The sequence below is a fragment of the Lactococcus sp. S47 genome (genome assembly GCF_016517475.1).
Classification (GTDB): domain Bacteria; phylum Bacillota; class Bacilli; order Lactobacillales; family Streptococcaceae; genus Lactococcus; species Lactococcus lactis.
Genome location: NZ_JACVUB010000005.1, coordinates 57,162 through 172,504, shown reverse-complemented (window position 1 = coordinate 172,504; position 115,343 = coordinate 57,162). Strand labels below are relative to the sequence as shown.

Here is a 115,343-nt window from a genome sequence, read left to right as displayed (position 1 = left end):
CATTTCAGAGCTTTTGCTTTGGATTCAACCCTAACTGTGAAAGAAGCACAGGAACGCCATCAAACATGGCCAACTTCGACGGTTGCCTTAGGTCGTACATTGATTGCTGGACAAATTTTAGGAGCTAATGAAAAAGGTGATACTAAAATTACAGTTAAAGTTCTGGGTGATGGAGCAATGGGGCCAATCATCGCAGTCGCTGACAGCCGCGGCCATGTCAAAGGTTATGTCAAAAATCGTGAACTCGACTATAAAAAAGCTTCAACTGGTGAAGTGTTAGTTGCTCCTTTTGTTGGTAATGGCTTTTTAGTTGTGGTCAAAGACATGGGACTTAAACAACCTTATAGTGGTCAAGTTGATTTAATTACTGGTGAAATTGGCGAAGACTTAGCTTGGTATTTTTTAAGTTCAGAACAAACTCCTTCTTCTGTTGGTGTGAATGTTTTGCTTAATGAAGACTCAGATACAGTCAAAATTGCTGGTGGATTTATGTTGCAAGCTTTGCCAGATGCTACTGACGAAGAAATTACCGAAATTGAACATAATATTAAAAGTATGCCTTCAATTGCAACAATGCTGACCAGTGAAGAACCATTAAAAACGATGTTAGACAATATTTATGGCGATATGGAATACAAAAATCTTGGCGAATTTCCTTTGGAATTCAAATGTGATTGTAGTAAGGAACGTTTCCTTGAAGGCATTAAATCTCTAGGAAGAGAACCAATTGAGGAAATGATAGCCGAGGATCACGGTGCTGAAATTATTTGTCAATTCTGTGAAAACAAATATGAGTATTCTGAAGATGAATTAAAAGCACTCCTTAAGTAAAATAACTAATTATTTTACTGACAGAAATTCTGTCAGTAAATAGAATTGAGAAAAATGACTGTAAAACTTTTTATTGCTTCTACATTAGACGGCTATATTGCCACCAAAGAAGAAAGTCTCCAATGGCTTTTTGATGTTGAGGGTGAGGGTGATAACGGCTATGGTGCTTTTTATAGTGATATTGATACAATCATTATGGGTAAAAAGACTTATGATTGGTTAGAAAAAGAGCAAGCCGGTCAGTGGCCTTATTCTGACAAAACTTCTTATATTTTAACTCATCAAAAAATTTCTTCTACTGACAGTATCGTTTTTATTGACAAAGAAAAACTGACAGAGCTGTCAGTAAATTTTGCGGATACTGACAAAAATATCTGGGTTGTTGGCGGCGGAGAAGTCATCAAACTTTTTCTTGAAAATCATTGGGTTGATGAATTACAAGTTACCATTGCCCCAGTTTTACTAGGAGACGGAATTTCACTTTTTCCGTCAGGAAATTACAAAGAGAAACTTCAACTGATTGACACAAAAACTTACGGACAATTTGTTGAATTACATTATTTAGTAAAAAAATAGATACTGACGATTTTGTCAGTATTTTTTGTCAGTAAAACTTACTGACAGAATTCACCGACAGATCTGTCAGTAACTTTTTAAGCCTTAAAACCTTGTGAAATCTCAAAAAATTGCTATAATATTCTTTATGACTATGGACAAAATTTACAACGAATCGTGGAAAATTGGCGATATCGAAATAAAAAATAAAATTGTGTTAGCACCAATGGCCGGAATTACGAATAAAGCTTTTCTGACTACTGCTAAAGAATTTGGAGCTGGACTTGTTGTAACTGAAATGATTTCTGATAAAGGAATTGAACATCGCAACAAAAAGACTTTGGAAATGATGGATTTTGAAGGGGTCCCTCATCCACTCTCAATGCAAATTTTTGGGGGTGAAGTAGATACTCTGGTTGAAGCAGCCAAATTTGTTGAAGCAAATACTGTTGCTGATATTATTGATATCAATATGGGTTGCCCAGTACCCAAAGTAACTAAAAACGAAGCCGGTTCTCGTCTTTTGCTTGATCCTGATAAAGTTTATGATGTGGTCTCTGCTGTTTCTAAAGCTATTTCAAGACCATTAACAGTGAAAATCCGAATTGGTTGGGATGATGACCACCTTTTTGCAGTTGAAAATGCTAAAGCAATTGAAGCGGGAGGCGGAGCGGCTGTTTCTATGCATGCACGAACCAAAGCACAAGCTTATACAGGAAATGCTCAAGAAAATTGGCACTGGCTCAAAAAATTGACCGAAAATGTCAATATTCCGGTCATCGGAAATGGCGATGTCAAGACTCCTGAAGACGCGAAACGCATGATTGATGAAACAGGCGTCACTGCGGTCATGATGGGAAGAGCAGCCCTTGGAAACCCTTGGATTCTTCATCGTACCGAGCATTATCTACGAACAGGTGAACTATTGCCTGAACCAACAGTTGCGGAAAAAATGGAAATTGCAAAACTTCACTTGGCACGTCTGGTTGAATTAAAAGGTGATAATCTTGCTAGCCGAGAATTTCGTCAGCACGCAGCATATTACCTAAAAGGAGCTTCTCGTGCAGCAAAAGTAAAAGTTGCTGTCAATCAAGCAGAATCACAAGCAGAAATTATCACTATTCTCGATAATTTTGTGAATGGAATCAAATAAAACGATATGAAATCTGGAAATTTCCAGGTTTTTTAGTTATAATAAATATAGAGATAAATATTCAAACAATTCCGAAAATAGAAAGGGTTTTCTATATGCGTACAACAAAAGCCACTGAAGAAATCGAAAAAGCTATTATTCACCTGAAGAAAGCAAAACGAGAAATTAGTAATTATACTTTTGAATACAATGTTCAAAACTTGATTCAGTTAGATAAGACAATTAAGCAGTTGGAAAATATCAAAACTGGAATCAATGCAGATAGTTTTTCTGTTGAAGGAGTCAAATCTACCGGTGAAATTGAAGGCGCACGTCTTTCAAGATAATTAATTTCACTGACAAAAATAAAAAATAGCTCAAGAGAGCTATTTTTTTCCTTTTTTAGCCACTTTATAACGACTGCGTGGATAAGTGAAATCACCAATGACTTCATGAACATTTATAATTGATGTGAAAGCATTCGGGTCAAGAATAGACAAAATTTGTTTTACTTCTTGAATTTCTCCAGGGTTTAAAACAACATATAAAATTTCTTTAGAATTTCCTGAGTAAGCCCCTTCTCCATGTAAATAAGTCGCGCTACGACCGATTTCTTCAATTATTGCTTTAGCAATTTCAGCATGATTATTCGTGATAATAAGCATTCCTCGAACCGTATAACCACCAGATTGAACCACATTAATTACTTGTGCTGCCACAAAACTTGCAATCAAAGTGTACATCATATGGCGTAAATCAATATAGCTTAATGAAAGTAACATCACACAAGCATCAAAGATAAAGAAAGTTCGCCCAACAGCGACCCCAGCCTTAATCTGCAAAAGCTTGGCAATAATATCGGCCCCACCAGTCGTTCCACCAAAACGGAAAACTAAACCAATTCCTGTTCCGGCAAATACACCAGCGAGCAAAGCAGCGATTAAATAATCATGTCCAACATTAATTGCGACTGGAATCCGTTGGAAAATCCACATCCAGATTGAAAGACTCACGATTCCCCAAATTGTATAAACAAAGGTTCGGCGCCCAAGAAAGCGATAGCCAAGAATTAAAAGTGGAATATTTAAGATAAGCTGGGTGTAGGAAGGGTCAATATTCAATAAAGCATAACCAATCAATGAAAGCCCAGCGACTCCACCTTCAGCCAAGTGGTTCCCCATGTTGAACTCAACAAAACCAAAGGCATAGATTGCTGTACCAATTGTAACAGCAAGAAGTTGCAAAAAATGCACCTTAGATAATTTTTTCATAATATTCCTCAAAAATTTCGATGAAATATCCTTGCCGAGGGCAAGGATGTTTAAATCTATTGTAGTTTAAATTTAGAATTTAGTCAACTTTTGAAAACTTCTCCCTTTTTAACTTAAGTATCTTAAAAAAAATAGCCCAATGAGCTATTTTATTTTTTTAAATCTTTAAATCTACCCCGTTTAGGAGCGAAATCTCCCACAACTTCATGAACATTGATGACTGAAGCGAAGGCATTCGGGTCAATTACCGATAGAATTTGTTTTACTTCTTGTATTTCACTTGGGTTAAGAACAACGTAAAGCACTTCTTTTTCAGTTCCTGAATAGGCTCCTTCACCGTGTAAATATGTTGCGCTTCGGCCAATTTCTTCAATAATTGTTTTAGCAACTTCTACATGATGATTTGTGATAATAAGCATTCCCCGAACTGTATAACCGCCATTTTGAATCAAATTAATCATTTGCATTGAAATAAAGCTGGCAATCAAAGTATACATCATATGTTTAAGGTCAACATAACTTAAAGATAGAGCCAAGATACAAGAGTCAAAGATAAAAAGCATTCGCCCAACAGGAATTCCTTTTTTTATTTGAAATAACTTAGCAAGAATATCTGTCCCACCTGTTGTTCCACCAAAGCGAAAGACTAATCCGATTCCTGAACCTGAAAAGACTCCGGCGAGTAAAGCGGCTATTAGAGTATCATTTCCAATATTAATTGTAAAACTGACCCTTTGGAAAATCCAAATCCAAACAGCTAAACTCACAATTCCCCAAATTGTATAAATAAAGGTTCTTCTTCCTAAAAAACGATAACCTATCATCAAAAGAGGAATATTGATTAAAAGTTGAACATAAGAAGGGTCAATATGCCATAAAGCATAAGAAATCAAAGAAAGTCCGGCGACCCCTCCTTGAGCTAAGTGATTCGCCATATTAAAGGCGACAAAGCCAAAAGCATAAATTCCAGTACCAATTGCGATGGCAAGCAAGTACAAAAAATGTACTCGTGCAAATCTTTTCATTTTATTTCCTCCTTTATTTTTTCAGATAATAAGGGGAGAAAGTCCTCCTTTTGGCTTTCTCCCTTTTATCTTTCTTTTTTCAATGTAAAACCTAAGCAGTTAATCTTCTACTTCTGCAAATTTTCCAAGCACTCGAACATTCTCCGATATTGATACAAAAGCATGTTCGTCATATTTTTGAATAATATCCTTGAATTCCTGATATTCATACATTGTAATGACAGTCATGAGGACGGTCTGACTGGTATGTGTATAGCCACCTTCCGCGTCATGTAAAATGGTTACTCCATGTTTAAAACGATTCACTAATTTCTTTGTCAGTAATTCTGGATTTTTAGTTACAATCATTACTTGAAGACGTTTTTGTCTTGTAAAGATTGCATCTTGAACACGAGAGTTAACGAAAATAGCAATTAAACTATAGAGCATGTATTCCCAGCCAAAAAGAACTCCGGCTGTAAAAATAATCACACCATTGACCAGAAATGCCAAAGTTCCAACACTTCTTCCTGTTTTCTTACGCATATAGAGGCTGACGATATCAGTCCCTCCAGAAGAAATCCCAGATTTCATTGCATTCCCAACACCAAATCCCATAATTGCCCCACCAAAGACAGCATTAATAACTGGCTCATGTGTTAAGGGCGTCACTGGAATAAAATGGATGAAAACTGAACTCATAACAACTGTAATCACTGTATAAACGGTGAACTGTTTGCCTATTCCTCGCCAAGCAAGAATGAAAAGTGGCGCATTTACTAATATCAAAGAAGCAGAAATAGGTAAGATATTATGACCACTTATTCTGGCTACTAATTCAGTAACAACCTGAGCTGCCCCCGTCGCACCAGAAGCATACACATGTCCTGGCTGATAGAAAAAGTTCAATGCGAATGATGAGAAGACAGCATAAACAACTGCTGCCGAAAATTTATTTGCCATTTTTTCAGCGCCAATAGATTTTAAAACTTGATAAAGTCCAATTCTATCTAGAAGGGCGCCGAGAATTTTATTGATCTTTGTTTGCAAGTTTAATACTCAATTCTTCCAGTTGTTTTTCAGCAACTATGGATGGAGCCTGTGTCATTGGGTCAGAGGCTTTGTTATTTTTAGGGAAAGCAATTACTTCACGGATATTGTCTTTTCCAGCAAGCAACATTACGAAACGGTCAAGACCGAGTGCCAAACCGCCATGTGGTGGGAAACCATAATCAAGTGCTTCAAGCAAGAAACCAAATTGTTCGTTTGCATCTTCTAATTTAAAGCCAAGAGCGCTCAACATTTCTTCTTGAAGTTGGCGGGTATTAATTCTTAATGACCCTCCACCAAGTTCATAACCATTTAAAACAATATCATAAGCATGGGCACGAACTTTTTTCAAATCAGAATCTTTGCTATGTCCGTCAGCAGATAAAAAGGCTTGTGTTTCTTTCGTTGGTAAAGTAAACGGATGATGAGCAGACATATAACGTTCTTCTTCATCTGACCACTCAAACATAGGCCAATCAATGACCCAAAGGAAATTGAACTGACGGAAATCAATCAATCCTTGTTGTTTACCAATCGTTAAACGAAGCGCACCAAGAGCTGAATTTGCTACATCAAGACTGTCAGCAACGAAGAGTACCAAGTCATTGTCAGTCAATTTCAATTCATTAACAAAGCTGTCAGTAGATTCTGCTAAGAATTTAGAAACGCCACCAGTAAATTCACCTTTTTCAAATTTAACCCAAGCAAGGCCTTTAGCCCCATTTTGTTTGGCTTGTTCTGTCAATTTATCAATTGACTTACGAGAATATTTGTCAGCAGCATCTTTGACAACAATCGCTTTAACAACTTCTGCTTCTTGGAAAACTTTGAAATCAATTGTTTTAGCAAGTGCTGACAAGTCTGTCAGTAACAATTCAAAACGAGTATCAGGTTTGTCAGAACCATAAAAGTTCATGGCATCATCATATTTCATACGTGGGAAAGGTAAAGTGACATCAATTCCTTTCACATCGTTCATGACTTTAGCAATTAACTCTTCTGTCAAATCTTGAATTTCTTCTTCTGACAAAAATGATGTTTCTAAATCGACTTGTGTGAATTCTGGCTGACGGTCACCACGTAAATCTTCATCACGGAAACATTTAACAATTTGATAATAACGATCAAGCCCAGCAGTCATTAAAAGCTGTTTCATTAATTGTGGTGATTGTGGAAGAGCATAAAATTCACCTTTATTAACACGAGATGGAACAAGATAATCACGCGCTCCTTCTGGTGTTGATTTATTTAAAAATGGTGTTTCAACATCAATGAATCCTGCTCCATCCAAATATTCACGAATTGAACGAGTCGTCGCATGACGCATTGTGATATTTTTAAGCATTTCTGGACGACGTAAATCAAGGTAACGATATTTCAAACGAGTATCATCAAGAACTTCAACATCATCTTTAATTTCAAAAGGTGTTGTTTTAGAAGTAGACAAAATTTCAATGGCAGTCGCTTCAATTTCAATACCACCAGTTTTAATTTTGTCATTCTTGCTTGCGCGCTCAACAACTTTACCTGTCACTTCAAGAACAAATTCATTGCGTGCTTTATCAGCCGCTTCTGCCACATCAGCCGCTGCTGTTTCAGGATTGACAACGATTTGGACAATCCCTTCTCGGTCACGTAAATCAATGAAAATTAATCCACCAAGATTACGGCGTTTGGCTACCCAGCCTTTAACCGTAATCGTTTGATTTAAGTATTCTTCTGTAATATTTCCCGCGTAATTTGTACGTTTCATATAAATGTAAATTTTACTCTTCTAGTACACAAAGTAAAATTTTACTCCTCTTTCTTTTTATTATCTATAGTTTTGTTTTTCAGGTATGACACCACGAACACCACCGGTTGGATTTTTTACATCTCCCTGATGCCGCGGTATTAGATGAACATGACAATGAAAAACAGTTTGTCCAGCTGCTTTACCAACATTAATGCCAATATTGTAGGCCTCGGCATGAAATTTCTCAGTTAAATTATCTTTTGATAAGTCTAAAAGTTCTTCAATTGCTTTTCTTTCAGCTTTGGTCATCTCAAAATATGAAGACACATGTCTTTTAGGTGTAATCAACATATGACCTTCACTGACTGGATAGGCATCATAAAATGCCTGTGCCAATTCATTTTCAAAGATTGTATCTTTCATCTGACAAAATGGACAATCCGTCATCAATTCACCCCTTCTTTAAGTCACTTAAAGTTCTTCATCCGCATAAATCTCTTCAAAAATCGGTGCAAATGATTTATGAACAGCTTTAAGTGTTGTTTCTACTTGTTTACGTGTTTGATTATGTTTCACTTTGATTTGACCTGTGCGAATCTCATCTTCTCCAAGTGTAATAATCAACTCAGCACCCAATTTTTCAGCCGTTTTAAATTGCGCTCCTAGTTTTCGATTTGAGAAATCACGTTCGACTTTAAAGGCCTGTTCACGTAGGCTTTCAGCTAATTTTGTTGCTTCAAGATTTGCTTTTTCGCCCATTACAGCAATATAAACATCCAAAGTTTCTTCAGGAATGAAATTAATTTCTTGTTTTTGAGCAATCATCAAAAGTCTTTCAATTCCTAAACCAAAACCAAAGGCAGGAGTTGCTGGTCCGTCGAAATATTCAACTAACCCATCATAACGTCCACCACCACATACAGTCAAATCTTTACCATCAAAATCGACAATAAATTCAAAAATTGTATCATTATAATAATCTAAACCACGAACCATATTTGGGTCAATAGTGTACTCAATATGTAAAGCTTCAAGTAAGGCTTTCACTTCTTCAAAATAAGCCTTTGAAGCTTCATTGAGATAGTCTAAAATAGCTGGAGCATTTTTAACAATTGCGATGTCTTCTGCTTCTTTACTATCCAAAACGCGTAAAGGATTTTCATTGAGACGACGACGGCTATCTTCTGAAAGTTGATTCTCAAAAGGAGTCAAATAATCAATCAATGCTTGACGGTAAGCCATGCGACTTTCCATATCTCCAAGTGTATTTAGAGCTAGTTTAAGACCAGTAATTCCTAACTGGCGGAAAAGTGTGTCAGCCATTGCAATAATTTCTACATCAACTGCTGGATTTTTCACTCCTAAACACTCTACACCAAATTGATGAAATTGACGTAAACGTCCTGATTGTGGACGTTCATAACGAAACATTGGTGCGTCATACCATAGCTTCACTGGTTTTACTACTTCAGGGGCATAGAGTTTATTCTCAATATAAGCCCGAACAGCTGAGGCAGTTCCTTCTGGACGAAGCGCAATATGACGTCCCCCTTTATCCTCAAAATCATACATTTCTTTGGTAACAATATCACTTGTTTCACCTGTTGCACGACTAAAAAGTTCATAGCTTTCAAACATCGGTGTCCGAATTTCTTTGAAATTATAATCATTGAAAACGCCACGAGCAATTTCTTCAATGTACTGCCATTTTGCAGTTTCAGCAGGCAGTAAATCTGCTGTTCCTTTTGGTTTTTGAAGTTTCATTTTTTTCCTTTCGGTTAACTGGGAGTAAAAATCTTTATGATTATTCATTGGGTTTGAGCATTCATTCCAAAGATACCGTTTACATAAGAAAGCACCCTAAAGCTTCTCGCTCTAGGGTGCATCATTGCACGGTACCACCTAAATTTGCTCCTAGAAAATCAGAGCCTCAGATTGATTATAACGTTATCACCGATAAACACTGTCACAAACCCTATGAGCTTTCACCAACACTCACTCTCTTTTCTATTATTGTAACGCAAAAAGTGAGCCAAAGCAAGCAACTTTTGTAGGATTTAGAAAATATTTTAACTTCTATGATTCTTCTAAATTAAGAACATGGCGATTATAATATTTTTGAGCAAAATCACGACTAATAGGAACTTCTAAAAAGTCAAATAAGGCAATCACTCTAAGCATTTCTTTTTGACCTTCTATTTTTCCATTCCTATAATCTAAATAAGCCCAAGCAAAGCGATAAAGTCCTTGGACATGTGTATCAAGTGCTTCTGCATAGTGATGAACCATTGATAATAAGGCACTTGCTTTTTGGGTTTCCCCTCTACTTATGAGTGTCATAGCACATCGCCCGGCAGTCTGTACAATACGACGTCGATAAATTAATTTTCCTTTATATTCTTTCTCGTGTAAATTAATATCTGATATTATTGCATAAACTAAAGAGTAAGGGAGTTGCCAAGCATTTAAAGCCAAAATTCCTAAACTATATTCAAGCCAAAGCTCGATTCCAAATAAAAAATCACCAATTTCTGTTACTTCTTCATCATTTAATATTTGATGACAAGCTTTAGCAGTTAATTCTAAGACACGGTAATCAGTGTATTGTCTGGTCAATCTTTCTTGCGAATGCAATTCAAGCCACTCATTATTATAGTTCAAAGTTTCAAAATTTTCTTCAAGGATCTTAACTTTTATTTCTTGATTATTCGCATATTTGTGTGCTTCATTTTGAATCATTTCTGCTTCCGCAAATTCTTCTCTTAACTGTATCCTATCCAACCAGTTGATATAATGAACAAAATAATCATCCTTACTTCCATTGATAATATAAGAAAAATCCTCTTCCGGAATATGCATGAGCCCAAGCATTGCATCAATCACATCATACGGTAGCAAAATTTTTCCACTTTCAAATAGGCTCAAACGAACAGGATTTACACCAACTGGAATAAAAAAATCATCACGATAGCCTTGCTGGTAGCGAATGATATGAAACTTTTCCCCATAAACTTCATCAACTCGACTTTCTCCAGATAAATACATAAAGTCACTCAAAGTATAACCCATAAATTTTAAAAGTTCAGCCAACCTCTCAAAAGAAATATTTGAAGTCCCATTTTCAAGCCTAACAATTCCATTTTTAGACATAATTGATTCTAAATCTTTATACTTAAAACCTGCCAACTGCCGTAACTCTTTGAAACAACTACCATATTTTTGTGACTTTTGTTTCATCTAATTATCCTTCTTTTAATAATATGGCTTTATTATATAACTATTTGTTTGCGCTTTCAAGTCCTGAATCAGTTTTTTAAGATATAAAAAGACCCTGAAGAGGGTCTTCTACTTTCGATTCAATGTCAGTCCGACTTTTTTATCTTGGATACCAATTTAGCGATTAGAAAAACTATCCCTGCCATAAATACTATTAATCCAAGAAATACTATAGTCATTACAAACATATTCAGTTCCTCCTTATCATAAAAGATAACCTAGTCCTATTGATGTAATACCACCGAAGACCATAAGGCTTAAAAAGCAAAGCGTGGCAAATAGAAGATAGATTAGATTTAAATCGTTATTTTTTTCTTTTATATAAAAGTAAAGATAGAAGATAAAGGAAAAAGTGGGAATTCCTAGTAAGAGCAAAACAGGCACCAACCAATCAACCGGACTTATCTTACTTAACATCTTACCGATAAGTTCAAAAGACTTATTCATAAAACTAATCTGACTAAAGAAGGGAGCAGAGAGCCAAAGCCAAATGGTCAGTAAAATAGGAATTGTTTTTTTGATTGTCATAGTTTAGTATCTTCCTACCTGATAAGGAGCGTATGCTTGGGTAAATAAAGCGGGTAACCCTGTCGGTACGACAACTCCACTTCCTATCCCATACATAACCGGTAAATCACCAGTGCCATAATAATAAGCTTGCCAAACTAATTTTGAACAATAGTTCGGATTTACTCCTTTAATATCAGTGGTAATTCTATAATCAATATGAATGTTTTTAGTTATACTTCCAGTGGTAGAATAATAATGAGTATCTGCATATTGAGCAACTTGTCTTGCTAAACCAGTATTTCTTATTCTGTAAACAGATGTCCATTCTTTAATATGTTCAGTAATCCATTGTCTTTTAGGGAGTTGACGATTATTATCTGCTATTCCCCAAAACCAATTAGCCCCACCTGGCATTTCTAAAACATAACCGTCCGCATTTAAGATAGCTGCATGTCCAATTACTCCCATAGGAAAGTCTCCACCAACGACTAAAATATCACCGACTTGGGTATCACGACAGAATTTGTCAATATTATCTTGTGCCGTTCTCAGTCTAATATTTGACTCAGCGGGGGTTTTAAGTTGTAAGACTGGCTCTTTTGTGTCAGCCATAACTCCATAGTTATTGAGTTCTAACCATGATTCATAAGTAATTGATGAATCATAATTTTTGTATTCTTCATAAGAGGGACGCATGGTAGAAATTTCGTCTTTTTCCCAATTTGCTTTTGGATAAAGATTGGGGTCAATAATGTTTTCGTTGACAGCTTTATCATAAAGACCTCCAACATCCGTGAATTCATCAGCATTAACGATTAGTCCTGTAAACAGAACCAGTCCCAGTAGTAGTGCGATGAGGCTTCCAATTTTAAATTTTTTCATTTGCTTTTCTCCTTTTTAGGCTCAGGGTGCAAGACTTTTTTTGTAATAATATTTTCTGTTCATTTGTGCAAAAATCTCCTTTCTATTGTGAACTACAAGTGTTTCAAATTAGCATTATATTCTTTCTAAAATCATTATAACAGTTGATTTTTCGACTTCTTTTATTCGTGCCATATCTGGCACTCCAAATAAAAAAATCCAAGTATTTCTACTTGAATTTTTTTATTTTCTATTTGGAAATGATTAATCAGCATTTCTAAAAACTTGCATATTTTTAGCAAAATAGTCATAGCCACTATAAATGGTAAAGAAGACACAAACATAAAAGAGGATTGTTCCTATATACAAGGGATTTCCAATGAAAAGGAAAATAACACTCAACATTTGTGTGGCAGTTTTGATTTTACCAGGCATTGCAGCCGCCATAACAACTCCACCTTGTTCAACCAATAAGAGGCGCAATCCTGTAACCGCAAGCTCACGACAAATGATAATGGCAACAGCCCACATTGGAACAACATGAAGTCCTACAAGAACAACAAAGGCAACCATATTGAGCATTTTATCGGCCAAAGGGTCCGCAAATTTACCAAAATTGCTGACAACGTGCCATTTACGGGCGAGATATCCATCAAGCCAGTCAGTAAATGAGGCTACGGCAAATACAATTGCTGCGATAACCCACATCACTGAACTATGGTCTTGTGAAACAAAACCATTAAAATGTGCACCTTCTGGTAAATAAAATAAAATCACAAAGATTGGAATCATAAAAATCCTTGCCATTGTCAATTGATTGGGTAATTTCTCTTTCATAGTTCTCCTTTTGCAGCTTAAAATAAGCCTCAACTTTTATTTATTGAGCAGCTGAATTGCTTGTCGTTCGATTAATTTGTAAAGTAATTTTATTTGGTCCAGTTGTGGTTAGTGATGATAAATCAAGAGCTTTTCCATTAACCGTAATGGTAAGCCCTTGAACACTTCCAAGTGTAATTACTGAATTTTCTGCGCCTGTTGTCACTAAAGCAGACAGACTATTTGCTCCATCAGATAATGTTTGACCAGTTGCTGGAACATTGGAATTCGTCATGCCAACCCAAATTGTTCGTCCTGCTGCAACTGAAAAATCAACTTTTATAGGGTCAGAAATATTAGAAATTGTGGCAATCATTGCCGAACTTGAGCCTGAGATAGCAATTGTTGGTTCAGGTTTACTACTACTTGCTTGTGTACTACTTTCTGATGGTTTTGTAGAGCTTGTAGAAGACTTAGAAGTGCTAACTTCACTCTTTGAATAAGAATAATCATTGGTTATTAAATCTGGTGTTTCTGGTTTATTCATAATTACCGCTGCAAAAACACCTACTACAATTAATAATGCCACTGCTGATAAAGAAATAATTGGTACATAATGACGCCATGTTTTTGGCACTTCTTCCTCAGGTTCTACTCGCTCACTCGGTTTCACAAAATGATAATTTTCTAGGATATCCTCTTTATCCTCAACTGTGATTCCTTTGCCTTCATCATAGGCTTGAATAATTCTATCTGCATTCAACCCCAATTTTTCTGCATATTGTTTGAGGTAAGCTTTAATGTAAAAGTCACCCGGTAGGGCTTTATAGTCATCTGTCTCCAGTGCTACGATATATAATTTTTGTACTTGAGTTAATTGTTCTGCTTCAGAAAGATCAAGTCCAAGCGATGTCCGCTTTTCTTTTAAGACTTGTCCGATTGTTTTGATTGTCAACATATCCTCCCTTCATTTTTGTACTGCACATCGATTGTTAATTATCACTGTTCTTTGTTTATTTTGGAGATTTTTACTATCTCACCTTAGAAATTGCGCTGACAAAGTTTCACTGAAACTTTGAGCGACTTTTATTTTACTGACAGAAAGATTTTAATATGCTTAAATTTCTGTCAGTAGATTTTTAGCTTTTCTGTCTTACTGACAGAGGGATTTATTTAGGTAAAATTGTAAATTCTACTTTTTTCATCTCAGAAATAAATTGGTCAGCAAATTTTTCAATTTCTGACAGACTTAATTCTTTCAAAATTTCAGGGAAATCAAAGAAAGTTAAGTCACCATAAATTTCTGATGAAAATTGATTCGCAATATATTCAAGCGAATTTAATGAACTAAAATAATCTCCCAACATTTCTCTTTTGAGTAAGTCGAGATGTTCCTCACTAAAATCTCTATCTATTTTATAACTTTTTATGGCTTCTTGCAAAGTTTGACCTAAAATTTGCGGATTTTCTGTGTCAGCAGTCAACACTGCAAAATGAAATCTCTTGTCCAAATCAAAGGAGAAACCAAAGGAATCGTCGATTAGGCCTGAATTATAAAGCTCTTCATAGCGCTGACTGGTTCTACCAAAAAGCAAATCGAGAAAAAGTTGATTGGCTAATTTATATTTAAATAGGGTCTTTGAGTCACTTGAAAGTTGGTCTTCACCGCGCAGACCAAAAGCAAATTTTGGCATGGCGACTTCAAGTTCCAAACTCTCTCCCGAAATTGGTTCGCTCGCTTTAATTTCTTTTCTTTGAATTTCTGATAGATCAGCAAAGTCTTTTTTAGCTTGATTACTTCTTACAAAGTCTGACATCATCTCAATATCAAAAGGACCTGTTAGGAACAAATTCATATTTTTAGGATGATAAAAAACTTCATAATTTTTATACAAATCATCTGCCGTAATGGCATTAATTGTTGCTGGTGTCCCAGCAATATCAGCTGCTAAAGGAGAATCAGGGTACATTTTTTCCAAAAGCCCTGCAAAAAGACGCCAATCGCTGTCATCTTGATACATTTGGATTTCTTGTTGAATAATTCCTTGTTCCTTTTCAACATTTTCTTTTGTAAAATAAGGTTTTTGGACAAAATCAAGTAAAAGTTCTGTACATTCATAAGAATTTTCACGAGTAGAAAAAAGGTACGAAGTCCTTGAAAAACTTGTAAAAGCATTAGTTTGAGCTCCCAAAGCTCCAAACTTATACATGACATCACCCTCTTCTTTTTCAAAAAGTTTATGCTCTAAGAAATGGGCGATTCCTTCTGGAAAAGTCTGAAATTCACTTTCTCCCAATGGGACAAAACTTGTATCAAGTGAACCAAAATTTGTAGTGAACAAGCCGTAAGTTCGATTGTAATCTGCTTTTGGAAGATAATAAACTGTCAAGCCATTAGGCAAAATATCTGTAAATAATCTCTCACCTATTTTTTCATAAAACTTACTTTTCAAGGCTGACCTCCATTTTTTCCTGATTCACAGTAAATCCTTTCATAAAGTATTCTGCCTGCAGATTTAATGATTTTGCAACGCTAATCAAATCGGCTTTTGAAACAGATTCGAGGGCCTTTAAAAATTCAGACATCGGTAAAAATTTATCTGGAATAAGTGCTTTTACATACTCTAACTCAATTGTGTTTGACGGCGAATCCTGCCCCACAAAATAAGCATTTCGTAACATTGTTTTGGTTTGCTCAACTTCTAATTCTGTAAAATCTCCTGATTTTATGGCTTCTAATTGTTCAAAGATTAAACTTTTGGCTTCTTCATAATTTTCAACGTCAATTCCAGCTGCAATTTTTAGAAAACCTGTGAAAGAATCAAAAGTTGAAGAAATTGAATAGGCTAAACTTGCTTTTTCCCGAACATTGGTAAAGAGTTTTGAATGAGCAAAACCTCCCAAAAGTCCATTCATCACTTGCAAAGCAAGGTAGTTTTTGTCTCCATAAGCAATTGGCATTTGATAAGCGAATTGCAAAATAGATTGAGCCACCTCTTTTTCATCTGACACTACTGAGCTTTCTGTCAGTGATTGTTGATAAAAAATTTCTTTACTGACAGCTCTGTCAGTAAAATTGAAGTCTGCGAATCGTTCAATCATTCGTTTTTCATCTACATCACCTAAGACAAAGATATCAATGGCATTGTCTGTCAGCATTTTTTGATAATATTCAAAAACGGCTTTTGGATTTTCTTTGGCAATCAATTCGCTCGTTCCAACACTTGGTAATGCTTGATTCTCATCTTCAAAGAATAAATTAGCCAACTGACGGCTGGCATAATAAGAACGGTCATCATTCATTGAGGCCAAATAATGCAATAAATTTCTTTGCTCTCTTTTGAAAATTTCGGGATTGAATTGACCATTAGCAGCATCGGGTTGAAAAATTGCAATTTTCAAGAAATCGACTGCTGCTCCCAAAGTATCAAAATCAACAAGTTTAGGATTTACGATACTCATATTAAGAGAAAGTAAATGTTGTTTCCCTTTTTTAGCCACTCCTGTCGTAAACGAAGCGCCATACATTTCAGATAATTTGCGACTAAAATCTTTTCCGGTTTGATAAACCACATTAGTGCTTTCGAGCATATTAGAAATAAGGACACGTTTCCCAAGGGTGTCAGCTGACATTTCTTCACGAAAACGAACCATTAGTCTTACTGTTTTAAATTTGCTTTCTTTAATGAGATGAAGCATCACTCCATCTGCCATTTTAATTTCTGTCAATTGACTATCACTTTCCTATTTTATCAAGCTTTTTCTAGTTATTAAGGCAACCTTTATTATACCAAAAACTGAAGGAATTTTGTGAGATTTCCTAACGAAAATGACGAATAATTTTTATCTTAAAGCTTCCTTATTTTATTCAATAAATTTCTAAATTTCCAATGAACTAAATTTCAGATTTATGTTAAAATAAGACTATGAAAAAATACATTTTATTTGAAGAATATATCACACTCGGACAAGTTTTGAAAGAACTTGGATTAATTTCAACAGGAGGTCAAGCAAAAATTTTCCTTGCTGAAAACGAAGGAAATATTTTCTATAATGGCGAAGCTGAAAATCGTCGTGGCAAAAAACTCCGTGACGGAGATTTATTAGAATTTCCAACTTTTGATTTAAAAGTTACTTTTGAGCAAGCTGACGCTGATGCGATTAGAGAACATGAAGCAGAAAAAGCTGAAGAAGCGCGTGTTAAAGCTATTGTGAAAAAAATGAACGCGGAAAACAAGACGACAAAACCAGCTAAAAAAGCTCCGCCACGTTTTCCTGGTAGAAAATAATGAAACTCAAAGCAATTGAACTCAAAAATTTTCGTAATTATGAGGAATTAAAACTTGATTTTCATCCTAATCTCAATATTTTTTTAGGACAAAATGCTCAAGGGAAAACAAATATTCTTGAGGCGATTCATTTTTTAGCACTCACTCGTAGTCACAGAACAAGTCACGACAAAGAGCTCATTTCTTGGTCGCAACAAGAAATGAAGGTCTCAGGAGTCGTTGAAAAAGCTCATGTAACTGTTCCACTTGAAGTTCAATTAAGTCCCAAAGGGAGAATTGCTAAAGCCAATCATCTCAAAGAAAATCGCTTAGCCGACTACATTGGTCAACTAAAAATCTTGATGTTTGCACCTGAAAATTTGGAATTAGTCAAAGGTTCTCCAGCTACCCGCAGAAAATTTATGGATATTGAACTGGGACAAATCCATGCGGTTTACCTTTATGATTCCATGCGATATAATCGTGCGTTAAAAGAACGGAATGCTTACTTAAAATTTGATAAAGACAAAATTGATAAAAATTTTTTAAGTGTTCTTGACGGACAATTAGCTGAACATGGTAATAAAATCATGCTTGAGCGGCAAAATTTTATTGATAAACTTGAAGTTCATGCAAAAAAAATCCATGAGCAACTTACTCATGGTAAAGAAAATTTAAAAATCATTTATAATCAAAATGTGAAAACTGACTTTTCAAAAGAATTATTGAGCAGACAAGACCATGATATTTTTAGGCATCAAACATCGGTTGGACCTCATCGTGACGATTTACAATTTTTTATCAATGAGATTAATGTTGCTGATTTTGGTAGTCAAGGACAACAACGAACCGTTGCTCTCTCAATTAAATTAGCAGAAATTGATTTAATTTTTGAAGAGACTGGTGAGTATCCGATTTTACTTTTAGATGATGTCATGAGTGAATTAGACAATCATCGTCAACTTGATTTGATTGAAACAAGTTTGGGTAAAACACAAACTTTTATAACTACAACTACTCTTGATCATCTTAAAAATTTACCTGAAAATCTGAGTATTTTCCATGTTAATGCTGGAACCATTGAACAAGAGCAATAAAAAGTTACTGATGAAACTACTAGCATATCTGTAAACTGCTAAAGCAGTAACAGCTATCCTATGACAAAAATTCATCAGTAACTTTTTTACTTTCTGTCAGTAAAAATTTCCTTAGCAACAAAGATAGCATTTAAAACTCTTGGAAAACCGACATAAGGAGCACAGTGAATAAAAGTTTCAATAATTTCTTCTTGCGTTAGTCCAACATTTAACGAAGCTTGAATATGCACGCGCAATTGATTTTCACAGCCTCCTTGAGTCAACAAACTGGTGATAGTAATCATTTCACGGTCTTTAAAATTGAGAACTCCTCGCTCATAAATCGTTCCAAAAGCAAATTTTAGCATCAGATTATTCAAGTCTGGTGCAAGGTCTTTGAGTGAATCAAAAAACAACTTCAGCAGCTACTCCATCAATTTTCGCTAAATTTTTTAAACCAATTTCTTTTTTATTCATTTTATTTACCAGCTTTCTATGATAAAATCATTATAAACCCTCAAGTTAACTTGAGGGCAAGCAAAAAAGAGAAAAAAATGACTAAAACTTATAAAATTTCAGAAATAGCTTTACTGACCGAACTTCCAATCGATACTCTTCGTTATTATGAAGAACTTGATTTGTTAAAACCTGCTCGAAACTCTAGTAATTATCGAGAGTTTACAGAAACTGACCTTGAATGGATTTACTTTATCAAAAGAGCTAAAGCAACAGGAATGCCTCTTGCAAAAATCCAAGATTATTCTCGCTTAAGAGAACAAGGCGATTCAACAATTATTCAACGTATTTCACTTTTAGTTGAACAAGAGCGAATTTTACGCCAACAAATTACTGATTTAGAATGTCACTTAGATTTTATTTTACAAAAAAAACATCATTACTATGAAATTCTTCAAAAAAACTCGGAATCTTAATTCCGAGTTTTTTTTATGGTGTATCATAAATAAAATTTTTGATATATTTAATAGCTATTTCATTTTCGGTTGCATGGGCGTGACTGGTTTTTGTCGGATATAAAGTTGCACTTATTTCATTTCCGTTCTTTTTAAAAAGATGATAGATTGAAAAACTATCTGCCCAGGGAATAGCACTATCCGTTTGATTTTGAGTATCAAAATCTCCTTCAAGAAACATCATTTCGGTTTTTGAAGACACTTTTTCATAGTTATCTTCAATATATTTGTACATTCCTGTTTTAACCCAAGGACCATTTTCTAAAACATTAGTTAGGGTCTCACCATATTGTAATTTTGTTCCTTCATTATATTCACCATCTAAAGAAACAAATTTATTCACCGGTGGAAAATTTGGGTTGTCAACAGTGTCAATCATATAGTAGATAGCTCCAGTCCCACCGGAAGAATAGCCTACCATATTAACCCAAGGAATATTATAGTGATCACTTAAATAATTCATCATTTTTTGTAAACCTATGGAGTAGGGCTCACCTGAACCAGTTCCTTTGCCTGTTGCAAACTCAATTAAAGGGTATTGATTATCTTTTGATATTTCTCCTTTAACTGTTAAATCATAATTTTTTGTAATATTCGAGATGATTTGCAAAGATTTATCTGCCGGAAGACTTTTTATAGGCAAAAGTTTCTTAACCATAACATCAGGGGGAGTTAGTCCTCCTGACGAACCTGTGATATATATCGTTGGATAAATCACCGGCTTTCCTGAAGACGATTTTTTACTAGTTGTTACTAAACTTGTTTTTGTACTCTCACTTTTATCATAAGTAGTTGTTCCATTAATATGTAATATGAATATGCCTATTCCTAACAGGAAGATTATACCTACTAAAGTAAAGAAAACGATTTTAAATTTATTATTATTTTTTCTTGCCTGTCTTTTTTTCATCCACTTCATTATATCAAATTTTTTTATTAATAATTACTTTGAATTGCTTTACATTTTCACGACAAAATTATAAAAAGCACAGATAACTGAGCTTTTTAAAATTTATCAATAACCTTTTGGATGACTTTGGTGCCATTTCCAAGCGTTCGTAATAATGTGCTCTAAATCATTTTGTGCTTTCCAACCCAAAATTTCACCAGCTTTTGTTGAATCAGCAACTAGTTCATCTGGGTCTCCTGCACGGCGTTCACCCATTTGGCTTGAAATTTCTTTACCTGTTACTTTTCGTGCGGTTTCAAGTACTTCAAGATTTGAATAACCTTTACTTGAACCGAGATTAAATTGGTCAGACTGACCGCCCGCTTTAAGATACTCTAGTGCTTTGATGTGTGCTTCAATCAAATCTTCCATATCAATATAATCACGAATACAAGTTCCATCAGGCGTGTGATAGTCATCACCATAAATAGTAATGAATTCCCTTTGGCCAAGTGCTGTTTGCAAAATAATTGGAATCAAATGTGTTTCATTTTTATGAGCTTCACCAATTGAACCATCATCCTTAGCCCCTGCAACATTGAAATAACGTAAAGCGACATAAGTCATATCAGTTGCTTGCGATTGCCATTTCATCATTTTTTCCATGATTAATTTGCTTTCACCATAAGGATTAATTGGTTTTTGAGGTGTTTTTTCTGAAATTGGACTTTTTTCTGGAATTCCAAATGTAGCTGCTGTACTTGAGAAAACAATATGTTTTACTCCGAATTCTTCCATCGTTTCTAGAATTACTTGAGCACCACCAACATTATTATTAAAATACATTAAAGGTTTTTGCATTGACTCACCCACTAAAGAGTAAGCACAAAAATGCATGATTCCTTCAATATTTTCTTTTTCAAAAACACTAGCTAAGAAAGCATGATCACGCACATCACCCTCGTAAAAGCGTACATTTGCTGGAACAGATTCACGGTGACCTGTCACTAAATTATCCACCACTGCCACATCGTAACCTCGTTTAAGAAGCATATCTACCGCGTGACTTCCCACGTATCCTGCTCCACCAAGAACTAAAACCGTCATAAGAACCTCCATTTTCTCTATATTATATCAAATTCTTGAAAATTTGTATCATCACGTTAATTTAAAACTAACTTCATAATGATAATTTCCCTTTGTCAATAAATATTCCTGAGCGACACTTGGACTCCATGAATCATCTCCACCTACACCCATATGGAATCCGTCAATATTTAACCATGTTCCTGCTTCTTCTTCAAGTAGATGCCAATGTCCCTTTTTAGCAAGCTGGTTTTGACTATACGGACTTAGATTAAAAGCAAAAGATTGACCCATTGCCCGAACTTTTAAACGACCATAATTTAACTCTCTGGTTTCCATCCTCAACCCATTTTCACTAGGAAAAATATAAGGGGTTGTCATATCAGTAATCCTTAAATTCCACTGGCCAAATAAACTTGCCCCTCTTCGGTCAGGATAATTTTCATCTGGGCCAAGTCCAAAATATGTAACATTTTCTGCTTTTTCAGCTAGTTGAAGACACAAGCCAATTCGAGCTGGTTCTGGAAACTCTATATTTCTTTTAAAATCAACTTTTAAAAGAAGTTCACCGTTTCTAAAAATATGATATTCTCGAATGGTTGAAAATGCAATTTTTCCTTTTGCTTCATAGTCTGTTTGGACAGAAATAATTACTTCATTCTCTGTTGCTTGTATTATCATATTTTTCAAAAGCGTTTTTAACTCATAAAAGCCAACAGCCTTCCAACGTTCTAACCAAGCATTAGGATCAATATGTTCAACTTCACTAACACCAATATCATTATCTAATGGAGCCCTTGTAAATTGTTCTGAGAGCTCATGCAGTAACTTTTCATTGCCTTTCTCATCAAGCCAGCGCGAGAGATTACCATTGCTTTTATTAAAAATAAATTTCTGTTTTGCTGATCGTACGGTCAGTAGCTCTTCATCCTCCAAAAGTGTAATTTCTTCATTACTATCTATTTTGTCAGTAAAATTAATTTTTTCTTGTAGAACAAATTGTTGATGAGCAACTTCAAAATCAGACTCAAGAAGATTATATTTCTCAATTGTTTTAACTTGAATGTTCAAAAATAAATTATCTGTTCCATCAATAGGCAACTCAGACAGGTCTATTCTCATAGACCCTCCAGCAGGCATATTCAATATAAGCTCATTTTCCCATAATACTTCTAAGCCATTGGTCAGTTGGTAACATAATTTTTCATTGTCAGTACTTCGAAATAGATACTCATTTGTAACTGTAAAGGCAAAAACTTGACCTAGTGGAGTTTTCTCCAATTCAAACTGATAATATTGTTGCCAATATTTTGCTTCACGAAGAGCTGGTTTTGCTTGACGATTTGGAAAAACAAGACCATTAAGGCTAAACTGACGATCATTTGGCTTATCCCCAAAGTCACCTCCATAAGCATAATTTCCATCTTTTAATAAACCTTGATCCACCCAGTCCCAGATGAATCCACCTTGCAATCGGTCAATTTCTCGAAAAGCTTGCCAGTACTTCCCGAATCCTCCTAATGAATTCCCCATATCATGAGCATATTCACAAAGAATTAGTGGTCTATTCTCTCCAGCTACCCCCATCCAGGTTTTTAATGAATAAGGCGCATTAATACTTGGACTATCTACTCTAGCATACATCGGACAAATGATATCAGTGGCATCTGTTGCTCCTCTACTTGCGTCATCTCCCCCCTCATAATGAACAGGGCGGCTAGAATCAAATGATTTACACCAATCATATAAAGCTTGATGGTTACTTCCATAACCTGACTCATTACCAAGAGACCAAATAATAATTGATGGATGATTACGGTCACGTATAACCATTCGTGTAACACGTTCACTCATTAATGGTAAATAAGTCGGATCATTTGTCAAACGATTCATCGGAGTCATTCCATGCGTTTCGATATTTGCTTCATCCATAACATACAATCCATATTCATCACACAATTCATACCAGCGTGAATCATTAGGATAATGAGAGCAGCGGACCGCATTAAAATTATGTTCTTTCATCAATTTGATGTCTTTAATCATCACTTCTTCAGAAACGACATAACCATGCTCAGGGGTAAATTCGTGCTTATTCACTCCACGAACAAGAAGTGCTTTCCCGTTTATTTTTAGCTGTCCTTTTTCAATAGCAATTTTTCGAATACCAATTTTTTTTGTTTCTTTATGAAATACCGCCCCACTCCGGTCCATTAAAGTTAATTCTAAACGATAAAGATAGGGAATTTCATCTGACCATAATTTTGGATTGACTACTCCAATTTCTGCATCAAAACCATGACACTCTCCAATTAATTGTTCGTCATCATAAAGCTTAAATTCTAAACAAGCATCATCCATGTTTTTAGCATAAGCTTGAAGTTTTACATTTGCAAAATCTAAATCCTCATCCAAATCTGTTTTTATAGAAAAGTCTAACAAGTAGTTATCTGGAAGCCATTGTAAGTTCACCGAACGAAAAATACCTGACATTCGCCACATATCTTGATCTTCAAAATAGGTGCCTTTTGACCAACGAAAAACTAGAACTTTTAAACAATTTTGACCTTCTTTGGCCAGGTTGCTGATATCGAATTCAGCAGGCAAGCGGCTATCTTCTGAATAACCTCCGTATTCCCCATTCAACCAAAAATGAAAAGCTGATCCAACCCCTTCAAATGTAAGGTGAACATGACCGCTCTCAAGCCATTCTTTTGTGATATCAAAATAGCGACTATAAGCTCCAACTGGGTTAGCCTCTGGTACATAAGGAGGCTGAATTGGAATAGGATAAGTCACATTTGTATAAATTGGAACATCGCTTTTATCCTTAAATTCTATTTGCCAATTACTTGGAACGATAATTTCCGTTTTACTCTCCGTCAGTTCTAACCAATTTTTAGGTACATCTGAAATTCTAGAAAAATGATCAAAATTCCAAAGACCATTCAGTGATTGCTTTTCTAAAAAGTCCATAGGTGTATGCATTGGCAACCTATTCCAATTTGAAACTACTGGATTTTCCCAATCTTTACGCTCTAGTACATCAATCATTGTCATCATAGCCATTCCTTTCAGATGAACTCATCTAAATCAATCTTTTTTCCATGATCATAAGTTTTAAAGTCAGAATCATTGATTTTTCTTTTAACCATACAAGGAGTTCCAAAAGCAACCACATTATCTGGAATATCTTTAGTTACAAGACTCCCTGCGCCAATCACACTATTTTTCCCAATTCTAACACCAGGTAACACAATTACACCAGCACCTAGCCAAACATTTTCTTCAATATAAACTTTTTTATTATATTGAGCCCCTCGTTTACGTAAGTCAGGCGAGACAGGATGTGTCGCCGTGTCAATCGTAACATTTGGTCCAAACATGACATGATTTCCTACAAAAATATCTGTATCGTCAACCAATGTTAGATTAAAATTAGCGTAAATCCCTGTCCCAAAATGAACATTTTTTCCGCCAAAATTAGCATAAAAAGGGGGTTGAATAAAACAATTTTCCCCAATTTCTGAAAACATTTTTTTTAGAAGTTCCATTTGTTGCTCTGGCTGAGTCACTGAAGTTTGATTAAACTTTTCCAGTAAAACTAAAGCTTCTTGTTGCTCTTTCCATAATTTTTGATCGTTAGGAAAGTAGAGTTCTTCTGTGTGAACTCGTTTGTAGCTTTCTAATTTAGGCATTTTATCAACTCCTTTTTTAAACTCTCTTGATTTATGAAAATTAATTATTTACGAAATTTATAAATTCATAAAAACCTTTTTGTCCCTCTTGATTATCTTTGAATACTCCGGCATCTTTTAACACCTGTTCAAATACTTCTCCAACTGCTTCCTGAACTGTTTCATGAACTGATTCTTTTGAAAAATATTCTGTTTCTTTCAATTCTTCAGCCCATGGCCTGTGAATTTCTGACATCTCATTTTCTTGATTCAAGAGATATTTTTCAACTTCCAAAAGTTCTGTCTTTAACCTGGCTGGTAAAATTGCAAGTCCCATCACTTCAATCAATCCAATATTTTCTTTTTTAATATGGTGTAGGGCTGGATGTGGATGAAAAATTCCATCTGGATAAATTTCACTTGTATTATTATCTCGTAAAACTAAATCTAATTCATATTTCCCCTCTCGAATTCGAGCAATCGGAGTAATTGTATGATGAAGCTTTCCGTCAGCACTTTTAGCTTTGATTTGAAGACTTTCATCACTATAAACTTGCCATTTTTTTAAAAGTTCATCTGCAGCTTTTGAAAGTTCTACTTGGTTTTTACTTGATAATCTTAGAACAGACATTGGCCAATTCACAATTCCGCAAGAAACTTCTGGAAATTGTTGAAGTTTAATTTCTTCTCGAAGTTCAGCTTTTGCCATCGGAAATTCATAGCGTCCAGCTTGATAATGGTCATGAGTCAAAATTGACCCTCCAACAATTGGTAAATCTGCATTAGAACCAATCATATAATCAGGAAATTGATCTAGAAATCCCAATAAATTATCAAAAGCACGTTTATTAATTTCCATTGGTTGATGTTTAGCATTTAGTAAAATCGAGTGTTCATTAAAATAGGCATAAGGAGAATATTGGAAGCCCCAGTCTTCGCCGTTAATTGAAACTTGAATGATTCGATGATTAGAACGAGCAGGTTTATTTCCTATGCCATAAAATCCTTCGTTTTCCAAACAAAGTTGACAGGCTGGATAAGAGGAAGCCTTTACTAATTTAGCTGCCGCAATGGCTTTGGGGTCTTTTTCTGGTTTTGAGAGATTAATCGTTATTTCAAGTTTTCCATATTTTGTCAAATGACTAAAGGCAATATTACGTGCAATATCTCGAGTTTTTACTTGGTTCACTTGCTGTGCCAGTTCATAAAAATATTGAGTTGCTGCATCTGGAGAAGTCTTATATTTTTCCCAGAAATCATGATTGATTTTACTTGGGCGTGGTGTAATAAAATTCATCAGAGCGGCTTCATAAAATTCATCTTGTCCTTTTTCAATCACATTATTTTCATTTGCAATCGCTAAAAGTTGGTCCATTAAAATCAAGGAATCTTTCTCGTGAGCTTCTTTATCGACTTCTGCCCAATCATTTAGACCAAGAAAATGAAGAAGTTGATTTCTGTGATAGAGCTCATCAAGTGGCTCAATCGTTCCATTTTGTAAAGCAAGACTAATAAAATCTTGAATTGATTGATAAATTGGCATAAAATACTTTCTAATTTACTTCTGTAAGTAAAGTTCTTGCTTTGTCTTGATTAGTGAGTTTTGGAAATGAATACAAAATTCAAGCACTTACTTTTGAGTGCTTGAATTTGCTATCACTAATTTAATGTTAACTCACTTAAATCACTCATAAAATTTTTTAAATATTATTTGATTTATTCAACATCCAACTTTGTTGAACCAGAACCAATTTGAGCGACGTAAAAGCTTGCTGGATAACCGACAACTTCTTCGTAAACTTGGCCGACGGCTTTTTCAAAGGCTGAAACATTGTCATGAGCAACAAGAGCGATTGCACAACCGCCAAATCCGGCTCCAGTCATTCTGGCCCCCAAGACACCGGCTTGTTTTTGAGCAGTTTCTGCTAAGGTATCAAGTTCAAGTCCTGTGACTTCATAATCATCTTTCAAAGAAGCATGTGAAGCATTAAGAAGTTCTCCAAATTTTGTCAAATTACCTGCAACAAATGCTTTTTGAGCAATTTTAGTTCGATTATTTTCATAAACGGCATGACGTGCACGTTTAATTAATGTTTCATCCCCAATCAAATCAGTATTGGCATCAAATTCTTCATTTGATAATTCTCCAAGTGATTGAATGTCCAATCTCGTTTGCATTCTTTTGAGCGCTTCACGTGTTTCAGCAAAACGTTCGTTGTATTTTGATTCTGTCAAAGCCCGCGGTTTGTTAGTATTCATGATAACAATATCATAATCACGAAGTTCAACAGGAACCATCTCATATTTTAGAGTGTTACAGTCCAATAGGATTGCTTTTTTGACTTCACCAAAACCAATAGCGAATTGGTCTAAAATTCCAGAATTAACACCAATATAATCATTTTCTGTTTTTTGTCCTAATTGAACCAATTCAAGACGTGGAACATTTAAGTTAAATAAATCATCCAAAACAACGCCGACTAAAAGCTCAAGTGATGCTGATGATGAAAGGCCAGATGCTGTAGGAATTTCTCCTTTTATCAACAATTCAAAACCTTTGTCAATTTCATATCCTGCTCCTTTAAGCATGACAATCATTCCCTTAACATAATTAGACCAAAGCTCACCATCTTTCTTTTCAACTTCATCTAAATCAAATTCAATGACGCCTAATTTAGGAAAATTTTCTGAGTAAAGTTTGACTTTTTTATCTTCTCTCAGACGAGCTAGTCCTGTTGTTCCAATTGTGATTGATGCCGGGAAAACATATCCCCCATTGTAATCGGTATGTTCACCAATCAAATTAATTCGTCCTGGGCTAAAAAAGTATTCAACTTCTTTTGTATCTCCAAAAACTTCTGCAAATTTTTCTGTTAATGCTGATAATACAGTACTATTTTCTACAACTATAGACATTTCTTCTCTCCTCTAAATTTATTTCTTTATTTTGTATGCAAGCTGTAAATTGTGGTTGCTTGATATTTTTCTCCCGCTTTTAGGCTGATATCTCCAAGCTCTGGAATTTGCTCAGATCCAGGTGATACTTGACATTCAAAAGTAATTCCACCATGGTGCACTTGCTTTTTCTCATGATAAAGAGTTCCTAAATCACCAAAATTTGCTGTAAATATCACAATACTTGGTTGGTCGGTAAAGACTGAAATTGAAGTATCATCAAGCGTTAAACGAGCTTGTTCTTTATCAAGTCCTAACTGGTCTAACAAGAAAGGATGGTCAATTCCTTTAACTAATTGAACTTGTTCCATATTAGAATTGAAGGCATTTGATAATTGTTTTTCCTGACGGAAATCCAAGTCTGTATTTTTTATATCAACGATATCACCACGAACAATTTCTGTTTGGTCTTTTAAAGGAACAAATCTTGAAGCGGCCAGTCGAAGTCCATGATTTTCAACAGATTCACTAGCATCACCATTCAAATTAAAATAGACATGCCCAGTTGGATTAAACACAGTGTCTTTATCAGAAATGGCCTCATAATGAATTTTCCACTTATTGTCATCATCAAAAGAATGAGTTACTGACATTTCTATTTTACCAGGATAACCATTTGTTCCGTCATTAGAAACTAAGGAAAATTTGACTTGAACTTCAGCTCCTAAATCGGTAACTTCATATGTCCAAAGTTTAGTATGAATACTTTCTTCCCCACCATGTAAGGTTTGAGGGCCTTCATTTTGATTTAAGATATAATCTTTCCCAGAAATTTTGACCAAACCATCCTTAATTCTTCCTGCTGTAGGTCCAACTGTTGCACCAGGATAGGCATCTTTTTCTAAATATTCTTTAGCTGAATCAAAGCCTAGAATCAGATGCTTTCCATCTTTTTGCCAGTCAACAATCCGAGCGCCCAGATTTGTAAAAGAAATTGTGACACCTGCTTTATTGGTTAGACTAATTAAGTCACTTCCTAAGCCAAAATCTCTTATTTTAATTTCCATGATATTTCCTAACTATAATGACCTTTAATCAAATTTTAAAAATTCTACTGACAGATTTACTGATGACAGTTTAAACAAATTTCATCTTTTTATTTTCTATCTTACAAAAGCTGTCAGTAAATTATTTACCTATTTTAAACGTTCTTCGAGTTCTGCAACAATTTCTTCGTGACGTTTTTCAGTCAATTTAACTTTGAATAAATAAACTGCTAAAGCGATAATCATCAAAATGGCTGGAACTACAAATGAGTAGAGTTTAAATGTTGCCACACCGTAAGTGTGACCAGCGATATATTTTGAACCTGTCATTCCTGCTGAAATTGCCACAAATCCATAGATACCATTTGAGAAAGCACCGGCAATTTTGTCAAGCAATGGACGCATGGCAAGCGTTACGGCTTCATTACGTACTCCATTTTTCCATTGACCATATTCTACCGAGTCAGTAATTGTCATTAATACTGACAAGAAAACAAGTTGATAGGGGGCAGTTAAGAAGATTAATCCAGCAACAGTCATTGCTACTGAACTTCCTAAAACGAACAAGAGATAACCAAGAAGCATTGAAATGATTGCTCCAGTCAAAACTTTGCGTCGTCCAAATTTTTTAGCTAAAATCGGAAACATTGGAACGAGAATGATTGAACCAATGAATCCGACAATTCCTGTAATTGAATAAAGACTAGCATTTCCAATAACAAAAGTAAAGTTCAAAATCAAAGTTGCTGTTGTTGCCACATAAGCAATGGCAAATAAAATATATGAAAGTGACAACCACATTAATTGGTCATTTTTTAGGAGCGCTTTAAATACATCCAATGTATTTGTTTTGGTTCCTTCTTGACGAATAACTGATTTTTGTTCTTTAGTTCCCCAAGCGGTTACCAAAGCCGAAATTCCTTGGACCAAAGCGGCAATAACACCAAAAGCAAAGAATCCTCTTGCTCCTTGAGCATGTCCACCTTTAGTAAAGAAAATTGTAATTGGAATCGCTAAAATAGTTGCCCCTTGCGCACCAATTGCTGAGCCAAAACGGGCGAAAGTTCCAAGTGTTTCACGTTCAGAATTTTTTTCTGATAGCGCTGGAATCATTGACCAGAAGGCAATGTCTTTGAATGAATAAAAGGCATCAAGAATAATAAAGGCAATGATGAAGACAATGGCAAATAATGTACGATTATCACTTTTTGCTAGTCCGAAGAAGTCTGAAAACATGAGCATAATCATCAAAGATGACATAATCCCACCAACAACCAACCAAGGTTTAAATTTTCCCCATCTTGTGTGGGTATTATCAATAATTGAACCAATGATTGGGTCAAAAATAATTTCGATTAAACGAATAATAACGACTAAACTAGTGACTAAAGCAATCATCGCATCCTCATGTGGTGTTCCAGCAAACATTTGTGCCGTTACAAAGGCGATGAAGAATGTACTAATTGAATAATAGTAAACATCATGTCCTAATGCACCAAAAGCGTACGATAAACGTTGTTTCATTTTTCCCTCTTTCATGGGAATCCTCCTTTATACTAAATCTACTTAATTCATAAGTAAATCTACAAAGCTACTGTTTTGCCTTTTGAAACGAGTAATCCTTGGTTGGGAAAACTTTTATTTTGGATAAGTTTTTAAAAGCGAAACAGTCTTCAATTTCATTTTGAAATCGCTCACATTTAGAGTATAACACTTTGATTTAAGAAAGGGTTTCCAATTTCAGCTTATCTTTTGGAAACCCTTTCTATTTTGCTCTTTTTATAAAAAAAAGCTCGATATGACTTGATATCGAAGCTTTATTGTTTTAAAGTATAAATGGAGTAAGCATCAATTAGAACTCTTGATAAAATGGATAATGAGAGTCTACTATGAACATCTAAATCAAAATAATTCACCTCAAGACTACTCTTGTAACCAATCAAACTTATATCCGAAAGATTGGTCAGACTGGTATTAGCATTAACAGTTAAGGATAATATTTTGGGATTTTGTCCTTTGGCAATATTTAGAGCATTTAAAATTTCTACTGTTTCTCCTGAAAGTGATAAAACGATGATTAGGCTTTTTTCATTAACAAAACGGGCATAGTAAGCCATGTATTTTGAATCATCATGCAAACTGACGGGCTTACGGAAAAGTTGCAACTTTTTCATCAGTTCGTCAGCAACGTTTGTTGATAAGCCTCGTGAAAAAATTAAGATTTCCTCTGATTCTTGAATCAACTCCACTGCTTTTTCAATTTCTTCAGCAGAAATATTTTCTATTGTTTTCAAAAGTTCTTCTTGATTTTTAGCAATAGCCCCCAAGACTTCTTTGGAAAAACCATTGATTTCAGGAAGTTTTTTCTCACGAATTGAATATCTAAATTCACCATAACCTTCAAAACCTTTTTTTCTTACTGTTCGATTGACAGTTGAGAGAGAAACATGAGCCAATTCTGCCAATTCTGAAATTGATAATTGTGGAATTTTCTCATAGTTTTCTTGAATAATTTGCCAAGTATAGGATTCAGCATTGGTTAAATTGGACATATTTTTACTCCATTGATTCGCTTGTTGTTATCAAAAAATGTTTTCTATCCTAAAATTATAACATTTGACGCTTACATTTGCTATAATTCCCTGAAATCGTTTTTATTTCTATTTTTAAGGAGAAAGTAATGACTTATATTCCCAATCCCACTCGTTATGACCACATGATTTATCGCCCAGCTGGAAATTCTGGTTTATTATTGCCTGCCCTTTCATTAGGACTCTGGCATAATTTTGGTTCGGTAGATGATTTTGAAAATGCGAGGGACATGATTCATACGGCATTTGATTTAGGAATTACTCATTTTGATTTGGCCAATAATTATGGGCCAGAACCCGGTTCGGCAGAACGTAATTTTGGTCGTATTTTGAAAGAAGATTTCCAAAAAATGCGTGATGAGTTAATTATCTCAACTAAAGCTGGTTATCTAATGTGGCCTGGACCCTATGGAAACTGGGGCAGTAAAAAAAGTTTGCTGGCTAGTCTTGATCAATCTTTGGAACGTTTGGGACTTGACTATGTTGATATTTTTTATTCACATCGTCCTGACCCAAATACACCGATTGAAGAAACAATGGGGGCTTTAAAGAGCGCTCTGGATAGCGGAAAATCACTTTATGTAGGTTTGTCCAATTATTCCGCCAAAGAAACCGAAGCTGCGGTCTTAGCGGCTGAAAAGTTAGGCTTTAAACTCTTGATTCATCAGCCTCGTTATTCAATGCTAGATCGATGGATTGAAGATGATTTGCAAGAAACTTTGACGGAGGCGGGGATAGGAACAATCGCCTTTAAACCTTTGTACCAAGGACTCTTAACCGGAAAATATTTACATGGTATTCCTGAAGATTCGCGAATGCGTGACCCTCATTATGCAACTTTGCATGATGACAGTCTTACGAAAGAAAGATTGGAACAAGTCCAAGCGCTTAATGATTTGGCTCAAAGTCGTGGACAATCTTTAGCTCAAATGGCCTTGGCCTGGGTTTTACGAGAAAGAGATGACAGGGTTCAAGGCATCACTTCTGCTTTAATTGGCGCAAGCCGTCCGCAACAAATCATTGAAAATGTGGCAGCTTTAGAACATTTGAAATTTACTGACGAAGAATTAATTAAGATTGAAAAGCTCTTATAAAGAACAAAAAAGTTACTGACAAATCTGTCAGTAACTTTTTATTTTCTAGATAAAGCTGTCAGTAAAATTAATAACTCAATCGGTCAATTTTTACACCAGTATATTCGTGAACAGCATCAATTGCATGATGATAACGTGTTAAATAACCTTCTTGGTCTCTATGGTCTCCTTCGTCATCTAAAATAACAACTTTATCCATTAAACCAAACTCAGCTAATTGACGCATCAATTCTTCATGGAATTCATGACGTGATTCTTCCCATTCCATATGACGAAAGCCGTCATCAATATATTCTGTAATTGGTGGAATGACTAAAATTAAATCCATTCGTTCATCGGCAATTGTTTTCTTGAATAGAGGTTCAAGCTGTTCGAAATCTTCTCTAGGTAAGTATAATTTAGCGTACACTCTGGTCACAATGGCATCAGTATCTAAAAAGACAATTCCTTGGTTAGCAGGCGAATTGACTTCGCGAGAATTTGCATCATATTGACCTGTAATCATTCGAGCATAGTCATCCATTTTCAACTCATCATCATCAATATTAAAAGCTTCTTCATATTCTCTAGCGTATTCTTCTGAAAACGGGGCATTAATGGAACGTGCCAAACGGCGAACAAGGGTTGATTTACCTGTTGAAGCTGAACCCATGACGGTTACAATTTTCGAAAAATGTCTTCTAAAGACGCGATTAATGTGAGTCCAGTGTTCTTGCGGATTTTCTCTAATTTGTGTGGCTGATAGTGAAATATCATGTCTGTCAGCAATTTCAACAGCATATTGATTCCCGTCAGCTGGAAATCGTTTCTTCAATTCTGCTGCGTATTCTAATTCGCCGACATAAAAAGTGACTGATAAATCTCTCTCCAATGTATTATGATGAATCAATTCAAATAAACGATTTGCCCATTCGTCCCAACCATTAGGCATTTCTGGTAAATCATTTTCATTAAGCATCGAAACTTTAATATTTTCTTCATCATTAAAAGCTTCACGCAAATAACGAAATCGTTTCTCAAGAGGTAAGCCAATTTGAGCACCACGGTCATTATCATAACCAGAAACGACAAGCAAGACCCCGTCATTCAAACTCGCACATTTATAGATTTGTTGCTGATGCCCCGTATGTAGAGGAGCAAAAGTTCCAAAATAAATACCGATATTTTTTCCACTTAATTTTGATTTTGAAATATTATTTGTGAGCATTTCGTTTATATCCTGTTTTCATATCAACAATATTTGTCAATTCCTTACCATTTGCATAGGCATCGAGATTTTTTTTCAATATTTTCATAAAGCGACGCCATGTTTCAGGAAGAGTATAACCGCCAGAAGCATGAGGAGTGATTAATAGTCTTTCTGTATGCCAAGCCCGGTGACCTTTAGGCAATGGTTCTGGGTCGGTCACGTCAATTCCTGCCCCAGCAATTTTTTTAGACTCAAGAGCATCACACAAGGCTTCTAAATCGACATTTGTTCCCCGACCAACATTTAGGAAAATAGCATTTTCTTTCATTAAATCAAATTTTTCTTGATTAAATAATTTATAAGTTTCATGGGTCCCAGGGACACTTGAAGCAATAATATCAGCTCTCGGTAAAACTTTGTCTAGGTCAGTTTCGGCATAGACTTCATCAGCAAATTCTTCATCACCATAAACAGTTCGTTTGACTGCAATGACATGACCTCCCAAAGCTTGAATCTTTTGTGCAAAGTGACTTCCAATATCACCTAAACCATGAACCAATACTGTTGAGCCATAAATAGATTGAATCTGACCAATATTTTCCCAGATTTCTTTTTCTTGTTGTTTTTGATAAAGGTCAAATTTTCTTAGAAGAACGAAAGCCATTGTTAGTAAATGCTCAGAAATCGTAAGTCCATAAGTTCCTGTTGCATTTGTCAAAACTACCTCTTGAGGAAAATTTGCTCCTTGAGTATAACCATTGGTTCCAGCTGATAAAAGTTGGAGCCATTTTAAATTTTTATATTTTGCTAATAAATCAGGCTTTGGCAGACCAACTAATACTTCTGTTTCCATAAAATCTGATTCTGTCAGCTCTTCTTCTTTTTTAAATTGAAACTGGTAAGCTTTATTTTTCTTGAAAGCCGCTTTTGTTTCATCTGAAAAATTTAACCAAACATTTTCTAAGGCAATTGCTTTTATCATTGGGACTCCTTTGTATAAAATGAATTTTAAAGACTACTTAAAGAGAATAAAGTCAAGCCTTGTTTTCTTTATCTTCTTTCTTTGATTATAGCACTTTGCCTTAATTTTATAAAAAATAGAAGTTTGACAATTCTGAAATTATCAGTCCTAAAATGATATAAAAGAGAATTTCAGCAAAAATTCTCTTTTTATTTTTATTAAGCTCGTACTGTTTTAGCAAGACCTGTTTTTTTATCATAAAGATTAATCAAACCTGAGCCATTTTTACGAATCATATCCCCTGCTTTAACCGCAAAAGGAACATCAATATGTAAAAGGGTCATTGGGTTTGGTGCACGGTCAATATGTTCATCTGTTTCTGCCAAACGAAGATTTTTGACCATTGTTTCCACGTGGCGGAATCCTGGGCCATAAAATTCAATTTGGTCACCTTCTGTAATAACATTTCTTTGACGAATTGTAGCTACCATTGTTTCAGCATCAAAGGCAACAACTTCTCCGACGAATTTGTACTCAGGAATTTTACGACGAGCCCCAAAGAGTTGTTTATTTTCATCAGGCGTTCCATAATAAAAGCCAGTATCTAATTCACGTTGAGCTACTTTCCATAATTCATCAACTAAGGCTGGTTTTATTTCTTCAAAACGTTCTGGTGATTCCAAATAGGCATCAATAGCTGCTTTATAAACGTTAGAAACTGTTGAAACATAGTGAATTGATTTCATTCTTCCTTCGATTTTAAGCGAATTAACTCCATTTTCAATCATATCAGGAATATGTTCAATCATTGACATATCAACGGCTGACATTGAAAATTCTTCAGTGACTTCACCGGTAATCGATTTTCTCTCGCCAGCAAATGGCATATCATATAAATCATATTTCCAACGGCAAGATTGTGAACATCCCCCACGGTTAGCATCACGCATACTCATATAATTTGACAAGACACAACGTCCTGAGTATGAAATACACATGGCTCCGTGAACAAAAGCTTCAATTTCAACATCAGTATGTTGACGAATTTCTCTTAACTCTTCTACAGAAACTTCACGCGCTAAAACAACGCGTTCAAGTCCTAAATTTTTCCAGAATTCTAAGGTTTCATAGTTAGTAGCAGACGCTTGTGTTGACAAGTGAATGGCCAAACCTGGTGCTTCAGCAGCGCAGATGGCAATCAAAGCAGGGTCAGAAACGATAACCGCTGAAATTCCTAAATCACGTAATGTACGGAACCATTCGCCCGCCCCTTTTTCATTTCCTTCATGTGTCACCATATTGGCTGCTACATAAACTTTAGCGTTGTGGGCACTTGCATAAGCGACCCCTTCAGCCATTTCTTCAAAAGTAAAATTACCTGCGCGTGAACGTAAGCCATAGGCTTGTCCACCAATATATACTGCGTCTGCGCCATAATCAATAGCGACTTTTAGTTTTTCGAGTGTTCCTGCTGGTGCAAGCACCTCTGGACGTGTTTTTGTAATTGACATGTTTCAATTCTCCAATTTTCAAGATTGTAAGTATTTTGAAAAGGCTCCAAAAAGAAAAATCTTAGTCAAATTTATTGTCAGTAAATTTGCGAGCCAAAACTTCTTTGTTTCTTTATTTTACAGGATTTCTTGCCAAATTTAAACCTTCAAATGTGACAAAGTTCTTTGACATTATGTTGCTTATCTCTCATTTTTACTGACAGAATTATTGATAAAGCTTTTTACATTTCTGTCAGTAAATCCTCTATTTCAACTTTATTTTCCTGATTTTCTCATATCATTTATAACGAAAAGAATAAGTACCCCAATAATCAATATGAGCGTCAAAATTATTTTTTCTCTTGTTCCTGGGTCAAAGAACAAAATAATGAGCCAGACAATCAGTATCAGCAACGGAAAAAAATATTTTTGAAATTTAATCATTATTTTCTCTCCTAAAGAGTTAATTTAAATTTTTATGAATTTTATTTAAAATTAATTATAAATGATTTACGAACCTTTGACAATAGTTTTTCATCAAAAAAAAGCTGTCAGTAAATGAACAACTTCTTTTCTTTTTTTATTTAATGGCATCTTTGTCCAAATCATAGAAACCGTGTGATAGTGTCCGTCCTGCTGGATGTATTTTTCGTATTTCTTCATCTAGTTGGAAAGCCTTAAGTTCTGTAAATTCGCCTGCTTCAATCAGCTTTTTAGCTTCTACAAAAAGTTTGCTTATCGCTACAAAATCTTCACCACGAGTAAAAATTCCATCCAATTTCCAATGGTCATAACCCATTGCTACTAAATCTGAAAGTTCTGTCATCATATCTAAATCATCATTAGCAAAAATATGCGTCCCGTGATTATCTTCAAAGATTGAATAATGTGTATCAACTTTCTTAGGTTCAGAGACAAAAAGATTTCTTTCTCTGTCTTTGCCTTTTTCTTCAGTCTTGATGAAATTATAATAGTTTTGCACCAATGGACGTTTGCTATGATGAATCACTGTTGCACCATAAACTAAAATTTCGCCTGGTACAGCTAGTTCATCGGTCATATCAGCAAGTTCTTCTTTTGGCAATTCACGTGCAAGAACAGCTTCAATTGCCCCTTGTTTGGCCCAAAAATTAACTTGGCGGGCAGAAGCAACCATGGTTGAGGCATCATAAGTAAATGGTAACTCATATTTATCACGTTGCAAAACAAAAATCACACCCGCATCGCCTACTGCAATTCGGTCAGCTTTAATTTCAACTAAGAAATCTAAAAAATCTTTTATTTTTGCCATCATCTCTGTATGCATCAGAGCATTGACCGCGACAGTCACTGTCTTTCCTGCATCATGTGCAAGTTCTGTAATTTTTTGAATCTCTTCGTTGGTTAAGGCAGTTGGTACGCGTAAACCATAATTTTTTTCACCAATGTATAAACGGTCGACTCCAGCTTCGAGCAATGCTTTAGCTTGCTCTAGGCTTTCTGCCGTAGAAGTAATAGTAATCATAGTGATAATTATATCATATTGTTCTCTTACACGTTTTTTCTAATTCATCCTCTTACTAAAATTTACTACTCAAAATGATATTTATTCATAAAAAAGTATAGGTTAATTTTATTTTAACCCAAATGAAACTAAATAGTAATGCATTTAAATTTCGAGTAACGTAAACCTTTGCTTTTTATACTATAATTGATTACATAATATAGGAAAGTGCTAGAAAATTATGGAATTAAAGAATTTAAAAGATTTTTATGAGAAGCAAGAATATGTCGATTATAACGAAAGTAAAAATTTTGAGCAAAGACAAGTCAACAAAAGAATTGAAGAATTAAGCTTCTTCACGAATATTGCTGTTTTCTCAATTTTTCTTGTTTTTACTACTTACATTTTGGTGAGTTTATTGGCAAGCTGGATTGCTATTCCAGTTTCTATTGTTCTCTCGCTTGCTCTTTATATTTCCGTGAAAAAAGGAATTGCTAAAGCGATTAAATTTATGATGAAATAAAAACTGTCTAATAGACAGTTTTTTTATTTTATTCCAATTAAAATTTGCACATGAATTCTCGCTGTTTTTGGCGGATTTTCCTTTGCAAATTTTTTTCTTTCCTCAGAAACTGACCATTCTAATGGACTCATCAATAAGAAATCTTGACGCAAATTTTCTGGAATTTCAAAAGTATAATCAATTGTTTGTTGAGTATTCTTAGGAAATTCTTCTTTAAAACGCTCAATAACTGCTTGATTATCATAATCAACTGGAAGTTGATAAACTTCTCGCAACTCACGTAAATAATTTCTGTCAGGAATAATTTTAATGACCCGGCCATTTTCTGTCAGAACTCGATGAAATTCTGCATAATTTGAAGGCGTAAAAATATTCAAAATTACTGACAGACTTTCGTCAGCAAAAGGGAGATTAGTTAAATCAGCTAAGGACAGAAAACTTTTCGTATCTAATTCGGTTGCCATTTCAATTCCATCTTTAGCAATATCAAAAGCAAACTTCGCCCCCGCACCCTCTAGGAATTCTAAAAATGAACCTTCACCTGTTCCAACATCAAGTAAATTTCCACTGACAAATGATTTTTGAATTTCTGTCAGTAAATTTTGATACATCCCTGCTTGAATTAGGCGTCTACGTGGTTCAAACATTTTACGCGTATAATGCTCTGTGTCAGCTTTTGTTTGTAAAAAATTAACATAACCTTTCTTGTTTAAATTATAAGTATGATTATTTTCACATTTTAAGGCATAGGATGCCAATTGAAATTTACCATGACAAATTGGACATCTCAACATTTCCACATTTTCTTCTAAAAGTAAATAAGCTTTTTCAATTTTTTTTAACATAGTTCTATTCTAGCATAATCACTTTCATTCTTTTTATTCAAAATAATTCTTGTAATTTTTTTAAGTTAAACAAGATAATCATGTTATAATAATTTTAGTAGATGAAAGGAAGAAATTATGATTATCCGAGAACTTTGCCTTGAAAATTTTACCAAAATTCCTCAAGCGCTTCAAGCCGGCGTTGAGAGAATTGAACTTTGTGACAACCTCGCCGTTGGAGGAACCACTCCTTCTTATGGTGTCATTGAAGAAGCTGCCAAATATGTTGCCGAAAGTAAGACAACTCTTGCTGTCATGATTCGTCCTCGCGGTGGTAATTTTGTTTATAATTCTCATGAACTTAAAATTATTGAAACTGACACCCTTAAAGCTGTTGAAGCTGGTGCCCAAAACATTGTATTTGGTGCCCTTACTCCTGACAATGAAATAGATACTGACGCACTTGAAACAGTGAGCATTGCCGCACAAGGGCTCCCAATCACTTTCCACATGGCTTTTGATGAAGTCACTGATCAAGAAAAAGCAATTGACCAACTTGTCGAATTTGGCGTAGATAAAATTTTGACGCACGGTGGGCCACTTGACCAACCCTTAAATACTGACAAACTTAAAAGTCTCATTGACTATGCTAAGGGAAAAATTAACATTATTATTGGTGGGGGTGTCAATGCTGAAAACTTTGAAAACCTCGCTCAATTAACCGGAACAAATTATGTTCATGGCACAAAAATTATCAAATTATAAATAAAAAGTTACTGACAGACATTCTATCAGTAACTTTTTTATTTATTTTTAAGTCGGAATCTAACATAAAATTTTGTCAGTAAAAAGTTCGTAAGTAATATAATCAAACTCAAGAAAAATGGTCGAACAAAAATTAATGACAGAATCAATTCAACAATTGTCACAAACATCATCACTCTAAAAATAAGCACCCGTAAACCAGCTGTTTTAGCCGCTTTTTTCAGTGGATAAATTCTTGTTAAAAGTTGATAATCAAAAGCCGTTTGTAATGATAAAAGTTGAAAAATAAGCAAATAGTTAAATACAACCACCATAATAATGGCAACAATTCCATTATTAATAAAAATCATCGCTAAAATTGACAAAATAAGTAAACGAATCGTTAAACCAAGATAATCTCCTGAGCGTAAAAAACTTCTTGTAAATAGATACTCATAAGTTCTTTTTGTTTTCGTCAGTAGAAAATCAAGATATTTCCGACGATGACTGTGTGATTTAAGTCCCTTAACATTAGTAAACAGTGAAAATAATCTTAAAGTTCCTGTTTTTCGTCCCTCTTCTAAATCAATCAAGAAAGCCCAATCCAAAAGTCCACTTTTTTGAGAAGACCAAATTTTGTAAGCCAACCAAGCCGCTTTGATTGCGACAAGTAAGACGAACCAAAGGACTAAGAAAATAGGATTAAATCTTAATAATGGAGCAGCAATCAAAACCAAAAGTGCTGACACAACTGCTGGAATAATCAAAGAGCGGATTAAACATTTTACTAAATATGCCCGAACTTCCATTTCTTTTGTCAGTAAAAAAACTTTATCTGGACTCTCAATAAATGTTGCCAAACTTCCCACAATTTGACTAGCCAAACTGGTCAAAATAACTAAAATAATTTTGCCCCATAAATTCAGCTGATGAATTTGTAGAAAGTTAATGTACTGAACTACCAAAGCTCCTAATAAAATCATCAGGAACAAAACAAAATGGTCATTAAAAACATAACGAAGATATTTTATATTTTGCTTATACCAAAGGTTACGTCGTTTTTTTAAAATTTCATTCATTTGACTTTCCTGCCTCTACAACTTCTTTAGAGTTTGGAATATTTCCTTTTGTTAAGGCAAGATAAATTTCATCTAAACTTGCCTTAGGCTGATTAAATTGAGTCCGTAATTCTTCTACTTTTCCAAAAGCAACAACTTGACCTTCATGCAAAACAATAAATTTATCACAGAATTTTTCAGCTGTGGACAAGATATGTGTACTCATTAAAATCGAACTTCCAGATTTTTTCATGTCAATCATCAAGTCAATCAAATCCTGAATCGCAAGCGGGTCAAGTCCCATAAAAGGTTCATCAACAATATAGAGCGAAGGTTCCACTAAGAATGCGCAGATAATCATCACTTTTTGTTTCATCCCTTTTGAAAAATTCACAGGGAACCAATCTAATTTATCACTCAAGCGGAAAGTTTCTAATAATTTTTCAGCACGTTCAAAAGCCAAGTCAACAGAAATCCCGTAAGCTAAAGCTGTCACCTCAATATGTTCACGCAAAGTCAATTCTTCATACAAACTTGGTGTTTCTGGAATGAAACCAATTTTTCTACGATAGCCTTCTAAATCTTGTTGTAAAGTTAAGCCGTCTAATTCAATTTGTCCAGAATAAGGAGTCAAAAGTCCAATAATTTCTTGAATTGTCGTCGATTTTCCTGCACCATTTAAACCAATGAGTCCAACTAACTCACCTTCTTTAATTTCAAAATTAAGGTCTTTTAAGACAGGATGCCCCAAATAGCCACCTGTTAGATTTGTTACTTTTAACATACATTCCTCTTTTCAATCTTATTCTATATTTATTATTGAAGTCATTCTTAAAATACGTTGCGCATAGCTCGGATTATCATCATCCTCGGCGATAACTTCTTTTAAGTCATCAAGATTATCTGTAATAATTCCATCTACTCCATTGAACATCTGTTCTCTCATATCCGTTTCGTCATTGACCGTCCAAGCAAAAACCATCTGCTTTCTTGCCTGAGCTTTATCCACAAAACTACTATTGAGTGTTGTGGCCTCCATGGTATAGGCCGACATCTTAGTTTGTGGGAAAAGTAAGTTGAACGGAAGGATGAAACTCACTTTAATCTTAGGATTAATTTTTTGTTCAATTAAAAGAGCATTATAATCTAAAGAATGAATCATAGCCTTATCTTTTAAAAGACGTGCACCATATTTTTTACTAAAATTTTCAACCATCTTTGGAGAATCAAATGGAGAAACTTTAATCTCAACCAGTAATTTTTGGTTAACTTTTTCAGCAGCCGCTAAATAATCATCAAAACTTGGGATTAAAGCCTTTTTCCCATTTTCCGAAACAACTGTATTCGTCAATTCTGCTAAGGTAAGTTTTTGTGGCGGAATATCAATTCCAGCTAAATCTTTTAAAGTTGGATCATGGAAAACAACAAATTGATGGTCTTTTGTTTCCTGAATATCCATTTCAACATAATCTGGTTTTGATTTAGCCGTAGCTTCCATGGCTGGAATTGTATTTTGCACCCCATTTTCTTCATCAACTCCCCGATGTGAAATGGTTAAAGGGACAGTATCCATAAATCCTTCAACATAAGTCCAGCTCACTAAAGCAAAAATTAAAACAGCTAAAGTAGAAAAAATTATTTTATATTTTCTTCTAACTTTCGGAGATTTTTTTACTACTTCTGAAATTTCAAAGGCTTCCAAGTCAGCTTCTCTCATCAAGTAACTAAAAAGCATGACCAAACTCAAGGTAGATATAATAGAGCTTCCCAACCAAATCAAATCCAGTATTGACACTGCTCCCACAAGGGCAAAAGAAGTTTTATCCAAATAATCTTGGGCAAAGTAGCCGCCAATAAAAAGAAGCCCCTGCATTATTATACTAAATAAACCGATAAGTCCAAAATAAACAGATAGTCTGAAAAAATTTCTAACTCCTTTTGTTCGTTTTAAACTTTCTTTTATTGCTACTTTCAATGATTGACCTTTTAAAATCATCAGTGGAAGAGTCAAAATTAAACGGGTACTAATCCAAAATGTTATAGCATAAAATAGGAACAAAATTAGCATATTTTGCCAACTTTTAAAGAAAAATTCAAATGTAAAAACAGGAATTTTAATTTTCGACAAAAGTGGCGTACTAAAGACATAACGTCCAAAAGGAATAATTAATAGAAAATAAAATACGAAAAAGACTAATTGTTGAATTCTGACATTTTTAAGATCCGAAATAACTTGCCTAAATAAACTTTTTAAACTAAAAGTTCTCGCCTGAATCAAACGAATTCCTTGAAACTGAACGATGAATTGCAGATAAACCAAAAAGATGAGCACAAATAAGACAACTACGAGCCCCAAAACTCCTAAGAAATGCTGCTGAAGCAAGTTTCCAAGATTATTATAAGAAACATAAGGAATTCCACTAACTCGCATAATAAGCTCAGAAATGGATTCTAAAAGTGGAATAATAACAAGTGTGATGACTATAGTTGCCACAACAAAAATCGAAAGATATTCAAACCAAAACTTAGAAAACTCTCGCAAATATTTAAAAATCAAACCAAGTGGCCGATTAGCATTCTTTTTCTTCTTAGCTTTTTTTCTCACCATACTCCTAAACTCCCCATACTTTCTCTAAACAGAAGAATAATTTTCATTACATTATATCAAATTTATAAAATAAAAAATGCTTAAATTTAAGTTATAATAAATAAAAGTTTTATTTATTATAACATATTTGAATTTCCCTTTTTCGGCAATTCCCTTACGATTTAGTAAGTTTCAGCATTATTACTGGGATTTTTAGCTTATTTATAATATAATCTAAGTATATTATAAGTTTTGACTTTGAGTAAAGAGTCATTATTACTACTGGAGGACCTATCAAATGGAAGATTGTATTTTTTGCAAAATTATCGCTGGTGAAATTCCTAGCACCAAAATTTATGAAGATGATGATGTTCTTGCCTTCCTTGATATCACTCAAACAACTAAAGGGCATACATTAGTGGTTCCCAAAAAACATTATCGCAACATTCTTTCAATGACAGGCGAACAATCAGCTGAACTTTTCAGCAAAGTCCCTTTTATTGCCAACAAAATTGTTAATAATCTTCATGCTAAAGGGATGAACATTTTACAAAATAATGAAGAAATCGCTGGTCAAACTGTTTTCCATACTCATATTCACCTTATTCCTCGTTTTGATGAAAATGATGGTTTCGTTGGAAAATTCACTGCTCATGATTATGATTTAGCTGAAATTGCTAAAGAAATCAATGGCCAATAAAAGGACATTACTATGATTGAATTATTTAAAGACTTAAAAAATATCATTGGCGAGTTGTCAGAAGAAGTCAACACGATGAAAGTAAATGTGGAACGTGTTCAAGAAGAAGGTATCAAAGCAGAAAAAGTTGGAAAAGATATTCAAAAAAAAGTAGATGAATTTCAAATTTCCATCCAACCTAGAGTTGAAAAAATTAATGAACTTGTTAATCAAATAAATAAAAGAGTTGAATAATTTCAACCCTTTTATTTTTTTGATTTTTCTTGATGTTTATAAAACTGTCTCCCCCAGAAAATCCCCAATAATTGGGACAAGACAAAACTAACAACTATGACCAGCATTTTTTCGACATCATGATGTTGAATGTAAGTAAAGGTATGTTGTGAAAAATATAGAATACTTATGAATATAATATTAATAATATTCATTCCAATAATTCGCCAATGTCTTCCTTTGGTACTTTCCCAAAAACTGATAAAAAGAATGAGAATGGTAACGACCTCTAATCCAATCAGCGTCAGGTTTAGAACTTGAAAAAGATAGGCAATTGCAAAGATAATTGTTGTATAAGCCCATAGAAATAATAACATACCTCATTCTAGCATGTTTTTTTATATTCTACAATAAATAAAAAAAGAGAAAAATATTTTTCTCTTTTTTTATTGTTATTAGAATGATGCAGAATCAACTTTAACACCAGGACCCATTGTAGTTGTAACAGAAAGGTTTGTGATGTAAGCTCCCTTAGATGCAGCAGGTTTAGCAGCTGCAATTACAGAGTTCAAAGCTTTAAAGTTTTCAACAAGTTTTTCTGTATCGAATGAAACTTTACCGATTGGAACATGAACGTTACCAGCTTTGTCAGCACGGTAGTTAACTTTACCAGCTTTTGATTCTTCAACTGCTTTAGTTACATCCATAGTAACTGTACCAGTTTTAGGGTTTGGCATCAAGTTACGTGGTCCGAGGACACGTCCAAGACGTCCAACAACAGCCATCATATCAGGTGTTGCGATAACAACGTCGAAGTCCAACCATCCACCGTTGATTTTAGCAACGAGTTCATCAGAACCAACGAAGTCTGCACCAGCTGCTGTAGCTTCTTCAGCTTTCGCACCTTTAGCGAAAACGAGAACACGAGCAGTTTTACCAGTACCGTTTGGCAATACCATTGCTCCACGGATTTGTTGGTCAGATTTTTTAACGTCGATGTTAAGGTTGTAAGCAACTTCTACAGTTGCATCAAATTTTGCAAATGAAGTTTCTTTTGCAAGTGCTACAGCTTCTTCTACGCTGTATAATTTAGTTGCGTCGATTTTTTCAATCGCTGCGCGCAATGCTTTACTTTTTTTAGCCATTTCTATTTTCTCCTTGTGGTAATATCGGTTGTCTGTCTTCCTTGTTGCATTTAAAAGTCCGCTCTATTGCGCTCAAAGGAAGCTATTTTCTCGCTCCGCGCCGCTCAGATGAACTAATAGTACTTTTATAACAACAAGAGTAACAGCCTTCCACTAAATGTGTGGATTGCATGTGTGACTTTTTCTGAATTTACAAAATGTAAATCTCGAAAATTCAGTCGAAGTACGAGGCGACAGGTTCCGAAGCCTACCTAAGTAGGTGAGGGTTCTGTCAACGAAGTAATTCGTCTAAATTTTTAGTCAGTAACAGTGAATCCCATAGATTTTGCAGTACCTTCAATCATTGACATTGCAGTTTCAACTGATGACGCGTTAAGGTCAGGCATTTTAAGTTCTGCAATTTCTTTGATTTGTGCTTTTGTAACTGAAGCAACTTTTGTTTTGTTAGGTTCACCAGAACCTTTTTGAACGCCTGCTGCTTTTTTCAAAAGAACTGCTGCTGGAGGAGTTTTTGTGATGAATGTAAATGATTTGTCATCATAAACTGAGATAACAACTGGGATGATCATACCAGCTTGGTCAGCTGTACGAGCGTTGAATTCTTTTGTGAATCCCATGATGTTAACACCTGCTTGACCCAAAGCTGGTCCAACTGGTGGAGCTGGTGTTGCTTTACCGGCAGGGATTTGTAATTTAACGAGTTTTTCTACTTGTTTAGCCACGATAAATTCTCCTTATATTTTGTTTTCGTGATGTGGTATGATGCTGTATTTTACAGCTTCCACGCCGTGCATGTGAAAATTCACATACCTGAGTATTCTATCAAAAAAAAAGCGCTCTGTCAAGCGCTCTTTGCTTTATAAATCTTGTTTTCTGATGAGAGACAGTCCGAGTAATCCAAAAGCAACTATTTCAACTATTGAAAAAATAATCCCAATTAAACTAGTATTTGACATCATATTTTGACCATGAGTTGACACTACGTTTGTTGAACTGGTAAAGATGGTGACGACAATCCCAATTCCCATTGTAATTCCTAAATAAACAAAAATTCCCCAGAATTTGCCTCTTGTCATAATCACAACGAAAAATAAGATAACAATAGAAGCCAAGGCACCAGCAAATGAATTAAGCAAAACCATCCAAACACTACTAAGTGAAAGAGAGCGAGAGACCATACTCAAAAATTCACTTAATTGCCGGGCATAGACACCTAAAATTAGGAAAAAAGGAATAATCAAAATTGTAAATAAGGCTAGTAAAGTCGAAAGAATTGTTGAAATTAATTTAATAAAATAGTAAGTCATTCGATTTACCCCAGAAGCAATCATTAGTCCTAAGGCTTTATTACTATAATCAACTGATAGTAGATGGAAAGGATAAATGATTTGAAAGGCCCAAATTCCAAGCCCTAAAGCCAAAGTGACGAAAATAGTTAAAGCCGCTAGGACTGCTGCCCCGGCACTATTCTGACCGTATCCAGAGACTGTTTTTCCAATGAGATTGATGATTAGAATTGAATCAATTAATGCTAAAACAGCCATAACTCCAATGACAATCAGCCAGCTTTTATCTCGAAAATTTCGGTAAAATTCCATTTTGAAAATGTTTTTTGCGTTCATCAGTTACTCCCTTTTTTGATAAATTCAGCAAATTTTGATTCTTTTTTAATGCTATCAAAGTATACACCTTCTTCAACAGCATGACGAAATGCAATTTGGAAATCTTCGGGACTGCTGTCAAATTTTATTGTATTTTCTTTAATTTCCACTTGAACACCAGTCCTCGTCAAAAAGTTTTCTAAGACTTGAACATCAGTCACAGAAACCGTATAAGTCAAGACTTCTTGTTGATTTTTCAAATCAAAAGTAGCTGTGAAATCTCCATTAGACAGAAGATAAACTTTATCGCAGATTGTTTCAATATCTTCTTGAACATGGCTTGAAATGAGAATCAAACGTCCTCTTTCTTTGAGTGTAAGCAAATAATCTCTAAACCACTCAACAGATTTTGCATCAATTCCTCGAAAAGGCTCATCGAAAATCAAAATTTCCGCATCATTCATAACCGAGATGAGTAGAATTAACTTTTTCTTCATTCCAAGTGAATAAGTGGCGACTTTTTTTGATAACATTTCAGGAGTTAAATCTAATTTTTCAGCTAAATCGAGCGCTTTATCCTCATCAAACTCTCCTCGTAAACCACCAAAGTAGTGGAGATTAAATAAACCTGTGTAACTTTTATAAAGCTCCATATCATCTAGCATGATACCAACTTTTGTAAGCAATCCTGGATTTTCTTTGATTTCTTGACCATCAAGTTGAATACGCCCCTCATAGTTTGTAATAATATTGGTCAACGTCTTGAAAAAGGTTGTTTTACCAACACCATTATTGCCAACAATTCCATAAATATGGCCCGATTCAAACGCCCCTTCATTAATAGACAAAATTTGTCTAGACTGATATGAGAATTTAAGTTTTTCTACTGTAATTTGCATAAATCTCTCCTTTGGGTCCATTATATCATTTTATTATTTTTTGTTAAGAAAAAATTATGATAATCGCTAAGCTTCTAAATAACTTTCCCAAATATTATCAAACAGGGTAAGATTAAAGTAAAATGGGGCTTGGGTTTCTAAATAAGTCGAAATTTCATCGAAATCTTTAGACTGTTTTGGAAAAAGCGGGTCTTGAAAAACTAAATTTGCAAGACGAGTTGCATCATCTTTTTCTACTGGTGCACGATGGCGCATAAGGTAATTATAAAAAGTCATTTTCTCTTTCTATTATCATTAAGTCGGAAAATTAATTATTTTTTCCATTGTTTTTCCAAAAAATCATGACGAATTTTACTTGATTGAGCATAATCTTCTGGATTTTTTTTGTAAAATCCTTGATGGTAATCTTCTGCTGGCCAGAATTTTTGAACGGCTTCAATACTTGTCACAATAGGTGAATCAAAATTTCCGCTGGCTTGCAATTGCGCTTTGCTTTCTTTGGCAATTTTTTCTTGTTCTTCGTTTTCAACAAAAATGACTGGACGATAGTTATCCCCACGGTCTTCAAACTGACCAAAAGCATCTGTTGGGTCCGTGAGTGTCCAATAAAGTTCAACAAGACTTTGATAGGTAATTTTACTATTATCAAAAATAATTTCTACTGCTTCTGTATGACCAGTCAGGTGTTTTTTTACTTGTTCATAAGTTGGATTTTCAACATTTCCACCTGTATAGCCACTTATCACAGATAAAATCCCTTCTCGTTCTTCAAAAGGTTGAACCATACACCAAAAACATCCACCTGCAAATATTGCTCTTTCTGTTGCCATTATTTCTCCTTCACTTTGTTTGTCTTGTGAAATATTATAGCATAGCTCAAAAAAAAGTAGCCAATTAAGCTACTTTTTTACTGACAGAAATTTTTATAAGTCATCAGACTGACAGAATTTACTGACAAATGCTTTTAAATTAAGCTTAGTATTTCTAAAGAAGCTGTCAGTAAATTATTCTCCGATTAATTCTGTTCCCTCTGGACTTTGTTTGATTTTTTTAGCTTTCATCAAACCACCAAGCGCTTTTTTGAATTGTCCTTTTGAGATTCCAAAAGTTGCTTTTATTTCATCTGGATTTGATTTGTCATTAAATGCCATTTTCCCGCCCATTGATTGAAGATAAGCTAAAATCATTTGGCTATCAGCATCAAGCATTTCATAAGCACGTGGTTTTGCTGACAGATTTAGACTACGGTCTTCTTTTCTAAAACCAATAACACGAACTTGAAGTTCTTGACCGACACGTGGAACTGAGAAAAGTTCATTTGGATGAATAAATCCTAGCATATTGTTGTCAGGCAAATAAACAAATGTTCCTGATTCTTTATTTCGATAAACAATTGCTCGTAAATCTTGGTTTTGCATGTTGTCATAACCAGGACCTGCAAGATTCCAGAAATCTTCATGCCATGCTAAATGACCCCAAATTCGCTCTTTTCTGTCAATAATTAATTTCACATAAAGTTGGTCACCAACTTTTGGCCATTGGTCTTTTTCGAGTGGCAAATCATCAAGAGAGACGACCACATCTTTTCCTGGTAAACCTGTGTCAACAAAGGCACCAAGGTCCTTACGTACAGCTGTTACCGTTCCCCAACCATAATGCTCATTTGTTGCTTTTTGTTCCAAAGTCGTCAAACGACGATGGTCATCTTTATCCACATAAACAAAACCAGTTACCACATCGCCAACTGTATGTTCACCTTCTGTTTTATCTAAACGTAATAAATCTTCTCCCTTTTGGAGAAAATAGAAACGTTCACTTTCTTCCACGATTATCGCGGAGATTGTTTGTCCAATAATACTCATTTGTACCTCTTTATAAAATGTGATTGAGAGACTATTTGTCTCTGTTTAATTGATATTTCCTTCGTAAATCCGTGATTTTTCACCCCAAGGATGATAGCCGTCAGCTAGATAATGAAAATCAAAGTGCTCATAGAAATCAGCAAAATCCGTTGCAAGATAAAGTTTATCAATATCAAAAGTTCTGCAATCTTCTTTTACTGCTTCAATCAACAGACCAGCAAGACCTTGATTTCGAAATTTTTCTTCAACATAAAGTGCACAAAGCCAAGGGTATAAGTCCATTCGACTAATAAAATCATTGCTAATCAGTCCACACCCCGCAATAATTTTTCCTTCATCAACAATCAGATACCACTGAGGAATATTTTTGTTACTCTCTAAACTATGCTTCAAACAGTCATCATATACAGGGTTACTGTCCGTATTTCCCCATTTTTCCTGAAAAAATCGAATTGCTTCTTTGAGATAAGACGGTTGCTCTCTAAGTTTGATTAGTTCTCTCAAATTTATCCATCCTGACAGATTTTTGATGTAAAAACGGCTCAATGGAGCCGTTAATGCTTTTACAGATTACTTTATTTGTTAGATTGTTCTACTTAGATATCCAACAATTCTTTTTCTTTAATTGATGCAAGACGATCTGCTTCTTTAACCGCGTCATCAGTCACTTTTTGAATGTTGTTTTCAAGATCTTTAAGATCATCTTCAGTGATTTCTTTTGCTTTTTCTGATTTCTTAGCAGTGTCCATTGCATCACGACGGATATTACGGATTGCTACTTTTGCTGATTCAATATATTTACCCATTTCTTTGACAAGTTCGCGACGGCGTTCTTCTGTCAACATTGGGATAACTAAACGAATCACAGAACCATCATTTGCTGGTGTAATCCCAAGATCTGATTCATACAATGCTTTTTCAATATCTTTCAAGATTGATTTATCAAAAGGAGTAACCATCAATACGCGCGCTTCTGGAATTGTGATGGACGCTAATTGATTGAGTGGTGTTGGTGCGCCGTAGTAAACAACTTGAACACGGTCAAGAAGACTTGCGTTGGCACGACCAGCTCGGATATGTCCTAAATCACGTTGTAAACTTCCTAATGATTGTTTCATCCGGTCTTGAGCTGTTGTAACAATTTCGTTTGCCATTTTATTTCCTTTTTCTACTTTTAATTCTTCTATTTATTTTACTGACAGAAATTTTGTCAGAGATAAGTGTTAGTATTTTAATGATTACAGTTATGCTAATATTTCCATCATAGGATAGTCGTTGACGCTTCAGCGTTTACGAATATGCTAGTATTTCCATCAGTAATTTTTTACTGAATAAATTTACTGACAACTTTTTTGTAAGTAAATCTTATTCAACCGTTGTTCCGATTTCTTCACCACGAACGACACGTGTAATATTTCCAGCTTCATTCATGTTGAAAACAACAAGTGGAATATGATTATCCATTGACATTGTTGAAGCCGTACTGTCCATTACTTGCAAGCCTTTGGTAATAACATCCATATGTGTCAAATGTTCAAATTTAATAGCATCAGCAACTAATTTAGGGTCAGCATTATAAACACCATCAACACCATTTTTAGCCATTAAAATGACATCAGCATTAATTTCCGCAGCACGTAATGCAGAAGTTGTATCAGTTGAGAAGTAAGGCGAACCAGTTCCCCCAGCAAAAATGACAACACGTCCCTTTTCTAAATGGCGTTCAGCACGACGACGAATATAAGGTTCAGCAACAGCTTTCATCTCAATGGCTGTCATCACTCGTGTGTCAACCCCAATATTTTCAAGAGCACTTTGAATGAACAATCCATTTTGAATTGTTGCAAGCATTCCCATGTAATCTGCCTGAGCACGTTCCATTCCGGCTTTCTCACCAGTAATTCCACGCCAAACATTACCACCACCGCAAACAATCGCAAGTTCTGCGCCCAAATCATGGACTTCTTTGAGTTCTTCAGCGACAGCTTTTGCTGTTTCAGGGTCAAATCCGAAACCTTTTTCGCCTGAGAGGGCCTCTCCCGAAAGTTTTAACAGTACGCGTTTATATTTAATTTCAGCCATATTGCACCTATTCTATTATATTTTCTCTATTTTACCATAAAATGCTCACGAAAAAAAGACTAATCAAAGCCTTTTTAGAAACTATCATGATGTCAATAAACCCAGATGTCCCAACAACTGAATAAGTAAATAAATCACAAAAAGAATCCCCGCAATCCAAAAGATTAAATTAAGACTTTTAAAACCTTGCCAAATTGGGTGCTTGATTTCTTCTAACTCTTTCAATTTTTCCGGGTCCAGACTGTCAACATGTTTAAGACTGTGTTTCCAAAGCATTTCAGCAGGAATCACCGATTTATTAAGTATCAAATCTCCATTAGGTTCAATCTTGATCTCATTTCCAATCCATGAAACCATTCCCCCAAGAAACAAATTTGCGCCATATGTCTTTTTTAACTTACTCACATCAAAAGGATTCATCAGCAAATCAATTTGCTCATGAACAGGATAATATCGAACTTGTCCATTATCAAATTCTAAACGTAAACGCACTCCTGGCAACATTTCAGCTTTTGTAACTTTTGGTAAATCCTCCATAACCTTCCCTCCATTCACCCTAATTATAGCGCTTTCTTTTATAGAAGACAAACCATTTGTCAAAACTTTACTGACAGCTTTTTCATAAGTAAAAAAATTTACTGACAGAAATTTGTCAGTAAATTTTATCTAATTATTTAGCAGCTTCAACATCACGAGCAATAACCAATTCTTCGTTTGTTGGCACAACAAGTACTTTCACTTTAGACTCTGGTTTAGAAATGATACCAAATGCTCCACGAACATTTTTACTTTCATCAATTTCCATGCCAAACCAAGAAAGTCCATTAACTACATCAGTCCGAACAGCTGTATCATTTTCACCAACACCAGCCGTGAAAATAAGAGCATCAGCCCCATTTAATACTCCAAAATATTGGGCAATAAATTTCTTGAGACGGTCAACATACATTTCATAAGCAAGAATCGCTTTAGGATTTCCTTTAGCCACAGCTTCTGAAAGATCACGCATATCACTTGAGAGTTCTGACACCCCAAGGACTCCAGATTCTTTATTGAGAATGTCAATCACATCTTGAGCATTTCTAAGGCTTGGGTCGCTCTCTAACATATAAGGAATGACTGAGGCGTCCATTTCACCTGCACGTGTTCCCATCATTACACCAGCAAGTGGTGTAAATCCCATTGAAGTATCAACAGATTTTCCAGCTTCAATTGCTGTAATTGAAGCTCCATTTCCGATATGAGCCGTAATTAGCTTCAAATCTTCCAATGGTTTTTCTAAAACTTTTGCTGCTTCTTGGGCGACATACATGTGTGACGTTCCATGTGCTCCATATTTTCTGATTGAATAATCTTCATAATATTTTGTTGGAATAGGATAACGATAAGCCTTTTCTGGCAAAGTACTGTGAAAAGCAGTGTCGAAAACAGCAACTGCAAGTGCATCTGGTAATAAACGTTGAAAAGCTTCAATCCCTAAAACATTAGCAGGATTATGCAAAGGAGCCAAAGTTGAAAGATTTTTAATCTCAGCCAAAACCTCAGGACTAATAACCGTAGAAGTTTTGAAAAATTCCCCACCTGCAACAACACGATGGCCAATTCCTGTGATTTCGCGGAATTCATGAATTAATTTAAAGTGAATTAATTCATCCATTAATAACAAAACAGCTTGACGATGGTCAACAATTTCTTGTTTTCTAACGTGTTCTTCATTGTTAAATTTAGTTGTTGAGATTGAGCCAGACAAACCAATACGTTCAAAAATTCCTTTAGCAATCACGGTTTCTTCCGGCATTTCGTAAAGTTGCCATTTTAATGACGAGGAGCCTGCATTGACAGCGAGCGTTTTTTCCATACTTACTCTCCTTAATGTATGCGTTTTATTCTTAAAATTATATCATATTTTATGTCTGATTTCATTTCTCCTCCCTCAAGGATTCCCAGAACTTATCATTTTATGTCATTTTAAAAATAAAAAAGATTTTGTTTTAGAACAAAATCTTTTAATTAATTATTTTTTAAGTGCTTCAACATCACGAGCAATTACAAGCTCTTCGTCAGTTGGAATCACAAAAACTTTTACGCGTGAATGAGGTGTTGAAATTTCTCCCTCGACGCCAAAGACATTTTTCTCAGGGTCAACTTCAATTCCAAACCAAGTCAATCCAGAAAGAATTGCTTCACGAACAGGAACCGAATTTTCACCAATACCAGCGGTGAAGACAAGAGCATCAGCCCCATTCAAAACGGCCAAATATTGACCAATAAATTTTTGAATTCGGTCAACATACATCTCGAATGCAAGTTTTGCATCAGTATCTGTATCTTTAGCAGCAATGATATCACGCATATCTGATGAAATACCAGATACACCATAGAGACCAGATTCTTTGTTCATCATATCAACAACACCTTGAGCATCTTTTAACTCAGAGTCATTTTCAATAAGGTATGGAAAAACAGAAGGGTCCATTTCACCTGTACGTGTTCCCATCATTACTCCAGCAAGTGGTGTGAATCCCATTGAAGTATCAATTGATTTCCCACCTTTCACTGCTGTCAGTGATGCGCCATTCCCGATATGAGCAGTGATAATTTTAGTTTCTTCAATTGGTTTTCCAAGTAATTTTGCAGCTTCTTGTGAAACATACATGTGTGAAGTTCCATGAGCCCCATATTTACGGACAGCATAATCTGTATAATATTTTTTAGGCAATGGATAACGGAATGCTTTTTCAGGCATCGTTGTATGGAAAGCTGTATCAAAAACTACTACAGAAGTTGCATCAGGTAGTAAGTTCAAAAAAGCTTCAATTCCTGCAGCATTTGCTGGATTATGCAAAGGAGCAAGAGCTGACAAATCTTTAACTTGTTGCAAAACTTCTGGTGTAACAACTGTTGATTTTTGGAAAATTTCACCTCCAGCAACCACACGATGTCCTACACCTGTAATTTCAGTAAATTCCTCTACTATTTTCAATCTTTTTAAATCTTCAAGTAAAACTTCTACTGCTTCTGTATGATTTGGAATGTCAAAAACGCGTTCTTCTTTTTGCTCACCAAATTTGACGGTCACAATCGAATCTTTCAAACCAATTCGTTCGATTAATCCCTTGGCAAGAACTTTTTCTTCTGGCATTTCATACATTTGCCATTTCATAGATGATGAACCAGCGTTAACTGCTAATGTTTTGGTCATGTTTAATAAACCTTCCTTGAATTTGAAATACGGTTAAATTATAACACAATTACAATTCCTTTTGTGTTTTTCGGTCATGATTCACGAGCTTAATTCAAGATGTAGTTTTTAAAATAAAAACCTTTTCAAATTCAATTATTTTCATACACTTTAACCAAAAAAATTACTGACAGAACCTGTCAGTAATTTCAATCTTATAATTTTACAATTTTTGTAAATTCTTCCATAAAGACTTCTAAACTTTCTCTGTCTGTCAGTGAAGACAAAGGGTGAGCAAAAGTTGCATGTGCAGCCGGCCCCTTTTTCAAAACATAAATCGCCTTAGCATCAGCATTAAAAAGTGATTTTGGTAAAGTGATGACAGCCATCACACTTCCATGTTTACTAATCCATTCCTTTAATAGTGGTCCTTGAGGACTTGTCAGTAAATCTTCTGGAGCTAGGAAAATGGCAAAAGAACCCTCTTTTAAATAATTAAATGATTGCTCAATCAAAAGATGATGAGCAAAAGTATGTCCGTCAGTAGTCGCAACTTCAAAATTCTTTGCAACTTCATCATCCGGATAAAAACCAATTGGTAAATCACTGACAACAACGTCTGCAGGTTCCATCAAACGCTTTTGTACTGCATCAATTTGCATGAACTCAGCCTGACTCCCCATAATTTCAGCCATTGAAGCAGACAAATCTAAAAGTAAATCATCAACTTCAAAGCCTACATAATCAACCTTTTTATTAAGATTAACCAAAAGCGTTTCAGCAAGATTACCCATGCCAGACCCAAATTCAATTAAACGAAGTTCAGAATTTTTATTAAGATGTTCAATAATGAAATTAAAAATTAAACCAATTGCATCTGGAGTCATTGCATGATTGGGCTGAAGTGGTGCGACTTGTGACCCTTTCAACAAAACAAATTGAAAAAGTTTTTGCCACTCCTTATTTGATAAATTTAACTGACGAAGTTTGTCATTATTTACTGACAATTCAACAATTCCTTGGTCAGTATCATCTAAAAAAGCAGCATTTTGTTCTACAAAAGCATCATAAAAATCTGTACCCAATTTCTCAGATAATAACATAATATTTGCAACAACTAGCTCAAAACCTTGAGCCACTTTTTCCATATCCATGTTTTTTCTCCATTTCTACAAAATCAAAATAAAACTGCCAAACTTTGACAGTTTTATTCATTGCTTGATTATTAATCAATCAATCATTTATTTTTTTCTTTTTCGACTGTCCAACTTTTCCAATTCCATCCAAGCTCTGACCGTTACGACAAGCATCGCCACAATACCGATAATTTCTAAAAGTAATGACCGATGGCTTACCGCCTGGGCCACAGCAAAAGCAAGAACTAGAACTCCAACACCAGCAAAGAAGAAAATGTCCATACTCCGCCGAACGTCTTTGGGCATCATGAAAATATACGCAAAGGCAACTAAAATCAACAAGATAATATAGAACATTTTTCTCCTTTCCAAGTTATGACAAGAACTAACGAAAAATTAATTTATTCATCATCAAACTTTCAATAATTGAAAATCAAGTTTCTCTATTTGATTAAACTTATTTTTTCTTCTTAGTTGATTTTTCACGCATTGCTTTATCCAAAATTTGTTTACGCAAGCGGATTGATTCTGGAGTTACTTCCAAGTAATCATCATCTCCAAGGAATTCCAAAGATTCTTCAAGTGAAAGAATTTTTGGTGTGTTCAAAACAGATGTAGAGTCTTTATTTGAAGAACGAACGTTTGTTTGTTGTTTCATTTTAGTGATATTTACAGTCAAATCATTATCACGACTGTGTTCACCAACAATCATCCCACCATAAACTTCAGTACCTGCATCAACAAAAAGTTGTCCACGTTCTTGAACGTAACCCATTGCGTAAGAAGTAACTTGACCTGAATCCATAGAAATCAAAGAACCACGGTGACGTCCACCGATTTCTCCCTTAACAGCTGGAAGATATTGGTCGAAAGTATGGTTCATGATTCCGTATCCACGAGTCATTGACATGAATTCTGTTGTGAATCCAATCAAACCACGTGCAGGAACAAGGAAAATCAAACGTGCTTGACCGTTACCAGTGATTTGCATATCAAGCATATCACCTTTACGTTCAGAGAGCGCTTGGATAATTGAACCTTGGTATTCTTCAGGAGTGTCGATTTGAACACGTTCAAATGGTTCGCAAGCAACACCATCAATTTCTTTGATGATAACTTCAGGACGTGAGACTTGAAGTTCATATCCTTCACGACGCATTGTTTCAATAAGAATTGACAAGTGCAATTCACCACGACCAGAAACAACCCATTTATCAGGAGATTCAGTGTTTTCAACACGAAGTGAAACGTCAGTTTGCAATTCAGAAACCAAACGTTCTTCAACTTTACGTGATGTTACCCATTTTCCTTCGCGACCAGCGAAAGGTGAGTTGTTAGCAAGGAAAGTCATTTGCAAAGTAGGTTCATCAATGTGCAAGATTGGCAATGGTTCAACGTGGTCTGAAGGTGTAACAGTTTCCCCAACGAAGATATCTTCCATACCAGACAAAGCAATCAAATCACCAGCTTTTGCTTCTTGGATTTCTTGACGGTCAAGACCGAAGAAACCAAAAAGTTTAGTAACGCGGAAGTTTTTAGTTGAACCATCAAGTTTAGACAAAGTAACGCTGTCCCCAACTTTGATTGTTCCACGGAAAACACGTCCAATACCAATACGTCCAACATAGTCATTGTAGTCCAAAAGTGAAACTTGGAATTGCAAAGGTTCATCAGAGTTATCAACTGGGCCAGGGATATGGTCGATGATTGTATCAAAAATATTTGCCATTGTGTGTTCTTGATCAGCTGGATTATCAGACATTGATGAAGAACCATTGATTGCTGAAGCATAAACAACTGGGAAATCCAATTGTTCGTCATCAGCACCAAGTTCGATGAAAAGTTCAAGAACTTCATCAACAACTTCAGCTGGACGAGCAGATGGTTTGTCAATCTTATTAACAACAACGATTGGAGTCAAGTTTTGTTCCAAAGCTTTTTTCAAAACAAAACGTGTTTGAGGCATTGTTCCTTCATAAGCATCGACAACGAGGACAACCCCATCAACCATTTTCATAATACGTTCAACTTCTCCACCGAAGTCCGCGTGACCTGGTGTGTCCAAGATGTTGATACGAGTTCCGTTATATTCAACTGCTGTATTTTTGGCAAGGATAGTAATCCCACGTTCTTGCTCAAGTGCATTTGAGTCCATCGCACGTTCAGCTAATTCTTTACGAGCATCCAACGTTTGAGATTGTTTTAAGAGTTCGTCAACCAATGTAGTTTTACCATGGTCAACGTGGGCAATAATAGCGACGTTTCTAATATCTTCGCGTAATTTAGTCAATTTTATCATACCTTACTTTCGTATATATCTAACCCATTATAGCACACTTTTCTAAAAGCTGTAAATGCACACGTTTACAAGCCTAACAAAGATTTTTTTACTTCCAAAATGAAAACCCCAAAGAAAAATTTCTAAGGAGTTCTTTATTTTTTTATAATTAATAAAATCAGTAAAAATGATTATGTTGTTAACATTCTTTTATTCTTAAACTGTAGAGAAAGAGTAAAAGAAAAGCAACTAAACCAAATAGAACAGCAATAATATATCCAGCTCCATAAAAGGTTAGAAAGATAGAAAGTTCAGCCCCAAAAGTATTCCCAGATAAACTATGATTAAAAATAATCATAGACGGAAAAGCTATAACTAAGAAACTAATGTAAAAAATAAGACTAGCAAAAGAAAAATAGACACTAAAATTTATTTTCCTATAAATGAGAAAAAGTGATATAAGCAACACCAATCCCAAAATGAAACTATAAAAAGGGACTTGATGAAAAAGAAAATAAAAGAAATTTTCTCGACTTTTTTTATAGTCAAAATTCGTATTCAATTTAGCCTGATTTACCGTTGCAGGAAGAAACATGGTTCCTATCCAAATGACAAATGCAAGAGATACTTGCCAGATTTTTATTTTTCTTATCAACATTTTTCTGCCCTCCATATTCATTACTATATCTACACTCGCATTTTATAAACATCTACATAAATCAAAATATTAAAAATCAAGAAGAAATGGAAGAAAGAAGCTGAGCAACCCTAAAATAAATGTAAATACTATATATTTTTTCATATCTATCACTCTCTATCTGGACAATTCAACAACCTCATCCGCCATTTCCCAAATAACAGGATTATGCGTAGCGATAATAATAATCCGATTTTCATTTTTCATACTCAAAAGCAGTTTCATCACTTCTTCACTATTCTCAGAATCTAGTGCTGCTGTTGGTTCATCCGCCAAAATAACCGGTGAATCTTTCAAAATCGCTTTAGCAAGTGCTACACGCTGTGCCTCACCACCTGACAATTCATAAATTTTTTGATTGAGTTTTAAATAGGCTACATTAACTTGTGCCAAAGTTTCAAGCTTTTTTTCTTGTTTATTTTTCTTGGATAACTTTTGATTAATCAATCCCAAATCCAAATTTTTATCAATCGTTTCATTTTCAATCAATCCAAAATTTTGAAAAAGATAAGACAAATCATTTAGAAAATAGGAATGTTTCTTGATTTTTGATAATTCTTTTCCCTCATAAAGAATACTTCCCTCGTAGGATTCAAGTTTAGCAATCATATTCAGTAAGGTTGTTTTACCAGAACCTGATTGACCGATAATGGCATAAACTTTCCCAGCTTCAAAGGTTAATTTAAAGTTATCAAAAACCTTTTTATGTAAAAATTCTTTAGTAATATTAGTTAATTCAAACATCTATTCTCCTTTCAAACTATTTATTTGTCCATTTTCAAAATTCTTCATTTGAACAAGTAGGATAATGAGCGAAATAAACCACAAAGCACTTACAACAAAAAGAGAATATAAAAACTCATTGCTGATTATTGTCAATGTTGGTAATAAAATCACAAGTAATCCTAACTCTACAAAAATGAACCGACGATGAATTCTCAAGTTGGGCATTCCAGAAATAAATTTTATTACGATTGTTCTTCTGAAATGAGTAAAGTAAAGGACATGGAGTAAAATATAGAAAAAGCTAATGACAATAATCGTTATAATGGCTGATATGATTGCCATACTTAAACTCTCTTTTACAAGATTTGTCTGTGCTTCATACTGTCCATAGGCATTAACTAAATAATGAACCTTATCGTATAGTCCCAACTCTTTCAGCCTATTAATCGTTTGTTCTTTACCTTTCACAAAAAAGTAATCATTATCCCCTGCCCATGATATTCCCGTTTCTTTTCCTGATGATTGCGGTGTTATACAATAATAATTGGGTCAGATATTTCTTGTTGCGTTGTCATTTTCTCATAAGCCACATTGTAAATAAAACGTTTTTCACCATTTAGTACTTCTTCAACGTATTTTGCCTTCATCTTAGTCTCTTTTTTACCGTTTTGTGTGGTTTCCGTCAATGATTTATTATATTTAGTGATAAGTTTTTGACGGTTTTTCATTTGATTTTTCGGTATCAAAAGAGCGTATTCTCCAAGTTTAAGATTAGAAAAGTCTTCTTTAGTCTTGATATGTTGTGCTTTCAGATAACTTGGTGTAACGAAAAGTTGATCTTGGCTACTTTCTTCTGGTCCAGCAAATAGGTCATGTCTAACGAATATCGCATCATCTTTCGTTACTTCAATATTATAAAAGTTCCACCATGCTTTTGCTTCTTGATTACTCACTTGCAAATTAATGGAGGCATAGGGAAAAGTATAATACTCTTTTTGCTGCTTCCATTTATCTAAGTCGGCTTCCTGTTTTTTTAATTCAATTTGATTATAGTGAATTCCTGATAGACTTGTGACAAGGACAAGACTCACAGCAAATTGCATCAAAACCACAAGAACCATCAACGCTATTGTCGGTAGTTTCCCTTTGATAAGTGAATTAAGCTGACTCCGAGAGAGGATAATCATGATTATTGCACTTACTAAGCATGACAATAGCACAAATATCAGAGAAGAAAAGAAGATAGAAAATAAAGCAAAAATGTGAAGTGACAAGTTGCTTAGACCATTTATGAGCAAGTAACTAGAAGTCCCTATCATAGCAATCATCGTCAAAATTGAGATAAACTTTATATCACGAATACTATCTGAAAATACAGTATTCAACAATGTCTTCCCAGACAAAAGTTCTATTCCTGATTTTCGTAACTCTGAAATTCTTACAAAAATAGCTAAACCGACAAAAGCCAGAAAGATACTTATCAATAAGGTTACAGCCTGTGGATTACCATAGATATTATAGTACTCCCCAATAAGTGACATAGTGGGAAAATAAGATGCCGTTACATGAAATTTTTGATTTAAATATTGACTTAATTCCTCAGCACTTCCATGCCCTTTTAGAATATTGTAAGTTGCACCCATACCCAATAAGTCATTGTTTGCCCGATTCGCTTTTGGAAATAAAATCATATTACTTGCAAGTTTCCCTGTCCCAAAAGTTATATAAGTTGGCTTGAAGTCTTCAGAGCCGGCAGGTGTGACAATATCCATAACGATAAAGACATTATGTTTTCTTGCATAATCGTCTATTTCTTTGACGACTTCTTGAGGGCTAGGAATGGTTTCTGGGTTTTGATTCTCATTATTTGCAATAAGAACAGCCTTTGGCAATCTTTCTGAAATGATTTGCTGATCTTTTCCTTGTATGTTGATAATATAAAAGACTGTGACTAGTGCAATGGTCACAGTCAAAAAAATATACTTTATTTTTTTCATTTCACTCACCAATGTTTGGTTTGAACTGTATTATTACCATGGAAGAAAATCACTCTTTCTCCCCAGCGAGTATTTAACCAGGCATAAGCTTGTTGATTGGCATAAGCTCCCATACCATACTTTTTGTCATTTGTTGAGCCTTGAGAATAAGTTGAACGATTAACAGCGAATACAGGACTGACTTGAAGGAATGTTCCGCCGAGAGTCGCAAGGATAAGTGTTGAAACAAGTAATTTTTTAGTTTTCATTTTTCTACTTCCTTTCTAAAGATTTCTAATCTTTTGTAGAACTTTTTTAAAATTCTACTGCAACAAAATTTTTAGTACCTCCTTTCCTCACTTTGAGGGTGTACAAGCCTCTGGTCGAATTCGTTTGTTTAACATTTTTAAGTTGATGTTAAATTTCTATATTTCGATTGTAAACCTTTTCATTTTTGCTTACAATCTTTTTTTGCATAATTTCATCATTTTTGTGACGAAATCGCATTTTCTGTGATGAAATTGAGTTTTTATCAGGTAAAAACAAAAATCACCCTAAAAAAGAGTGATTATTTTATTCGTTTTGAATGTTTTTTGAGTTCTTTTAACTCTTTTTTGCAAACGGCCGGTGCTTTGACTTTTTTCAAGCTTTGTTTGAAACATAGCGTCAATCCGTCTTCTTCAATTCGACGAATTTTATTTGTATCAACGAGTAAACCGCGCCCAAGTGCAAGTAAATTGGGAATTTTCTTTTTTACATCAGAAATCGTACCACGAACTAAACATTCATTATCTTTTGTGATGGCTCTAAGATAATTTCGATGTGTTTTGTCCGCTTCAATATATAAAAGAGAATCTATCGAAATTGGATAACCACTGATTTCGACAATATTTAGCTCATTTGTAAAACAGTAGAGCAACACTTTCTTAATCATTTCTCTAACTTCAGTATCAGAGTCACTGGCCACAGTCATTTGAGTCCATAACGGAGAGGTAGTAAAGTTCAATAATTCTTTTTTTAAGTCAGGATTATCAGTATAGATAAGAAAAAATGCCTTACTTTCTAACTTCTGTATTTTTTTCAGTATTTCGAACTCTTCTTTTTGTGCAATTTTTATAAAACAAGTCTTAACTTCATTAAGGTAAATTTGAAGAAATTTATAGACATGCTGATGATTATAGAATACCATTGTTGCATCGATCTCGTCTTTTATCCCAAGTTCTTTTTCATTTTCAAGAACAAATCGCTCCAAGCGATTTACTGCATAAAAGTCCGCATCAATCAAAATTCTATTCATTTTTTACCCTCAACAAGTAAATTTTAACTATAATCTTATTCCAAAAGCATCATTACCATTAAATATCTTTTTAGTTACGTTTTCAAATTATATTGTATTATACCATTTTCTAAGCAAATTCTGCACTATTCTCTCTCTTTTACATATAGCTTGGACTTGAAAGCCTTTATCAAATACGGTAAAATGTAGTAATGAAAACTCTCTATGACGTGCAAGAAATGCTGAAAAAATATGGATATATAAATCTTTTTCCAGATCGTTTGGATGCGATTGCTTTTATGCAAATTGAATTAGGAAAAATGCTTGAATCAGGAATATTTCAAAAAAGCGACCATGACTATTTGACTGCTCGCTTGATTTTAGCACGTGAAGAGAGAATTGAAAAGAAAAAATCTACGACCAATAAAAAATGATTCTTTTTTTTATTGTCAGATTGGAGAAAAAAACATGACTGCAAGTAAAATTATCGGTATCGACCTTGGTGGAACTTCAATTAAATTTGGAATTTTGACACTCGGTGGTGAGGTTCAAGATAAATGGTCTATCCCGACAAATATTTTAGAAGATGGAAAACATATCGTTCCTGATATTATTGAATCAATCAACCACCGTTTAAGCCTTTATAACTTGGACAAATCTGAATTTCTTGGAATTGGAATGGGAACACCAGGTTCAGTAAATATTTCTGAAAGTACCGTAAAAGCTGCTTTTAACTTAAACTGGGCAGATACTCAAGAAGTAGGTAAACCAATCTCTGAAGGTGTTGGTCTTCCTTTCATTTTGGATAACGATGCTAATGTTGCTGCTCTTGGTGAACGTTGGGTAGGGGCAGGTGAAAACAATCCTGATGTTGTTTTCATTACTCTTGGAACTGGTGTTGGTGGCGGAATTATCGCTTCAGGTGAGCTCGTTCATGGTGTTGCCGGAGCTGGTGGCGAAATTGGCCACATTTGTGTTGACCCTGATGGTTTTGAATGTACTTGTGGAAATCGCGGTTGCTTGGAAACAGTAACTTCTGCAACAGGTATCGTTCGTTTAGCTCGTAAATTCGCTGAAGAATACGAAGGTGATTCTACTATTAAAGCAGCTATTGACAATGGTGATGAAGTGACTTCTAAAGACATCTTCTTTGCAGCTCAAGAAGGAGATCACTTCAGCTTATCCGTTGTTGATAAATTTGCTTATTATCTTGGTTTTGCTTGTGCAAACCTTGGTTCTACTTTGAACCCTGCTTCAATCGTCATCGGTGGTGGTGTTTCTGCTGCTGGAGAATTCTTACGTGAAAAAGTTGAAAAATATTTCACTAAATATGCCTTTTCAACTGTTCGTAACTCAAGTAAAATCAAACTTGCTGTCCTTGGAAATGACGCTGGAATTATCGGTGCCGCAAGTCTTGCTCTTAAATTTAAAGGAGAATAATTTTGGTTATTATTATCATTGATATCATTCTTGTTTTAGTAATTATCGGAATGTTTGTCTATCCTCGTTGGAATCTTCGTCGTAATGCTAAACTTGTTGAAGAAGCTGAGTTTGCTCGTTTAATGCCTACTTCTCAATTAATTGATATTCGTGAAGCAAAAGATTTTCGTATTAAACATATTCTTGGTGCACGTAATCTTCCTGCTGGACAAATTGACCAAAGTTTAAATGCCTTAAGTAAACATAAACCTGTACTCATTTATGAAAATGGTCGTCCTGTTGGCGGAGCAAAAGTTGCTAAAAAACTAAAAAAAGCTGGCATTCCTGAAGTTTATATCCTTAAAAGTGGTTTGAATTCTTGGAATGGTAAAACTAAATCTGGTATCTAATTACTAATCGTCTTATTAGTAAATTTCAAATAAAAAACTCTCTATCATTAACTGACAGAGAGTTTTTTATTTATAAAGTAATTAACCTACTTCAGCTTCAATCATCCAAAGTGTTTTTTCAATATCTCCAAGAGCAGTCGTATATAAGTCAACTGTCACATCATCACCATCATCACCAGCAATTTTAATGCCATCTTTGAAGAGTTGAGTCAAATATTTGTAAGCAACAATCAATTCTTTCACACGTTCTGAATTAGATTTTCCCCAAATGGCGGGAGTCATTTCAATTTTAGAATTTTTATCAAATTCTGCTAAAGTTGAAACTGGAGAACCACCAATAGTGATTAGACGTTCTGCAAATTCGTCCAAATGTTCATCCAATTGATCTTTCAATTCATCCATTTTTGGGTGTAGGTAAAGAAAACCCGGACCACGCAAATACCAGTGGATTTGATGAACAAGTGCTGATGCTTTTGATAAATCAGCAACTGTTTGATTTAAAACTTCTTGTGTGTGTTCATTTGACATAACTAACCTCCATTTTTTAAATATTAAATGTCATAAAGAAACTTAATATTAACTTTTCTATAAATATATTATAAACCAATGAGATTTTTTTCTCAAATGATTTACTTATTTTCTTTTTTCGCTATATTTAAAGTTACAATTCTTCATTTATTTCGTATAGATTAGTATGGACATTTTATTTATATTTGTAATTGGAAGTATTTTTGGCTCCTTTTTTGGCTTAATAGTTGACCGTATTCCACTAAGAAAATCAATTATTTTTGGACGCTCACACTGTGATTCTTGTCAGCAACTTTTAGCCTATCGTGATCTAATTCCTATTTTTTCTCAAATAAGCTCTGGCTCACATTGCCGTTATTGTAAAAGTAAAATTCCATATTTATATGTTTTTTTGGAGTTCTCATCAGCTTTAATTTTTGTTTTAGCTTGGGTAAATTATCTTAAACCTAGTCAATTTTTACTGATTATTCTTTCACTAATTTTATCTGCTTTTGATTATCGTCAGCACAGTTTTCCTTTTGTTATCTGGTTTATTTTTGCACTCAGTTTTATTTTAATATTTCCTCTTTCTCCCCTTTTCTATTTTTGGCTTATTTTAGCCGTCTTAGCTGAAAAATTCAATTTAAGAGTTGGCAGCGGTGATTTTTTATGGTTTTTTACCGCTTCATTTTCTCTAACTTTCTTAAACGAAATGCTGCTCCTTCAAATCGCTTGTTCACTTGGTATCATTTATTATCTAATCACAAAAAAACGAGTTGAAATTGCCTTCATCCCGTTTCTAACTATTGCATATCTAATGTTGCTTTTTGGGCACCAAATTCTGTCACCGTAACCCCTAAAAGCCTTACTCCTAAACTTTCATCATATTCAAGCTCTTCAAATATCTCTTGTGCTACTTCTGCAATTTCTTCTGGACTTTCTAACTTTTCTGCTAAAGATTTTCTTTTTGTCAATGTTGTAAAATCAGAATATCTCAATTTTAAAATGACAATACTTCCTTTTAATTGATGACTCTTTAATGAGTCGGAAACTTTGCCAGAAATTTTACTCAACTCTGCTTTAATATCATCCGGAAGATATAATAGTTTACCATAAGTTCGTTCTTTTCCAACTGACTTTCGCTCACGGTAATTTTTGACTTTCGAGTTATGTATTCCATTGGCCTTTTGATAAAGCTCCCAACCATAAACTCCGAATCTTTCAGCTAAATCAACTGGGTCTGCTTTTTGTAAATCTCCCCCATTAAAGAAACCTAGTGCGTGCAATTTAGGAACTGTCGCTTTTCCAACACCATGAAATTTTTCCACCGGTAATTTTGCTAAAAATTCTAATGCTTCTTCTGGCATAATTAAGGTTAAGCCATGGGGCTTTTCATAATCAGATGCAATTTTCGCTAAAAATTTATTATAAGAAACTCCTGCAGAACAGGTTAAACCTAACTCAACAAATATATCATGCTGAATCAACTTAGCAATTTTAATTGCTGATTGAGCACCGATTTTATTTTCTGTTACATCTAAATAGGCCTCATCAATTGAAGCTGCTTCAATATCATCGGTATAACGTTTAAAGATTTCACGAACTTGTTTACTTACTTTTGTGTATTTTTCATAGTTTCCTGAAATAAAAATAGCTTGTGGGCAAAGATCATAAGCTTCTTTAGCACTCATTGCCGAATGTATTCCAAAAGCACGCGCTTCATAAGAACAAGTTGAAACCACGCCACGTCCACCTGTCTGTAATGGATTTCTGGCAATAACAACCGGCTTACCTTTCAAACTCGGATTATCACGCACTTCAACAGAAGCAAAAAAGGCATCCATATCAATATGAATGATTTTTCGCGAAGTGTCATTGATGAGTGGGAAAGTTAACATATTGCTATTATACAAGAATTAGTTTTCAGACTCAATAGATTGATTACAAAAAAACTCTTAACAAGTAAGAGTTTTAATTTATAAATCAATAATTTGGTATTCATAACCCTGCGACTTCAAAATTGTAAAACAAGCATCCATCGCAAAGAAAATAGTTTTGGTATTATCATTAGGATGAAAAGTTTGAATTTGATAGTCATCTAGCATTTGTTGGTCAAAATAAATATGCATATTATTATAATGTTTACCAACAAGTCCAAAAAGAGAAACAATTCCGGAGTTTAATCCAAGCATATCTTCTAGTCGTTCTTCCGAGACAAAGTGAAGTCTCTTCACTCCAATAATTTCTCCCAAGCGATTCATATCAACCTGTTTAGCATCATCCATAATTATCATATAGAACTGGGTAGACTTTTTATTGGCTAAGATTAAAGTTTTGGAACGACAACCTTCATAATCTTTAATGTAGTTATCCGACTCCTCAGTTGAATGACTTGCTGGATGTTCTACTATATTATAAGGAATTTCAAGCTCAGCTAATAATTCCTTAACTTCTGAAAAAGTTCTCATCAATTCTCTCCTTTATTCACTTTTAGAAAAATACCGATAAAATTAATTTATATAAGACAACTTATTTTTATATTTTGTTTAGTAGCCTAGTAATCCCCGAAGATCTAAAGCTGTTCCTGATTTTGCGCCACAAATCAAGACCAGAATTGCTAAAACTCCTAGTAAGGCCACAATGAACATTCCTGCCCATTCCTTGACTGATATTGCTTGTCGACTTTCTTTTTTCGCTTTAATAAATAAAATGAAACCAATCGTATAAAGAATCATCGCCAACCAAACATATTGCCAACCTGAAAGATAAAGGGCCAGAGCTTGAAAAGCAAAGGTGAAAAATCCTATTAATATATTTTTAATTGAACCTTCTTTAATCCCAATTTTAAGAAGATAAGCTCCAACCAAAGCATAACAAATCATAATTACAGCTGTTGCCATATAAATAAAGACATTATAAGCATTGGCTACAAAATATGTAATGATAATAAAGATTTGAATCATCAGCTGAGTAATAAGCAAAGAATTACTTGGCGCATGATATTTATTCAGCTTACCAAACCAACTTGGCAATAGTTTTTGCTCTGCCAATTGTTGTGTCGCCTCAACTGGTAACATTGTCCACGAAAGCCAAGCTCCTAATAAGGAAATCATTAGTCCAATTGCCATCAGACTTCCGCCCCAGCCACCGACCATCTCGTTAAGAATATAAACTAAGCCTGGTGCTTTAACATTTGCCAAACTTGCCTGGTCCATATAACCATAAGGAAGTAATGATAAAAGGACATAAATGACAAGCAAAACTGCTAGACCAATAATTGTCGCTTTAGCTGTATCCGATTTTTTCTTTGCCCGATTTCCCATCATCGCTGCGCCTTCAATCCCGACAAATACCCAGACCATGACCATCAGCGAGCCTTTAATTTGATCAAGGAGTCCACCAGCAGTCATCGCATGCCAAACTAGGCTTTTGACTGACCCATCCGCAGCTAGATTGCTTGTGAAAGTTTGCCAAAAATGTTGAGTGAATACATCAGCTTTAAATAGGATAATCCCTGTGATTGAAAATACAACTAAAGGAATGAGCTTTGCAATCATAACAACCGCATTTACAAGGGCGGCAGTTTCTACTCCTCGGTCAACTAGAAACATTAATATCCATGAGATTATTGAAACAATAATTACTGATAAAACAGTCAACGAACCATTGGAATTAGCAAATTTGCCAGGGAAGAAATAGTCAGCAGATGTCATCATTAAAACTGCAAAACCAATTGTTCCAGTCCAAGCTGAAATCCAGTAACCCCATCCTGATAGAAAACCGATAAAGTCTCCAAACCCTTCTCGAGCATAATCAGAGACTCCCGAAAGTTTGGGTCTAATTGTAATCAGTCGATTAAAACTCAAGACAAGCATGAAAATCCCAAAACCAATAAAGAGCCATGAAATCATGACTCCACCGGGTGTTGAACCATTGGCGAGGTCATTAGCAAGATTGAAGACTCCACCTCCAATTGCTCCAGAAATAATAATTGCTAATAGTGCAAAAAGGCTAATCCCTTTTGTTTTCTTGTTTTCCATTTACTCACTTTCTACTATTTAATCATAAATTTCCTATAATTAAATTTGTATAATATCATTTATAAATATAAAAGAGTCTCTTGAATATAGAGACTATTTTATATTCTTCAATTATAATTATACTATCAGTTCTTTATTATACACTTTTTATACACTTTAGTAAAACAGAAATGTATTTTATAAAGAATATATCAAACCTGATATTCTCTCAAAAATTCAGATAAGAGTTTAAGGCCTTGACGTAAGGTTGTTTCATCTGTACAATACCCAATCCTAGCATAGCCTGGTAAATCAAAACGATTTCCAGGAATAATTAGGACACCTTTTTCACGAAGAAGTTGGATTGCAAAATCTTCAGTTTTTGTCGGATCAAGTTCTTCAAATTTAACAAAACTTACAGAGACTGCATTGGGATAAACCATTGAGACTAAAGGTTCATTTTCCACCCATTCTTTCAAAATTGATAAATTACCTTTGACAATTTTACGAGCTCGTTCAAGTACTTTATCTTTATGTTTCAATACTAAAGCCGCTACGGCGTCATCAAATACTCCGGTACAAATCAAGGTATAATCCCGAATTTTTCTAAATTCATTACAAAGGTCACGGTCTTGAGTGGCTACCCAACCCACACGAATTCCTGGTACAGAGTAAGTTTTAGAAATAGAGTTAGTTGATATTCCTTTTTCGTATAAATCAGCAATAGGTGAATAAGGCGTTTCTTCATCTAGTGGAAGATAAACTTCATCACAAAGAATATAAGCATCAACACTGCGTGCAATTTCAACCACTTCTGACAAAAATTTAGGACTCATGATTGCTCCAGTGGGTTGGGCCGCATTGTTTAAACAAATGAGTTTTGTATTACTTTTAACTAAACGACGTAATTCTTCAATTTGTGGCAACCAATTATTTTCTTCTTTAATATGCCAATAATCAACTTGGGCACCTAATGTTTTAGGCCAATCATACAGTTGTTGATAAGAAGGATATTGAGCAATCACATGATCGCCTTGACCAATTAATCCTAAAATTGTAAGGAAATTTGCTCCGGTAGCTCCATTTGTAGATAAAATATTATCCTCTGGCACTCTTTTATAAAGTTTTGCCACTTCTGATTTAAAGGCTGGTGAACCCTCAATCCAACCATAACTGAATTTTTCTTTCATCATCTGTGACATAAAAGCTTCGCCATTATCTTCTTCAAAGGCCAAAACTTCTTCCAAAGATAACGAATCAATGGTTGACTGAGCAATATCAATCGTTGCAGATTTTTCCCAAACATTGAGCCAGTCTTCACAACCAAATTGTACAAGTTCCATAAGTTTTATTTGCAAATTTAAATATTTTTTTAAAAAAAATCATTTAAATTTGTCTTCCTCTCTTTATTTTTTTACTGACAGATTTAGTAATCATTTTACCTTAATATTTATCGCCGATACTTACATCTTGTCAGTAACTTTATCAATATAAATCGTTTACATGTTAATTGTACAATAATTATTGATAAAATATCGGAAAGTTTATCGATTTTTAGACTACATTTATAAAAAAATGCTACATCAAAAATGTAGCATTTTTATCTTTAAGGAATAATCTTTGTTCCTGAATCATTATTGAGGAAGTCTTCAAGATTTTCCAAAGAAGTAATTGTTGCAGGACGACCTGTACGAGCAACAAATTCCATTGCTGCTTCGACTTTCGGAAGCATTGAACCTGCAGCAAATTGACCTTCTTCAATATAAGCTTTCATTTCTGCCATTGTTACTGTTTCTAGTTTTTTCTGATTAGGTTTATTGAAATTAACAAAAACATTATCTACCGCAGTCAAAATCAAAAGGTTATCTGCTTCAACAAGTTCAGCTACTTTCGCTGCTGAAAAGTCTTTATCAATAACAGCTTCAACCCCTTCATAACCATCCTTAGTTTCAATGACAGGAATTCCACCACCACCAGATACAGTCACCAAAACACTTGATGAGATTAGTGGCTTAATCGCTTCGGCTTCAACGATACGTGTTGGTTTAGGACTTGGAACTACTCTTCGATAGCCGCGGCCAGAATCTTCAACAAATACCCAGTCGGGGTATTGAGCTTTCATTTCTGCCAATCCTTTTTCATCGTAGAATGGACCAATTGGTTTAGTAGGTTTTTCAAAGGCTTGGTCATCTTTATCAACAACTGTACGAGTCACTACAGAGATGACTGGAACACGTTCCATATTATTTTTTATCAAAGCTCTCGTAAAAGCTTGCCCCATCCAGAAACCAATTTGTCCTTGAGTCATTGCAACAGCTGTATCAATTGGCATAGCTGGATTTTTAGAACTATCCGCTGCTAATTGTTGCAATAAAAGATTTCCGACTTGTGGTCCGTTACCATGAGTGACAACCATTTCCACATCATTATTTCTAATAAGAGGAATTAATTGTTCTGCTGTTGTTTCAAGTGCTTTTTCTTGCGCTTTTGCTGTTGGGTCATCTGTTAAAATAGCGTTACCACCTAGGGCTACGACCATACGTCTTACCATGAAATTATTTCTCCTCTATTTTTTTTCTTATTTAAGGAACAATTCTTGTTCCACTACCAGATTTGACAAAATTTTCAACATTGTCAAGGCTAGTAATTGTAGCAGTCTTACCTGTTCGTTCAACAAAACTAACAGCTGCTTCGACTTTTGGTCCCATTGAACCTTTTGCAAAGCGTTCTTCGTCAACATATTTGCGCATTTCAGAAACTTTGACTGTTTCCAAATGAACTTGGTTTTCTTTCCCATAGTTCAAATATACGTCACCACCGCTTGTTAAAATCAAAAGCTCGTCTGCTCCAACCATCTCAGCCAGTTTAGCTGCAGAGAAATCTTTATCAATTACGGCTTCAACACCTTTATAACCATTACCATCTTTAATGACAGGAATTCCACCACCGCCAGAAGCAATCAATAGACTACCAGATTCTAAGATTGGTCCAAAAGCTTTGGCTTCAATAATTTCAAGTGGTTTAGGACTTGGAACTACTCGGCGATATCCGCGACCAGCGTCTTCCATTAATTCCCAATCAGGAAATTGCTTCTTAATTTCTGGCAATTGTTCTTCTGTGTAAAAAGGACCAATTGGTTTACTAGCATTTTTAAAAGCTGGATCATTTTCATCAACCAATGTTTGAGTCACTGCTGAAATAACTGGATAACGCTCCAAGCCATTATTTGCCATTGCTCTTGTAAATGCTTGAACGGTCCAAAAACCAATCTCACCCTGGGTCATTGCTCCAACTGTATCCAATGGCATAGCTGGATTTTTTTCACTATCTGAACCTAGTTGTTGTAAAAGTAAGTTTCCAACCTGTGGTCCATTTCCATGAGTCACAACCATTTGCCGGTCATTATCTTTAATTAATGGCATCAATTGTTCAGCTGTAACTTCAAGTGCTTCTTTTTGAGCCTTCGCTGATGGGTCTTTCGACAGAATAGCATTCCCACCAAGGGCTACAACAATACGTTTTACCATTTCTGTACCCCTTCGCTTAATTTTTTATTTCTTTTTTGTTAATATCGCTACGAACGACAAAGTAAACAATAAATGTCACTACAATCAGTGGAACAACAGCAACAAGTAATGTATTACCATCAATTCCAAGTGCATCTTGCAAGCCAAGCCAGTTTCCATATACTCCAAAAACAGCAAGGATTCCTAAAACTGTTAAAACAAAAGTTGCAATTAATTCTGCTGTGGACATTTTAGTGCCATATTCTTTTTTGCCCAAAGCATAAAGAATGAAACCAACAGCATAGAGAATTAATGAAAGCCAAACAAATTGCCAACCTGAATAGTACAATGCTAAAATTTGGAAAGCAGCTGCGATGAAACCAATAATAATGTTACTTGTTTTCTTTTCTTGAATCCCTAATTTAAAGAGGTATAAACCAACTAAGGCGTAACAAATCATGATAACAGCAGTACAAAGGTAAACAAAAACATTGTAAGCATCAGCTACAAAATAAGTAACAATCAAGAAGATTTGAACTATTAATTGTGTCAACAAAAGTGAGTTTTTAGGTGCACCTTTGTCATTAAGTTTACCAAACCAACTAGGAAGTAATTTTTGTTCTGACAATTGTTGTGTTGCCTCAACTGGAAGCATTGTCCATGATAACCAAGCACCAAGAAGTGAAATCACCAGACCAATAGCCATTAGTGAGCCACCCCAACCACCAACCATGGCGTTCAAAATATGAACTAAACCAGGTTGTCCTGTGTTTGCTAACTCTTGTTGACTCATAAAACCAAATGGTAATAATGAGAGCAAGATATAAATTACTAACAAGGCAATCAAACCAAGAATTGAGGCTTTACCGGCATCTGATTTACGTTTTGCACGGTCACCCATCATAGCAGCACCTTCAATACCGACAAAGACCCAAATCATAACCATAAGTGAACCTTTGACTTGACTGAATAAATCTCCGCCAGTCATATTTGACCAAGTTAAACTCTTGATGACACCATCAGCATTTGTATTCGCAACGAAATTTTGCCAGAAGTGAGCGCTGAATACTCCAGCTTTAAATGTTACTATTCCAGCAATTACAAAAACAAACAAGGGAATCAATTTTGCAACGAGGACAATTGCATTAATAGCAGCAGCACCTTCAACACCTCGCATAACGAGTAAGGTCAATCCCCACGAAACAATTGAAACAACAATTACTGACAGAATGGTCAAAGAACCATTCTTAGCTTGAAATACGCCGGGGAAGAAATAGTCAACGGAAGTCATCATCAAAACAGCAAAGGCAATGTTACCTGCCCAGGCAGATAACCAATAACCCCAACCTGAGATGAAACCAACCATATTACCAAAACCAGCACGTGCATAATCTGATACACCTGAAAGTTCAGGTTTATTTACCACCAAATGATTTAGTGATAAAACCAACATTAAAATACCAAAACCAATAACGATCCATGAAATGATAACACCACCAGGTGATGCATTTGTTGCTAAATCGTTAGAGAGATTGAATACCCCACCACCAATTGCTCCAGAAACAATAATTGCAACTAAAGCAGCAAGGCCAATTCCTTTTTTATTTTCTGCGTCCATATCAATCCTTTCAGTGATTTCAACCGTCAAAGCAGTCTAATTTTATCTTAGACTGCTTTCAACGACTTAAATCAAAATCTATCAGTTTACTGACAGCTCTGTCAGTAAACTGACAAATTATCTATTTTAATTATTTAAAATCTTCAGGAACTGCTGGGATAAATAAATTACCCAAAGTTGCAGCCATGATTGCTTTGATAGAGTGCATACGATTTTCTGCTTCTTCAAATTGGCGAGCATATTTAGAACGGAATACTTCGTCAGTCACTTCCATTTCTGTCAAACCATATTTTTCTTTGATTTCTTTACCATATTCAGTTTCAGTATCATGGAATGCTGGTAAGCAGTGCATAAAGATCAATTGACCATTGTCAGCATTTCCAGTCATTTTAAGCATATCCATTGTGATACGGTATGGAGTCAAAAGTTTAACACGTTCTTCCCAGTTAGATTCTCCCATTGATACCCAAACGTCTGAGTAAATAATGTTTGCGCCTTTAACACCTTCTTCAATATTTGAAGTTGCAAGAGGTTTAGCACCTGATTTTTCAGCAAATTTATTTGCAATATCCATAACTTCTTTAGTAGGATGAAGTGAATCTGGAGCAACAATATGAACATTCACACCAAGCATAGAACCAGTTACGATAAGTGAGTTTGCCATGTTGTTACGACCATCGCCTACGTAGACTAATGTCAAACCTTTAAGATGTCCAAAGTTTTCTTTAACAGTCATAAAGTCTGCAATCATTTGTGTTGGATGCCAATCATCTGTCAAACCATTCCAAACTGGAACACCAGAGTATTTTGCCAAATCTTCAACTTCTTTTTGAGAAAATCCACGACGTTCGATAGCATCAAACATTGAACCAAGCACGCGAGCTGTATCTTCTGTTGATTCTTTAATTCCCAATTGAATATCGTTAGCTCCAAGGTATTCTGGATGAGCCCCAAGGTCAATTGCAGCAGTCGTAAAGGCAGCACGTGTACGAGTTGAAGTTTTTGCAAAGAGCAAGGCAATATTTTTACCTTCAAGGTAGTGGTGAGGAATATTTTGTTGTTTCAATGCTTTCAAATGAAGACCAAAATCAACAAGGTAGTTAATTTCAGCTGGTGTGAAATCTTTTTCAGCAAGTAAGCTGCGACCTTGGAATACTGAGTTTACTTCTGCTTTTGTAATAAGTGGTGATGTCATTATTTTTTCTTCCTTTTTCTATTTTTATTATATTTAATGAATTTTTTAAATTACATTAATAAGCTAGTGATTCACTCTTTCCTAAATAATTTAATTATCAAGCGAATCTATGAAATTATAAGTTTAAAGTATCTCTTCCTAAGCTATCAATGAACTTACGAAGATATTTTTAAATCTTTAAGATTACAAATCTTCACGCCAAAGTGGTTGTGACATACAACGGGCACCACCACGACCACGACCAAGTTCGCTTGAAAGAATTTCATGAACTTTGATTCCATGCTCTTTCAATAACTCAACAGTTACATAGTTACGGTCGTAAGTAACGATTTCGCCGGGTGCGATAGCAAGTGTATTTGAACCATCATTCCATTGTTCGCGAGGAGCTGCAATTGGATCACCTGCACCACATTCAATTAAGTCAAGTTCTGAAAGATTCAAGACTTTCTTGAGTGCTGCTTTAAGGTCAGTTAAATGTTCAATTTCAACTTCGTCATCTTTACCAGGGCGAAGAATGAAGACATTGATATTACCAGCACCATCCATAATTCCTGGGAAGACAGTAAATTGATCATGGTTAATCATTGTAAATACTGTATCCAAATGCATCATTGCATGGTTATGAGGAATTTCAACCGCAAGTACAGTGTCAAATGTTGAAAGTGGGTTTGCAAACAACTCTTTAGCAAGATTTTGAATTGTTTTAGATGAAGTACGTTCTGAAACCCCGATAGCTACTGTTGTTTTGTTAAGAATTAATTCATCACCACCTTCGATACGAGTGGTATGGTTACGATCACGCCAGATTGGAGTATCTTTGAAACGTGGGTGATTAGCCATAACATACTCTGTAATCAAGCTTTCAGGTTGACGAGCTGGGAAGGTCATTTTATTAATGGTCATTCCGACACCCATTGAAGCTTGTGGGTCACGTGTGAAGTAGGCATTTGGTAATGGATTGAGGTAGAAATAATTTTCTGCATCAGATCCTGCCATATCGCTAAGTGCTGTACGTTTGATATCCAATTCATTTTTACGAACGCCAGCATAGATTTTTTCGACCATATCTTTTGTTGACATTGAAGTCAAATATTCAGTCAAACCATCATATGTGCGTCCTGGACGGTAACCCGCTTCGTGTAATAAGTGACTTAAGAATTCTTCTTTTGTTTCAGATGATTTTTCAAAAACTTCTGTTGCAAGATTTTCGATATAAACAGTTTCTGCACCATTATCACGCAAAGTTTGAGCAAAGAAATCATGCTCTTTTTGAGCAATTTTGAGATATGGAATATCATCAAATAAAAGTTGTTTCATTGTGTCTGGGGTAATATTTTCAACTTCCGCACCTGGGCGGTGGAGGAGGACTGATTTTAATTTCCCAATTTCTGAGTTAACATTAATTCCATTGTTCATTTTGGAGTATCCTTTCTGATTTCGATTCGGTATTATTGGAATCGTTTACAAGGAAATTATACATCTATGCATATTTTTTGTCAAGCACTTATGCTACACTTTACAAAGGTTTATTCATTTATACATGTTTTTTTATATTCTGACAATTTCACGTTTATTCATTTCTTTTGTTATCATGCGATTCTTAGGCTTTTATTAAAAAAGCTTATTTTACAAAAGTATTTTAAAAAGGCAACAAAAAAATCTCTTATCCTAAAGAATTAAATCTTTTTGATAAGAGATTAAGTGAAAAATTTATTTTTTACATATTTTCAGGTGCAGCAACCCCAAGAAGACGCAATGCTTCTTTCAAGACGATTGAAGTAGCGCTAATCAAAGCCAAACGGCCATCCAATTGAGCATCATCTTCTAAAATGCGAACATGAGCATAATATTTGTTAAAAGCTTGCGCAAGCGAAATTGCATATTTAGCAATAACAGATGGTTCATAATTATCTGCAGCACGTTTAACAACATTTGGGAATTCTTTTAATGCTTTAACAATTTCCCAAGCTTCAGCGTCAGAAACTGCGAGAGAAATATTATTAATATCTACCTTACGGTTTGCTTTACGTAAAATTGATTGAATACGAGCATGTGCATATTGAACATAAGGGCCTGTTTCCCCTTCAAATGAAACCATTTCGTCCAAGTCAAAGTCATAACCGTTATTTCTATCAGTTTTTAAGTCATAAAATTTAACAGCACCAACCCCAACTTGTTTGGCAACTTCTTCTTTATTTTCCAAATTAGGATTTTTGGCTTCAATTTGTTTTTCAGCACGATCAACTGCTTCGTCAAGTGCCATTTCCAATTTCACGACATGCCCTTTACGAGTTGAGAATTTTTTCCCACCTTGAGTTACCATACCAAATGGAACGTGCACCATATCGTCAGACCAATCATAACCAGCTTCTTTCAAAACTGCTTTTAATTGTTTAAAGTGATTGGTTTGTTCGCCACCAACAACATAAAGAGATTTCACGAAATTGAAAGTTTTTTTACGGTAAGCTGCTGTTGCAAGGTCACGTGTAATATAGAGTGTTGCACCATCTGTTTTCTTAATCAAAGCTGGATTGAGGTTATATTTTTCAAGGTCAACAATCAAAGCACCTTTTGATTCGTGTAAAAGATTTTTACTTTCTAAATCTTCAACAATGGCGTCCATTTTATCACTATAGAAACTTTCACCCATGAAGTGGTCAAAACTTACACCAAGTTTTCCGTAAATACGGTTAAATTCAATCAAAGAAACATCTGAGAACCATTTCCAAATGCGAAGTGCTTCCTCATCGCCTTGTTCCATTTTAAGGAACCATTGACGTCCTTCTTCATCGACTTCTGGATCTTCTTTAGCTTCAGCATTGATTTTGACATAAAGTTTCAAGAGTTCATCAATCGGATTAGCTGTAATTGTAGCTTCATCTCCATATTTCTTGTAAGCTGTAATCAAAAGACCAAATTGTTTACCCCAGTCGCCCAAGTGATTGATTTTGATTGGCTGATAACCCAATTTTTCATAAATTTTGGCGATTGAATCCCCGATAACAGTTGAACGTAAATGCCCAATTGAAAAAGGTTTAGCAATATTTGGCGCAGACATGTCAATCGGAACATTTCCTCCTTGACCAATATTTGCATCACCGTAATGTTCACCTTCAGTCAAGACTTCTCGAATTACTTCTGAGGCAGTTGCATTTTTATCAAGGAAAAAGTTAACATATGGTCCTACTGCGATAACTTTCTCAAAGCCTTTTGTATCTATCTTCTCAGCAATTTCTCCAGCAATGATTTGTGGAGATTTTCGGAGAGTTTTGGCCAATTGAAAAGCTGGGAATGCTAAATCTCCTAAATCTGACGATTTAGGTTTTTCGATAATAGCCGCGATTTGTTCTACTCCAAGAACACCATCGATTGCAGCAGACAGTGCTTGGCTTACTAATTGTTTTTCATCCATTCATTAATTATACAGAAAAAACACTAATTTTGTCAATATATAGTCCATTATATGGTATAATTATGCTATGAAAAGAGATAAAAGATTAGAAATTATTAAAGAAATTGTGACAAATAATAAAATATCGACTCAAGAAGAGCTTCAATCTCTATTATTAGAACGCGGTGTAGAGGTAACACAAGCTACTTTATCAAGAGATATCAGAAAATTAAATATTATAAAAAAACGGGATAAAGGAGAGAGTTTTTACTCATTTTTGACTTCTGGCAATTCCAAAATTAATTCTGATTTGCAGTTGTATTTTTATAATTTTGTTATTTCAGCAAAATCTGTCGGAGCTTTAGTGGTTATTCGGACAAAATTGGGTGAGGCCGATGTGTTGGCGAATGCTTTAGATGACGAACGTGATAGTCGGACAGATATTTTAGGTACAATTGCCGGAGCAGATACTCTGCTCGTTATTTGTGCGTCCGAAAAAGCGGCAAATATTCTTACTGCGGAAATAAAGTATATTTTATTAGGATAATTTTTAAACAAATTAAGGTTCGTTTAAGCGTTTACATTTATACTCATATTACTCCCTAAATAATTTCTTCATAAACCCCTTTGATTCAAGTCGCACTCCCGTGACTTGAATTTTTTTTACTAACAAAAATTGAATAAAACAAAAAAAGTACTGACCAAAAAGCTGTCAGTACTTTTTTATTTTATTGTAAGTTAGTTGAGACTTGGCTAAGTAACTTTTCAAAAGCTAGTTCATATTTTTGAATATTTCCTGCTCCCATAAAGACGTAAACCCCACGGTCATGATCCAACAATGGCGAAACATTGTCAAGATCAATTACTTTGGCTGGTTTACGAACTTTGTCAGCTAAATCTTGTGCTGTAATTTCATGGTGGTCTACTTCACGTGCTGAACCGTAAATTTGAGCAAGGTAAACGGTATCCGCATGGTCAAGCACCTCTGCAAATTCGTCAGCAAAAGCAATTGTTCTAGTAAAAGTATGAGGTTGGAAAACAGCAACGATTTCACGATCAGGATATTTTTGACGAGCAGCATCCAATGTTGCTTCGATTTCAGTTGGATGATGAGCAAAATCATCAATAATGACTGTCTCACCTACTTTTTTCTCAGTGAAACGACGTTTCACTCCACGGAAAGTCAATAAGTGGTCTGCAACTTCCGTCATATCCAACCCAAGATTATGACAAACGGCTACAACTGACAAGGCATTCAATACATTGTGTTTACCATAAGCTGGAACGACAAAATGACCAATTTTTTCACCGCGGAAATAAGCATCAAAAGATGAGCCACGTGTACTTCTGACCAAATTTTCGGCACGATAATCGTCATTAGCCTCAAAACCATAATAGTAAATAGGTGCTTTGGCAGTCAATTTACGTAAGTTAACATCTTCCCCGTAAGCAAAAATACCTTTTTTAATATTATTTGCATAATCTTGGAAAGCTGAGGTGACATCTTCAATTCCTTCAAAGTAGTCAGGATGGTCAAAGTCAATATTTGTCATAATTGTATATTCAGGATGATAAGGCATGAAATGACGTTCATATTCATCAGATTCAAAGACAAAATATTCACTTCCCTCAATCCCACGACCAGTTCCGTCACCAATCAAGTAAGAAGTGTCCACGATATTAGACATCACGTGAGCTAACATTCCAGTTGTTGAAGTTTTACCATGTGCACCTGCAACCCCGATGCTAGTAAAATCTTCCATGAAATGTCCCAAAAATTCATGATAACGTTTGAATGGAAATCCATTTTTATGGGCAAATGCAATTTCAACATTGTTATCATCGCGAAAAGCATTTCCAGCAATCAATTCAAATTCGGGCTTAATATTTTTTTCGTCAAAAGGCAAAAGTGGTACGTTAGCTTGTTCAAGACCACGTTGTGTGAAAAAGTAATCTGTTGAGTCCGAACCTTGAACTTTCTTTCCCATTTGATGTAACATTAGCGCAAGTGCACTCATGCCTGAACCTTTAATACCGGTAAAATGATATGTTTTTTCCATGATAAAATTTTCTGTCAGTAATTCTATTTCTTTATCAATCACTGACAGAAATTTCCCTTCTTTTCTTACAATTATTTTTTTATTTACTTAAATTTTTATGAGCTCAAAGACACACAAAATAACTGACAAGTGATATCTCCAAAGTAAATTTTACCATAATAAAATTTAACTTCTCTGTCAGTTTTTCATTTAAATTTGAAAATTAAACGATTCCACGGTCAAAGATATTTTTCCGCTTATTTTCAAAATAACTTCCTTTTTGTGTGTCATTAGCAGCGGCTCCATGTGGAACTGCCTTCTTCATTCCGCCTTTAGCGACTGCATCAGAAACGTTCATTCCTTGATTTTTCATATCCCGAATTGGGTTATCATTAGCTGAAGGTCGCTTATTCAAAATTGCTGATGTTGAACGACGAACTGTGATATCCTCCTTGTCCCGCTCCAATGGTGAAACATATTGTTTAGGAGGCTTTGGAAGTGTTGCTGCTGCCCGCTTTGCCCGTTCTTTTGACTCGTCAACGCTAGTTTTCTTAGGCATTTTATCATAGGAACTTACGCCGTCATGATTAGAGTTTAGCGGACGATGCTGTGTGCTAAAGCTTGTTTTAGCTTTATAAGGTTTGAAACTCTCAGGTCTCTTGGCATCAGTTTTTGGCTTATTATTTTCAATTGAAGCTTCATCCTGAAGGCTGGGATTTCTTGTCAGCAACTGCTGGTTAGTAAAAATTACCCGAGTATCTTTTTGAAGTGCTTCGTCATCACCAATAACTGGAAATACCACTCTTCTTTCTACCATGTTTTGCCCTACTTTTTTATAGTTTGTTTAATCTATTAATTACACTTTAATTCTTTATGAAGATGATGAAAGTTTATCAAAGAACATTGAAAACTCTTGTCTTTCCTAGCTTTTATAGAATTTTTCTTCTACTAGATAAAATATCAAAACAAGATTTAGATTCTAAGATAACCGTTTCAATATCCATTATAGCTTAATTTCTAAGTTTTTTAAAGCTATACTCCAAGAATTTCACGAATTTCTGCTTCACTAAGGACTTTATCCACTGTATCGCCTTCTAAAACATTAGCAATTAAATCCTTTTTACGCTCTTGGATTTCCATAATTTTTTCTTCAATTGTACCTTTGGTAATCAAGCGAATGACTTCTACCGTATTTTTTTGTCCCATCCGATGGGCACGCGCAATAGCCTGTTCTTCAACAGCTGGGTTCCACCACAAATCAACCAAAATGACGACATCAGCACTGGTTAAATTAAGCCCAACCCCACCAGCTTTTAGTGAAACTAAGAAAGCATCACGACTACCAGCATTGAAGGCTTGAACCATTGAAAGTCGATCTTTAATTGGAGTAGAACCAGTCAGTTTATAAGCGGTCATTTCTTGTTCTTCCATCAATTTTTCAATATGTGGAAAAACTTTTGTAAATTGAGAGAAAATCAAAGGACGATGGCCTGAATCTTTAATTTGCGCCAATAATTCTCGTAAACGTTCAAGTTTCCCAGAACTTCCTTTATAGTCATCCATAAATAATGCTGGTGTATTACAAATTTGTCTAAGTCGTGTAATTCCTGCCAGAATTTCAATTCTTGAACGTGATAAAGCCGCACTATCCATTTCTAAAACTTGTTTTTGCATCAATTCGAGTTGTGCTAAATAGATTACTTTTTGATCATCAGCTAATTGGTTATAGACCGTAATTTCCATTTTTTCTGGAAGTTCTTCAAGCACATCTTCTTTTTTACGACGCATAATGAAAGGTTGAATCAATCTTGAGATAACAGATGGTTCCATCTTATTGAATTTTTCACGTTTTGGTAAAAAGCCTGGCATCACCACTTGGAAAATGGCCCAAATTTCTTCAATTCGATTTTCTAGTGGTGTTCCTGAAAGGGCAAAGGTATGTTCAACATTCAGAGCAGATAGTGATTTATTGGTTTTACTACTATAATTTTTGACAACTTGAGCTTCATCCAAAAGTAAGTAATTCAATTTTTTATCCTGATAGTCTTCAAAATCTTTCAAGAAGCTACCATAACTTGTGATATATATTTGATGTTTTTCTTGAATTTCTTTACTTCGCTCGGCTTTTGTCCCGTCAATAACAGCAAAATCAATCTCATCAGTAAATTTTTCAAATTCACTTGCCCAGTTATAAGTAAGACTAGCTGGTGCGGTAATTAGAACACTCTCATCTTTTTTCAGATTAGAAAGAATAAAAGCAATCGCTTGGACCGTTTTACCTAATCCCATGTCATCAGCAAGAATTCCTCCCAAATTATAATGAGAGAGCATACTCATCCAGCGAACACCCGTTTCCTGATAAGAACGCAAGGAAGCCTTAATATGTTCTGGTTTCTCGTAAGGAAACTCTTCAGGATGCGTCAAGTGTTGATAGAGTGATTTAAATTTTTCAGAGAAGGAAGTTCCACCAATATTTTCAAATATTTTAGAAATTTGGAAACTTCGATTAATATTAACATGTAAACTGCTTCCTTGAATAACAAATTGGTCGTCAAGTTCGTTTAATGCAGCTTTCAAGCGGTCAAATTTTTCATTAAAATGATAAAATTTCCCACTTTCACTGATATAAAATTCAGCATTTTCTTGTAATTTTGCAATAACATTTGCAAATTCACCATCTTCAACCTGAGGAATATCAAAGGAAATATCTAAGAGTCCTCCCTGACTATCAATATGAATTTCAGGAACTTCATCCATTCTCATATTTCTTAAAGTTGGCGATAGTTCAATCTGACCAAGTTTTTGAAAAGCAGGTAAGATTTTCAAAAAGAAATTCTCTGATAAATTTTCTGGAATATTTAATGACGAATTAAAAGCCTTAGCAAACTGCAAACGTTCCATCAGTGCAAAAATCTTTTGCTCTTTACGCAAATCTCTTGAAAATTCTAGGGTTTCTAAATCGTGGAAACTATCTATTGAGAAACTTCCATAATCAAAAGTCATTGCCAAACTAATGGTCTGATCTTCCAACAAATCAAAAGTAAATTTAGCATCAAAAGGTCTGACAACAAAATGGTCTGGCGCTTCAATCTCTCCCAAAGTTGATAATTGTTGAAGAGCCTGAGCTAATTTATCCTTATCAGCATATGAAAATTTAATTTGTGATTTTTTAGCAAATTGCTTATCTAAAACAAGGAGCAGACGCCGTTGTTCTTGATTAAGTTTATAAAATACATTATTGGCATAAAGAAGTGAATAATCATAAAAATTATGATAATCCTCACTGTAGAGTTTCAACTCGATATAATCTTGCTGACTTTCAACCTTAAATTTAAAAATCTCCGAATCATTATCAAGGGCTATAAATGTAAAATAATTGACCGTTCTACCTGTAATCTGAAGTTGATAATTCTCTAAAGCTGAAACTAAGTCCATTGCTTCTTCAAGGAATAAAAATGGAATATTAAGATAACGCCCATTTTTAATATATAAGGATTTGGTAAGTGCTTCATCGGATTTACTATCAATTTTTAAAAGAAAAGTTAAAAATTCTTGACTTGCTTCATCAAAATTATCAAAAAAGAGGTCAATATAGTGTAGAGAACCCAAAGAATACTGACTATAATTTTTTAAAGCACGTAGAAAATAAGGAATATCTTTAATAACGTATGAGCGGCCCAAATTTTTACTTCTTAATTTTAAATCAAAATACAAAAAATAATCCATTGAAAAATAATCATAAAGCTGACTATTATCCTCAATTTGAACTTCGATAGAATATTGGTCTGTATTGAAATTTAATTGTGTCTCACCATTTACAGCATCTAAAAAAGCAACATTTTCACCAAAAAGCGCTCGTTCAGCTCCTTTGATTTCTTTATCTTTTGTTTCCTGACTTCCTTTATCTTGATTTTTTAGATACTCTTCTATCGCTGCAATGTGTTTGCAATAGCGGTGGTTTTGTTGAAAGACTGCACAAGTGCAACTATCTTGCGCGCCATCTAGGTCATAACTTACCTCTTCACCATCAATTTCTGCTGTTAGTTTAAAATCAGTTTCAATTGGGTCATTTAAGAAGCCTTTCGCATAGAGGGCGATTCCCTCACTTCGCACTCGTGCCGGCATCATTCTACTCATATTTTTATATTTTTCCTCGAATCAATTATTTCAAAATTTTGCGTATATTATACCATAATTACCATTTTTTTGCTAGAGTTTTCCTCTTTCTTATCAATTTTTTCAATAAGAGCTGTTTTAGTAAAGAATATCCTCCTCTTTTTACTACTTATTCGGTGTCATGGTTTTGACTAATAATCTTATTATAACAAATATTAAAAATACCGACTAGCTGTCAGTATTTTTTAATCATCATTATTTACAAATATATTTTCTACTTTCCACGATACTTTTTCAATAAGTAAGCTGAGATGATAAGTAGTAACCCAACTCCTCCTACACCGATTGCTCCAAGAGCAGGGAGTTCTATGTTCGGTTTATTTGTTTCTTGCTTATTCTGCATCTCATTATTTTCTTCTTTTTCTTTCTCTTTTTCTTCACTTCCTCCTTCAGCTATTTTGTAATTTGCAAATACTATCCCTATTTCATCTTCCAAATCACCTTTATATTCTTTAAAGTCTTCTAAACTTCCAAACTCTAGGATTTCTGGATGAGTTGCCGAACGTTTGGCTAATCTAATATGAATGGTAGCTTTATCTGCATATCCTTGTGCCTTATCCATGTATGCCACAATAACAGTGTTAGTCTTTTGATAACCTGCAGGCACCTCCTCTTCACTTATGATATAAAGATTACCTCTAGCCATATGGTCTAAGGTTCTAGAACCCTTTTCAGTAGAAAGAGTGGCTCCTGCTTTGGCATCAATAGAAGTCTTACTACTCGTTGAAATATCATTTCCTGACAAGTCCAAAGTGTCAAGATTTAAACGCTCAAGGCTGTCAAAATCTTGAGTCGGTTCAAACTTCTCAACCCACCTTAAAGCAAATTGGGTGTCCATTGGTCTATTACTTTCTCCATCAACTTTTTTTATTGTAAAACTATGAGTAATATTAGAATGAATCTCAAAAGAAATTAAATATTCTGAGATTTTTTCTTGGAAAGATGAGTCACTTTTTACTTTTTCGACCTGAGAATCAGTACTCTCTAATGCTTTGAATTCTGGATTCTTTGTTTTAATAAGCGAAACGACACCGAGTGTACTTGGCGTTTGATTGATACTTTCTAGTATTGATTCATCTGGGGTTTCAAGTAAATCTCCACCATCAATTTCAATGTTATTATCTTCTTCATGTTCTTTAAGTTCATCCATATTTGGTGTTGTGATTATCCATTGGGAGGTTTCTCCAAAATTTGGAAATAATCCAATCGAACTTTTTTTAACCAATTTATATTGAGTATCATACTCTAAACTAATTGGAGATGTACTTTCTTGACCATTATTTTCATTGTCAATAACAGTTAGCTTGCCATCTGAATTAGATTTTAAGGCTATTGTTTCTCCTGTAAAGTCATTATTAAATGTTTTTAGTATTCTATCAAAATTATTGATTCTTTTTACGGAATCCGAATCAGTAGAATTCCTACCTAAGCGAGTCAATTCAAAACTTACTCCAGCTAAAGGGGAGGTAAAGTCATCATCTATCTTATCAACTTCTAACTGCAAGGGCGGAACGGCCTGATTATAAAAAATTAGTGTGAGATGCAAATCACCATTTTCTTCTTCATTCAATACTAATCCATTTTTTCCACTTTCATTTTCATCTAAAAATGGAATATCTATACCCTCACTACCAATAGCAACAATGCTTCCATTAAATTTGACTCGGAAAAAGTGAACTTCATCATCTCTGTAATATCCATTTGGGCTAACACTTTCTTGCAAGGCGTAAAGACCGGGTAATAGATTGTTTGTGATTTCAAGGGGCTTAAGTTGGGTCAATTCATCATCTACTGATTCTATTTGATATAAATTAAAAACTGCTCCATCAAGTTTTTCTTCTGAATCAACCGCTCTTTTATCAATTGTAACAGAGTTTCTAAATTCCTCTACATTTATATCATTAGTGATATTGAGACTAATCATGAATTTATTATAGTGTTCATCTAAAGCGATTTGCTCTCCATCAACTTTTATTATAGGCTGCCCATTTTCAAGCTCAGTTTTTATTTTCCATGGTCCTTCCAGTGAGTGACCGGGCGATTTTATTTCGTGGAGTTGATATTCTTCTCCGTAATTTAAACGGGTCTTATCAAATAAAATTTCACCTTTTTCGTTCGTTACTGCCTTGTCAATTTCTTCTCCTTGACTATTTTTAAGTACAAATTCCACCTCTGACAATGGTTCATTATCATGGTTAGATGTTTTGATTAGCTGTAATCTAAACTTCTCTATGTTAGCAATTGTAGTTTTGTCTTCCCCAATTGTTATCCAATCATATATTTCGCTATTAAGAACAATTTCATCTTTTATTTCATAAATGAATTCTTCGCCCAAAATAGAATACTTAGGTAAATTTTCTAACTGACTCCGCCATTCATCATCCTCTTTAAGCGTAACAGTCTTGGTCCAATCAGATGATATTTGAGCACTTCTTCGGCCTATAAGCAGCTCAACTTTCTCAGGTATATTTTCTGAATTAGCTAACCATTGTTTTTCAAGGGTAAGATTTATTCCTGATGATTTTGCTGATGGTACTCCAAAATTTACTTTATTATCTGGGTTACTACCGTTTGGAGTCAACGTCGTTTCTCCATTCATTTGATACCAATAATTAGTTTTAAAATCATCGGTTTCAGTATTTAATCGAACCTGATAATGAATTTGAACTTCTTGATTTTTCCCAATATTAAGATTTGAAATTTCTAATCCTTTTTCGTTTATCTTACCTGTTGGTAAATTATCAATTGAGTCTTCTCCGACACTAGTAATTTCAAACTTTGTATCCTTATATTCAAACTGAGCACCTAGTGGGTCGAGAATCAATCCATTTGTAATTGTGTTAAATCGACTTAGAACGACATTTGCTTGATTTTTTAAATAATCAGTAATATCATTTGCACTATTTGCATCTTGGTATAATCCTGTCGTAGCTATTAGACTGGTCCGACTTTTGACTTCTTCTTGACTCAGATAGCTTCCATCATTCCCAAGTTGAATTCCAAGTGTATGAATTTCTGAAATCTTTTGTTTAGAAATTTCTGCCTCTCCTAATGTTGCGGCCCAAGTGTCCCGAATTTCGATATTACTTCCACCATTTATATCTTTAACAGAATATGGGCTTTGAATCTTAGAAGTGTTTCCTGGTTCATCTCGGCTTTCAGCAAAGCTTTGACCATAAATGACATTATCAACTTTTGAGGCAGAATTTACTTTGTAACTAAACGTCGGAACACCATCAGTCATCAAAATCATCATTTTTTGATTATCACTGGAGTCCTGTTCAAGCATCTCAGTTCCCTTACGAAGTCCCAATTGAGTAAAAGTTCCACCTGAAAATTGTGGTGCTAATGCTTGATTAATTGATTTAACATGGCTTTCTGATGATACTTTATCTATTGGTACAGTGATATATCCACTAGCTCCCGTTACATAATTCCCGGGACTAGAATATCCAACAATTCCAACATTGACATAGTCTGCATAAGCAGTGTTTTGAATCGTTGATAAAAAATCACTCACTCCTTGCCGAACAGCAGTTTCTTTTGCCCCTTGCATCGAGCCTGACATATCAATTACCAAAACAATATCAACTGGTTTTATTGGGTTTTGAACATTTCCTCGAACATTTAAATAAACATCGTATAAGCCTGGTGTTTCTGTTTCTTTTGCATATTTTCTTAAGGCAAAATCGACCGGATTATTAACTCCAGCGTATTCAATATACGAATTTTCTAAATTTGTTGCTTCTCCATTCCAACTATTGACTCCATCCCACTGTGAAGAAAAAGAATTCCAGCCTTGATGATTGACCACTGTTGTATTTCCCGTAGGTATCCAAGAATGATTTGGAGAAATTCCTGTCTCATCTTGTCTATATTCAGGAGAAATATTTTCATAATTTTGCGCTAAATCATTAAAACTAGCCTTTATCCCAAAGTTTGAAGGGTAAGAAAATGCTAATTGTGAATCTTTTTTTAATTGACTAACAGTTTCTTCTTGACTTGACTCGTTATTTAATACTTCTTCTGTATTTTTATTATCCTTCTCTTTTGAATCTGCTTTATTATTTTCTGGAATATATAAGCTAAAAATTGTTGATTCATTCTTCGCTAAAATATCTTCACTGATGACTTCTTGCTCGTTTTCAATAAGTTTAGCATCTGCCTGAATTTCTAAGTTTAACAATGAAATAGAGTTGTTAGCTCTAAGTACAATCTTTCCTTCATCCTCTTTTTCAAAATCTGAAATTATTGTATTTTTTTCTTTAAGTGTCCAGCTTTCATTTTCCTCTATTTCAATAGGCTGATTCCCTTCAAAAGAAAACTTTAACTTTAATTCTTTATCATTTTCTGTTTTATTTATTCTATAATCAATTTTCCATTCGTATTGATTTTCTAAAGCTCGCATACTATATGAGATATTGAATGATTCATCATTAATAAGCTCAACTTTATCTTTATAATTTTTTTGATTTTCTGCAAATACTTGATGACCTTGCAGTAAGTTTGGAACAAAGTTTAGAACTAAGATTATTATACTTAAACAAACCGTCCATTTTTTTATCATCTATCATTCCTTTCTTGCGAATTTCATATTTATCGAAATTATTTTGGTAGAATTCTACTCCTTTCTATTTTTTATCCATGCGTCATATTTGAGTTTTAGATTAAATCTTTTTGATTTATAATTTTATTATTTTCACAACCATAAACTCATTTTACATAATTATTATTTCATATTGTTCTTATTTTCCAAATTGAAATACATTGTTTTGCTTTAGTATTTATAAAAGTACATTCGCTAAGACAATGAACAACGCCTACAAATTCATATATAGTGACTAATAATACTATGATTTGACTTTATTTTTTTATAATCCCTATCTAACAAAAACTAATTTTATTCTAATTTATTCTTTTATTTTAATCTATCTAAAAAAGACATTAGAGCTCTCTTCTAATGTCTTTTTATTCTAATATTATTTATTTTTATTCTTGAATCAATTTGCTAAATGGAATCAATCCTTGAGTTTGATATTCTTTTTCAAATTCAGCAGAATCAAGTTGCAATTGTTCAACAGGTAATGGACGATGGTCAAAGATGTTGACATTGATGACCGTTGGACGATTCGCTTCTTTAGCTTTTGCAAAAGCTTCTTTTAATTCTGACAAATTATTAACATCAAAACCTAAAGCTCCCAAAGCCGCTGCAGAAGCGCCAAAATTAGCACCTATCAAATCAATTCCTGAGTGTGGTTGTTTGGCATCATCTTGTTCTGCTTCGATAAATCCAAGGCTCTTATTGGTCAAAACAACATTGATAATTGGTAAGTTATATTTGACCTGAGTAAGAATATCAGGCATCACCATTGCCCAAGCTCCGTCACCAGAAATTGACCAAACTTGACGGTCTGGATATTGCGCTTTCGCACCAATTGCTGCAGGTAGAGCATAACCCATTGTCGCATACCAGCCACTTGTTGTGAATTTTTGATCCTTACTTGTATCGAGAAGTCTCATTCCATCAATTGTGACATTTCCTACATCAACTTGGAAAATGGCGTCATCAGTGGCCATGTCATTAATGGCTTTAAAGACAGGTTCTACTTCCAAAGGTGAGCTGTCAATAACTGAACGTTTTTCAAGCCACTCTACCCAATTTTCTTTGTCTGCTAGTGCTGCGCGATACCAATTTGTTTCTGGAAGTTGTTCTCCCACTTCCATTAATTTCTTAATTGTCAGTTTGGCATCTGCCAAAATAGCTAAATCTACTTGATGACGACGGCCAAATTTAGTTCCGTCAATATCAACTTGTATGTATTTAGCATCTTTAGGAATAAAGAAACTTTGAAATGGCATATCTGAACCTAAGAACAAAACAGCATCTGTGTTAGACGCAATTTCTACCCCAGGTTTAGAGGCCACTCGACCAGCTGATCCCATGTAAGCAGGGGCATTGTCAGGAATAATTCCTTTTCCTAAGGCAGAACTCAAAATTGGAGCATGAAGCATTTTAGAAAGTTCTAAGATTTCCTTGCGGGCTCCTCTTGTTCCTTGACCAATATAAATCAAAGGGCGTTTTGCTTCTTTTAATATTTTCCAAGCTTCTTGGATTTTTTCAGCCGCAGGTTCTAGTGGCAAAGGCTTTTGATATAGATTAGCGCTAGAAACATAATTATCTTCAATTTCTTGCCAACCTAAATCTTTGGGAATGGTAATGACAGCAACACCACGTTTGGCATAGGCTTGACGAATCGCTTCATCAACTACTGCTGGCATTTGTTCTGCGGTCATTACTGTTCTGTTATAGACACTAACGTCAGCAAACATTGGATTTTCATTTAATTCTTGGAAATAATTAGTGTTCATTGCACTCGTTGGAACTTGACCAACCAAGGCAAGTACTGGAACATGGTCATATTGAGCATCATATAATCCATTTAACAAGTGAACGGCTCCTGGTCCTGCTGAACCAAAGGTTACTCCGATTTCTCCGGTTACTTTTGCTTCCCCAACGGCTGCTAAAGCACCCACTTCTTCGTGACGAACTTGAATGTAATTTAATGTGTCTCTTCGGTTATATAATGCGTTCATTGTCGAATCAATTGACCCACCGGGTAAACCGTAAATATTTTTGACACCCCAATCTTCAATAACTTTTAACATTGCATCTGATGCATTTATTTTTGTCATGATATTCTCCTTGACCTTAAATCTATCAACTACTAACTACTTTGAAACTACTTTATATACTAATTTCTCCTTTCGCCGTAAGTAAATAAATTACTTTTCAAGTAAATTATAGGTCAAAAAAATCTAAATGTAAACTATTTGAGTCCAGCCATTTATTTTTTTAGTCTGTCAGCAATAACTAAAAAAGAACTGTAAACTAAACAGTACAGTTCTTTTTATTTAAGTCTTAATCTAAGGTCAAATGGCTGATTAAAAATTTTATCAAGAAGTCACGTTCTTCAATCCATTTTTCTCGATTATCTTTTAAATGGACACGATTTGATAAGAAAACGACTGCTTTTTTGATGTGAGGGTTAATTAATAGAAAAGTTCCGGTATAACCAGTATGAAGCAACCAATCATCATTTGGCCCGAGTAAGTCCCAAGCCAAACTTCTTTTTTTATCTCCGTCAGCATAATTTTTTGTCAGCTTTAAATATTTTTCTTCTTGAAAATAAGCTTGACTGAATAAAATTAAATCAGACATCGTTGAAAATAAGCCGGCTGAGCCACAATGATTTTTTAAAACTTGAGCTTTAGGGTCATGAACTGTTCCTACTGGGATATTTTGACTTGTTGGGACTGCATTTTCTACTGGTCCAAAACTTGTGTCAGTCATTTTCCAGTCTTCAAATACTTGTTTGTAAAAGATTTTATCCAGACTTTCTCCATAATATTCTTCTAATAAAAAACCTAGTAAAATAAAATTAATATCTGTATATTTGAAGGTCTTATTGTCAGTAATTTTAATCTGATTAATTGCTTCTGTCAGTTCTTTTGCGTTTAGCTTATCTCTATTTTTTATGAAAGGATCAATACCAGAAGTGTGTGTCAGTAATTGCCGCAAGCTGACGCTTCTGTCAGTAAATTTAGAATAATATTTTTGAAGAGGGGCATCAATTTCTAACTTTCCTGCTAGGACAAGATTAATGACGGCTGTTCCGGTGCCCACTACTTTTGTCAAAGAAGCTAAATCCCATTTTTTTCCCTGAGTGAGCTTGATTGTTTCAGGATAAATTGCTGAATTTCCTAAAAGATACTCATTAACTTTTTCTCCTTCAATAATTGCGAAATTGACACCTGGAAAAACGTCACGCTCAATATAATCTTCGATTATTTTTACAAATTCTTGTTGATTTTTCATTTTTCAACCTTCGTTTCTGATTTACTTTGAGTAAAAAAACTTGTCAAAAATTAACAAGTTTTTTTAAAATTATTATTTTACAAACCAAAGTTCTACATGGTCAGGAACTTCTAATGAAAAAGTTTTAGCTGAGCCATCCAAATATGTTCCGTCCACATCAGAAAATTGATGAGCAAAATCTTTCAAATCAAAATCTTTATCAATCATGAACACTAAAAACTCAAGGTCAAGTACTTCATCGGTTCCTGCAGCTAAATCTTCGCTTTCTTCAACACTAAAAGTCAAAGTTACAAAAGGAAATTCAATTTGGTTATTGATTGCTTTAAGACCAAAAACTGATTCATAAAATTCAATAATTGATTGGTCAGCAACATTCAAATCCATTGCTATAATTTCAAAATCTGACAAACCTTTAAAAGTTTTATCTTCCTCAAGCTCAATTTCTGATTTATCAATTTCTGTCAGTGATGATAAATCTGTCAGTAAATCTGATGTTACCAAAAAAAGTTCTGCTTCAGGCGAAAGTGCTGAAAAAGCAAAGCCGTTTTTTCCTTTATAGACCTTAGAAATCTTGTCCAAGTTACGAACAATTAATTGCTCAATCTCAGATGAATTAGCTTTGATCACCGTTTGCCCGTGTTTTTTCAATCCTTCAACAGGACGAAAACCTGGTGATTCTTCTAATTGAAACCGATCTTTTTTCGCTTCATGCCCACCAAGCCATACCATTGCGCCTTCTTCTACCAAGACCTTAAAGCCAAGCACTTCACGGTAGAAATCTAAATTTTCTTCACGGTTAAGCACACGATAGACTGGTTGAAAAGCGGTAATATGATTTATAATCTCGCTCATTTTAGCCTCCATTGATTACATTTACAAATAACTATCTCTTATTTTCGCAAATTTCAAGGAAATTATCAACGATTTATATCTTTTAGTTTTTCTTTCTACATTAAATGTGTAATTTTAAAATCTCAATAAAAAAACTCATAGTCGTTAACCATGGGCATTTTTAAGGATAGTTTTAAGTACATATCTAGGTACGAACAAAGTTAGACTGACCTTTTAGTGTGGTTGCCAGATATGCACATTTTTGAGGTAGCTCTATTTTACTACAATTTATTCAAGTTCAGATTAACAAAAGTTATCAACAAAAATGAAATATTTTCTTCTGCTGACAGCTATTACTATGCTATAATATTGACATGTTTAATATAGAAAAACTTCAATCATTAGCCAAATATCGTTGGGTAATTGTAATTATTTTGGCGCTACTTTTTTCAGCCCTATCTGTCAGTATTTTTCATTTGCCATTTTTAATGACAGCTCTCGTATTATCGATTGTTGGATTAATTTTTGCTTATCACAAATCAGTTTGGTTGGTGCTCTTTATTTTATCTAACTTACCAATGCTTGCGACAACCATTTTTGCTTATCAGCACCATTTCACAACCTTAGATACCGTCATCTTTTTCATTATCTTTTTACTTACGATTATTTCTTCTTATCTGATTGCTCGTAAAGCTGATATTATCCCTAAAATAAGCTGGAAATATTTTCCTCCTTTAAAAATAATAATTGGTTTTGCTTTGCTTTTTCTGGTCTCTATTCTGACAGGAATTTTTGCTCAAATTATCAATCAAAATCCAACAACCAGTAATCAAGATTCACTAAACGAATTACAAAAAGTGATTCCAATTGCTGTCTTTGCGACCCAAACACTTGCTGCTGGTTTTTTAGAGGAACTTGTTTATCGGGTAGGAATTTTTGAAGTCATTTTCAAAAATCAAAAATATTTTGCTTTTTTAACGGCATTGCTCCTTTTTGCTTACATGCATGGTCCTACTGACCTCTACAGCTGGTTAACTTACGGTTTAATGAGTCTCGTGCTTACCAGCCTTTATGCTAAATATCGCAATTTTTATCTTAATATGAGCGTCCATCTTCTTTGGAATCTCTTTGGGTTAGTAATTGCGCTTGTGCTTAAATAAAAAAATACTGACAGAAATTCTGTCAGTATTTTTTTTATTTTTTAAAGATAAATCATTTTAAATAGAGCTACGGCTGCAAGTGATGCAAGAATTGGTGCCAAAACTGGAACCCATGCATACCACCATTTAGAAGAACCTTTTGCTTCACCCAAAACTGATTTTGGTAAGAGACTGTGAACCAAACGTGGACCAAAGTCACGCGCTGGATTCAAACCAGGTCCTGTAGGACCGCCAAGAGCGACTACAAGTCCCATAACAAGGAATCCCAAGAATAGGTGAGCAACCATTTTAGAAGCTGAAGCTCCTGAGGCTTGAACCCAAATCTGATTCATAATGTCTGATGAAGAAACATCTGCTCCTTGACCTTTCAAGTAGTTTGTCATCCAAGTAATTGATTGACTACCAAAGAAGATATTTGTCGCAGCAACTGCTCCGAAGAACAAGACGAATGATCCAACAAATTCATTCAAGAAACCATTAATTGTGGCTCCCAAACGAGTTTTTTCATCATTGTCATCAACATTATCGATTGTTGAGAAAGTTCCAAGAATAGCATTTGGATTTTGTGTTTTAAGATAGTATGGGCGATAAACCATAACAATCAATAATTGTCCAAACATCGCACCTAAAACTTGCGCAATAATATATTGAGCAACATGTGCCCAAGGAAAAAGTCCTGAGGCTGCAAGTCCAAGTGTGAAAGCTGGATTAATTTGTGAAGTAATATTACCGAAAGCAACTGCTGGTAGCATTACACCAAGTCCATAACCCCAACCAATAATCATCCAAGATTGTGCGTGAGCTTTTGTACCTTTAAGTTCAACGTTGGCAACCGCACCATTACCCATGATGATGAGTAGCGCAGTTCCGACAAATTCAGTGATATATTTCACTGTCCATGTAACATCCATTTTTTATGGAACCCTCCAAAATTTGATTTTAATATAATAACCTCAGCTATTATATCAGAAAAGCGCGCTTGCTTCAAATATTCATTGGAAATTAGACCCTTTTAGTCTGATTATTTACTGAAAATTTGCTATAATTAAAAGAATTATCATGCTTTTTATGGAGGACTTAAGATGCGCTTTAATCATTTTTCAATTGTTGATAAAAACTTTGATGAACAACTAGCAGAACTTGATCAGCTTGGGTTTCGTTGGTCTGTTTTTTGGGATGAAAAGAAAATTTTAAAAGATTTTCTCATTCAAAGTCCTACTGATATGACTGTTTTACAAGCAAATACTGAGCTAGATGTCATTGAATTCTTAAAATCCTCTATTGAATTAGATTGGGAAATTTTCTGGAATATTGCTTTGCAACTTCTTGACTTTGTTCCAAATTTTGATTTTGAAATAGGAAAAGCAACTGAATTTGCTAAAAAACTTAATCTTCCACAAAGGGATGTTGAAATGACAACTGAAACTATCATCTCTGCTTTTTACTATTTACTTTGTAGCCGTCGTAAAAGCGGGATGATTCTTGTTGAACATTGGGTTTCAGAAGGTCTTCTTCCTTTGGATAATCACTATCACTTTTTCAATGACAAATCATTGGCAACTTTTGATTCTTCGCTCCTTGAACGTGAGGTCATTTGGGTTGAAAGTCCAGTTGATACTGAGCAAAAAGGAAAAAATGACTTAATTAAAATTCAAATTATCCGTCCAAAAAGTACAGAAAAGCTTCCGGTTGTGATGACCGCAAGTCCTTATCATTTGGGAATCAATGAGAAAGCAAATGATTTAGCGCTTCATGAAATGAATGTTGATTTGGAAAAAAAGGACAGTCACAAAATTCATGTCCAAGGAAAGCTTCCACAAAAACGTCCGTCTGAAACCAAAGAACTTCCTATTGTAGATAAAGCACCTTATCGCTTTACTCATGGTTGGACTTATTCTTTAAATGACTACTTTTTGACGCGTGGTTTTGCTTCTATTTATGTGGCTGGTGTTGGAACGCGTGGCTCAAATGGCTTCCAAACTTCAGGCGATTATCAGCAAATTTATAGTATGACTGCTGTCATTGATTGGTTAAATGGCCGAACTCGTGCCTATACTTCTCGTAAAAAGACGCATGAAATTAAGGCCACTTGGGCAAACGGAAAAGTAGCCATGACTGGAAAGTCATATTTAGGAACGATGGCTTATGGTGCTGCTACTACTGGAGTCGATGGACTTGAAGTCATTTTAGCTGAAGCTGGAATTTCTTCTTGGTATAATTACTATCGTGAAAATGGTCTTGTCCGTTCTCCTGGTGGCTTTCCTGGTGAAGATTTAGATGTGCTTGCTGCACTGACTTACTCACGAAATCTTGATGGTGCTGATTATTTAAACGGAAATGCTGAATACGAAAAACGTTTAGCAGAAATGACCACTGCTTTAGACCGTAAGTCTGGTGATTACAATCAATTTTGGCATGACCGAAATTATTTAATCAATTCTGACCAAGTTAAAGCTGACGTCCTAATTGTTCACGGCTTACAAGACTGGAATGTTACACCCGAACAAGCTTATAATTTTTGGCAGGCTCTGCCAGAAGGTCATGCCAAGCATGCCTTTTTACATCGTGGGGCTCATATTTATATGAATTCTTGGCAATCCATTGATTTTTCTGAGACAATCAATGCTTATTTCTCTGCCAAATTATTAGATAGAGATTTAAATTTAAATCTTCCACCCGTTATTTTACAGGAAAATTCTAAAGAACAAGTTTGGTCAGCTGTCAGTAAATTTGGGGGCGATGACCAGCTCAAACTCCCTCTTGGGAAAACGGCGGTTTCTTTTGCTCAATTTGATAACCACTATGATGATGAAAGCTTCAAAAAGTATTCTAAAGATTTCAATGTCTTTAAAAAAGATTTATTTGAAAATAAAGCTAACGAAGCTGTCATTGATTTAGAACTTCCTTCTGAGTTAACAATTAATGGTCCAATTGAACTAGAAATCAGACTAAAATTAAATGATAGTAAAGGACTCTTATCTGCTCAAATTCTTGATTTTGGTCCCAAAAAACGGCTGGAAGATAAAGCAAGAGTAAAAGATTTTAAAGTTCTTGACCGTGGCCGAAACTTCATGTTAGATGATTTGGTTGAACTTCCTCTTATCGAAAGTCCTTATCAGTTGGTCACTAAAGGATTTACCAATCTCCAAAACAAAGATTTACTGACGGTCAGTGATTTAAAAGCTGACGAATGGTTTACGCTCAAATTTGAACTACAACCAACGATTTATCATTTAGAAAAAGCGGATAAACTTCGGGTCATACTCTATAGTACTGACTTTGAACATACGGTTCGTGATAATCGTAAAGTGACTTACGAGATTGATTTATCTCAATCCAAACTCATTATTCCTATTGAAAGTGTGAAAAAATAAGATGGCAATTATTGGAATTCTTGGAACTCCTTACAATACAGTTGAACAATCCCCCTTTTGGTGGAACAAAGTAAGCTATACTCGTCAATCATTTATTGATGTTTTTCAGGATTTAGGTCATACTGTGATTATTCTTCCTGTTGACAAAACTGAAAATATAAAAAATTACCTGACACTGGTAGATAAAATTGTACTGACTGGTGGGGCAGATGTCAGTCCTTATCTATATGGTGAGGAGCCTAATGCTAAATTAGGAACAACTGATCCGATTCGTGACCGTTTTGAGCTTGCCACAATCAAAGCTGCTCTAGAAGCAAATAAACCTATTTTGGGCATTTGTCGTGGCCTACAGTTACTCAATGTTTATTTTGGCGGAAGTCTTTATCAAGACTTGAGTCAAACTTCAAGTCAGATAAAACATCTCCAAAGTCCAACACCACAAGAAATTCCAACTCATCATATTAGTGTTGAAAAAGAAAGTGCCTTGGGCTTCTTGCCTGAAAATTATATGGTTAATTCTTTCCATCATCAAGTCATTAAAGATTTGGGCCAAGGCTTGACGGCCATTGCTCATGGAAACGATGGCTTAGTTGAAGCGATTGAAAATAAAGAAAAACATGTGCTTGCTGTCCAATGGCACCCAGAATGTACTTGGGAAACTGAGCATTTTGATAAGAAAATTTTTGAAATTTTCGCTAACGGAACCATATAAAAGTTAAAAAACCGTCATAAATCTTTTTTATGGTGGTTTTTTTAAGATTATGTTAATATTATGTCTATATTAAAAGTCAGCTCACTCGTAACCAACTTCCAAATTTAAAATAAAAACTGAGCTGACAAAATTTCTGAGGAGAAATTGATATGAAAAAAATAAAATTGTTGACTCTTGCAACAGTTGGAATTGCCTCAATTGGCTTACTTGCTGCTTGCTCGTCAAAAGATAATTCATCTTCTAAATCAACAGATAAAGTAACAACCGTAACTGTTGCAACTTCTGCCGCTTCTGTCCCTTATGAATACAGCGAAAATGGCAAAATGACTGGTTTTGAATATGATATTTTAAAAGCTGCTGACAAAGACATGAAGGATTATAAATTCAACTTTAAAGTCTATGAAGATAGTGCGATTTTAGCTGCTTTAGACGGTGGTCGTGCACAAATTGCGGCAAATAATTTTGGTAAGACAAAAGCACGTTCTGAAAAATATCTCTTTAGCTATCCTGTTCGCCAAGGAATTGATGCGATTTTCTCAACATCTAAAGAAAATATTACAAAAATCTCTCAACTTGCTGGTAAAACGACAGAAATTCCTGCTGGAACCAACTATGGTGATATGTTTGAAAGCTGGAACAAAAATCATCCAGACAAAAAAATCAATGTAAAATACAGCCAACGTCCTTTAGCCGACCGTTTATCTGCTATTTCTAGTGGACAAATTGATTTCTTATTTGCTTCTAAAGCACCCGCAGAAAATTTGATTAAAGAACATGCAATCACAGGTTTAGTGGATACTGTTCCAACAGACTTGGATAAACAACCAGAATTTAAGACTTATGATTACTTTATTCTTGATAACAGCCAAAGCAAGTTGCAAAAAGATTTGAATGTTGAACTCAAAAAACTTTATGATAACGGCACACTTAAAAAACTGTCAGAACAATATTTCCATGACAGCCATATTCCAGCTGCTGATCAATTCAAATAATTAAAAAACTCGTCAATGACGAGTTTTTTTACTGAAAGAAATTTTTTGTGCGATACTCACTCATAAAAGAAAGCTGTCAGTAACTTTTATTTCACTTCATTTTGAAATAAATCATTCAGACCTTCGCCCATTGTTGGATGAGTGAAAATTTGGTCGCGTAAAATTTGATAGGGCGTATGCATTTTCATAGCCAAACTTACAAGATTGATGACCTCATGAGAATCTTCATGATATAAAGTTGCACCGAGAATTTCATCTGTTTTTGGGTCAACAAGAGCTTTAAGAATTCCGCGAGTATCTTGAACAACTTTAGACTTAACAATTGGTGCCGCAGCCATCTTAAATAAACGATAATTAACCCCAGCTTTTTTCGCTTGTTTTTCATCCAAGCCAATTCGAGATAAGGTTGGACTAATAAAAACAGAATAGGGCACGAGTGTTCTGTCACTTAATTTACGCGAGTGATCACCAAACAATTGATTATTGACAATCCGAAAATCATCTGTTGACAGATAGTAGAATTGTCCACCTCCCCGAACGTCACCAAGTGCCCAGATATTTTCTGTACTTGTTTTTAAATCATCATCAACTTTAATATAACCACTTTCTGAAAGTTCAACACCAGCTTTTTCCAAATTTAAGTCAGTAATATTAGGCCTGCGACCTGTTGCCACTAATATCTTGTCAGCTGAATAGGTCTGACCTCCTGCCAAAACTTCGCTGTCAGTAATTTTTTCAACTTTAACCCCAAGATGAATTTCAACTCCTGAAGCCTTTAAATCTTTAAAAATTTCCCTTGAAATATCGTCGTCTTCTTTGGGTAAAAATGTTGAATGAGGTTCTAAAATTGTGACCTTAGACCCAAATTTATTAAACATTCCGGCAAATTCTAAACCAATATAGCCCGCGCCGATGATAACTAATTTCTTTGGAAGTTCAGAAAGTTCCATCGCTCCTTCAGATGTAATTACATTTTTGGATTCTTGAATTCCTGAAATTTCGGGAATCAGTGGAGTTGCTCCCGTATTGATGAAAATGCGTTCTCCAATCACTTTGCTTATCTTGTCACCATTAACGACCTCAAGGGTTTCTTGATTAATAAAACGCGCAATTCCATCCATGACATAAACCAATGGTTCGTCAGCTGCCCCGTGATAGGCTCCATTGTGTAAAATTTCACGAACCTTGTATTTAGTAGCCATTGCTTCTGAAAAGTTCATATTTTTTTGTCCGGCAACAATTAGAGTTTTAGAAGGTGCACAGCCAACATTGGGACAAGTTCCGCCGAACATCGCCTGGTCACGTTCAATAATCAGAGCTTCTTCTCCGTGCTGCGACAATGTTTTTGCCAAAGCTCGACCAGCCTTACCGAATCCAATAATAATATTTTTGAAATGTCTTGTTTCCATAAGTCTATCTTTTCGTTAGTTTATCTCCTTATTTTATACCATTTGAATGTCTGAGTGTTCTATTTTGGTTTAATAAAAAGACGCCACACGGCGTCTTTTTATTATATTATTTATTTAAAGCAGCGTCCAAATGAGCCAATACTTTTTCTTTTCCAAGAAGTGCAATTGTTTCTGGTAATTCTGGACCATGCATTGAACCTGAAGCTGCAATACGAATTGGCATCCAAAGCATTTTACCTTTTACGCCAGTTTCTTTTTGAGTCGCTTTAAAGAGTGGGAAAATATTTTCCACTGTAAAATCATTTTCAGGAAGCTCAGCCAATTTTGCACGGAAAGTACTCAAAGCTAATGGTGTTGTTTCAGCAGCCAACATTTCACGAGCTTCATCAGTCAATTCTGGGAAATCTCCATAGAAAAGGTCTGTTAATTCAACAATTTCATCTGCTGATTTCATTTGTGGTTGATAAAGTTTAACCAGTTCCTCAGCACGTTCATCAAAGCGATTAGCAGCAACAAGGAATGGTTTTGTCAATTCAAATACTTTAGCAAAATCAGCATTTTTGATGTATTCATTATCCAACCAGTCCAATTTCTTTTGGTCAAAGGCTGCTGGTGATTTAGACAAACGATGTTCATCAAAAAGTTCAATTAATTCTTCACGAGAGAAAATTTCTTTTTCTCCGCCAGGATTCCAGCCCAAAAGTGCAATAAAGTTGAAAATGGCATCAGACATGTAACCTTTTTTACGGTAGTCTTCAATAAACTGAAGTGTATTTGTGTCACGTTTTGATAATTTTTTCCCAGTTTCAGAATTAATAATCAAAGTCATGTGACCAAATTGTGGTGCTTCCCAACCCAAAGCATCGTAAACAACTAATTGTTTTGGCGTATTGGCAATATGGTCATCTCCACGGATAACATGTGAGATTTGCATATCATGGTCATCAACAACAACAGCAAAATTGTAAGTTGGGTAACCATCACGTTTTTGGATTACCCAATCTCCACCGATGTTTTTACCTTCAAATTCAATGTCGCCTTTAACAATATCATTCCATTTATAAATTGCTTTTTCATCAACAGAGATACGAACAACCGGTTCAATATTTTGCGCTTTACGCTCCGCGATATAAGCTGCTTTTTCATCATCACTCATGCCAGCATATTCGTTAATATAGTGTGGAGCAATTCCTGCCGCTTCTTGTTTCGCATGGTCAGCTTCAAGTTCTTCTGGCGTTTTATAAGAATAATAAGCTTTTCCTTCAGTCAACAATTGGTCAATATATTTTTGATATAAAGGCAAACGTTCTGATTGACGGTAGTTTTCATGTGTTTCAGGACTTTCATCCCAATCCATTCCCAACCAACGAAGGTTTTCAAGTTGTGAACGCTCACCATCTTCTACGTGACGTTCACGGTCTGTATCTTCAATACGGATGATAAAATCTCCCCCGTGATGACGGGCAAAAAGATAGTTAAAAAGGGCTGTACGAGCATTCCCGATATGCAAAAGTCCTGTTGGTGATGGTGCGTAACGGACGCGGATTTTTTTATTCATATTAATCCAATTCTCCTCATAAATTCGTTCACTTCTTTTCTGTAAGAAATGAATCGTTCTTGGTTTTAAATAGCCTAAACTACTCTAACAATCACCTCTATTTTACCACAAATTAAGAAAGCATGCCGACCTAAAATTCATTTGTAATCTATCATTGACAAATTTAATCTAAGAATTGAAGAAATCGTTCATCCCAAAGATGGTTTTCATAAAAATCAACGATTTCTTTTGCTGACAGCCATTTACTATCAAAAGTTGAACTTGCCCCCCTTTGCATCCAATTTTGATAGCCCAGACCATGAGCAAAAACAAGCGTCGTGTTAACACAAAATTCAGTTTGAGCACCGCAAAATTCAATCAATTTTACTGACAAGTCTGTCAGTAATTTTTGCAGTTCCGTTTGATAGAAACCATTGGCATGCGTTTTTTCAACATACTTGTCAGTAGATGCTGTCAGCAATTCTGGAATCATTTGCCAACCAAAACTTTCTTTTATCAGTTCATCATCATTATGCTGGATAAAAATAATCGGTTTTTTAGCCTTTCGATAAGTAATAATTCGTTGATTAATTTGCTCAATTAATTCTTCTCGCCGATAAATCCCCGCACATACCTCATTTTGCATATCAATTACAATCAAAGCATCACTTGTTTTCATCTTTTTATTCCTTTCAAAAATTGATTTTCTTAGCATTAGTATAAGACAATCTCTCCAGAAAACAAAGAATTTACAACCAAAATCAAAATAACACCCCAAAGAATGTTATTTTTGTAGTAATCTTTTATAATTTTCTAGTTGAGAGACTCTTCCTCAATAAATGAATAACCAATTGCCTTTGTGGCAACAAAAGTAACTAAAGACGCGATAATTAATGACATCGTGGTATCCGATAAGAAATGTGCACCAATTCGGACCCGAGCAGCCATCATTAAAAGTGTGAAAACAAATCCGCTGTAAGCCAAAATCTTTTGGCCTTTAAGATTTTTTCTGTCAGCAAAAAATGGTAAAAAGAGTGCTGCAGCCGCTGCGATTGTATGACCTGACGGGAATGATTGATGACCTGTTTGACCGTTCAAATGCCACCAATTAGTGAACGTTCCTTTGGTAGAGGAAACAATTTCCTTAACCTCATAAGGGCGAAAACGCCCCCAGTTAACTTTCATCGTATTGACAATTGAGTTGCTGACATAAACGACAGCAATCCCAGCAATCGCCACAATAATCAATTGACTTAATTCTTCGTAAGTTTTCTTGCTCAGCCATCTATAAATCAAAAATGTCCCGATGACCAGGATAATAAATGTAAAAAGTGCTTCAAGTCCGAAAGAATAAGTCGCTGTGGCTCCAATGCTGTTATTTGCCGCACCCAGTGGCTGATGATTTTGGATGTTATTAAGTGTGGTCACACCGTAAAACATCCAACCATCAACCCAGCCCCATGCTGACCAATAAGCAAAGCCAAGTCCAGAAATCGCTAAAATCCATTTTGTCAGTTGATTATCTTGTCTTAGACCATAAATGAAGATAATTTCCGCTGAAATAAAAGGGATAAGCGCTGACGGAAACATTCCAAATATCTGAAAAAGATTACCAAAAATTGAATTTTGATCCATAACCATTTTAGAAATTTGCAAATCCCCCAAAGACGCAATAATTAATAAAAGAGCTGAAATTCCAATTAAAATTCCTAGGAATTTTTTTCCGCTTGTGTTCATAAAACCTCCATTGGTTTGATTACTACCCTTTCATTTTATCCCATTCTCCAAAACTCAATGTAAATTTTTTGTAAATCTTAAGTAAACATTTAGTTAAACTTTATTTTATTAAAGATTTTAGATTTTTAAACCACTTCATATCCTTTAAATGACAAACTATTTATTCTTTTAATTACTAAGGATGATTATTGATTTCCTTTCTGAACAGTCTATGTTAGAATTAATTGTATGAATGAAATTACTTATACTCAAATTATGCCAAATGATATAGATGATGTCATCCGTATTGAAAGAGCTACTTTCTCAGAAAATGAAGCCCTCTCTGTAGAGTCAATGATCGAAAGAATTAACTTAATTCCTGATAGCTTTATCGCAGCAAGAAATAGTGAAGGAACTGTCGTAGGTTACGTTTCTGGTCCTGTTACAGAAGGTCGTTACTTGGATGATGAATCTTTTGAACGTACCGAAGCCAATCCCAAAACAGGTGGTTTCCAAAAAATCATCAGTTTAACCGTTGACCCTGATTATCAAGGCTTAGGAATTGCGACAAACTTACTCCTTTTACTTGAAAAAGAAGCCAAATCGAAAAAACGTTTGGGAATTAGTCTTACTTGCCATGATTATTTAGTTCCCTATTATGAAAAACACGGCTTTACTGACGAAGGACTTTCCGAGTCAAAATTCGGTGGAGAAACTTGGTACAATATGGTCATGGAATTTTAAAAAAAACAAAAGTTACTAACAAACCTGTCAGTAACTTTTTTTATTGATAAATTTTCAATTTTACTGACAGACTTATCAGTAAAATCTATTTATTACTTTTGAGCAAAATAATCATTCAAAGCTTGACGATATTTATTTCGCCAATCCTCTTTATTATCACTTAATAATTCATCAGCAAAAGTTGCAACATCATCGCCCAGAACCTCTGCTGGGCTTCGCCCATCAACTACTGCCAGTTCAAATAATTCAATAATATCATTAAAAATATGCCAATCTGTTGCCCCCATTTTGAACATATATTTTTGAATTGAACGATAAGCCTGATAAAAATCTTTAGGTAATTTTTTAGCTCGATTTTGCATTTCTTGCCAGTCTTTTTTTTCAGCAAGAAGGTCACTAATTTTATCTAAAACCATTTTTCAGCTCCTTATTAAGTTTATTTTTTTGCTTTTTTTCCCAACTATTATCATCCATCATCTCATCAATAAACGTCGCAACATCTGGACCAATTAAATCAGTCAATTCTTTGTCTTGGATTTTAGCTTCTTCAAGTAAATCAAGAACTTGTCCAAAAATAAATTTGAAATCTGCCCATTTCGTTACCCCAGAGTGCCATATATATTTTTTTAATTCCTTATAATCTTCATAATAATTCTCTCCAAGTTTCTGAGCACGATTTTCAAATTCGCGAAATTCTCTTTTTTCTTCAAGACCAATCATTCTATCAACAATATTTCTATGCTCCGCCATGATTTTCTCCCTTCTGCTCACTCAATAAATTTTGATGACGTAAAAACTCCAATTTTTCTGAAATAAAAGCCCATTTTTTCCAAAAATTACCGCGCTCAATTTGCCCTGCTTCATTTAAACGATACCATTTTCGAGCGGGGCCAAGTTTTGAAGGCTTTTTTCTAATCTCAACATACCCTTTCTTTTCAAGACGCATCGTAATCGTATATACCGTTCCTTCTACAACATCTTCAAAACCAAGTTCTCGCAGTTTTTGAGTAATTTCATAACCATAGGTTTCCCCTTGACCAATGATTTCTAAAACACAACCCTCAAGAACTCCTTTCAACATTTCTGTAATTTGATTCATTTTTTCCTCCGCTATTTAGTAATACTAACTACATCTATATAGTAATACAATATAGCTAAAATATCAATATTTCCCACTTTTATTAAAATAAAAAAACTGCTAAAAAGCAGTTTTAATAAATTATTTTTCAAAATTAATAACTTTAGTTTGACCTTTAAAATTTTCATAAAGGGCCGATTCAATCCTTAAAGCAATAATTGACATATTCTCCGCATTTTCATGAAGAGATAGGATTAATCCTTCTTTTTTCACAATTTCTTGAGCTTTAGCCTCTTCTAAGATTTCTGCATGAACCCGATTTGAAGTCAAACGCCCTCCTTTTTCCAACTTATCAAACCAAGTCGTAAAACTCACTTGTGAATTTCTTTTTATATCACTAATCTTTGAAGCTTTTTTATCCGCAACCATGTAGAAAATATTTTCCGTTTTTTGAGCTTGAATAAAACTCATAATCGTTGTTGAACTCTTTGAATTTTCATCAGTCACACTTAAAGCAAGGTAGCCTGGAAAGTCTTTTAAAAGATAAGCAAGTTCATTTTCTACAGCATTCGTACCAACAACATTAGCCTTTTTATTAGTTTTAAAAATTGTTAAGAGAACAAGTGGTAAAGTAAGAAAAACATAAGCAATGATAAGTCCTAAAACAAATCTTAACCAATAATTTCCAAAATTCATTTCTAATATCAAAGCAAAAACAGCTAAAGAAATTAAAAAAACTACAAACAATTGAATAAAACGTTTTAAATACATATTAAACTCCTAAATACTCAAAATTCATTTAAGATAAAAACCGATAATTTATCGGTTTTCTTCTTTATTTTTTTACTAAATCAGCAAAAATCATTCGACCAGCACTTGTTTGTAGCACCTTAGCAACTTCAACAGTAACTGTTTTATCAATCAATTTTGCAGTATCTTCGATGACAATCATTGTTCCATCTGGCAAATAAGCCACGCCTTGTTGACGTTCAGAACCAGCACGAATAATTTGTACGTTAATATGTTCGCCCACAACAAGTTGTGTTTTCACAGCATTAGCAAGGTCATTAATGTTAAGAACTCGAACACCCTGAATTTCAGCAACTTTATTAAGATTAAAATCATTCGTCACTAATTTTGAGCCAGTAGAACTTGCATATTTAAGAAGTTTAGTATCAACTTCTCGAACATCTGGAAAATCAACTTGAGAAATTTCAACTTGATCAAATTTAGTCAATTCATTAACCAAATCCAAGCCCCGACGTCCTTTAGCCCTTTTCAGTGGGTCTGAACTATCAGAAATTAATTGTAATTCTAAAATCACAAAATTAGGAACAATAATTTTATCTGAAATGAACCCTGTTTTAATTACATCTAAAATCCGACCATCAATGATTGAACTTGTATCCAATAAAATACTATTATCACTCTTAGATTCACCGACAACTTCCTCAGCAACTTCTGCTGGTTCAGTTGCCATTGCTTCACGGCGCTTACGAAAAAGCACTCTAGCAATTTCGTCTCCTCGTCGATCAAACAAAACATATCCCAAATAAATCATCACCAAAACAAGTATGAATGAAATGATATTACTTAAAATAGGAACATTTAAAAATCTTAATGGAATACTTCCAATAACCCCAACGAGAAGACCAAGAACAATCCCAATAATATTGAAGACCATTTTTGACATATTCATTTTGGAAATTCTAGAATCTATTTTTTTCAACCCATTAAGCATTGAACCGGCAAATATAAATGAAAGAATAATAAAAATAATTGCACCAATCACACCGTCAACAGCTTCGTTCTGCAAAATCCCTGTGTCCCAACCAAATACCTTTAAAATTGATGGTACAACAGCAACACCTAGCGATGCTCCGATGACAGTCATAACAAGATGAATAATCCAACGACGCATATCTTTTCCTCCTTTTAGAAAATGGATAGGCTTACAAGAAAGCCCTGTGTCAATTATACCACACGCTCCTTTAATATTGCTTATCCAAACACAAGAAATCTATTTAATTTCTCATGCTATATTTATTATTTTATAACTTATATCCCTTATTAGCGATCATTTAATTTTTTATTTTAAATAGAGTACATTAGATTATCATTGTGCTATAATGACCTTATCTTTTACAGATTATGAAGGAAAAAATTATGCTTAAATCCGCAGTCCATTCTAAAGAAAGTTTACTTGTTGCTCTATTACTTGCCATGAATACAGGCTTTGTTGATGCCTTTACCTTTTTTCATTTTGACGGCCGTTTCGCTAGTCTCCAAACTGGGAATTTGATTCAGACTGGAATTAATTTAGCCCATGGAAATCTGGAGAAAGCTTTTCAATTTATTATTCCAATTTTATTTTTTGCACTAGGTGCACTTTTCAAGACCTTATTCACCAAATATAAAACCCAAAATAATCAAAGTGAAATTGAATCCCTTCTCTTCATACAAATGATTGGTATTTTACTCATTTCTCTCGCCTTCTCTACTTTTTTACATTTATCAGCCTCACTTTTTGTTGGAATTCTCTCCTTTTTTATGGTTATTCAAGGTGATACCTTTACTCGAGTCAGAGGACTTCCTTATGCTAATATCATGTCCACAGGTAATATCAAAGCTTTTGGAACAAATCTAGGTCAATATTTAGTTTCTAAAAACACTAAGGACTTAAAAAATTCACTCATCTTCTTATCTCTTGCTTTATCATTTGTTGTGGGAGCCTTTATTTCTTCTCTTTTAAGTTTATGGTTAGGTGATTTTACATTAATCGGCTCTAGTCTATTAATTCTATTAGCTTATTATTCTTATAAGATAAGTCATTCATAAAAAGCAAAGGCTATTTCATTAACGAAATAGCCTTATTTTTATATTAGCCAAAGACTAGTTTTAAACATTCAGTTAAAGTTGTTACTCCAATCACTTGAATCTGTTCAGGAATATCAATCCCTACAATTGAATTTTTAGGAGCATATACTTTTTTAAAACCTAGTTTTGCAGCTTCATTTAATCTTTGTTCAATTCGGGTCACCCGACGAATTTCACCCGTTAAACCAATTTCACCAATAAAACATTCACGCGCATCTGTTGGAAGTTCTTTATAACTTGAAGCCACAGCAACCGCAACCGCGAGGTCAATGGCTGGCTCATCCAATTTTACTCCCCCCGCAGATTTGAGGTAGGCATCTTGATTTTGCATCAAGAGCCCCGTTCTCTTTTCAAGCACCGCCATAATTAAACTTACACGGTTAAAATCTAGGCCTGAGGTCGTCCTTTTAGCATTTCCAAACATTGTCGGTGTCGTCAGTGCTTGTATTTCAACTAGTATAGGCCGTGTTCCTTCAAGTGCACAAACAATTGCAGATCCAGTTGAGCCCTCTAAGCGTTCTTCTAAAAAGACCTCTGAGGGATTAGTCACTTCGACCAAGCCATGACCCTGCATCTCAAAAATTCCAATTTCATTAGTTGAACCAAAACGGTTTTTTACAGCACGAAGAATTCTAAATGTATTATTTCGTTCTCCTTCAAAATACAGCACCGTATCAACCATGTGCTCCAACATCCTTGGACCAGCCAGCTGTCCTTCTTTAGTTACATGACCAACAATAAAAGTCGCAATATCATTCGTTTTAGCAATTTGCATCAATTCTCCAGTCACTTCACGAACTTGACTTACAGAGCCTTGAGTTGATTGAATTTCTGGTGTCATGATTGTTTGAATGGAATCAATAATTAAGAAGTTAGGTTTTAAACGCTCAACTTCTGCACGAATCGACTGCATATTTGTTTCAGCATAGAGATAAAAGTCACGGTCAATATCTCCTAAACGCTCAGCTCTTAGTTTAATTTGTTGGGCTGATTCTTCACCACTCACATAAAGCACACGCCCTCTAGAAGCCAATTGAGTAGAAACCTGTAAAAGTAAGGTTGATTTACCTATCCCAGGATCTCCCCCAATCAGAACTAATGAACCAGGAACGACACCCCCTCCTAATACACGATTAAATTCATCTAGGTCCGTTTCAATACGAGGAGTATCAAATAATTCAACTTCATCTAGCTTCAATGGTTTTGAACGTTCGCCAGTCATTGAAACACGTTGATTTTTAACTTCTTGGACTTCAACTTCTTCAACAAAAGAAGACCATTCGCCACAGTTTGGACAACGTCCTAAGTATTTTGCAGACTTATAGCCACAATTTTGACAAACAAATGATGATTTTTTCTTCGCCATTTTCCCTCCACTTATTCATACGTAAAATTTATTAAAATGTAACAAAACAGCGGATAATCCGCTGTTTTATTTGATTAAGGATTTTATTCTTTTACCATTTTATCATATTTCAGAGTGTCTGACACGAATCTTAGATAAAAAATAGTTAGCACATCATAGCTTTAAATTTCCGTGACTTTACTCTTTTGGACAACATAGCCAAGTCCCTCAACTTTACTAACTAAGTCAGTAGCAGTTACCTGATTGTCATCAAATTCTGCCTTGACTTTTGAAGCGTTGAACAGCACCTTTGCCATTTCTACTCCATTTGTTGTATTCAAAGCTCCTTCAATCTTAGCCATACATGATGGACAGCTCAATTCATCTAATTTCATTACTATTTTTGACATTTATACTTTCCTCCTGCAATTACGCATCAATATTTATAGTCTTAGTATAAGTTTAAAAAGACTATAAAACATTGATTTACATCAAGAAAATATTATTATTTTTGTCCAAAATAGTTTTCATCAGCATTTAATTTCTTCTTAACATTCTGTAGAAATGGTTGGACAAGCCAGTAATATAAGGAAAATGGCTTGCAAAGTAAAAAAAGTCTGCCACTTTTTACCAATATTCAAATTTTGAAAGTACTTTTTGTCTTACGAATATTAATTGTTCCATCAAAGGCAACGAAAATTGCTTTTCTCATTTTTTGTTCACAACTATTCTATGAAAAATTGACATCATCATGTGATTGAAAGTAAGATGAATATCCTCAGCAATTTGCATATCATTAATAGGTGCGTGCATATTATCATCACTCATTTTATTAGGAGCCGTTTTTGTAAAACAAATGTATTTAACCGTGGACATTATTCGCTTTTTAAAGCTTTTAAAGTAAATAAAAAGTCTTATTTATAAAATAAGACTTCTCATATTTAAATATATCTACTGTAAAAAATATGCCATTGAACAGAATCGAACTGTCGACCTTCACCTTACCATGGTGCTGCTCTACCGACTGAGCTACAACGGCTAAAATAAATAAATTGAGTGGCCTGACTAGATTAGAAATTTAATCTAATCAGACAGAGCTAGACTATAAGCAAGGCTGATGCGAAAGAGAGTCAATCACAACTCAACACATGCACCCACAGAAACCCCCGCCAACATCATAACACTCAATTTAGTATTTTATTATTACTTCAAGATTTAATACAATTAAACCAATTCAATGATTGCCATAGGCGCAGCATCACCACGACGTGGTTCTACTTTAAGGATACGAGTGTAACCACCGTTACGTCCTTCGTAGCGTTTAGCAAGGTCGTTGAATAATTTTTGAAGGGCAGTTGGGAAAGTTTCAGTTTCTTCGTTGAAATCTTTAATTGCGATTTCATTACGTACGTAAGCAGCTGCTGCACGACGAGCTGAAAGGTCACCTTTTTTACCAAGCGTAATCATTTTTTCTACTGTACGACGAACTTCTTTAGCGCGAGCTTCAGTTGTAACGATAGTTTCGTTGATGATCAAATCTGTAGTCAAATCACGAAGCATAGCTTTACGTTGTGAAGATGTACGTCCGAGTTTACGATTGCTCATTTGTTTCCTCCTATATTATTATTTTCTTTTTTTAAGGGAAAGTCCCAATTCAGTCAATTTAACTTTGACTTCTTCTACTGATTTGTGACCGAGGTTTTTGACTTTAATCATGTCAGCTTCGCTCATTTCAACAATATCAGCAACAGTGTTAATACCTGCGCGTTTCAAACCATTGTAAGCACGAACTGAGAAGTCCATTTCTTCAATAATTTTATCGAGCACACGTTCTGTTTTAACTTCATCTTTAACAACAAGTGTTTCGGCTTCAGCTGCAACTTCTGAAAGATCAACGAACAAGTTCAAGTGGTCTGTCAAGATTTTAGCTGAGAGTGACAAAGCTTCGTCAGAAACGATAGTACCGTTTGTAGTAATTTCAAGTGTTAATTTATCATAGCTAGAATCTCCACCAACACGGGCAGGTTCTACTTGATAATTTACTTTACTTACTGGTGTGTAAATTGAGTCTACAGCAATTGTGCCAATTGGCGCTCCATCGACTTTATTTTCGTCAGCCGGAACATAGCCGTATCCTTTTTTAACAGTCATTACAGCACGCATTGAGTGACCTTCAGCAATAGAGAACAAGTAATGGTCTTTGTTGACAATTTCAATGTCGCTATCAGTTAAGATATCACCAGCAGTAACATCCATAGGACCAGTTACGTCAAGTTCGATTTGTTTTTCAGACTCTACGTATGATTTGATGGCAATTCCTTTAACCGCAAGAACGATTTGGATGACATCTTCACGTACGCCAGGGATTGTTGCGAATTCGTGTTGAACACCTTCAATTTGAATTGAAGTCACAGCAGCACCAGGAAGTGATGACAAAAGGACGCGACGCAGAGAGTTACCTAAAGTTGTACCATAACCACGTTCAAGTGGTTCAACAACGAATTTACCGTAATTTTCTGATTCGTCAAATTTAGTAATTTTTGGTTTTTCAAACTCAATCATGTATGTTCTCCTCTAAGCGAAAAGTGATTAGTGACAAGAGCAACTAATTATACACGACGACGTTTTGGAGGACGTGCACCATTGTGAGGTACAGGAGTCACATCACTGATAGATGTTACATTAAGACCAGCTGCAGCGAGTGCGCGGATAGCTGATTCGCGACCTGAACCAGGACCTTTAACTGTAACAGATACAGTTTTCAAACCTTGCTCTTGAGCAGCTTTAGCAGCAGCTTCTGAAGCCATTTGAGCGGCGAAAGGTGTAGATTTTTTAGAACCTTTAAATCCAAGTGCACCAGCTGATGACCAAGCAAGGGCGTTACCATGAACGTCTGTGATCATAACGATTGTGTTGTTGAATGTTGATTGGATATGAACAATTCCAGATTCAATATTCTTTTTAACACGACGTTTACGTGTAATTTTTGCCATTTTAACTCCTTTCTATTTAATTATTTTTTCTTACCTGCGATTGATTTAGCAGGACCTTTACGTGTACGAGCGTTGTTCTTAGTGTTTTGTCCACGTGTAGGAAGTCCACGACGGTGACGCATACCACGGTAAGAACCGATTTCCATCAAACGTTTGATGTTAAGTGACACTTCACGACGAAGGTCTCCTTCGAGTTTTAAGCCATCGAGTTCACGACGGATTGCATCTTCTTGATCTGATGTTAAATCTTTTGTACGGATATCTTCTGAGACACCTGCAGCTGCAAGTACTTTTTTAGATGTTTGAAGTCCAACACCGAATACGTATGTTAATGAAATAACAATGCGTTTTTCGTTTGGAATATCAACTCCAGCAAAACGAGCCATATTTTTCTATTTCCTTTCTATCCCTGACGTTGTTTGTGTTTTGGATTGGCAGGGCAAATTACCATTACACGACCGTTACGACGAATAACTTTACAGTATTCGCAGATTGGTTTAACTGATGGTCTTACTTTCATTGTGTCTTCCTTTCTATGGTTACTGTGCATCATGCACTCAATGAATGTCCGGATTACTTAAATCGGTAAGTAATTCGTCCGCGTGTCAAATCGTATGGTGAGAGTTCAACTTGAACCTTGTCTCCAGGCAAGATACGGATATAATTCTTTCGAATTTTTCCTGAAATCGTCGCCAAGACTTGGTGACCATTTTCGAGTTCAACCGTGAACATCGCATTCGGCATGGTGTCAACGACTTTGCCGTCTACTTCAATTACATCATCTTTTGCCAAGCAAAAGTACCTCCTTAGAAATTTCCCGAAAGATATATACTATATATATCTAAAAAGTCGGACTTATGTATTTTAGCATTTTTCAGCAACAAATGCAAGTCTTTCTTTCAGAAAAGCCTTTATTTTTCTAGCTTGAGTACATGTTTAATTTATTACTCGCTTTCAAAGCTGTTCATGGCAATGTTTTCGGGTGTTTCATTTTTATAATTTTACTGACAGAGAGCTTGTCAGTAAAATTTTGTATTCTAATCTTGCTATTTTACTAAAAAAACCTCTGACAGAGGTTTTTATTTTTATTATCCTAAAACTTTTTTAATATCTTCTGTTACTTGGCTAATTTCTTGTTCACCTTCAATGTTTTT

General features: G+C 34.8%; 114 protein-coding genes, 1 tRNA gene and 2 pseudogenes (2 of these 117 cut by a window edge). 23 read left to right on the top strand and 94 right to left on the bottom strand.

All coding sequences use genetic code 11. The features are described 5' to 3' along the window. From hslO to IAE52_RS07030, 4 genes are all read left to right on the top strand, one after another. A protein-coding gene (gene hslO, locus IAE52_RS07045; RefSeq protein ID WP_004254807.1) for an Hsp33 family molecular chaperone HslO crosses the window boundary here: on the top strand, positions 1-831 show its 3' portion. The gene continues 36 nt to the left of window position 1, outside the view; only the last 831 of its 867 coding nucleotides appear in the window; the start codon falls outside the window, past its left edge; it ends in the stop codon at positions 829-831. 54 nt (positions 832-885) lie between these two features. Continuing rightward, complete coding sequence (locus IAE52_RS07040) at positions 886-1,407, top strand: dihydrofolate reductase family protein (protein ID WP_033900830.1); 522 nt, start codon at positions 886-888, stop codon at positions 1,405-1,407. A gap of 127 nt (positions 1,408-1,534) precedes the next feature. Continuing rightward, positions 1,535-2,539, top strand: a complete 1,005-nt coding sequence (dusB, locus tag IAE52_RS07035) for a tRNA dihydrouridine synthase DusB (RefSeq protein WP_012898479.1) — start codon at positions 1,535-1,537, stop codon at positions 2,537-2,539. A gap of 95 nt (positions 2,540-2,634) precedes the next feature. Next, a complete protein-coding gene (locus IAE52_RS07030) occupies positions 2,635-2,865 on the top strand; it encodes a hypothetical protein (RefSeq protein ID WP_004254795.1) in 231 nt (76 codons plus the stop codon). Between the two features lie 39 nt (positions 2,866-2,904). Here IAE52_RS07030 and IAE52_RS07025 read toward each other — a convergent pair whose 3' ends face one another. From IAE52_RS07025 to yfmF, 13 genes are all read right to left on the bottom strand, one after another. After that, a complete protein-coding gene (locus IAE52_RS07025; protein WP_004254791.1) occupies positions 2,905-3,789 on the bottom strand; it encodes a YitT family protein in 885 nt (294 codons plus the stop codon). Between the two features lie 149 nt (positions 3,790-3,938). After that, positions 3,939-4,814, bottom strand: a complete 876-nt coding sequence (locus tag IAE52_RS07020; RefSeq protein ID WP_012898480.1) for a YitT family protein — start codon at positions 4,812-4,814, stop codon at positions 3,939-3,941. Positions 4,815-4,913: 99 nt separating this feature from the next. Further along, positions 4,914-5,843 (bottom strand): YitT family protein, encoded by a 930-nt coding sequence (locus IAE52_RS07015; protein ID WP_004254786.1) that lies wholly within the window; start codon positions 5,841-5,843, stop codon positions 4,914-4,916. Continuing rightward, positions 5,824-7,596, bottom strand: coding sequence for an aspartate--tRNA ligase (gene aspS / locus IAE52_RS07010; protein ID WP_109991311.1), 1,773 nt, complete (start codon positions 7,594-7,596; stop codon positions 5,824-5,826). The genes IAE52_RS07015 and aspS overlap by 20 nt, the downstream gene beginning before the upstream one ends. A 60-nt stretch (positions 7,597-7,656) precedes the next feature. Continuing rightward, positions 7,657-8,025 carry an HIT family protein gene (locus IAE52_RS07005; protein ID WP_012898482.1) on the bottom strand — a complete coding sequence of 123 codons (369 nt, stop codon included), beginning with the start codon at positions 8,023-8,025 and terminating at the stop codon, positions 7,657-7,659. Between the two features lie 24 nt (positions 8,026-8,049). Then, a complete protein-coding gene (hisS, locus tag IAE52_RS07000) occupies positions 8,050-9,342 on the bottom strand; it encodes a histidine--tRNA ligase (RefSeq protein WP_109991312.1) in 1,293 nt (430 codons plus the stop codon). Positions 9,343-9,654: 312 nt separating this feature from the next. Then, positions 9,655-10,815, bottom strand: coding sequence for an Rgg/GadR/MutR family transcriptional regulator (locus IAE52_RS06995; RefSeq protein ID WP_109991313.1), 1,161 nt, complete (start codon positions 10,813-10,815; stop codon positions 9,655-9,657). A gap of 243 nt (positions 10,816-11,058) precedes the next feature. Then, positions 11,059-11,382 (bottom strand): hypothetical protein, encoded by a 324-nt coding sequence (locus IAE52_RS06990; RefSeq protein WP_017865074.1) that lies wholly within the window; start codon positions 11,380-11,382, stop codon positions 11,059-11,061. Positions 11,383-11,385: 3 nt separating this feature from the next. Beyond that, complete coding sequence (locus tag IAE52_RS06985) at positions 11,386-12,246, bottom strand: hypothetical protein (RefSeq protein ID WP_109991314.1); 861 nt, start codon at positions 12,244-12,246, stop codon at positions 11,386-11,388. A gap of 243 nt (positions 12,247-12,489) precedes the next feature. Next, entirely contained in the window at positions 12,490-13,062 is a 573-nt protein-coding gene (gene pgsA, locus IAE52_RS06980; protein ID WP_012898490.1) for a CDP-diacylglycerol--glycerol-3-phosphate 3-phosphatidyltransferase, read from the bottom strand. Between the two features lie 40 nt (positions 13,063-13,102). After that, a complete protein-coding gene (locus IAE52_RS06975) occupies positions 13,103-13,999 on the bottom strand; it encodes a RodZ family helix-turn-helix domain-containing protein (RefSeq protein ID WP_109991315.1) in 897 nt (298 codons plus the stop codon). 211 nt (positions 14,000-14,210) lie between these two features. Then, on the bottom strand, positions 14,211-15,494 hold the full coding sequence (gene yfmH, locus IAE52_RS06970) for an EF-P 5-aminopentanol modification-associated protein YfmH (protein WP_017865078.1): 1,284 nt from the start codon (positions 15,492-15,494) through the stop codon (positions 14,211-14,213). Then, the gene (gene yfmF / locus IAE52_RS06965) at positions 15,484-16,770 is read right to left on the bottom strand and encodes an EF-P 5-aminopentanol modification-associated protein YfmF (RefSeq protein ID WP_187398478.1); all 1,287 of its coding nucleotides are present in this window, start codon (positions 16,768-16,770) and stop codon (positions 15,484-15,486) included. The genes yfmH and yfmF overlap by 11 nt, the downstream gene beginning before the upstream one ends. A gap of 197 nt (positions 16,771-16,967) precedes the next feature. Between yfmF and yaaA the strand changes: the two genes are divergently transcribed. Together yaaA and recF are read left to right on the top strand one after the other, a co-directional pair. Beyond that, positions 16,968-17,330, top strand: a complete 363-nt coding sequence (gene yaaA / locus IAE52_RS06960; protein WP_109991316.1) for a S4 domain-containing protein YaaA — start codon at positions 16,968-16,970, stop codon at positions 17,328-17,330. After that, complete coding sequence (gene recF, locus IAE52_RS06955) at positions 17,330-18,406, top strand: DNA replication/repair protein RecF (protein WP_033900817.1); 1,077 nt, start codon at positions 17,330-17,332, stop codon at positions 18,404-18,406. The genes yaaA and recF overlap by 1 nt, the downstream gene beginning before the upstream one ends. A gap of 86 nt (positions 18,407-18,492) precedes the next feature. On the opposite strand, the pseudogene IAE52_RS06950 reads toward recF, so the two are convergent. Then, positions 18,493-18,862, bottom strand: a pseudogene (locus IAE52_RS06950) (carboxymuconolactone decarboxylase family protein). A gap of 77 nt (positions 18,863-18,939) precedes the next feature. Here IAE52_RS06950 and IAE52_RS06945 point away from each other — a divergent pair. After that, the gene (locus tag IAE52_RS06945; protein ID WP_109991317.1) at positions 18,940-19,317 is read left to right on the top strand and encodes a MerR family transcriptional regulator; all 378 of its coding nucleotides are present in this window, start codon (positions 18,940-18,942) and stop codon (positions 19,315-19,317) included. A gap of 13 nt (positions 19,318-19,330) precedes the next feature. On the opposite strand, the gene IAE52_RS06940 is transcribed toward IAE52_RS06945, so the two are convergent. The 9 genes and pseudogenes from IAE52_RS06940 to IAE52_RS11710 all read right to left on the bottom strand — a co-directional run. Then, a complete protein-coding gene (locus IAE52_RS06940; RefSeq protein ID WP_033900815.1) occupies positions 19,331-20,266 on the bottom strand; it encodes an alpha/beta hydrolase in 936 nt (311 codons plus the stop codon). Positions 20,267-20,371: 105 nt separating this feature from the next. Beyond that, positions 20,372-21,352 (bottom strand): UDP-glucose 4-epimerase GalE, encoded by a 981-nt coding sequence (gene galE / locus IAE52_RS06935; RefSeq protein WP_033900814.1) that lies wholly within the window; start codon positions 21,350-21,352, stop codon positions 20,372-20,374. 51 nt (positions 21,353-21,403) lie between these two features. Beyond that, positions 21,404-24,400 (bottom strand): beta-galactosidase, encoded by a 2,997-nt coding sequence (locus IAE52_RS06930; RefSeq protein WP_109991318.1) that lies wholly within the window; start codon positions 24,398-24,400, stop codon positions 21,404-21,406. Between the two features lie 5 nt (positions 24,401-24,405). After that, positions 24,406-25,029, bottom strand: a complete 624-nt coding sequence (locus tag IAE52_RS06925; RefSeq protein ID WP_033900809.1) for a sugar O-acetyltransferase — start codon at positions 25,027-25,029, stop codon at positions 24,406-24,408. A gap of 40 nt (positions 25,030-25,069) precedes the next feature. Beyond that, the gene (locus IAE52_RS06920; RefSeq protein ID WP_109991319.1) at positions 25,070-26,551 is read right to left on the bottom strand and encodes a UDP-glucose--hexose-1-phosphate uridylyltransferase; all 1,482 of its coding nucleotides are present in this window, start codon (positions 26,549-26,551) and stop codon (positions 25,070-25,072) included. Between the two features lie 173 nt (positions 26,552-26,724). Beyond that, on the bottom strand, positions 26,725-27,924 hold the full coding sequence (locus tag IAE52_RS06915; RefSeq protein WP_010906249.1) for a galactokinase: 1,200 nt from the start codon (positions 27,922-27,924) through the stop codon (positions 26,725-26,727). A gap of 26 nt (positions 27,925-27,950) precedes the next feature. Continuing rightward, positions 27,951-28,970, bottom strand: a complete 1,020-nt coding sequence (galM, locus tag IAE52_RS06910; RefSeq protein WP_004254708.1) for a galactose-1-epimerase — start codon at positions 28,968-28,970, stop codon at positions 27,951-27,953. A 129-nt stretch (positions 28,971-29,099) separates the two neighbouring features. Then, positions 29,100-30,488, bottom strand: coding sequence for a glycoside-pentoside-hexuronide (GPH):cation symporter (locus IAE52_RS06905; protein WP_004254704.1), 1,389 nt, complete (start codon positions 30,486-30,488; stop codon positions 29,100-29,102). A gap of 278 nt (positions 30,489-30,766) precedes the next feature. Beyond that, positions 30,767-31,504, bottom strand: a pseudogene (locus tag IAE52_RS11710) (MurR/RpiR family transcriptional regulator); the annotation flags it as partial. A 125-nt stretch (positions 31,505-31,629) separates the two neighbouring features. Between IAE52_RS11710 and mgrA the strand changes: the two are divergent. Further along, positions 31,630-32,634, top strand: coding sequence for an L-glyceraldehyde 3-phosphate reductase (gene mgrA / locus IAE52_RS06895; RefSeq protein WP_109991320.1), 1,005 nt, complete (start codon positions 31,630-31,632; stop codon positions 32,632-32,634). A 67-nt stretch (positions 32,635-32,701) separates the two neighbouring features. Here mgrA and IAE52_RS06890 read toward each other — a convergent pair whose 3' ends face one another. The 5 genes from IAE52_RS06890 to IAE52_RS06870 all read right to left on the bottom strand — a co-directional run bounded on the left by IAE52_RS06890 (position 32,702) and on the right by IAE52_RS06870 (position 37,778). Then, on the bottom strand, positions 32,702-33,841 hold the full coding sequence (locus tag IAE52_RS06890) for a nicotinamide-nucleotide adenylyltransferase (protein WP_010906251.1): 1,140 nt from the start codon (positions 33,839-33,841) through the stop codon (positions 32,702-32,704). Further along, complete coding sequence (locus IAE52_RS06885) at positions 33,828-34,805, bottom strand: D-2-hydroxyacid dehydrogenase (protein WP_109991321.1); 978 nt, start codon at positions 34,803-34,805, stop codon at positions 33,828-33,830. The genes IAE52_RS06890 and IAE52_RS06885 overlap by 14 nt, the downstream gene beginning before the upstream one ends. Before the next feature lie 197 nt (positions 34,806-35,002). Beyond that, on the bottom strand, positions 35,003-36,295 hold the full coding sequence (locus IAE52_RS06880) for a U32 family peptidase (RefSeq protein WP_021721751.1): 1,293 nt from the start codon (positions 36,293-36,295) through the stop codon (positions 35,003-35,005). Between the two features lie 255 nt (positions 36,296-36,550). Continuing rightward, the gene (locus IAE52_RS06875) at positions 36,551-36,718 is read right to left on the bottom strand and encodes a hypothetical protein (protein ID WP_004254670.1); all 168 of its coding nucleotides are present in this window, start codon (positions 36,716-36,718) and stop codon (positions 36,551-36,553) included. A 136-nt stretch (positions 36,719-36,854) separates the two neighbouring features. Beyond that, positions 36,855-37,778 (bottom strand): peptidase U32 family protein, encoded by a 924-nt coding sequence (locus IAE52_RS06870; protein WP_004254664.1) that lies wholly within the window; start codon positions 37,776-37,778, stop codon positions 36,855-36,857. A 220-nt stretch (positions 37,779-37,998) separates the two neighbouring features. On the opposite strand from IAE52_RS06870, the gene IAE52_RS06865 reads away from it, so the two are divergent. Beyond that, complete coding sequence (locus tag IAE52_RS06865; RefSeq protein ID WP_004254660.1) at positions 37,999-38,280, top strand: DUF3270 domain-containing protein; 282 nt, start codon at positions 37,999-38,001, stop codon at positions 38,278-38,280. A 23-nt stretch (positions 38,281-38,303) separates the two neighbouring features. On the opposite strand, the gene IAE52_RS06860 is transcribed toward IAE52_RS06865, so the two are convergent. Continuing rightward, positions 38,304-39,125, bottom strand: coding sequence for a putative RNA methyltransferase (locus IAE52_RS06860; protein ID WP_033900793.1), 822 nt, complete (start codon positions 39,123-39,125; stop codon positions 38,304-38,306). A 117-nt stretch (positions 39,126-39,242) separates the two neighbouring features. Here IAE52_RS06860 and IAE52_RS06855 point away from each other — a divergent pair, with 117 nt between their 5' ends. After that, positions 39,243-39,869: a copper homeostasis protein CutC gene (locus IAE52_RS06855; protein WP_017865091.1), complete on the top strand. Its 627-nt coding sequence runs from the start codon at positions 39,243-39,245 to the stop codon at positions 39,867-39,869. A 38-nt stretch (positions 39,870-39,907) separates the two neighbouring features. On the opposite strand, the gene IAE52_RS06850 is transcribed toward IAE52_RS06855, so the two are convergent. Genes IAE52_RS06850 through IAE52_RS06840 form a run of 3 tightly spaced genes read right to left on the bottom strand, consistent with a single transcriptional unit; the run spans position 39,908 to position 43,514 of the window. Further along, positions 39,908-40,927 carry an ABC transporter permease gene (locus tag IAE52_RS06850; protein ID WP_085623776.1) on the bottom strand — a complete coding sequence of 340 codons (1,020 nt, stop codon included), beginning with the start codon at positions 40,925-40,927 and terminating at the stop codon, positions 39,908-39,910. Next, on the bottom strand, positions 40,920-41,690 hold the full coding sequence (locus tag IAE52_RS06845; protein WP_109991322.1) for an ABC transporter ATP-binding protein: 771 nt from the start codon (positions 41,688-41,690) through the stop codon (positions 40,920-40,922). The genes IAE52_RS06850 and IAE52_RS06845 overlap by 8 nt, the downstream gene beginning before the upstream one ends. A gap of 18 nt (positions 41,691-41,708) precedes the next feature. After that, positions 41,709-43,514 (bottom strand): glycerophosphoryl diester phosphodiesterase membrane domain-containing protein, encoded by a 1,806-nt coding sequence (locus tag IAE52_RS06840; protein WP_109991323.1) that lies wholly within the window; start codon positions 43,512-43,514, stop codon positions 41,709-41,711. 277 nt (positions 43,515-43,791) lie between these two features. Between IAE52_RS06840 and IAE52_RS06835 the strand changes: the two genes are divergently transcribed. After that, positions 43,792-44,193, top strand: a complete 402-nt coding sequence (locus tag IAE52_RS06835) for an HIT family protein (protein WP_004254651.1) — start codon at positions 43,792-43,794, stop codon at positions 44,191-44,193. Positions 44,194-44,205: 12 nt separating this feature from the next. Further along, positions 44,206-44,427, top strand: a complete 222-nt coding sequence (locus IAE52_RS06830) for a hypothetical protein (RefSeq protein WP_010906257.1) — start codon at positions 44,206-44,208, stop codon at positions 44,425-44,427. 11 nt (positions 44,428-44,438) lie between these two features. Here IAE52_RS06830 and IAE52_RS06825 read toward each other — a convergent pair whose 3' ends face one another. The 23 genes from IAE52_RS06825 to IAE52_RS06720 form a co-directional block, all read right to left on the bottom strand. After that, a complete protein-coding gene (locus tag IAE52_RS06825; RefSeq protein ID WP_004254648.1) occupies positions 44,439-44,783 on the bottom strand; it encodes a hypothetical protein in 345 nt (114 codons plus the stop codon). Between the two features lie 78 nt (positions 44,784-44,861). Next, positions 44,862-45,551 carry a 50S ribosomal protein L1 gene (gene rplA / locus IAE52_RS06820; protein ID WP_004254644.1) on the bottom strand — a complete coding sequence of 230 codons (690 nt, stop codon included), beginning with the start codon at positions 45,549-45,551 and terminating at the stop codon, positions 44,862-44,864. A gap of 296 nt (positions 45,552-45,847) precedes the next feature. After that, positions 45,848-46,273, bottom strand: a complete 426-nt coding sequence (gene rplK, locus IAE52_RS06815; protein ID WP_004254643.1) for a 50S ribosomal protein L11 — start codon at positions 46,271-46,273, stop codon at positions 45,848-45,850. Between the two features lie 135 nt (positions 46,274-46,408). Further along, on the bottom strand, positions 46,409-47,173 hold the full coding sequence (locus IAE52_RS06810; RefSeq protein ID WP_012898512.1) for an ABC transporter permease: 765 nt from the start codon (positions 47,171-47,173) through the stop codon (positions 46,409-46,411). Beyond that, positions 47,173-48,051 (bottom strand): ABC transporter ATP-binding protein, encoded by an 879-nt coding sequence (locus tag IAE52_RS06805; protein ID WP_109991324.1) that lies wholly within the window; start codon positions 48,049-48,051, stop codon positions 47,173-47,175. Before IAE52_RS06805 ends, IAE52_RS06810 begins: the two co-directional genes overlap by 1 nt. Before the next feature lie 66 nt (positions 48,052-48,117). After that, positions 48,118-48,327 (bottom strand): YozE family protein, encoded by a 210-nt coding sequence (locus IAE52_RS06800; protein ID WP_010906259.1) that lies wholly within the window; start codon positions 48,325-48,327, stop codon positions 48,118-48,120. 35 nt (positions 48,328-48,362) lie between these two features. Further along, positions 48,363-48,881, bottom strand: a complete 519-nt coding sequence (gene msrA, locus IAE52_RS06795) for a peptide-methionine (S)-S-oxide reductase MsrA (RefSeq protein ID WP_033900789.1) — start codon at positions 48,879-48,881, stop codon at positions 48,363-48,365. A 174-nt stretch (positions 48,882-49,055) separates the two neighbouring features. Further along, entirely contained in the window at positions 49,056-49,913 is an 858-nt protein-coding gene (locus IAE52_RS06790; RefSeq protein WP_058212145.1) for a S1 RNA-binding domain-containing protein, read from the bottom strand. 45 nt (positions 49,914-49,958) lie between these two features. Then, complete coding sequence (locus tag IAE52_RS06785) at positions 49,959-50,417, bottom strand: GNAT family N-acetyltransferase (protein WP_109991325.1); 459 nt, start codon at positions 50,415-50,417, stop codon at positions 49,959-49,961. Between the two features lie 92 nt (positions 50,418-50,509). Beyond that, positions 50,510-51,067, bottom strand: a complete 558-nt coding sequence (gene frr / locus IAE52_RS06780; RefSeq protein WP_004254618.1) for a ribosome recycling factor — start codon at positions 51,065-51,067, stop codon at positions 50,510-50,512. A gap of 211 nt (positions 51,068-51,278) precedes the next feature. Further along, entirely contained in the window at positions 51,279-51,995 is a 717-nt protein-coding gene (gene pyrH / locus IAE52_RS06775) for a UMP kinase (protein WP_021464089.1), read from the bottom strand. 84 nt (positions 51,996-52,079) lie between these two features. Beyond that, on the bottom strand, positions 52,080-52,532 hold the full coding sequence (locus IAE52_RS06770; RefSeq protein ID WP_109991326.1) for a hypothetical protein: 453 nt from the start codon (positions 52,530-52,532) through the stop codon (positions 52,080-52,082). Between the two features lie 133 nt (positions 52,533-52,665). After that, positions 52,666-53,853, bottom strand: a complete 1,188-nt coding sequence (locus tag IAE52_RS06765) for an acetate kinase (RefSeq protein ID WP_058217400.1) — start codon at positions 53,851-53,853, stop codon at positions 52,666-52,668. 156 nt (positions 53,854-54,009) lie between these two features. After that, positions 54,010-55,197, bottom strand: a complete 1,188-nt coding sequence (locus tag IAE52_RS06760) for an acetate kinase (protein WP_004254593.1) — start codon at positions 55,195-55,197, stop codon at positions 54,010-54,012. Positions 55,198-55,391: 194 nt separating this feature from the next. Continuing rightward, positions 55,392-56,330, bottom strand: a complete 939-nt coding sequence (locus tag IAE52_RS06755; RefSeq protein WP_109991327.1) for a class I SAM-dependent methyltransferase — start codon at positions 56,328-56,330, stop codon at positions 55,392-55,394. Positions 56,331-56,417: 87 nt separating this feature from the next. After that, the gene (locus IAE52_RS06750) at positions 56,418-56,669 is read right to left on the bottom strand and encodes a DUF3165 family protein (RefSeq protein WP_004254583.1); all 252 of its coding nucleotides are present in this window, start codon (positions 56,667-56,669) and stop codon (positions 56,418-56,420) included. A gap of 100 nt (positions 56,670-56,769) precedes the next feature. Then, positions 56,770-58,602: a translational GTPase TypA gene (gene typA / locus IAE52_RS06745; RefSeq protein ID WP_025016832.1), complete on the bottom strand. Its 1,833-nt coding sequence runs from the start codon at positions 58,600-58,602 to the stop codon at positions 56,770-56,772. A 187-nt stretch (positions 58,603-58,789) separates the two neighbouring features. Further along, positions 58,790-59,248, bottom strand: coding sequence for a hypothetical protein (locus tag IAE52_RS11705; protein ID WP_058204391.1), 459 nt, complete (start codon positions 59,246-59,248; stop codon positions 58,790-58,792). A 156-nt stretch (positions 59,249-59,404) separates the two neighbouring features. Then, positions 59,405-60,031 carry an ABC transporter ATP-binding protein gene (locus IAE52_RS06735; RefSeq protein WP_109991328.1) on the bottom strand — a complete coding sequence of 209 codons (627 nt, stop codon included), beginning with the start codon at positions 60,029-60,031 and terminating at the stop codon, positions 59,405-59,407. Then, positions 60,032-60,481 (bottom strand): DUF1430 domain-containing protein, encoded by a 450-nt coding sequence (locus tag IAE52_RS11540; RefSeq protein WP_239449802.1) that lies wholly within the window; start codon positions 60,479-60,481, stop codon positions 60,032-60,034. Between the two features lie 62 nt (positions 60,482-60,543). Then, on the bottom strand, positions 60,544-62,010 hold the full coding sequence (locus IAE52_RS06730; protein WP_233610964.1) for a bacteriocin-associated integral membrane family protein: 1,467 nt from the start codon (positions 62,008-62,010) through the stop codon (positions 60,544-60,546). A gap of 5 nt (positions 62,011-62,015) precedes the next feature. After that, positions 62,016-62,258 (bottom strand): lactococcin 972 family bacteriocin, encoded by a 243-nt coding sequence (locus tag IAE52_RS06725; protein WP_033900778.1) that lies wholly within the window; start codon positions 62,256-62,258, stop codon positions 62,016-62,018. 299 nt (positions 62,259-62,557) lie between these two features. Then, positions 62,558-63,286 carry a LytTR family transcriptional regulator DNA-binding domain-containing protein gene (locus tag IAE52_RS06720; protein WP_033900776.1) on the bottom strand — a complete coding sequence of 243 codons (729 nt, stop codon included), beginning with the start codon at positions 63,284-63,286 and terminating at the stop codon, positions 62,558-62,560. Between the two features lie 191 nt (positions 63,287-63,477). Between IAE52_RS06720 and IAE52_RS06715 the strand changes: the two genes are divergently transcribed. Genes IAE52_RS06715 through IAE52_RS06705 form a run of 3 tightly spaced genes read left to right on the top strand, consistent with a single transcriptional unit; the run spans position 63,478 to position 65,094 of the window. Beyond that, entirely contained in the window at positions 63,478-63,699 is a 222-nt protein-coding gene (locus IAE52_RS06715; protein ID WP_010906270.1) for a YqgQ family protein, read from the top strand. Positions 63,700-63,733: 34 nt separating this feature from the next. Next, positions 63,734-64,705 carry an ROK family glucokinase gene (locus IAE52_RS06710; protein WP_200136739.1) on the top strand — a complete coding sequence of 324 codons (972 nt, stop codon included), beginning with the start codon at positions 63,734-63,736 and terminating at the stop codon, positions 64,703-64,705. Between the two features lie 2 nt (positions 64,706-64,707). After that, a complete protein-coding gene (locus tag IAE52_RS06705; protein ID WP_004254540.1) occupies positions 64,708-65,094 on the top strand; it encodes a rhodanese-like domain-containing protein in 387 nt (128 codons plus the stop codon). Positions 65,095-65,175: 81 nt separating this feature from the next. Here IAE52_RS06705 and IAE52_RS06700 read toward each other — a convergent pair whose 3' ends face one another. Beyond that, positions 65,176-65,622 (bottom strand): DNA starvation/stationary phase protection protein, encoded by a 447-nt coding sequence (locus tag IAE52_RS06700; protein ID WP_033900772.1) that lies wholly within the window; start codon positions 65,620-65,622, stop codon positions 65,176-65,178. Between the two features lie 166 nt (positions 65,623-65,788). On the opposite strand from IAE52_RS06700, the gene IAE52_RS06695 reads away from it, so the two are divergent. Further along, the gene (locus IAE52_RS06695; RefSeq protein WP_033900770.1) at positions 65,789-66,454 is read left to right on the top strand and encodes an A24 family peptidase; all 666 of its coding nucleotides are present in this window, start codon (positions 65,789-65,791) and stop codon (positions 66,452-66,454) included. Here the strand turns inward: IAE52_RS06695 and dinB are convergent. From dinB to argS, 10 genes are all read right to left on the bottom strand, one after another. Beyond that, a complete protein-coding gene (dinB, locus tag IAE52_RS06690; RefSeq protein WP_023164600.1) occupies positions 66,405-67,499 on the bottom strand; it encodes a DNA polymerase IV in 1,095 nt (364 codons plus the stop codon). The two genes, IAE52_RS06695 and dinB, sit on opposite strands and share 50 nt — an antisense overlap. Positions 67,500-67,577: 78 nt before the next feature. Continuing rightward, positions 67,578-68,069: a prolyl-tRNA synthetase associated domain-containing protein gene (locus IAE52_RS06685; RefSeq protein ID WP_010906273.1), complete on the bottom strand. Its 492-nt coding sequence runs from the start codon at positions 68,067-68,069 to the stop codon at positions 67,578-67,580. A 78-nt stretch (positions 68,070-68,147) separates the two neighbouring features. After that, positions 68,148-69,641: a basic amino acid/polyamine antiporter gene (locus tag IAE52_RS06680; RefSeq protein WP_015427125.1), complete on the bottom strand. Its 1,494-nt coding sequence runs from the start codon at positions 69,639-69,641 to the stop codon at positions 68,148-68,150. 191 nt (positions 69,642-69,832) lie between these two features. Next, entirely contained in the window at positions 69,833-70,963 is a 1,131-nt protein-coding gene (locus IAE52_RS06675; RefSeq protein ID WP_014570781.1) for an aminotransferase, read from the bottom strand. A 263-nt stretch (positions 70,964-71,226) separates the two neighbouring features. Then, the gene (gene arcC / locus IAE52_RS06670) at positions 71,227-72,171 is read right to left on the bottom strand and encodes a carbamate kinase (protein ID WP_033900766.1); all 945 of its coding nucleotides are present in this window, start codon (positions 72,169-72,171) and stop codon (positions 71,227-71,229) included. A gap of 31 nt (positions 72,172-72,202) precedes the next feature. Then, positions 72,203-73,147 carry a carbamate kinase gene (arcC, locus tag IAE52_RS06665; protein ID WP_038602274.1) on the bottom strand — a complete coding sequence of 315 codons (945 nt, stop codon included), beginning with the start codon at positions 73,145-73,147 and terminating at the stop codon, positions 72,203-72,205. Positions 73,148-73,163: 16 nt separating this feature from the next. Further along, positions 73,164-74,744, bottom strand: a complete 1,581-nt coding sequence (locus IAE52_RS06660) for a basic amino acid/polyamine antiporter (protein ID WP_032944292.1) — start codon at positions 74,742-74,744, stop codon at positions 73,164-73,166. A gap of 130 nt (positions 74,745-74,874) precedes the next feature. Continuing rightward, positions 74,875-75,939, bottom strand: coding sequence for an ornithine carbamoyltransferase (gene argF, locus IAE52_RS06655; protein ID WP_004254507.1), 1,065 nt, complete (start codon positions 75,937-75,939; stop codon positions 74,875-74,877). 183 nt (positions 75,940-76,122) lie between these two features. Then, positions 76,123-77,355 (bottom strand): arginine deiminase, encoded by a 1,233-nt coding sequence (gene arcA, locus IAE52_RS06650; protein WP_004254504.1) that lies wholly within the window; start codon positions 77,353-77,355, stop codon positions 76,123-76,125. Positions 77,356-77,656: 301 nt separating this feature from the next. Then, positions 77,657-79,351 carry an arginine--tRNA ligase gene (gene argS / locus IAE52_RS06645; RefSeq protein ID WP_010906279.1) on the bottom strand — a complete coding sequence of 565 codons (1,695 nt, stop codon included), beginning with the start codon at positions 79,349-79,351 and terminating at the stop codon, positions 77,657-77,659. Positions 79,352-79,418: 67 nt separating this feature from the next. Here argS and argR point away from each other — a divergent pair, with 67 nt between their 5' ends. Beyond that, a complete protein-coding gene (gene argR, locus IAE52_RS06640; protein WP_004254487.1) occupies positions 79,419-79,877 on the top strand; it encodes an arginine repressor in 459 nt (152 codons plus the stop codon). A 181-nt stretch (positions 79,878-80,058) separates the two neighbouring features. Here the strand turns inward: argR and murC are convergent, their stop codons facing one another. The 7 genes from murC to IAE52_RS06605 form a co-directional block, all read right to left on the bottom strand. Continuing rightward, positions 80,059-81,390 (bottom strand): UDP-N-acetylmuramate--L-alanine ligase, encoded by a 1,332-nt coding sequence (gene murC, locus IAE52_RS06635; protein ID WP_025016838.1) that lies wholly within the window; start codon positions 81,388-81,390, stop codon positions 80,059-80,061. Between the two features lie 202 nt (positions 81,391-81,592). After that, a complete protein-coding gene (locus IAE52_RS06630) occupies positions 81,593-82,186 on the bottom strand; it encodes a hypothetical protein (protein WP_010906281.1) in 594 nt (197 codons plus the stop codon). Between the two features lie 215 nt (positions 82,187-82,401). Continuing rightward, on the bottom strand, positions 82,402-85,506 hold the full coding sequence (locus IAE52_RS06625; RefSeq protein WP_033900757.1) for a DEAD/DEAH box helicase: 3,105 nt from the start codon (positions 85,504-85,506) through the stop codon (positions 82,402-82,404). A gap of 253 nt (positions 85,507-85,759) precedes the next feature. Then, positions 85,760-90,112 (bottom strand): SpaA isopeptide-forming pilin-related protein, encoded by a 4,353-nt coding sequence (locus IAE52_RS06620; RefSeq protein WP_109991329.1) that lies wholly within the window; start codon positions 90,110-90,112, stop codon positions 85,760-85,762. Between the two features lie 422 nt (positions 90,113-90,534). Further along, entirely contained in the window at positions 90,535-92,238 is a 1,704-nt protein-coding gene (spxB, locus tag IAE52_RS06615) for a pyruvate oxidase (RefSeq protein ID WP_012898585.1), read from the bottom strand. A gap of 226 nt (positions 92,239-92,464) precedes the next feature. After that, positions 92,465-93,421 carry a serine hydrolase domain-containing protein gene (locus IAE52_RS06610; protein WP_109991330.1) on the bottom strand — a complete coding sequence of 319 codons (957 nt, stop codon included), beginning with the start codon at positions 93,419-93,421 and terminating at the stop codon, positions 92,465-92,467. Positions 93,422-93,493: 72 nt separating this feature from the next. Continuing rightward, complete coding sequence (locus IAE52_RS06605) at positions 93,494-94,273, bottom strand: CppA N-terminal domain-containing protein (RefSeq protein ID WP_010906285.1); 780 nt, start codon at positions 94,271-94,273, stop codon at positions 93,494-93,496. A gap of 353 nt (positions 94,274-94,626) precedes the next feature. Between IAE52_RS06605 and IAE52_RS06600 the strand changes: the two genes are divergently transcribed. Then, on the top strand, positions 94,627-95,412 hold the full coding sequence (locus IAE52_RS06600) for a CPBP family intramembrane glutamic endopeptidase (protein ID WP_033900751.1): 786 nt from the start codon (positions 94,627-94,629) through the stop codon (positions 95,410-95,412). Between the two features lie 41 nt (positions 95,413-95,453). Here IAE52_RS06600 and gla read toward each other — a convergent pair whose 3' ends face one another. Further along, positions 95,454-96,323 carry an aquaglyceroporin Gla gene (gene gla / locus IAE52_RS06595; protein WP_012898588.1) on the bottom strand — a complete coding sequence of 290 codons (870 nt, stop codon included), beginning with the start codon at positions 96,321-96,323 and terminating at the stop codon, positions 95,454-95,456. A 171-nt stretch (positions 96,324-96,494) separates the two neighbouring features. On the opposite strand from gla, the gene IAE52_RS06590 reads away from it, so the two are divergent. The 3 genes from IAE52_RS06590 to IAE52_RS06580 all read left to right on the top strand — a co-directional run bounded on the left by IAE52_RS06590 (position 96,495) and on the right by IAE52_RS06580 (position 100,490). Next, positions 96,495-98,786 carry a Xaa-Pro dipeptidyl-peptidase gene (locus tag IAE52_RS06590; protein ID WP_109991331.1) on the top strand — a complete coding sequence of 764 codons (2,292 nt, stop codon included), beginning with the start codon at positions 96,495-96,497 and terminating at the stop codon, positions 98,784-98,786. A 1-nt stretch (position 98,787) separates the two neighbouring features. Further along, positions 98,788-99,498, top strand: coding sequence for a gamma-glutamyl-gamma-aminobutyrate hydrolase family protein (locus IAE52_RS06585; protein ID WP_012898590.1), 711 nt, complete (start codon positions 98,788-98,790; stop codon positions 99,496-99,498). Positions 99,499-99,647: 149 nt separating this feature from the next. Beyond that, complete coding sequence (locus IAE52_RS06580; RefSeq protein WP_017865139.1) at positions 99,648-100,490, top strand: amino acid ABC transporter substrate-binding protein; 843 nt, start codon at positions 99,648-99,650, stop codon at positions 100,488-100,490. 86 nt (positions 100,491-100,576) lie between these two features. Here the strand turns inward: IAE52_RS06580 and IAE52_RS06575 are convergent, their stop codons facing one another. The 4 genes from IAE52_RS06575 to IAE52_RS06560 all read right to left on the bottom strand — a co-directional run bounded on the left by IAE52_RS06575 (position 100,577) and on the right by IAE52_RS06560 (position 105,173). Beyond that, positions 100,577-101,899 (bottom strand): FAD-dependent oxidoreductase, encoded by a 1,323-nt coding sequence (locus IAE52_RS06575; RefSeq protein WP_109991332.1) that lies wholly within the window; start codon positions 101,897-101,899, stop codon positions 100,577-100,579. 106 nt (positions 101,900-102,005) lie between these two features. Next, positions 102,006-103,457, bottom strand: a complete 1,452-nt coding sequence (gene gltX, locus IAE52_RS06570) for a glutamate--tRNA ligase (RefSeq protein ID WP_010906290.1) — start codon at positions 103,455-103,457, stop codon at positions 102,006-102,008. A 163-nt stretch (positions 103,458-103,620) separates the two neighbouring features. After that, positions 103,621-104,151, bottom strand: coding sequence for a cysteine hydrolase family protein (locus IAE52_RS06565; protein WP_074453830.1), 531 nt, complete (start codon positions 104,149-104,151; stop codon positions 103,621-103,623). Positions 104,152-104,249: 98 nt separating this feature from the next. After that, positions 104,250-105,173: a phosphatase PAP2 family protein gene (locus tag IAE52_RS06560; protein WP_109991333.1), complete on the bottom strand. Its 924-nt coding sequence runs from the start codon at positions 105,171-105,173 to the stop codon at positions 104,250-104,252. A 228-nt stretch (positions 105,174-105,401) separates the two neighbouring features. On the opposite strand from IAE52_RS06560, the gene IAE52_RS06555 reads away from it, so the two are divergent. Further along, on the top strand, positions 105,402-105,896 hold the full coding sequence (locus tag IAE52_RS06555) for a GNAT family N-acetyltransferase (protein WP_012898594.1): 495 nt from the start codon (positions 105,402-105,404) through the stop codon (positions 105,894-105,896). A gap of 92 nt (positions 105,897-105,988) precedes the next feature. On the opposite strand, the gene IAE52_RS06550 is transcribed toward IAE52_RS06555, so the two are convergent. The 5 genes from IAE52_RS06550 to IAE52_RS06530 form a co-directional block, all read right to left on the bottom strand. Then, positions 105,989-106,312: a DUF1048 domain-containing protein gene (locus IAE52_RS06550; RefSeq protein ID WP_003129893.1), complete on the bottom strand. Its 324-nt coding sequence runs from the start codon at positions 106,310-106,312 to the stop codon at positions 105,989-105,991. Beyond that, positions 106,299-106,646 carry a DUF1048 domain-containing protein gene (locus tag IAE52_RS06545; RefSeq protein ID WP_012898595.1) on the bottom strand — a complete coding sequence of 116 codons (348 nt, stop codon included), beginning with the start codon at positions 106,644-106,646 and terminating at the stop codon, positions 106,299-106,301. The genes IAE52_RS06550 and IAE52_RS06545 overlap by 14 nt, the downstream gene beginning before the upstream one ends. Further along, positions 106,633-106,995 carry a PadR family transcriptional regulator gene (locus tag IAE52_RS06540; protein WP_003129889.1) on the bottom strand — a complete coding sequence of 121 codons (363 nt, stop codon included), beginning with the start codon at positions 106,993-106,995 and terminating at the stop codon, positions 106,633-106,635. Before IAE52_RS06540 ends, IAE52_RS06545 begins: the two co-directional genes overlap by 14 nt. A 120-nt stretch (positions 106,996-107,115) precedes the next feature. After that, positions 107,116-107,745: a hypothetical protein gene (locus IAE52_RS06535; protein ID WP_003129888.1), complete on the bottom strand. Its 630-nt coding sequence runs from the start codon at positions 107,743-107,745 to the stop codon at positions 107,116-107,118. Between the two features lie 64 nt (positions 107,746-107,809). After that, positions 107,810-108,895 carry a PIN/TRAM domain-containing protein gene (locus tag IAE52_RS06530; RefSeq protein WP_033900742.1) on the bottom strand — a complete coding sequence of 362 codons (1,086 nt, stop codon included), beginning with the start codon at positions 108,893-108,895 and terminating at the stop codon, positions 107,810-107,812. Between the two features lie 230 nt (positions 108,896-109,125). Between IAE52_RS06530 and IAE52_RS06525 the strand changes: the two genes are divergently transcribed. After that, a complete protein-coding gene (locus tag IAE52_RS06525) occupies positions 109,126-109,812 on the top strand; it encodes a YoaK family protein (RefSeq protein WP_109991334.1) in 687 nt (228 codons plus the stop codon). Positions 109,813-109,855: 43 nt separating this feature from the next. On the opposite strand, the gene radA is transcribed toward IAE52_RS06525, so the two are convergent. The 11 genes from radA to IAE52_RS06475 form a co-directional block, all read right to left on the bottom strand. Further along, positions 109,856-111,217, bottom strand: coding sequence for a DNA repair protein RadA (radA, locus tag IAE52_RS06520; protein ID WP_003130563.1), 1,362 nt, complete (start codon positions 111,215-111,217; stop codon positions 109,856-109,858). 161 nt (positions 111,218-111,378) lie between these two features. Next, on the bottom strand, positions 111,379-111,606 hold the full coding sequence (locus IAE52_RS06515; RefSeq protein ID WP_010906294.1) for a heavy-metal-associated domain-containing protein: 228 nt from the start codon (positions 111,604-111,606) through the stop codon (positions 111,379-111,381). Between the two features lie 298 nt (positions 111,607-111,904). After that, entirely contained in the window at positions 111,905-112,072 is a 168-nt protein-coding gene (locus IAE52_RS11535) for an isomerase (protein ID WP_010906295.1), read from the bottom strand. Positions 112,073-112,162: 90 nt separating this feature from the next. Then, positions 112,163-112,235: transfer RNA gene (locus IAE52_RS06510), tRNA-Thr, on the bottom strand. Between the two features lie 185 nt (positions 112,236-112,420). After that, positions 112,421-112,801, bottom strand: a complete 381-nt coding sequence (gene rplQ, locus IAE52_RS06505; RefSeq protein ID WP_003130558.1) for a 50S ribosomal protein L17 — start codon at positions 112,799-112,801, stop codon at positions 112,421-112,423. An 18-nt stretch (positions 112,802-112,819) separates the two neighbouring features. Continuing rightward, the gene (locus tag IAE52_RS06500; protein ID WP_003130557.1) at positions 112,820-113,758 is read right to left on the bottom strand and encodes a DNA-directed RNA polymerase subunit alpha; all 939 of its coding nucleotides are present in this window, start codon (positions 113,756-113,758) and stop codon (positions 112,820-112,822) included. A gap of 47 nt (positions 113,759-113,805) precedes the next feature. Further along, the gene (rpsK, locus tag IAE52_RS06495; RefSeq protein ID WP_010906297.1) at positions 113,806-114,189 is read right to left on the bottom strand and encodes a 30S ribosomal protein S11; all 384 of its coding nucleotides are present in this window, start codon (positions 114,187-114,189) and stop codon (positions 113,806-113,808) included. A gap of 20 nt (positions 114,190-114,209) precedes the next feature. After that, positions 114,210-114,575 (bottom strand): 30S ribosomal protein S13, encoded by a 366-nt coding sequence (gene rpsM, locus IAE52_RS06490; RefSeq protein WP_003130555.1) that lies wholly within the window; start codon positions 114,573-114,575, stop codon positions 114,210-114,212. Between the two features lie 17 nt (positions 114,576-114,592). Continuing rightward, positions 114,593-114,709: a 50S ribosomal protein L36 gene (gene rpmJ, locus IAE52_RS06485; protein WP_001808836.1), complete on the bottom strand. Its 117-nt coding sequence runs from the start codon at positions 114,707-114,709 to the stop codon at positions 114,593-114,595. Between the two features lie 53 nt (positions 114,710-114,762). Next, positions 114,763-114,981, bottom strand: a complete 219-nt coding sequence (infA, locus tag IAE52_RS06480) for a translation initiation factor IF-1 (RefSeq protein WP_003130554.1) — start codon at positions 114,979-114,981, stop codon at positions 114,763-114,765. Between the two features lie 296 nt (positions 114,982-115,277). Next, a protein-coding gene (locus IAE52_RS06475) for an adenylate kinase (protein WP_010906298.1) crosses the window boundary here: on the bottom strand, positions 115,278-115,343 show its final stretch. 582 nt of this gene lie beyond the right edge of the window; the window shows 66 of its 648 coding nt (coding positions 583-648); its start codon lies beyond the right edge, outside the window; its stop codon occupies positions 115,278-115,280.

Bases quoted from the DNA above. Each gene is read 5' to 3' on its own strand.
- IAE52_RS07040 (WP_033900830.1), top strand. From the start codon at position 886: ATGACTGTAAAACTTTTTATTGCTTCTACATTAGACGGCTATATTGCC.
- dusB (WP_012898479.1), top strand. From the start codon at position 1,535: ATGACTATGGACAAAATTTACAACGAATCGTGGAAAATTGGCGATATC.
- IAE52_RS07030 (WP_004254795.1), top strand. From the start codon at position 2,635: ATGCGTACAACAAAAGCCACTGAAGAAATCGAAAAAGCTATTATTCAC.
- IAE52_RS07025 (WP_004254791.1), bottom strand. From the start codon at position 3,789: ATGAAAAAATTATCTAAGGTGCATTTTTTGCAACTTCTTGCTGTTACA.
- IAE52_RS07020 (WP_012898480.1), bottom strand. From the start codon at position 4,814: ATGAAAAGATTTGCACGAGTACATTTTTTGTACTTGCTTGCCATCGCA.
- aspS (WP_109991311.1), bottom strand. From the start codon at position 7,596: ATGAAACGTACAAATTACGCGGGAAATATTACAGAAGAATACTTAAAT.
- IAE52_RS07005 (WP_012898482.1), bottom strand. From the start codon at position 8,025: ATGACGGATTGTCCATTTTGTCAGATGAAAGATACAATCTTTGAAAAT.
- hisS (WP_109991312.1), bottom strand. From the start codon at position 9,342: ATGAAACTTCAAAAACCAAAAGGAACAGCAGATTTACTGCCTGCTGAA.
- IAE52_RS06995 (WP_109991313.1), bottom strand. From the start codon at position 10,815: ATGAAACAAAAGTCACAAAAATATGGTAGTTGTTTCAAAGAGTTACGG.
- IAE52_RS06990 (WP_017865074.1), bottom strand. From the start codon at position 11,382: ATGACAATCAAAAAAACAATTCCTATTTTACTGACCATTTGGCTTTGG.
- IAE52_RS06985 (WP_109991314.1), bottom strand. From the start codon at position 12,246: ATGAAAAAATTTAAAATTGGAAGCCTCATCGCACTACTACTGGGACTG.
- pgsA (WP_012898490.1), bottom strand. From the start codon at position 13,062: ATGAAAGAGAAATTACCCAATCAATTGACAATGGCAAGGATTTTTATG.
- IAE52_RS06975 (WP_109991315.1), bottom strand. From the start codon at position 13,999: ATGTTGACAATCAAAACAATCGGACAAGTCTTAAAAGAAAAGCGGACA.
- yaaA (WP_109991316.1), top strand. From the start codon at position 16,968: ATGAAAAAATACATTTTATTTGAAGAATATATCACACTCGGACAAGTT.
- recF (WP_033900817.1), top strand. From the start codon at position 17,330: ATGAAACTCAAAGCAATTGAACTCAAAAATTTTCGTAATTATGAGGAA.
- IAE52_RS06945 (WP_109991317.1), top strand. From the start codon at position 18,940: ATGACTAAAACTTATAAAATTTCAGAAATAGCTTTACTGACCGAACTT.
- IAE52_RS06940 (WP_033900815.1), bottom strand. From the start codon at position 20,266: ATGAAAAAAAGACAGGCAAGAAAAAATAATAATAAATTTAAAATCGTT.
- galE (WP_033900814.1), bottom strand. From the start codon at position 21,352: ATGACGGTTTTAGTTCTTGGTGGAGCAGGATACGTGGGAAGTCACGCG.
- IAE52_RS06930 (WP_109991318.1), bottom strand. From the start codon at position 24,400: ATGGCTATGATGACAATGATTGATGTACTAGAGCGTAAAGATTGGGAA.
- IAE52_RS06925 (WP_033900809.1), bottom strand. From the start codon at position 25,029: ATGCCTAAATTAGAAAGCTACAAACGAGTTCACACAGAAGAACTCTAC.
- IAE52_RS06920 (WP_109991319.1), bottom strand. From the start codon at position 26,551: ATGCCAATTTATCAATCAATTCAAGATTTTATTAGTCTTGCTTTACAA.
- IAE52_RS06915 (WP_010906249.1), bottom strand. From the start codon at position 27,924: ATGTCTATAGTTGTAGAAAATAGTACTGTATTATCAGCATTAACAGAA.
- galM (WP_004254708.1), bottom strand. From the start codon at position 28,970: ATGGAAATTAAAATAAGAGATTTTGGCTTAGGAAGTGACTTAATTAGT.
- IAE52_RS06905 (WP_004254704.1), bottom strand. From the start codon at position 30,488: ATGAAAGAGGGAAAAATGAAACAACGTTTATCGTACGCTTTTGGTGCA.
- mgrA (WP_109991320.1), top strand. From the start codon at position 31,630: ATGACTTATATTCCCAATCCCACTCGTTATGACCACATGATTTATCGC.
- IAE52_RS06890 (WP_010906251.1), bottom strand. From the start codon at position 33,841: ATGCTCACAAATAATATTTCAAAATCAAAATTAAGTGGAAAAAATATC.
- IAE52_RS06885 (WP_109991321.1), bottom strand. From the start codon at position 34,805: ATGATAAAAGCAATTGCCTTAGAAAATGTTTGGTTAAATTTTTCAGAT.
- IAE52_RS06880 (WP_021721751.1), bottom strand. From the start codon at position 36,295: ATGTCAATTACAAAAACACGTCCAGAGGTGCTTGCACCAGCAGGAACA.
- IAE52_RS06875 (WP_004254670.1), bottom strand. From the start codon at position 36,718: ATGATTAAATTTCAAAAATATTTTTTTCCGTTGCTGATACTGATTGTC.
- IAE52_RS06870 (WP_004254664.1), bottom strand. From the start codon at position 37,778: ATGATTACTATTACTTCTACGGCAGAAAGCCTAGAGCAAGCTAAAGCA.
- IAE52_RS06865 (WP_004254660.1), top strand. From the start codon at position 37,999: ATGGAATTAAAGAATTTAAAAGATTTTTATGAGAAGCAAGAATATGTC.
- IAE52_RS06860 (WP_033900793.1), bottom strand. From the start codon at position 39,125: ATGTTAAAAAAAATTGAAAAAGCTTATTTACTTTTAGAAGAAAATGTG.
- IAE52_RS06855 (WP_017865091.1), top strand. From the start codon at position 39,243: ATGATTATCCGAGAACTTTGCCTTGAAAATTTTACCAAAATTCCTCAA.
- IAE52_RS06850 (WP_085623776.1), bottom strand. From the start codon at position 40,927: ATGAATGAAATTTTAAAAAAACGACGTAACCTTTGGTATAAGCAAAAT.
- IAE52_RS06845 (WP_109991322.1), bottom strand. From the start codon at position 41,690: ATGTTAAAAGTAACAAATCTAACAGGTGGCTATTTGGGGCATCCTGTC.
- IAE52_RS06840 (WP_109991323.1), bottom strand. From the start codon at position 43,514: ATGGTGAGAAAAAAAGCTAAGAAGAAAAAGAATGCTAATCGGCCACTT.
- IAE52_RS06835 (WP_004254651.1), top strand. From the start codon at position 43,792: ATGGAAGATTGTATTTTTTGCAAAATTATCGCTGGTGAAATTCCTAGC.
- IAE52_RS06830 (WP_010906257.1), top strand. From the start codon at position 44,206: ATGATTGAATTATTTAAAGACTTAAAAAATATCATTGGCGAGTTGTCA.
- IAE52_RS06825 (WP_004254648.1), bottom strand. From the start codon at position 44,783: ATGTTATTATTTCTATGGGCTTATACAACAATTATCTTTGCAATTGCC.
- rplA (WP_004254644.1), bottom strand. From the start codon at position 45,551: ATGGCTAAAAAAAGTAAAGCATTGCGCGCAGCGATTGAAAAAATCGAC.
- IAE52_RS06810 (WP_012898512.1), bottom strand. From the start codon at position 47,173: ATGAACGCAAAAAACATTTTCAAAATGGAATTTTACCGAAATTTTCGA.
- IAE52_RS06805 (WP_109991324.1), bottom strand. From the start codon at position 48,051: ATGCAAATTACAGTAGAAAAACTTAAATTCTCATATCAGTCTAGACAA.
- IAE52_RS06800 (WP_010906259.1), bottom strand. From the start codon at position 48,327: ATGACTTTTTATAATTACCTTATGCGCCATCGTGCACCAGTAGAAAAA.
- msrA (WP_033900789.1), bottom strand. From the start codon at position 48,881: ATGGCAACAGAAAGAGCAATATTTGCAGGTGGATGTTTTTGGTGTATG.
- IAE52_RS06790 (WP_058212145.1), bottom strand. From the start codon at position 49,913: ATGAGTATTATTGGACAAACAATCTCCGCGATAATCGTGGAAGAAAGT.
- frr (WP_004254618.1), bottom strand. From the start codon at position 51,067: ATGGCAAACGAAATTGTTACAACAGCTCAAGACCGGATGAAACAATCA.
- pyrH (WP_021464089.1), bottom strand. From the start codon at position 51,995: ATGGCTGAAATTAAATATAAACGCGTACTGTTAAAACTTTCGGGAGAG.
- IAE52_RS06770 (WP_109991326.1), bottom strand. From the start codon at position 52,532: ATGGAGGATTTACCAAAAGTTACAAAAGCTGAAATGTTGCCAGGAGTG.
- IAE52_RS06765 (WP_058217400.1), bottom strand. From the start codon at position 53,853: ATGGAAAAAACGCTCGCTGTCAATGCAGGCTCCTCGTCATTAAAATGG.
- IAE52_RS06760 (WP_004254593.1), bottom strand. From the start codon at position 55,197: ATGACCAAAACATTAGCAGTTAACGCTGGTTCATCATCTATGAAATGG.
- IAE52_RS06755 (WP_109991327.1), bottom strand. From the start codon at position 56,330: ATGGATATGGAAAAAGTGGCTCAAGGTTTTGAGCTAGTTGTTGCAAAT.
- IAE52_RS06750 (WP_004254583.1), bottom strand. From the start codon at position 56,669: ATGTTCTATATTATCTTGTTGATTTTAGTTGCCTTTGCGTATATTTTC.
- IAE52_RS11705 (WP_058204391.1), bottom strand. From the start codon at position 59,248: ATGTTGATAAGAAAAATAAAAATCTGGCAAGTATCTCTTGCATTTGTC.
- IAE52_RS06735 (WP_109991328.1), bottom strand. From the start codon at position 60,031: ATGTTTGAATTAACTAATATTACTAAAGAATTTTTACATAAAAAGGTT.
- IAE52_RS06730 (WP_233610964.1), bottom strand. From the start codon at position 62,010: ATGAAAAAAATAAAGTATATTTTTTTGACTGTGACCATTGCACTAGTC.
- IAE52_RS06725 (WP_033900778.1), bottom strand. From the start codon at position 62,258: ATGAAAACTAAAAAATTACTTGTTTCAACACTTATCCTTGCGACTCTC.
- IAE52_RS06720 (WP_033900776.1), bottom strand. From the start codon at position 63,286: ATGAATAGAATTTTGATTGATGCGGACTTTTATGCAGTAAATCGCTTG.
- IAE52_RS06715 (WP_010906270.1), top strand. From the start codon at position 63,478: ATGAAAACTCTCTATGACGTGCAAGAAATGCTGAAAAAATATGGATAT.
- IAE52_RS06710 (WP_200136739.1), top strand. From the start codon at position 63,734: ATGACTGCAAGTAAAATTATCGGTATCGACCTTGGTGGAACTTCAATT.
- IAE52_RS06700 (WP_033900772.1), bottom strand. From the start codon at position 65,622: ATGTCAAATGAACACACACAAGAAGTTTTAAATCAAACAGTTGCTGAT.
- IAE52_RS06695 (WP_033900770.1), top strand. From the start codon at position 65,789: ATGGACATTTTATTTATATTTGTAATTGGAAGTATTTTTGGCTCCTTT.
- dinB (WP_023164600.1), bottom strand. From the start codon at position 67,499: ATGTTAACTTTCCCACTCATCAATGACACTTCGCGAAAAATCATTCAT.
- IAE52_RS06685 (WP_010906273.1), bottom strand. From the start codon at position 68,069: ATGAGAACTTTTTCAGAAGTTAAGGAATTATTAGCTGAGCTTGAAATT.
- IAE52_RS06680 (WP_015427125.1), bottom strand. From the start codon at position 69,641: ATGGAAAACAAGAAAACAAAAGGGATTAGCCTTTTTGCACTATTAGCA.
- IAE52_RS06675 (WP_014570781.1), bottom strand. From the start codon at position 70,963: ATGGAACTTGTACAATTTGGTTGTGAAGACTGGCTCAATGTTTGGGAA.
- arcC (WP_033900766.1), bottom strand. From the start codon at position 72,171: ATGGTAAGACGTATGGTCGTAGCCCTAGGTGGTAACGCTATTTTAACA.
- arcC (WP_038602274.1), bottom strand. From the start codon at position 73,147: ATGGTAAAACGTATTGTTGTAGCCCTTGGTGGGAATGCTATTCTGTCG.
- IAE52_RS06660 (WP_032944292.1), bottom strand. From the start codon at position 74,744: ATGGACGCAGAAAATAAAAAAGGAATTGGCCTTGCTGCTTTAGTTGCA.
- argF (WP_004254507.1), bottom strand. From the start codon at position 75,939: ATGACATCACCACTTATTACAAAAGCAGAAGTAAACTCAGTATTCCAA.
- arcA (WP_004254504.1), bottom strand. From the start codon at position 77,355: ATGAACAATGGAATTAATGTTAACTCAGAAATTGGGAAATTAAAATCA.
- argS (WP_010906279.1), bottom strand. From the start codon at position 79,351: ATGGATGAAAAACAATTAGTAAGCCAAGCACTGTCTGCTGCAATCGAT.
- argR (WP_004254487.1), top strand. From the start codon at position 79,419: ATGAAAAGAGATAAAAGATTAGAAATTATTAAAGAAATTGTGACAAAT.
- murC (WP_025016838.1), bottom strand. From the start codon at position 81,390: ATGGAAAAAACATATCATTTTACCGGTATTAAAGGTTCAGGCATGAGT.
- IAE52_RS06630 (WP_010906281.1), bottom strand. From the start codon at position 82,186: ATGGTAGAAAGAAGAGTGGTATTTCCAGTTATTGGTGATGACGAAGCA.
- IAE52_RS06625 (WP_033900757.1), bottom strand. From the start codon at position 85,506: ATGAGTAGAATGATGCCGGCACGAGTGCGAAGTGAGGGAATCGCCCTC.
- IAE52_RS06620 (WP_109991329.1), bottom strand. From the start codon at position 90,112: ATGATAAAAAAATGGACGGTTTGTTTAAGTATAATAATCTTAGTTCTA.
- spxB (WP_012898585.1), bottom strand. From the start codon at position 92,238: ATGACAAAAATAAATGCATCAGATGCAATGTTAAAAGTTATTGAAGAT.
- IAE52_RS06610 (WP_109991330.1), bottom strand. From the start codon at position 93,421: ATGAAAAATCAACAAGAATTTGTAAAAATAATCGAAGATTATATTGAG.
- IAE52_RS06605 (WP_010906285.1), bottom strand. From the start codon at position 94,273: ATGAGCGAGATTATAAATCATATTACCGCTTTTCAACCAGTCTATCGT.
- IAE52_RS06600 (WP_033900751.1), top strand. From the start codon at position 94,627: ATGTTTAATATAGAAAAACTTCAATCATTAGCCAAATATCGTTGGGTA.
- gla (WP_012898588.1), bottom strand. From the start codon at position 96,323: ATGGATGTTACATGGACAGTGAAATATATCACTGAATTTGTCGGAACT.
- IAE52_RS06590 (WP_109991331.1), top strand. From the start codon at position 96,495: ATGCGCTTTAATCATTTTTCAATTGTTGATAAAAACTTTGATGAACAA.
- IAE52_RS06585 (WP_012898590.1), top strand. From the start codon at position 98,788: ATGGCAATTATTGGAATTCTTGGAACTCCTTACAATACAGTTGAACAA.
- IAE52_RS06580 (WP_017865139.1), top strand. From the start codon at position 99,648: ATGAAAAAAATAAAATTGTTGACTCTTGCAACAGTTGGAATTGCCTCA.
- IAE52_RS06575 (WP_109991332.1), bottom strand. From the start codon at position 101,899: ATGGAAACAAGACATTTCAAAAATATTATTATTGGATTCGGTAAGGCT.
- gltX (WP_010906290.1), bottom strand. From the start codon at position 103,457: ATGAATAAAAAAATCCGCGTCCGTTACGCACCATCACCAACAGGACTT.
- IAE52_RS06565 (WP_074453830.1), bottom strand. From the start codon at position 104,151: ATGCTAAGAAAATCAATTTTTGAAAGGAATAAAAAGATGAAAACAAGT.
- IAE52_RS06560 (WP_109991333.1), bottom strand. From the start codon at position 105,173: ATGAACACAAGCGGAAAAAAATTCCTAGGAATTTTAATTGGAATTTCA.
- IAE52_RS06555 (WP_012898594.1), top strand. From the start codon at position 105,402: ATGAATGAAATTACTTATACTCAAATTATGCCAAATGATATAGATGAT.
- IAE52_RS06550 (WP_003129893.1), bottom strand. From the start codon at position 106,312: ATGGTTTTAGATAAAATTAGTGACCTTCTTGCTGAAAAAAAAGACTGG.
- IAE52_RS06545 (WP_012898595.1), bottom strand. From the start codon at position 106,646: ATGGCGGAGCATAGAAATATTGTTGATAGAATGATTGGTCTTGAAGAA.
- IAE52_RS06540 (WP_003129889.1), bottom strand. From the start codon at position 106,995: ATGAATCAAATTACAGAAATGTTGAAAGGAGTTCTTGAGGGTTGTGTT.
- IAE52_RS06535 (WP_003129888.1), bottom strand. From the start codon at position 107,745: ATGTATTTAAAACGTTTTATTCAATTGTTTGTAGTTTTTTTAATTTCT.
- IAE52_RS06530 (WP_033900742.1), bottom strand. From the start codon at position 108,895: ATGCGTCGTTGGATTATTCATCTTGTTATGACTGTCATCGGAGCATCG.
- IAE52_RS06525 (WP_109991334.1), top strand. From the start codon at position 109,126: ATGAAGGAAAAAATTATGCTTAAATCCGCAGTCCATTCTAAAGAAAGT.
- radA (WP_003130563.1), bottom strand. From the start codon at position 111,217: ATGGCGAAGAAAAAATCATCATTTGTTTGTCAAAATTGTGGCTATAAG.
- IAE52_RS06515 (WP_010906294.1), bottom strand. From the start codon at position 111,606: ATGTCAAAAATAGTAATGAAATTAGATGAATTGAGCTGTCCATCATGT.
- IAE52_RS11535 (WP_010906295.1), bottom strand. From the start codon at position 112,072: ATGTCCACGGTTAAATACATTTGTTTTACAAAAACGGCTCCTAATAAA.
- rplQ (WP_003130558.1), bottom strand. From the start codon at position 112,801: ATGAGCAATCGTAAACTCGGACGTACATCTTCACAACGTAAAGCTATG.
- IAE52_RS06500 (WP_003130557.1), bottom strand. From the start codon at position 113,758: ATGATTGAGTTTGAAAAACCAAAAATTACTAAATTTGACGAATCAGAA.
- rpsK (WP_010906297.1), bottom strand. From the start codon at position 114,189: ATGGCAAAAATTACACGTAAACGTCGTGTTAAAAAGAATATTGAATCT.
- rpsM (WP_003130555.1), bottom strand. From the start codon at position 114,575: ATGGCTCGTTTTGCTGGAGTTGATATTCCAAACGAAAAACGCATTGTT.
- rpmJ (WP_001808836.1), bottom strand. From the start codon at position 114,709: ATGAAAGTAAGACCATCAGTTAAACCAATCTGCGAATACTGTAAAGTT.